Raw genomic sequence first — 112,750 nt, forward strand, 5'->3', positions numbered from 1 at the left:
TGCTCGCGCAGAGCGGGTGGAATGCCGGGCCCGTCGTCGGTCACGGTGACCACGACGGAGTCCTGGGCCGCTGTCAGGCCCGTGGTGACCTTGGTGCCCGGCGGTGTGTGCAGGCGGGCGTTGGCGAGGAGGTTGGCGAGGATCTGCTGGAGGCGGTGGGCGTCGCCGGTCACGGTGACGAGTTCCTCGGGCAGTTCCAGTGACCAGTGGTGTGCGGGCCCGGCGGCGCGGGCGTCGGTGACGGCGTCCAGGAGGAGCCGGGTCAGGTCGACCGGCTCGTGTGCCAGGGGGCGGCCCGCGTCGAGACGGGCGAGCAGCAGCAGGTCGTCGACCATGGCGCCCATCCGGCCCGACTCGGCGGCGATGCGTTCCAGGGCGCGGGTCACCTCGGGTGGCACCGGCCCTGGGTGGAGCAGGGCGAGTTCGGCGTGGCCACGCACCGAGGCGACGGGGGTGCGCAGTTCGTGGCTGGCGTCAGCGGAGAAGCTGCGCAGTCGTTCCTCGCTGCGCTGGCGCTGGGTGAGGGCGTTCTCGACGTGGCCGAGCATGCGGTTGAACGCCAGCGTGACCTGGTCGACCTCCGTGCTGCGCGGGCGGGTGTCGGGGGCGCGTGCGGGCAGGGCCACTTCGCCGCTGGCCAGCGGGAGTTCGCTGATGTGCGTGGCGGTGCCGGCGATGCGGCTGAGCGGGCGCAGCGACCAGCGCACCCAGAGGGCGCCCGCGATGCCCGCGCCGGCCAGTGCCAGGCCGAAGACGCTGCCGGCGACGAGTTCCAGACGGTGCACCGCGGCCTCGACCGGCTCCAGCGGCAGGCCGGTGATCAGGACGTCGCCGTCGCGCCCCGGCCAGGCCATCACCCGGTAGTCGCCGGGCATGGACAGCTCGACGCTGTGGCCGTGCCCGTCGGTGGGCACGGCCGCCAGTGCCTGGGTGTCACCGCCACTGAGGTCGACGGTGACCAGGTCGGTCGTGTCGCTGCCCGGGCGAACCACGGCGGCGTTGGTGACGTGTCCGTCGACGAGGCGCACTCCCAGGGTGCCGGTGGTCTGGCGGCGGGTGTCGCCGTGCTCGTCGCCGTCGTGGTCGTCGCGGCCCGTGCCCTGGTGTTCCAGGCTCGCCGCGAAGACGCTGCCGGTGTCGGAGAGCTGCTGGTCGAGACGGGCGGTGAGGAAGCCGTTCAGTTCCAGGACCGCGGCGATGCCGACGGCGGCGCAGCCGACGGCGAGCAGCACCAGGAGCCCCGCGGTGAACCGGGCCCGCAGCGTGTGCAGGCGGGGCCGCCTCACCGGCCGCCCGCCGGCTTGAGGACGTAGCCGGCGCCGCGCACCGTGTGGATCATGGGTTCGCGGCCCGCGTCGATCTTCTTGCGCAGATAGGAGATGTACAGCTCCACGACATGGGCCTGGCCGCCGAAGTCGTAGGACCAGACGAGGTCGAGCAGCTGCGTCTTGCTCAGGACGCGGCGCGGGTGGCGCATGAGGCAGCGCAGGAGCTGGAACTCGGTGGGCGACAGCTCGACGGGGTCGCCGCCGCGGGTCACCTCGTGTGCGTCCTCGTCCATCTCCAGGTCGCCGACGACGAGGAGGGACGCCGCGGCCCGTTCCCTGGTCATGCCGGCTCGGCGCAGCAGTCCGCGCAGCCGGGCCACCAGCTCCCCGAGGCTGAACGGCTTGGTGACGTAGTCGTCGCCGCCCGCCGTGATGCCGGCGATGCGGTCCTCGACGGTGTCGCGGGCGGTGAGGAAGAGCACGCACACATGGGGCTGCTCCGCGCGCAGCTCGCGCAGCACGGAGAGGCCGTCGCGGTCGGGCAGCATGATGTCGAGGACGACCGCGTCCGGCTGGAACTCGTGGGCCTCGCGCACGGCGGCCCGCGCGGTGGCGGCGGAGCGCACCTCCCAGCCCTCGTAGCGCAGCGCGCCGGTGACGACCTCGGCGAGGTCGGGTTCGTCATCGACGACGAGGACGCGTACGGGTGTGCCGTCGGGGCGGGTCAAGGCCGCTGGGCGTGGGTTCATGGCTCTTCCAGCATCTCTCGGTCCGCTCTGAGTTTCCTATGAGCGTGCCGATCACGGCCCCGGTTCAGAGCCCACTCAGAGATTGCCGCACCACAGTGGGCAGCCCGAACCCCCGTGAGGAGCCGCCGATGGCCGCCGCAACCCACAGCCCGCCGCCCGTGCGGCACCGCGCGCCGCAGCGGACCGGCCGTCGGTCGCCCGCCGTGCCGCTGCTGGCCGCGGCCTGGGCCGGCGGCATCGCCGTCCTCGCCCTGTGGTGGCGGGACACCGCCTCCGTGGTCGGCGCGGACGGCTGGCTGACCGGCGCGGGCCGGATCACCGGGCTGCTGTGCGGGTACATGTGCGCCCTTCTCGTCGCCCTGATGGCGCGGGTGCCGTGGCTGGAGAACGGAGTGGGCAGCGACCGCACCGCTCGCTGGCACGCATCGGCAGGACGCTGGACGGTCGGCCTGCTCATCGGCCACATCGTGCTGATCACCCTCGGCTACGCGGCGCAGGCGCACACCGACCCGGTCACCGAGTTCACCACGGTGGTGTTCGACCTGCCGGAGATGCTGAAAGGCACGGCGGGTGCCGCGGCCCTGCTCGCCGTCGGCTGGACCTCGATGCGTGCGGTACGTCGCCGGATGCGCTACGAGACCTGGTACTACCTTCACCTGGCGACCTACGGTGCCGTCTTCCTCGCCTTCTCCCACCAGCTCGCGCTCGGCGCCGACTTCGTGGGTAGCGCACCGGCCCGCACCGCGTGGTACGCGCTGTATGTGTCGGTCGCAAGCCTGGTCGTCTGGTTCCGGGTGCTGATGCCGGTGCGATTCAACGCACGTCACCGGCTGCGCGTGGAAGCCGTCGTACGAGAGGCACCCGACGTGTACTCGGTGTGGCTGCGCGGTCGCCGACTGGACAGGCTCGACGTCAAGCCGGGTCAGTTCCTGCGCTGGCGGTTCCTGTCGCCCGGCATGTGGCACGCCTCACACCCGTACTCGCTCTCCGCCCTTCCCCGTGACGGATGGCTGAGGATCACCGTCAAGGCGCTCGGAGATCACAGCGCGGCCGTCGCCACGCTGCGCCGCGGCACCCGAGTGTGGGCGGAAGGCCCGTACGGCGCGCTGACCGCCGAGCGCCGCAGGCAGGACAAGGTCCTGCTCATCGCCGGCGGCACCGGCATCACCCCGCTGCGTACGCTCTTCGAGACGCTGCCCGCGGCGCCCGGCGGCCTCACCCTGCTCTACCGGGGCCGGACGGCCGAGGAGCTGGCCCTGCGCCACGAGCTGGAGCAGATCGCCGCCGCACGCGGGGCCCGCCTGGTCTACGCCCTCAACGGCCCGGACGGGCGCCGCGTCCCGATCACCGCGGACCGGCTGCGGGCCCTGCTGCCCGACCTCGCCCGGCACGACGTGTATCTGTGCGGCCCGCACGGTCTGTCGCTCGCCGCGTACGACGCCCTGCGCGCGGCAGGCGTACCGGCCGCACGTATCCACTACGAGTCCTTCGAACTGTGAGCCCTGCCATGCGCGCCCACTCCGTCCGACGCACGGTTCTGACCTGCGTCGCCACCATCACCGTGACGGTTCTCGCTCTTTCTCTCAAGCCTCATCACGTGGATCATGTCGCCGCCCCGTCCGCCGTCACGCCCTCCACCGCGCCCTCGGCGGACGGCTCCGGATCCGGTTCGTCCTCCGGCAGGCGCACGGTCAGCGGTTCGACGGTCCAGACTCGCTACGGCCCCGTCCAGGTGCAACTCACGCTGGACGGCTCGAAGATCACCGCGGCACGAGCTCTTCAGGCACCCGACGGCGATCCGCGCAGTCAGCAGATCAACTCCACGGCGATACCCACCCTCGTGCAGGAAACCCTGGACGCGCAGAGCGTCCACATCGACACCGTGTCCGGGGCGTCCTACACCAGCGAGGGCTACATCTCCTCGCTGCAGAGCGCATTGGACCAGGCAGCACATGGCTGAAGACACGGGGGCGCCCCTGCACCGCGTCGTCCACACCATGGGCACCGTGTTCTCCTGCACCGTACGCGACACGCCGACTCCCTCTCTTCACAGAGCACTTGACGATGTCGAGGCGCTGCTGTGCCACATCGACGCGGTCTTCTCGCCGTTCCGTACCGACAGCGCCGTCAGCCGCGTCACGCGGGGCGAACCGGTGCCCGAGGAGTGGGAGCCGGAACTGCGCGAGGTCCTCGTCCTGTGCGCCGAGGCACACCGACGTACCGACGGCTGGTTCGCGGCCTGGCGCGACGGCGGCTTCGACCCGAGCGGCCTGGTCAAGGGCTGGGCGGTGGAACGGGCGGCGAAGCTGTTGTGTGACGCCGGGGCCGAACACCTCTGCCTCAACGGCGGTGGTGACATCCAACTGCACGGCGGTCCCTGGCGCGTGGGCATCAGCCACCCGCTCCAGCCGGGCAAGCTCGCCGCACTCGTCGAGCACAGCGCGGGCCCGCTCGCCGTCGCCACTTCGGGCCCCGCCGAACGCGGCTGTCACATCGTCGACCCGCACACCGGGGCTCCACCCCCTGGCGGTCTGGCCTCCCTGACCGTGACGGGCACGTCCCTCACGGAGGCCGACATGGTGGCGACCGCCGCGTATTCGATGGGCGTCCAGGCCAGGGCATGGCTGTCCGGACTGCACCATCTCTCCGCATTCGCGGTGGCATCGGACGCGGTGACCTGGTCGACGAATTGGGGAGCCGACTGCCCGCGGACATGACCGCCGCCGTCGCCGAGGGGCGGGTCACGCCGAGGTCCGGAGCCGGGCTACCCTCTGACGATGTCGAATCGGGCTCTGGCAGGTGGAGTAGGTCTCGCACGGGTGTTGGCGCACTGCGGGGGCAGCCCCGCGGCGGCCGTGCACTATGTGGCGGGTGCCATCGCCTCCGCGCCCGAGAACCCCGAGCCCTATGCGGTCCTCGCCGAGTTGTGGCGGGACAGGCCGTCGGAGGTGGCCGAGGTCGTTCGGGATGCCGACTCCTTGAGGACGGTACTGGCGCAGTCGTACATCAGCTACCTCCAGGGCGACATGGACACCGCGGCGCTGGCGATCGGATCGGTCACGGGTGCGCGACCCGACATCCCGTGGACCGCAGCCCCCTGGTTCGGCGATGGACGATTTCTCGATGGGGTGAGTGGTGACGCCGTGGCCGAGGCCGCGATGCGGACGATGGACTACGGCCACGATCTGGACACCGACAGCACGCGGCAACGGTTCCGGCCCTGGTTCGAAGCCATCGACATCGTCTCGGCCCGCCGGCCGTCGCCGGATGCGATGGCCAAAATGGCGATCCTGCTCCGGGCATGCGGTCTCACCGATGAGTCGCTCGCCCTCTGCGACCAGGCGGACTCCGTCGAGCGGGTCATGCTGACCGAAGTCGTGCGAGCGGGAACATGGCGCAAGTTGGGTGATCCTGAACAGACTGTGGCGGCGTTCGAGCGCGCTCTCGCCTTGGACCCGGCGAACTGGTCGCTCTGTCTCGACCTGGCCGACGTACATGCCGAACAGGGCGACTTCGCCTCCGCGGTCCGGCTGATCGATCAGGGGATGACGTACGAGCCTGGTGAGCTCTCGCTTCGCGCGGCCGGGGCCGCCTACCGCGCACGGCTCACCGGCTCGCCTGCCGACCTGGGCGAACTCATCGAGCTGACACCGAATCTGCCGAACGACTCGTACCGGAGCCTGCTGATCGATTTCGCTTGTGCCGGCCCGAATCTGCCTGCCGAGCTCATAGCCGAGGCCCGCCGCATCCAGGACAGTTGAGGCTCCGCACCTCGGCGAACCGCCACGAACACGATGGCCGCCGGGCCGGGAGCCCGCCCGGCCTCCCGTCCCATGCGCGACGAGAGATGTCCGAGGGAGACGGATCCCCGGATCCCCGGCTGGCAGAGCGCTCAGTCGATACAGAACTCGTTGCCCTCGATGTCCTGCATCGGGATGCACGAGTCGGTGCCGTCGTACAGCGTTTGCACGTGTACCGCGCCGAGCGGGACCAGTCGCGCGCATTCGGCCTCAAGTGCGGCGAGGCGCTCCTTGCCCACGAGACCGGTGCCGACCCGCACATCAAGATGCAGCCGGTTCTTGGCGGCCTTCCCTTCGGGGACGCGCTGGAAGTACAGTCGCGGACCCACTCCCGAGGGGTCTATGCAGGCGAACCATGAATCCCGCTGCTCAGGTGGCTGCGACTGCCGGTAATCATCCCAAGTGGCAAACCCCTCCGGCGGCGGCGGTACGACGTACCCGAGCACCTCGCACCAGAAGCGAGCGAGCCGCTCGGGTTCTGCGCAGTCGAAGGTGACCTGGAACTTCTTGATCGCTGACATCGGCGCACCATAGCAGGGGGACTCTGCCGCTCATGCCGAGTTCAGTTGTGGGGAGCAACTGCCAAGAGGTGTGGGAGGGCTGGCCAATTGTGTCCGTCGCGGGGGTGGATAGCCTGCATCCATGGTTGCGGGCGAGGGGGCCGAGCGCATCGGCTCCGATCTTGAGGACCACGGCTGGGGTGCGACGCGCGCCTGGGTGGAGAAGGCGCTGTCCGAGGCCGAACGCATCGAGGAAGTCGCGCGGTTGCGTGGCGGATGGACGTCGGAGATGCGCCGTCTGGACATCGGCGGGCCGGGCGGTCGACGCTCGCTGGTTCTGCGGTCGTTCGTCAAGCCCTTCTTCGTTCGGCACGCGGAGGGTCTGCTGACCCGCGAGGCAGCCGTTCTGCGCCTGCTCGAGGGCACGGATGTGCCCGCAGCCGGGCTGGTGGCGGTGGACGCACCGGCGCAGTACTGCGATCACCCTTCCTTGCTGATGTCCCTGCTGCCCGGGACCGTGCGGCTGGGCGATGAGGGGGCCGATCTGCGTGCCGAACTGCTGGCCCGCCAGTTGCTGCGCATCCACCGGCTGCCGGTGACTGCCGGGGCACGGCCTCGTACTTATCAGGCGTGGACCTCTCCCGAGCGGGTGAGCCCACCCAAAGACACCGATCGGCCTGAGCTGTGGGCACGGGCCGTGGAGGTGATCCGCGGCGAGCCCCCGGAGTACCGGGCATGCTTCCTGCACCGTGATTTCCATCCCGGCAATGTCCTCTTCACGGGCGACGGCGACGGTGTGCGGATCAGCGGCGTCGTCGACTGGGTGGAGACCTCCTGGGGGCCGGCCGACCTGGACGTGGCCCACTGCTCGACCGCGCTGGCCCTGCTGCACGGGGTTTCCGCGGGCATGCACTTCGCCGACCGCTACCTCGCGGCGGGAGGGACACTGACCGAAGACGGCGCCGCCCATCTCTACTGGCGGCTGTTGGACGCCTTGGCCTTCGCTCCCGACGCCGAGAAGGTCGCCGTCCCTTGGCGCGAGGTGGGCCGTGCCGATCTGGCGCCCGCCCTGCTGGCCCGACGTCTGGAGGGATACCTCCAGGCCCTATTCGACCGCTACGCCTGACGCCGGATCGGCGACCCGCGAGCGGGAGGCCCGGCCGGCGGGCCTGTCCTGCCGCGAGTTGTGGCCGACCGCGGTCACGCTCACCGGTGTGCCCTTTGGCACACTGTCCCCATTCATGATCAGGCATGGGGTGGGGGCATGGCAGTGAGGGACGGAAGACAGCGGGCGACGCGGTGGCGACGTCCCGCGGCGCTCGCTTCCTTGATCGCTGTGCTCATCGCCGGTGTTGCCTGGCGTCTCATCGACCGGTATGAGGCGCAGCCCCGGTTCGTCGTCCTCTCCTCCCGTTCCTCGCTCCTCGGGACCTGGGATGTGGAGGACGGCTTTACCGGGCACGTCGAGTTTGCCGCCGACGGACGTTTCTCCGCGGTGGGACTGCCGGTCGAGGGATCGCCGGACAAGGGGTTCAGCGGGGCTGGACGTTGGTCGCTCGATGACCGTGGCGGGTCGGTGAGTCTCACGCCGGAACGTCCCCCGTCGGGCATGAGCCCGGACGCGAGCTTGGCAGTCGTTCGCGCCGACGGCCGAGTGCGGCTGTGTGTCACCTCCGGTTCGCCGGGAGTCCTGTGCGACTTTCTGCTGCGGCACGCGGCAGCACCTCAGTGACGCGATCGCCTGTCTGCACGGCAACCCGCGAGGTCAGCAGGCGAGCAAAGTGTCGTGCCGGTCCAAGGTGCGCCGGCGGCACAGGGAAGTCGCACCCTCATGGCGGCCTTCGGCGTCAGATCGCTGCCCAGCCCCGGAGTTGACGGGCGATGCGAGCGACACCGAGTGCGCCCGAGGCCGCGTCCCGTACGAGTGCGACGGCCGCCTTGGGCGGATAGTCGAGGCGTTGTTCGTTGAGCAGGAGGTATGCCTCGGTGGCGTGCCAGGTGAAGGCCTCGTTGGAGTGCTCCAGGCAGGGCAGTTTCGCCAGGGTCTGCAGGAGGGCGGCCGCCTTGAGATGGAGGGAGCCGTAGATGTCGCGTTCCATCGCGCGGGCGTCGACGCGGGCGACAGCGGCATAGAGCGGCCCCAGGTCGTCGACCTGGGGGTCGCCTTCGAGCAACTCGGCGGCGTGGAGGAGGAAGGACACGTCGAGCGGGTGCGGTTCGGGCAAGGTCACGCGGCGTGCCCTCGCCCCGGCTCATGTCCTTCGAGTTCCTGCCGTGCCTCGCGTTCGGCGGCTCGCTGCTTCGGATCGGGGTCCAGGCCTCCGGGTTCCGCGGCGAATGCGGCGCCGCTGCGGGCCATCGACTCCCTGAATCCTTCCAGGAAGCGCTGCTCCACCGCGGTCGCCCGGGCGTAGGCGGCGGACAGGATGTACTCCTGCATGCTGACCCCCTCCTGCCGCGCGGCGGCCGCGATCGCGGCACGCTGCTCGGGGTCGGGGAAGCGCAGGTTCATCGCCTTCGGCTCACCGGACATGGCCCCCATGGTACCAGCGGTACCACTCCGCCTCCAGCGGTCGTCGGGGGGGCGCCGTACGGGCTCGGAATTCACCGTATCGACTGTGCGCGAGCCCTCTCCGAATACGACCCTCGAATTTCGTCCGGACTGCGACACGAGTCAAGACGAAAGAATCAGGCTTCACCGTTTTTTGGACAGCGACCGCAGCATTGAAGAAACCAGCGAGCAGCATACGGACCGGAGTAATTCTGCAGCCGTCCGGACGCCGCGACAATGGCGGGAGCACGTGACATTCGCGCGACTGCACAAGTGGGAAGACCGACCCCGAGACCATCTCCCCAGAGCTCCAGAGATCGGTCAAAGGCCACCAACTCTACGGAATCGCCCTGCCCTTAGGGTGATGAGTCGGGCCTGCACGCCAGGCGCGACCGCGCCTCGGCCTGCCCGCCCGTCGACCCGGAACGACAAAACTCCCGTCGTGCCCCCTTTTTCCGGCAAGGAAGTTCCAAGACCTGCGCCCGTACCAACGAATTCATTGACAGTCACCTGTCGGCGACAACTAATAGGGCGCTGCGCATCGATGTATGCGCACTCCCTGCCACCGGCCCTTTCTTCAAGGGCATGTCACGACGGGTGATACGTGAAAATATCCAAGAGCGTGAGAAGCGGGCCGCCCGCTTCTCACGTCCTGCGCCGCGCCACCGCGGCCCTGGGCGTCGCCGCTGTGGTCCTGCTCGGTGTCCAGCCCACCGCCCAGGCGGCAGGCGCGGACCCGAGCCCGGCCACAGCCCCGACGAGGCTGCGCACGACCGCCGATGCGCCCGACACCGACCTCGTACCGGTCTGCGGCACGCCGGCCAAGGGTCACGCGGCCTGCTACGCCATGCGGTCGACCGACCCGGCTCCGGCAGCACACCGGAGCGCGGCGGCGCCTCCCGCGGGGCTCGGACCGCAGGACATCCAGAGTGCCTACAACCTGCCCGCCGACGGTGGGGCCGGCCAGACGATCGCCATCGTCGACGCCTACGACAACCCGAACGCGGAGGCGGATCTCGCCGTCTACCGCGCCCAGTACGGGCTGCCGCCCTGCACCACCGCCAACGGCTGTTTCACCAAGGTCGACCAGCGCGGCGGCACCGACTACCCCAGGTCGAACGAGCTCTGGGCCGGTGAGATCGCCCTCGACCTCCAGATGGTGTCGGCAGCGGCGCCACAGGCGCACATCCTCCTCGTGGAGACCGACAACGACGGGCTCGACCGTCTCGCCGCCGGCGTCGACAGAGCCGTCGCCATGGGCGCCAAGTTCGTCTCCAACTCCTACGGCAGGCAGGGCGACCTCGACAGCGACCAGCCGACCTACGGCGCCTCGTACGACCACCCCGGTGTCGCGGTGGTCGCCGCGAGCGGCGACTACGGCTACGGGGTCTCCTTCCCCGCGAACCTGTCCACGGTGACCGCGGTCGGCGGCACGAACCTGGTCGCCGACCCCGCCAGCCCCCGTGGATGGTCCGAGACCGTCTGGAAGCGTGACGCCTACGGACCGGGCTCGGGATGTGCGACCCACCAGGCCAAGCCCGCTTTCCAGACGGACACCGGCTGCGCCGGACGCAGCGTCGCAGACGTCTCGGCCGTCGCTGACAACGTTGCCGTCTACTCCACCTTCGGCTCGACCGGAACGGGCTGGCAGCGCTACGGCGGCACGAGTGTCGCCACCCCCGTGATCGCGGCCGTCTACGCCCTGGCGGGCTCCCCGCGCCCCGGCACCTACCCCAACTCCTACCCCTACGCGGCCGGCGGCGCGGGTCTGAACGACATCACCAGCGGGTCGAACGGCTCCTGCGACACCGCGTACCTGTGCACGGCAGGTTCGGGATACGACGGTCCCACCGGCCTCGGCACGCCCGGCGGCCTGGCCGCGTTCCGCAGCGGCCCGAGCGGCACCCTCTCCGGCGTCGTGAAGGACGCGTCGACCGGCAAGCCGGTCGCCGGGGCCACCGTCGGGGCGGGTGCCGACGTCGCCACGACCCTTCAGGACGGCACCTACACCCTGAACCTGCCCGCCGGCCGGGTCGACGGCCTGACCGTGACGCGGTTCGGCTACAGGACCACAGCCCCGTTGAGCCTCGACATCGCCGACGGTCAGACCGTGACCCACGACTTCACGCTCCGGCCGACACCTCGCGTCCACGTCCGCGGGACGGTGAAGGACGGCTCCGGTCACGGCTGGCCGCTCTACGCCCGGCTCTCCGTCCAAGGCTCGCCCGAGGCCCCGGCCTGGACCGACCCGGTGACGGGTGAGTACGACATCGCACTGCCCAAGGGAGCCGACTACAAGCTGGACGTCACCGCCGCCCTGCCCGGCTACGAACCCCTCACCCGCTCGGTCACGGTCAAGAGCACAGCGGTGACCGCCCGCATGGCCCTGACCGCCGACCCGGACGCGGCCGACGCCGTCGGCTACACGCCACGCCGCACCGACCACGCCGAGGCGTTCGACTCCCCGGACCACGCACCTGCCGGATGGTCCGTGTCCAACGCCGACGGCACCAGCAACGGCTGGCAGTTCGACGATCCGATCCAGCGCGGGAACACCACCGGCGGCAGCGGTTCCTTCGCCGTGGTGGAGAGCGACCAGGGACCCTTCGGACCGCACCAGAACAGCGAACTGATCAGTCCCGCCTACGACCTGTCGGCCGCTCAGTCCGCGGAACTCAGCTTCAAGACCGCCTACACGGCCAACCTCACCCAGCAGCACATGACGGTGGACGCCAGCACGGACGGCGGTACCAGCTGGGAGAACGTGTGGGCCGGCCCGAAGGTGAGCGACACCGTCGGCCATCTGACGGTCCGTGTGCCGCTGCGCCAGTTCGCCGGAAAGTCGTCCGTACGGCTGCGCTTCCACTTCGTCGCGGACTGGGGGTACTACTGGGCGATCGACGACGTGACCGTCCAGGCCCGCTCCCTGCAAGCCGTTCCGGGCGGCCTGGCCGTTGGTACGGTCCGGACGGCGGGCACCGGATCCGGGCTGGTCGGCGCCACCGTCGTCGACACCTCCGCCCCGGACAGCCAAGCGGTCACCGCCGCCACACCGGAGGACCCGGCCATCGGTGACGGTCTCTACATCCTGTTCCAGGCTCACCCGGGTCGGCACACTCTGCGTGCCTCCGCGCCCGATCACGCGACGCTGACTCGCACGACGGTCGTCCGCGCCGACCAGGTCACCTGGAAGGACTTCAGACTGGTGCACCGCGGCTAGCAACGCACCGGAAGACGAGCGGTGCGGCACCCATCAGCGCCGCACCGCTCCGAACCTGGCGCGCGACGATCTACGATCGAGCCCGGTCGAGCAAGATCCGACTCGGGTGCGGCCCGAGTCCCGGCGCGCGGGAGTGTCACACCGGATGTACCTCACGTCGGACGGCGACTGGGCGGGAATCGGGCTGAGCAGTCTCGAAGGGCAGGTGTTGGAGCAGCTGGTGAGCCTGCCGCCGACCGACGCAACCGCGGTGGCCGAGGCCGCCGGTGTGTCCCCGCCCGAGGCCGAACAAGCGTTGCAGCGCCTGGAGAAGGCCTCGCTGGCGATACGCATCGGCGATCGGCCGACACGCTGGGCCGCGAGCCCGCCCCGTTCGTCGGTCGGAACGCTGCTCGCACGCCGACGGACCGAACTGGCCCAGGCCGAGGACTTGGCGGAACGCCTGTACGCGGCGTACGAAGCGGCCTCGGGTCCGCGGTCCGCGCATCTGGTGGAGGTGCTGGAGGACGGTCAGGAGGTGTCGGCTCGCTACGCCCGACTTGTGCGGGACAGCCGGGACGAGGTCCTGCACCTTGCGAAGCCGCCGTACGTCACGGCCCCCGAAGGGTCCGGGCAGGAGATCGCCGTGGGATCCGGAGTACGTCTTCGCTCGGTGTACGAGACGGACGGTTTCACCGATGCGCTGTCGCTGGAGACGGCGATCCGGGGCACGGCCGGGGGCGGGGAACTGCGGCTGGCGTCGCACCTGCCGACGAAACTGGTGGTCTTCGACCGGACCACGGCGCTGCTGCCGACGCGCTTCGACCGGCCGTCGGCGGGTTCGCTGGTGGTCCACTCGCCCGCCCTGGTGACGGCACTGGCCACGCTGTTCGAGATCGTGTGGGAACATGCGACGCCCGCTTCGCTCGACACCCGGATCGATCGGCCGGTACCGGACAGCCACTCTCCGGGAGCGCAGATCGACGAGCGAACCCATGAGATCCTCCAGCTGATGGCGACGGGCATGAAGGACCACTCCATCGCACGGGCTCTGGGGATAAGCCGCCGCACCGTGCAGAAACACGTCAGCGACGCGGGCAGTGCCCTCGGGGCGCAGACACGTTTCCAGATCGGACTGCTCGCGGCGGAGCGTGGATGGCTCGAACGGCGTTCGTGAGGTGCCGACGTCACCCGCTGGACACCGCCGCCCTCGGGTTCCGTCGGGCGGATTCGGTGGCCGCGACGCCCGACACATTCGCGGATTCAGGTCCTCCACGCTTCGGAGGAGATCTGGAGAGGTGTGCGAAACCGCCCCGTGGATCAGCGACAGGGTGCAAGCCCGACACCCGCCGGGCTTGGGGCTTCACTCACCTGGCCGCGCCTGCCTGGAGGCGGGCACCGGCCTGGGGCATGTTGGTCGGGTGGCGGTCCGGGCGCTTACCCGAGCACTGAGCCCCGGGCCGCCCGAACGCGCGCACCTCAACCGCCTTGAGCGAGCGGAAGGGGGCACGCTGGCGAATGTCCATCGACAGTCCTCCGCCTTCCTGGTTCGTCCTCGACGGACCGCGGTGCCGCCTTGGGCCGGCCACCCGGCCCGTGCCGCTTGGGGGCACGGAGCGCGAGGGGTGGCCCCCGCGCCTTCAGAGGCTGCGGGCGGTGATGTCTCCGCAGATGGTGGTCGCCTTGATGGTCAGGGCCGGGGTGCCGTCGTTCTTCAAGGTGGTGTCGACCCGGCCGTAACCGGTCCCGGTGTCCAGGGAGGCGGAGACACCGTGGGCGGCGGCGACGGTGACGTCGCCCATCTGCGTGGTCAGGGTGAGCGTGCCGCGCACGGCCTCGGTGACGGTCACGTCGCCCTTCTGGGTACTGATCTCACCGGAGCCGTTCAGGCGGCCGATTTTGATGTCGGCGTCCAGACCCGTGAGGCGAGCACTGTCGGCCTCGTCGATCTTCACCGTGCGGTGGCCGCCGTCGAAGACGACGTCACCCAGGCGTCCCACGCCGCGGAACTCGGCGCCGACCGCCTTCGCCTCCACGCGGGAGCCGGCGGGAAGCTGGACGGTCACCTCGACGGAGCCGGAGGGCCCGAGGATCCGGTTCTGTACTTCCGGGGCCTCGACGCGCAGGACACCGTCGTCGTAGGTGATCCGGACCTGTTCGGCGGCCTTCACGTCACGGCTCTTCGCGGCGTTCGCGGGCAGGACCTCCACCGTGGTGTCGGCCCGGTCGGCCGCGATCAGCTGGATGCGTCCGGCGGGGATGGTGACGACGGCCTGGACGGGGGCGGGAGAGGCGAACTTCTGCATGACGCAGCTCCTTTGTCTGCCGGCGCGGACCCCTACGGCCCGCTGTTTCCGACAACGGAAAAGCTACGTTGCATTCACCGATCCAACAACATGCTTGTTGCGCAACAGCATCATCTTCCCAGGTCGATCGAGAGGAATCGTTGCAACGGCCCTGAAGGGAATGCAACCCACCTGTCACGACTCGTTGCAATGAAATGAGGGTGAACGCTCCGCTGGATACGGCACGGCGCAGCGCGGGACCTCACCGTCGGAGGCCTGCCTCGCAGACATGCCTGAGGCGATCGGCCGAGGTACGGTCGTTGTACGGCGTAGGCGCGGACCTCACAGCCGACGACCAGGCCGGTACCGCGGACGCTCCCGGGAGTACCCATGGCTCAGCAAGCGAACATCACCGCACAGACCGCTTTCGCGGAAGCCGTCGTCACCGGCAACCTGGACACCCTCGACACGGTCGTCGCACCCGATTCGGTCGACCACGATCCCGCCCCGGGACAGGTTCAAGGACCCGACGGGTACAAAGCCATGTTCGGCGAACTGCGGACAGCCTTCCCCGACTTGCACGTCGAGGTCGAGCATCTGCTGGCCACCGACGACGAGTTGGCCTTCGCCTACACGATCACCGGGACGCACCTGGGACCGCTCAGGGGGCACCCGGCGACCGGCAAGAAGGTGAGTTACCGGGGCATGCAGATCAGCCGCTTCGACAGCGACGGCAAGCTCGTCGAGCGCTGGGGCAGCAGCGACGAACTCGGCATGCTGCGCCAACTCGGCCTGGCCGAGTTGTGACCTGCCCGCTGCTCCGCTCCCCTCTCTCGGCCGTCCATGAGGCCGGTCGCCGTCTACGCGACTGCTGATTCCGCGGCGGCGCGACCGGGCGTATCGAGGGAGCCACGGGGGTCGCCGAATCGCCGAGCCAGGACGCGCCCCGGCCATGACGCAGCGTCAAGACGGCTCAACTGCCGGATTTGTCGAGCAGGTTGTGGACATCTGCGGCGGCCTGCGCCGCCATGAACGGTCTCGGCCGAGAGCAGTGGGACGCTGGCCTCCGGCGAGAGGGCGTCGGCACTGCGCTGCGCACCGCGCGGCGGGTGGAGCGTGAGAGCGACGGAACCTCCCTTCGGTACGATCCGGACCACAGTGGAATCACGGGGGATGAACATGCGACGTGTGGTGATGACGGCCACGGTCCTGGCCTGCGTGCTCGGGCTCGCGGCCTGCGGCGACAGCGACGGCGACAAGGCATCCGGCGGACCGGGCGGCGGCGCCGGCGGGAGCTCGGCCGCGCAAGGCGGCGGTGCCGACAAGGGCAAGGCGGGGACACCGCTCGCCGGCGTCGATCCGTGCACCCTGCTGAAGCCCGCCGATGTACCGCAGCTCAGTCAGGACAACTACGCCCAGCCCACGATGCTGGCCGTCCCGGGCAAGCCGACGTGCAGTGGTTACGACTTCGCGGTCGAGATCAACGACGGCGGCGCGGATGTCCACGACATGGAGTTCCACAGTTCACAGGCCAAAGCTCTGCCCGACATCGCAGGGCACAAGGCGGTGATGACGGAGACCAAGACCGGCGCGGCGAGGGATTGCGCGGTGTCGCTCGACGTCACCACGGAGGAATACGTACGCGTCACCGTCACAGCAGGCGACAGCCCCGCTCAGACATGCGACATCGCCAAGAAGGCCGCGGAGGTCGTCGCGGGCAGGCTGTCCTCCTGACACGGCACGCGGCCGTCCCAGCTGTCGGCGCACGGTTGAGCGCCGCGCCCGCGGGCCGCGGGATGCCACCGATCACAGCGTTCAGCGGCACGCCAGGCCCGACCGGCGCGAGAGGTCGGGCGCGCTTGTCCGACCTCGGAGCACGCACCGGCGTTCCGGATCGGGCGCCGTCTGAACTGCCCCCCACCGCACGGCCCGCCACACCGTCCAGGTCGCGAAGCCTGGGGCGACCGATTCCGTGACCGAAGCGCTCCCGGTTGGCGGCCGGCCGGGTGATCGGGTATCTGTACCGGACGACGGAACGGACGATGGGGGGAGTTGACCGTGGTGGTGCGATGGTGGCGGCCTGCAGTGCCTCATCTGCCGGGGGCCTTTCATGCCTGACTCCCGGCGGTCCCAGCGTCGGCGCGTGGTGTCCGAGCTGCGGGCGCAGGGCCGGTACGGGCCCGAACTGCGCGACGTGCTGCCGGTGTTCGCGGGCCTCGGCCTGTCCGTACTCGCGGCCGTCATGGGATTCGTCTGGCTCTACCGCACGCAGGGCATCGACTGCCTCGCGCTCGCTCTGCTGCTGGCCGCGATCGGCGGGAGTGCAGGGTTGCGTCTGCGCCAGGGAGTCGTCCGCCGGCGAGGTGGCCGCTACACCGCGGCGGAGCTGGCCGACCTCGACGACCAGGGCCTGGTGGTGGCGGCTACACGCATGTTGCGGCGTGACGGCTATCAGGTGGTCGACCTGACCGCGCGGAAGGGGCGGCCTCGCCTGTACGCACACGATGAGCAGGGCCGCGAACTCGACGTCGTGTTCCGCCCCGTATCGACGCCGGTCGGGGACGAGACCATCAGCGGGCCCGCTCCGCTACGAGAGACGGGACGCCCCGGCACCGGCCACCCGACCAGCATCGTCGTCCACCGCGGCGACTTCAGCCGCGCGGACGTGCTCTGGGCGTCCCGTCAGGACGGCCTCCACCTCCTCGACGGCCACCAGCTCCAGCGCTGGGCCACCGGGCAGTCGCTGGACGAACTGGGGCTCCCACCGCAGGCGCGGTAGGGGCTGGGCCGTCAACGCGAGCCGACGGGTGACCGTCGTCGATAAGGGCCCGCCGGCCGCTCTCGCCGGTCCACTCGCGGCCCGGACGATGCGCGGGGCCTGATGCGATCGCCTACGCACCAGCCGGGTTGTGGTGATGGCCGCGGCCGGGTGTGGACGTATTCCCGTACCGGGCACGTGTGTGACCCGGCCGCGATGGCCGGGCCACACACGAAGACGCGGTCGTGAAGGGCGGTCGCCTACGCGGCGAAAGGCACTGCAGGGCTTCAGCCGAACGATCGTCCCTACAGGCAATAGGTGAGGCCCGGGGACACTGTCCCCTTCACGACCACACTCCCCACAACAGCACGGACCCGGTGGGCATTCCCGCCCCACGGCCGGATGTCCCCGAGGGACGGAATCGCAGCTGTGGGCCGCCCCGCCGAAACACCGCGCGGTTGTACGGACCCGGAGCCGCAGGTCCGCACAACAGCGCGGCCAAAGCATGTGCAGCGGCGAGGAGTTGCCGGCCGACTGCCGCGCCGCCCTGACGCGTCTCACCTGACCCGCGAGCGCAGTCCGTCGTCGGCCGGGCCGTTGTCTCCCATGGGTGGGGAGGCGGATGCCGCGTGCCGGTCCGCGTCACCGACGGCCGGTCGGCAGCCGGCACGGACAGCGTCGGAGGTTTCTCGACCTCAGAATCCACGCACCCGTTTAAGTTGCGCACAATCAAAATGCTCACTAGGTTTCTCCATGTCGCCCCGGGCACCAGCCCAGGGCGGCAGAACGGGGCGCTGCCGTCAACGCCCGCCGACCAGAAGGAGATCCGCCATGAACCTCAAGTCCCTGCTCCGGCCGATCCGCACCCAGGCCGCCCTGGCGGGCTCCCTCGCCGCCCTGGCCGCCCTGTCCCTGGCCGTCTCGACCTCGGCGAGCGCCGCCAGGACCGGGCACCACCCGACCGGCCCGAAGCCCACCGTCGTACTGGTCCACGGCGCGTTCGCGGACTCCTCCAGCTGGAACGGCGTCATCAAGCGCCTCAAGCAGGCCGGCTATCCGGTCATCGCCCCGGCCAACCCGCTGCGCACTCTGGCCGGTGACGCCGCCTACCTGCACAGCGTCCTCAAGAGCGTCGACGGCCCGATCGTGCTCGTGGGCCACTCCTACGGCGGCGCCGTCATCAGCGAGGCCGCCGCCGACACCCCCGAGGTCAAGGCGCTCGTCTACATCGCCGCCTTCGCCCCCGACAAGGGCGAGAGCGCGCTGGAGCTGTCCGGCAAGTACCCGGGCAGCACCCTGGGCGAGAACCTCGACCCGGTGCCCTTCCCCCTCGCCGACGGATCCACCGGCACCGACCTCTACATCAAGACCGAGAAGTTCCACGACCAGTTCGCCGCCGACGTACCCACCGCGCAGACCGACCTGATGGCCGCCACCCAGCGCCCTGTGGCCGCCTCGGCCCTTGAGGAGAAGGCGTCCGCGGCCACCTGGAAGACCATCCCCTCCTGGTACCTCGTCGCCACCCAGGACAAGAACATCCCGCCGGCCGCACAGCGCTTCATGGCCGGACGCGCGCACTCCCGAACCGTCGAGATCAACGCCTCCCACGCCGTCTCCGTCTCCCGCCCCGAAGCCGTCGCCGACCTGATCCGGCAGGCCGCCGCCGCGGCCCGCTGACGTCGGTCCCCGAACAATCCCCGCACCAGCGCTCGAAGTCGTCAACTCCCCCGCACCAGTGGGCTGGTACGACGGCCTCCCTGAACGCTCCGAAGCCCCGGACCGCATGACGTCCGGGGCTTCGCCCTGTGCAGGAGTGCCCGCCGTCGGAAGCCGGGCTGATGTCGGGGCCCGTCAGGTGGCGTGGTCGGCAAGCGTGTTGACGTCGATGACGGCGCGCTGAAGGTCGCCCTGCGGCCGGTGTCCCAGGTCGTCGATCGCCACGATGTTCATGTTGCGGGCCAGTTCGGGCGATCGCCACTGCGTCTGGAGCTTGGTGACCAGCTGGGCGTTGAGGCCGTCGGCCAGGTGCATGAGGTAGTTGTCCCGTACGGAGGCCGGGAAGAAGGGTGACAGCAGCCGGATCATGAACAGTTGGGGTATCTGCAGATCCGGCTGGACGATGCTCGACAGGACGAAGAGGCGCCCTTGGTCCACGCCGGGGTCGCGGGCGAGGGCCTTCTCGTTGAGTGTCAGTGTCTGATCGTAGATCTGCTGAGGCGGGCTTCCGCTGAAGAAGGACTTGAGGATCTCCCACCAGGACGGGTTTGCCGCCGGGTAGCTGCCGCGGTCGGAGATGCTGTCCGCGTGCCAGGCCCAGGGCTGGTCGACCGCCGCTGAGGAGTCGATGAGCACGACGTTCTTCCCGGCCTTCACGAAGTCACCGTAGGGGGAGGTCGCGGACAGTTCGGTCCTGGTCGCGACCCGGGAGGCGAACAGGTCGCGCAGCCTGGTGATCGGCTCGCCCGCGTCGGCCCCCGCAGGAACGGCGGCCGACACACTGATGACGACCACTTCCGAGGGATGCTCGTCGATCCAGCGCTTGACCGAGGCCGCCTCACCCGAGGGGCCGTCGAAGAACAGTCCTCCCATCGGTGCGCCGTGGAACGTCCTCCACTGCCCGCCCTCCCGGCACAGCCGCAGGTCGAGATAGCGGGCGCCCTCGTCGAGCTGGCCGGTGAGGCTGCTGCTCTGGGCTCGCGAGATGCTGGCCGCCAGCCGTGGGTCGAGCGAGGCGGCGTCGTATGACCAGCCGCTCGTGCACAGGCCCGGGTCGGCCGGGATGCTCCAACTGCCGGAGTCGTGACTGCCGGGCATCGCGATCCCGTTCAGCGGCTGGTCGTCGAGATAACTGTGCATCTCGCCCATCCACCGCGAAAGGTCCACGGTCGCCGCCGAGGCCCGGCCGGCCGGCGCGACCGGTGCGGCCTGCGCCGGTCCGCCACCGATCGCCAGTGCCGCGGCGACAAGGAGCAGAGCGACCAGAGCGGCCGTTGAACGCCGTAAGCCGGTGCCGTGCGTTGCGCATCTTGTCTTCATACGCCCTCCTTGGGGGAAGAGGCCGAGGTCGGGCACCGAGGGTAGAGGGCGATCCCCAACAGGCCCAGACAATCTCCGCGTCAATCAGGTGTGTGCCTGAACAGACTGCTGCCGATGGCCATATGGGCGGTCCGCCTCCGCTCGATCACCCTGCAGGCGCGCGAGGAACGGAGGACGGGGGAAGTCGGGCAGGGTCGAACGCCTGGTGGGTCGGGGGCTATGGCCGTGTCGTCCAGCGGGGTGCCGTCTCAGCCCAGGCGGTGTCCCAAGCGGCCAGGTTGCGGCGGTGGAGGATGCGGGTGGCGATGCCGTAGGCGGCGGCCGCGGTGGCGTGCACGCCAAGGGCGGCGACGATGCCGGAACTCATGGCGCGGCTGCGGATCTGACCGGCGCTCAGGGGCGGGTCGGTGACCTTTCCGTCGGTGCCGGCCCATACGCGGACGGTGCTGCCCTCGGACAGTGCCGGCTGGACGTCGGTCGTGGCGGTGCGGGTGTGTCCCTCGGGATCGGTGAAGCGGACCTTGGCCGGGTAGCGGGTCTCCTTGGCTTCGGCTGAGCCGGGCTCGGGGTGGCGGGGGACGTCTTCGAGAAGGACGGCGGTGGTCCGGTGGCGGGTCTCGGCCTGGTACTGGGCGGTGCGGGTGTAGTGGCGGTAGGCGGCGTCGCCGCCCAGGAACATGGCGGCCGGGGCGGCTGCCGACGCGGCCAGGAGAAGGCCGAGGCCGATCCGTGCCTGGACCAGATCGCTGCGGCGGCGCAGGGGGTTGCGCCGCCGGCGCCACAGCACGCCCCGCGGTAGCTCCTGCGGCGGGGGCGGTGAAGGAATGCGGCCGGGCATGTGTCCTCCTTCCGACGATGGACGCAGCGGATGCGGGGTGCCGAGGAAATCGGGGACAGGCCCTGGTCAGGGGCGGGCAGTCGGCGGGGAGGAGGGGGAGACGGACGGGTGGGTGCAAGCGGCTTGCAGAAGCCTGGCGGCGCCGCGGACGGCTGCGGTGTGCGGGGCCGGGACCACGCGCAACGGCACGTGCAGCCGCCCGGTGAGGTGATCGGTGATCTCGGGGCGCAGGGCGCCTCCGCCGGCCAGGAGGATGCCCCGGTGGAGTGCGTCGAAGGTGAGCGAGGTGCCGTCCTGGCGGAGCATCTCGGCGAGCATGGCGGCCACCGCCTCGGCGATCTGCTCGGGCGTGGTCGATGCGTCCAGGTCGCCGGTGCCCAGGGCGGTGCGGCGCGCGTCGGTGATGGCGCCGTCGTCCAGCAGTACCGCTTCGGTGAGGTGGGCGCCGATGTCCACCACCATGAGCGGACAGGACAGGTCCGCACCGGCCGCCACGGCGACGGCCCGGGCGCTGGGCACGGTCAGGACGCTGCGCGGCCGCAGCACGTCGACCGCGGTGCGGGCCCGGGTGCGGTAGGCGACGCCGTCCAGGACCGGGGTGGTGACGATCACCAGGGGGCGGGTGAAGCGGGGCAGGCGGTCGGCGAGCAGCCGCTGCAGCATTCGGGCGCACCCCGGGGTGTCGATGATGGTGCCGCGTTGAATGGGGTGCACCGCGCCGGTGCCGGGGAAGGTCACGGTGGGTACGTCGACGACGACGCCTCTGCCCGCGATCCAGGCCCTGGTGCGGGCGCTGCCCATGTCCAGGGCGACGCCGCAGCACCGCCGGGCGATCGGCCAGGGCCGGTCCGTGGCGGCGGCGTGCGGGTGGGACGTGCCGGTCATGGGATGGCCTCCTTGACCTGCTGGCAGCGGGCGCAGTAGCGGGCCTGCGGGACGATCGACAGCCGTTCCCGGTCGACGGGACGTCGGCACAGATGGCAGGTGCCGTACGTGCCGTCGTCCATCCGGGCAAGGGCTGCCTCGACGTCGGCGAGGACCATGTGGGCGGAGGCGGCGAGCTTGATGTGAACCTCGATCTGGGAGGCGGCCTGCTGCTGGAGCCGGTCCTCGGTGCGGGAGGTGACCGGTCCGGAGAGCTGCTGCACCTGCTCCTGGCGGAAGAGGCGCTGTTCGTGCAGGTTCTCGCGCAGGGCGGCAAGGTCGTCGGCCGACAGCTGTGCCGTGCTCTGGTTGATGGTCTGGTGGTTCACCACTTCACCCCTTTGAGGGCATGGTGCGGGAGATCGAAACGGACGGTGGTCAGGTGGTGCGGCGTTGGCAGGCGACGCAGAAGCGGGTGTACGGGAGGATCTCCAGCCGTTCCGCGGGGATGGGCTTGGCGCAGCCCAGGCAGGTTCCGTAGGTGCCGTTCGCGATGCGGGCGAAGGCTCCCTCGATCTCTTTCAGGGCCCGTTGCATCGCGGCCTTCTGCTCGGACAGCAGGTAGTCGTCCGAGGTCCGTCCGGTCCCGTCGAGGGCCTGCAACTGCGCCAGCCGGGAGTCGCGGGCGTGCTCCAGGCGCTGTCGTGCCTCGTGCAGGTGGGGTTCGGCGCGGGTGACATCGAGGGACATCGTCGATCCTGTTCTCGAGGACGTGCCACACGCGCGGTTCGGCGCGGGTGGGCGCCGGACGACGAGCTGCCCGGTGGCTGTGCCCGGGCCGCCCGCCGACTGGCTTCTGGTGGCTTCCACCCTGGCCGGGCGGACGGCGGATACCTATCGGGCGCGGACCCCATTTGCGCCGGCCCACGGGATGCATGCGGCACCGTCGTGGGTGGTGCGCGTCGAGGGAAATGGGCTCTGGGCCCCATCGACGGGGCGCTCGGGACGGGGCAGGCTGTCCTGAAGATCACTTCGGGCTCCCGACACCGTGAATGTGGCGGGCTGCATAGTGGAGGTGAAGCGAGAAGGGGAGGCGTAGGGCCGGTGTCGTTGTTCTGGCGGATGTTCGCACTCAACGCCGTGGTGCTGGGTACGGCCACGGCGCTGCTGCTGTGGGCTCCGGTGACGGTCTCCGTGCCGGTTCTGCTCACCGAGGCGGTCATCCTGGTCGGCGGTCTGGCCGTCATGCTGGTCGCCAACGCCGCGTTGCTGCGGCTCGGTCTGGCTCCGTTGGACCGGCTCACCCACCTGATGACCACCGTGGACCTGCTGCGTCCGGGTCAGCGCCTGCCCGCCTCCGGCGGCGGCGAGGTCGCGCAGGTGATCCGCGCGTTCAACGCGATGCTGGAGCGGCTGGAACACGAGAGGGCCACCAGCAGTGCCCGGGCGCTGCTGGCGCAGGAGGCCGAACGTCGTCGTATCGCCCAGGAACTGCACGACGAGGTCGGCCAGAGCATGACCGCGATTCTGCTGGGCCTCAAGCGCGCGGCGGACGACGCTCCCGCGCCGCTGCGCGAGGAGTTGCAGGAGATGCAGGAGATCACCCGGGAGAGCCTGGACGAGGTCCGTCGCCTGGTGCGCCGGCTGCGGCCCGGGGTGCTGGACGATCTGGGCCTGGTCAGCGCTCTGACCTCGCTCACCGAGGACTTCGCCACGCATACCGGGCTGCAGGTCACCCGCCGCTTCTCCACCGACATTCCGGCCCTCGCGCCGGAGACGGAGCTGGTCCTGTACCGCGTCGCCCAGGAGTCGTTGACCAACGTCGCCCGCCACGCCGACGCCCAGCGGGTCACCGTGTCCCTGTGTCACGCGGACGACAGTGTGGTGCTGACGGTCACCGACGACGGCTCCGGTGTCCAGGCCCCCCGTGAGGGCGCCGGCATCCGCGGCATGCGCGAGCGGACCCTGCTCATCGGGGGCAGCCTCGAGATCGCCCCGGCGTCCCGCACGACCACGGGCACGGGCGCGGGCACTTGGGTCCGGCTCACCGCGCCCGTACCCAGGAAGCAGCCCTGACGATGCCCGACACGACCATGACCCCCAGGACGGGAACGGGCACGATCCGCATCCTGCTCGCCGACGACCACGCCCTGGTCCGCCGCGGCGTGCGGCTCATCCTCGACCAGGAACCGGACCTCGAAGTGGTCGCCGAGGCCGGTGACGGCGCCGAGGCCGTCCGGCTGGCCCGCACCCACGACGTCGACCTGGCCGTGCTCGACATCGCCATGCCCCGCATGACCGGACTGCAGGCCGCTCGCGAACTGGCGGCCCTCAAGCCGGATCTGCGGATCCTGATGCTCACCATGCACGACAACGAGCAGTACTTCTTCCAGGCCCTGAAGGCCGGAGCCAGCGGGTATGTGCTGAAGTCCGTCGCCGACCGGGACCTGGTCGCCGCCTGCCGTGCCGCGATGCGGGACGAGCCCTTCCTGTATCCCGGCGCGGTCACCGCCCTGATCCGCAACTACCTCGACCGGGCCCGCCACGGCGAGGAGACCCCCGACCAGATCCTCACCCCCCGCGAGGAGGAGGTCCTCAAGCTGGTGGCCGAGGGACACTCCTCGAAGGAGATCGCCGAGCTGCTGTTCATCAGCGTCAAGACAGTCCAACGGCACCGCGCCAACCTGCTGCAGAAGCTCCGCCTGCGCGACCGTCTGGAACTCACCCGCTACGCCATCCGCGCCGGCCTGATCGAGCCTTGATCTCCCTTCCGGTCCGGGCCGATCGAGCCCCGGCCTCCCTTCCGGTCCGGGCCTGAGCGCGCTCTGGTCTCGTTGCCCATCCCGGCCCGCGGCCGCCTGCTCCCGAAGGGAACACCCGAGCCCGGCCGGCACCCGCACACCACGAGGAAAGGGGACGGGGCATGCACCACGCTGCGCGCGTCGCCCCCGGCACGAGGAGCGCCCGGCATCCCGCCGCCTCGGTACTGGCGACCGTCGTCCTGACGTTGCTCGTCGCGCTCGGCCTCGCCGGGCCCGGGACGACGGGCGGCCCGGCGGCCGACGTGGCGGCAACTGCGGGCCACCATCCGGACGCCGGGTCGCGCGTCGACGAAGGATGCGACACCCTCTGCGTCGTCCGTGCGGCAGCACGTCAGGAGCCGCACCGCGAGCACCCTGCTCCGCGCTGCCACCTCGCCGTCCGCCCCCAGGGCACGATCGTCGCCCCGCCCGGCTGCGCGCGATTCCCGACGCCGAGCCGGCGCATTCCCGCTTCCCAGCCCTACGCACACCATGACCGTGGGCGGGCACCCCCTGCGACCTCCGGCGCCTGACACCCCTTCTTCCTCACCTCGACAGCACCCGGCCGCGCCCGCGCGGCCCTGGTGCGCCTGCCGGAGGCCCCTCGTTGAACCGTTCCCTGCGCGTGCGGGCGCTGCTCGCCCTCGCCGTCATCGCCGTATCCCTGTACATCGCCGTCACCGTGCCGGTCCGCCTCGGACTGGACCTGCGCGGCGGCACACAGATCGTGCTGCAGACCCGCTCCTCCCCCACCACCGAAGCCGACCGCGCGGCCACCGACCGCACCCTGGAGGTGCTGCGCGGCCGCATCGACGCGCTCGGCGTCGCCGAACCCACCCTCGTCCGCTCCGGCGACAACCGGATCATTGCCGAACTGCCCGGTGTGCAGGACCCGAAGAAGGCCGCCGACGTCCTGGGCCGTACCGCGCAGCTCACCTTCCACCCGGTGCTCGGCACCGCCGACAGCGCGGACGACACCTCCCGGCGACTGCCGAAGCGGCCCCGGGAAAGCGTCCTGCCCGACGAGAGCGGCACCCCGCTGCGCCTCAGCGCCGCGACCCTGACGGGCGCGCACGTCAAGGAGGCCGCCGCCCGCTTCGACCAGCAGGGCGGTGCCGGATGGCACGTCACCGTCGGCTTCGAGGGCGCCGGCCGCGACGGCTGGGCCCGCCTGACCGGCGAGGCCGCCTGCCACCCTGCGGGCGACGCGGCGCGGCGGGTGGCCATCGTCCTCGACGGCAAGGTCATCTCCTCACCCCAGGTCGACCCGTCCGTCGCCTGCCGGACCGGTATCCGCGACGGCGCCACCCAGATCACGGGGTCCTTCAGCCCCGAGGAGGCCCGCGAGCTGTCCCTGCTCATCAACGGCGGGGCTCTGCCCGTGCCGGTCGAGACCGTCGAACAGCGCACCGTCGGCCCGACCCTGGGCGCGCAGGCCATCGCGGCCAGTGCCTGGGCGGCGGCCATCGGCACCCTGCTGACCGCGCTGTTCATGATCGTCGTCTACCGGCTGATGGGGGTGCTGGCCGCCGTCGCCCTGGCCTGCTACGGCCTCGTCTCCTACGCCGCCCTGGCCGCGCTCGGCGCCACGCTCACCCTGCCGGGCCTGGCAGGTTTCGTCCTGGCGATCGGCATGGCCGTGGACGCCAACGTGCTGGTGTTCGAACGGGCCCGCGAGGAGTACGCGGCCCGCCGCCGCCCCAGTACCCGCTCGGCGCTGGCGGCCGGATTCCGCAACGCCTTCAGCGCGATCGCCGACTCCAACATCACCACGCTGATCGCCGCCGCGCTGCTGTTCTTCCTCGCCTCCGGGCCCGTGCGGGGCTTCGGCGTCACCCTCGGCATCGGCGTGCTCGCCTCCATGTTCAGCGGCCTGGTGATCACCCGCGTGCTCGCCGAGTACGCCACCGGCCGCCCCGGGGTCCACCGACGCCCCCGCCTCACCGGCATCGCCACGACGGGCGTCGTCCGCGACCGCCTCACCCGTCGCGGCCCCCGCCTGATGCGTCACCCCCGCCGCTGGCTGGCCGCGTCCGCCGCCGTACTGGTACTGGCCGGCTCGGGGATCGCGGTGCGCGGCGTCGATCTCGGTGTGGAGTTCACCGGTGGCCGCCTCATCGCGTACGCCACCACCAGGCCCGTCGACCCGGACAGGGCCCGAACCGCGCTGGCGGAGGCCGGATTTCCCCACGCCGTCGTGCAGTCCTCCGGGGACACCGGCCTGAGCGTGCGCACCGATCCGCTGACCGACGCCGAGGAGGCCGAGGTCACGGGCACCGTGCGCGACCTCGCCGACGGTGCGGACAAGGTGCGTGACGAACTCATCGGGCCCAGCCTCGGCCAGGAGCTGCGGCGCGGCGCGCTGATCGCACTCGCTGTGGCCCTCGGAGCGCAGCTCGTCTATCTCGCGGCGCGTTTCCGCTGGTTGTTCGGCACCGCCGCGGTCGCAGCCCTCGCGCACGACGTGGTGATCCTCGTGGGCGTCTTCGCCTGGCTCGGCAAGCCCGTCGACGGCGTGTTCGTGGCCGCCCTGCTCACCGTCATCGGCTACTCGGTCAACGACTCCGTGGTCCTCTTCGACCGCGTCAGGGAACTGGTGCGCAGGTCCCCCGAGGCGCCGCTGCCCGGCATCGCCGACCAGGCGATCCTGCAGACCCTGCCCCGCACCGTGAACACCGGCATGGGCGCCGCCTTCATCCTCACCGCGCTGACCCTGCTCGGCGGGACCTCACTCACCGACTTCGCGCTGGCGCTCCTCATCGGCCTCGCGATCGGCACGTACTCGTCCGTCTTCACCGCCGCTCCCGTGGCCGTGGAACTCCACCGGCGCGGTGATCGGGGCCGCCCACCCCGCCGGCCCTGACGCGGCCGGCACATCCGCCCGTCGACTCGGCCCCGGCCCGGTGGCACGCACGAAAGCCATCGGGCCCTGGTGGTCACCACCGGGCTGGCGCGCTCCTTCGGAGAGCGGCTCACGGCGCTTCTCCGCAACTGCGGCCGGCAGAGTGAGGACCGCCGCCCGAAAGCCGGAGCGGCGTTCCCGTTGCCGGCGTATCGGCCAGTCCGACCAGGACGCCCATCCTGAGGACCATGGCGCTGACCCGGCAGCACGGTCCGGTCTTCGTCCAGCGGCTGCACGGCCGGGACACGCTCTTCGTCAGCAGTCCGGACCTGGTCACCGAGCTGTCCGACGAGCAGCGATTCCGCAAGGCCGTCGGGCCGGCCCTGGAGAACGTCCGCGAGTTCGCCCATGACGGCCTGTTCGCCGCCTACAACGACGAGCCCAACTGGGCCAAGGCGCACGACATCCTGATGCCCGCCTTCGCACTCGGCTCGATGCGGGCCTGCCACCCCGTGATGCTGCGCGTCGCCCGCCGGCTGATCGAACCCTGGGACGCGAGGTGTGCGGCCGGCACCGCCGTCGACGTACCGGGAGACATGACCCGGATGACGCTGGACACCATCGGACCGGCGGGATTCGGATGCGACTTCAACCAGGTCCGCCCCGCCCGGAGCGTGGGACTCTGGGGCGCGGGCGGCCTGGGGCCCACGGCATCCAGCTCGCCCGGCTGGCCGGTGCCGCACCGGTCATCGCCATCGACCCGCTGCCCAGCGCCAGAGAGCGCGCTCTCAACTTCGGCGCCGACCTCGCCCTGGATCCGGCCGACCCGGGCCTGGCCGAGGCAGTGCTCCGGGCCACGGGGGGCCGCGGCCTTCGACTTCGCCGGTGTACCGGCCGTGCGGGAGCAGGCCGTCAAGGTCCTCGGCCGAGGCGGAATCGTGGTCCTCGTGGGGCTCACCCCGCAACCGCTCACCATCGCCGACGGCACGCGCTTCAGCTGAAGCCGCAACCAGATCCGCGGCCATTACGGCTCTTCACCGGAGCACGTCGAGCAGTTGATCCGTCTGGCCTCCGTCGGCCGCCTCGACCTGTTCCCCTCCATCAGCGGGTACGTGCCGCTGGCTGACGCCTCGGAAGCGGTCCGGCAGCTGGAGAACAAGGTCGGGGACCCGATCCGCATCGTGCTCGTCCCCTGAGAGACGGGGCCCCCGCGCGCGAGCAACGGCGGCCCCGTGACCCGTGGGCCAGGCCGAGAGCGCCGACTCAGGTCCGCACTTGGGCCCCCACCATCGGCACGGCCTGCCGCTCGGGCCCGCCCGTCCCCCGTCCACCGAAATCCAGGCTCCCGCCTGCTGATTCGCCGCGGTCCACGACGGACCTCGCCACGGAAACCAGTGATCGAAATCGGGCTGAATTCGAGCGGCTGGATTGTTGCGCCGCGCCCCGGTGCCCCTATCGGAACGGCAGTCACTTGCCATGAACCCGCAGTTCAGGCCGCGTCGACAAAACGTCCGACCTGCTCGCCCCGTTGATCTTCAAGAAACAGATCGAACATGCCGGGGTGAACACAAAGAATCGAACCGGCTGTTCCGGTCCGTGACCCACCGAGGCCGGGACCGACATCACGCCATTCACCCGGTCCTTGAGGCGGTTTCGCTCGCCCCGGTCCTGCCGCCGAACACCGACGCGATCAAGACAGCAGCTCGTGGTCCGGGTCCACCGCCCCGACCGTATCGGGCACCCGCACCGGCACTCCGTAGCGCACGGACAGAGAGGGCTTGCTGCCGAACTTGGGGCCGCACAAGGCCCGTTGCACCTCGTGATCATCGACGTACGAGGGTCGCGCCGGGGCCGGTCGAGCCGCTGGAACGCGCCTGGCGCAAAGGCATCCGTGGGCCATCAGCGATCAGCGGACTCGGCTTCAAATCTTGAGCACAATTTCCACACATCCCTCTCTTCATACTGGTCCCGATGGTCTAGATTGACCGTGCTTCAGCAGTTCGGACACGAGGCGACCATTAATGATCTTTGGTACCGGCGCTACGGAAAGCCTGCAATCGCGGGACCGGCGCCAGCCGTGGGGGTGATCAATTCCGGGCCCGACAGGGGGCCTTGGGTGCGGGGCGCACCCGGGGTATCGACGGGCTCCGTCGCATCTCGAAAGTCCGACGGGACATGCGAATCTGCCGCCGCCGGTGTGGGTTGACCAAGTAGCTCTGAAACTGTCGGGACGTCATGCGCGGGGAGGCGAGGGGCCTCCCGATGGGAGGAACGACGCGGCGCGGGAGGCGGGGGCCTCCCGGGGGGAGAACGGCGCGGCGCGGGAGGCGGGGGCCTCCCGATGCGAGGAACAGGGTTGGGCGAACACGTCCAACCACTGGGGACCTTGGGGGGTTCTGTGCGGCAAGGGGGAGTAGTCAGCCCGTTTCCGTCAGCGCGCGAGCGGCTGGCGAACGGCGCGAGCAGACAGCCCGCGACCGAGTGGGAACAGCGGTACCGGCGTGCCGTGATGACCAGCGATACGGCTGCCACCGCCTTTGTGGTGGCTGCGATCGGCAAGTTCTTCGGGGCCCGGGACGCGGCCAACTGGCATGAGAAGTGGGGAATTCTCGCCTTCGGCACCGAGCTGCTGGTGCTGGGGGCGCTCGCGGTGAGCCGCTCGTGGGCTCCGGCCGTACTGGGCCAGGGCGCCGAGGAGTTCCGCCGGCTCGGACGCTCGATGTTCGCGGCGACCGTGGTACTGGCACTCGGCGGAATCGCTCTCACCTCCCGCAACATCAAGCTGTGGATCTTCGTCGCCATCCCCGCGATCGCGCTCGTCACCATGACGGCGCGGTATCTGCTGCGCCTGTGGCTGCACAAGCAGCGCAAGGAGGGTCGATGCCTGAGACCGGTCCTCGCTGCCGGAAGCCCGGCCACCGTGCACGACCTGATCACCCGGACCCGCAAGTTCCCGCACCTCGGTTGGCGGGTGGACGCGGTGTGCACGACGGACGGCCTCGGGCTCGACGGTGACCAGTTGGACGGAGTCCCGGTCGTCGGCCGACTGACGGACGTCGCGGGTCACGTCCACCGCGACGGCTACCGCGTCGTCGCGGTCACACCGGACCCGCACTGGTCACCGGACCGGCTGCAGCGGCTGGCCTGGAACCTCGAAGGCAGCGACGCCGAGATGGTCGTGGCCCCCGTGCTGATGGAGGTGGCCGGCCCGCGACTGCACGTCGACGCGGTGCTCGGAATCCCGCTGCTGCGGGTCAGCATGCCGACCTTCACCGGAGGCCGCCGCGCGGTCAAGGTGGTCGTCGACCGGATGGGCGCGGCGATCCTGCTGCTGCTGTTCGCGCCGCTGATGGTGCTGGTCGGGCTGCTCGTGGTGATGGACAGCCGCGGTGGGGTGTTCTACCGCCAGCGCAGGGTCGGCAAGAACGGCCGCGAGTTCACCATTCTCAAGTTCCGCACCATGGTCGCCGGGGCTCACGGGGCACGTGCGGAGCTGGCCGACCTCAACGAGGGCGCCGGCCTGCTGTTCAAGCTCCGCCGGGATCCGCGGGTGACCCGGGTGGGAGGAGTGCTGCGACGGTACTCGCTCGACGAGCTCCCGCAGCTTTTCAACGTGCTCACCGGATCGATGTCGCTCGTCGGTCCGCGGCCTCCGTTACCGGAGGAGTCCGCCGCGTACGGCCCGGACATCCGGCGTCGCCTGCTGGTCAAGCCCGGCCTCACCGGCCTGTGGCAGATCAGCGGACGCAGCGACCTGTCGTGGGAGGAGGCGGTCCGGCTGGACCTGCGGTACGTGGAGGACTGGTCGCTCGCCCTGGACACGGTGATCTTGTGGAAGACGCTGCGCGCGGTGCTCTACGGGCAGGGGGCGTACTGATGCGCGGGGGTCAGCAGGGGCTTCGTACTGCCGACGCACGGACCGCAGGCCGAGAGGGCCTGCTTGGGGGGAGGAACAGGTCGTGAGAGTCAGCGTTTTCGGGCTCGGTTACGTGGGCTGTGTGTCGGCCGCGTGCCTGGCCAGCATGGGCCACGAGGTCATCGGGGTGGACGTGAACCAGGTGAAGGTCGACCTGGTCAACGACGGCAAGGCCCCGGTGGTCGAGGAGCGCATCGGCGAGCTCATCGCCGACGTCGTACGGACCGGAGCGTTAAGTGCCACCGCCGACGTCCGCGAGGCCGTCATGAACAGCGAGGTGTCGCTGGTCTGCGTGGGCACGCCGTCGGAGGCCAACGGCAGCCTGTGCACCACGTACTTGGAGCGGGTCACCGAGCAGATCGGTGCCGCGCTGGCCGAGCGGGGTGGTCGGCACACCGTCGTGTTCCGCAGCACCATGCTGCCGGGCACCTGCCTGAACCTGCTGGTACCGATCCTGGAGAAGTACGTCGGCGGCACCGCCGGCGTGGACATCGGGGTCGCGGTCAACCCGGAGTTCCTGCGCGAGGGCACGAGCGTGCGGGACTTCTTCGACCCGCCCAAGACCGTCGTCGGCGAGCTCGACCCGGCGAGCGGCGACGCGGTGCTGGCGCTGTACGACGGCTTGCCCGGCGAGGTGTTCCGGGTGCCGATCCCGACGGCCGAGGCGATCAAGTACGCGGACAACGCGTTCCACGGCCTCAAGATCGGCTTCGCGAACGAGCTGGGCGCGGTGTGCCAGGCGCTCGGGGTGGACTCGCACCAGGTGATGGACGTGTTCCTGGCCGACCGCAAGCTGAACATCAGCCCCGCCTACCTGCGGCCCGGCTTCGCCTTCGGTGGCTCCTGCCTGCCCAAGGACCTGCGCAGCCTGGTGCATGCGGCACAGCGGGCCGACGTCTCGGTACCCATCCTCTCCCACGTGCTGCCCTCCAACTCCGACCATCTGCAACGCGCGGTGGAGATGGTCGAGCGCACCGGCAAGCGCCGGGTGGGCCTGTTCGGGCTGTCCTTCAAACCCGGCACCGACGACCTCCGCGAGAGCCCGCTCGTCGAACTGGCGGAGCGGCTCTTCGGCAAGGGGTACGACCTCAAGATCTACGACGCCAATGTGAGCCTCTCCCGGCTCCTCGGCGCGAACCGCGAGTACATCGAGAGCCGGCTGCCGCACCTCGCGCAGCTCCTCGCGGACTCCGTCGACGAGGTGCTCGAGCACGCCGAGGTGTGCCTGGTCGGGACCCGGGATCCGGCCGTGCTCTCGGCACTGCCCCATGGCGACAGCCCGGTGATCGTCGATCTCATCCACCTTCCCGACGCCGAGGCGCGCCGGGCCGAACCGGGGTACATGGGCCTTGCTTGGTAACACGACCAGTGGCGACCGGCGGGGCCGGCGCGCACTGATCCTGGTGGAGAACCTGTCGGTGCCGTTCGACCGGCGGGTGTGGCAGGAATGCACGACGCTGCGCGACGCAGGCTGGACAGTGCACGTCATCTGTCCTCAGGGAAGCAAGCGGGACACGGAGCCGGAGGTCGAGATCGACGGGGTGCGCATCCACCGCTACCCGTTGCGCGCGGCCACCGGAGGGCCGGCCGGCTATCTCCAGGAGTACGGCACGGCGTTGTGGCACACGCTCCGGCTGGCCCGCAAGGTCGGCCCGGTCGACGTGGTCCACGCCTGCAATCCGCCCGACCTGCTGTTCCTGCCGGCGCTGTGGCTGAAGCGGCGCGGCGCGCGGTTCGTCTTCGACCAGCACGACCTCGTACCCGAGTTGTACCTCTCCCGGTTCGACCGCGGTAAGGATCTGCTCTACCGCGCCGTGTGCGCACTGGAACGGCGGACCTACCGGGCCGCGGATGTCGTGCTCGCCACGAACGAGAGTTACCGGGACGTCGCGTTGCGCCGCGGCGGCAAGCGGCCGGCGGACGTCTTCGTGGTGCGCAGCGCGCCGGACATCGACCGGTTCCACCCGGTGCCGCCCGAGCCGGAGTTGAAGCGCGGCAAGCCCCATCTGCTGTGCTATCTGGGGGTCATGGGCCCTCAGGACGGCGTCGACTACGCCTTGCGAGCCCTGGCGAAGCTGCGTGACGACGTCGGGCGGACCGACTGGCACGCGGTGTTCGTCGGCGCCGGCGACGCCTTCGACGCGATGGTGGAGCTGTCCCACGAGCTGGGGCTCTCGAAGCAGGTGCAGTTCACCGGGCGCATCCCTGACGCCGACCTGGTGCGCTACCTGTCGACCGCGGACGTGTGCCTCTCCCCCGACCCGCACAATCCGCTCAACGACGTGTCGACCATGAACAAGGTCCTGGAATACATGGTGATGGGCCGGCCCATCGTCTCGTTCGACCTCCGGGAGGCTCGCGTCTCCGCCGGTGACGCCGCCGTCTACGCGCCCGCCAACGACGAGGCCGAGTTCGCCCGGCTCGTCGCGCTGCTGCTGGACGATCCGGAGAAGCGGGCCCTGATGGGCAAGATCGGCCAGGAGCGGATCGGCGGGCCGCTCTCCTGGCGCAACTCCCAGCGCTCGCTGCTCGCCGCCTACGCCGCCGCCTGCCGCGACGACGCTCCGGCGTCCGCGGACGACACGACTGCAAGGGGCGGAGGCCGCACCGTTGAACGATGACACGATACGCCTGGTCACCATCGGGCGGATCATCCGTCGGCGCTGGCGGCTCCTCACCATCCTCGCCGTGGTGGGTGCGCTCGTCGGATACGGCACCTCCTTGCTGTTTCCTCCGCGATACACGACGTCGGCATCGGTACTGCTGCCGGGGGCGTGGGAGGAGCGCGAGCTGCTGACGCAGACAGAGATCGCAACCAGTTCGGTGGTGCTCGACCACGCGGCTGCCACACTCCACTGGACCGGCGTCAGCGGCAGCGATCTGCGGGATCGGGTGAGCGCCAAGGCGGCCGACGGGAACATCATCAAGATCTCGGGCACGGCCGACACCCCGGAGCGCGCTCAGCAGCTCTCCGACCAGGTGGCCCAGCAGTTCGTCACATTCGCCGCGCGGCTCGTGGACGACAACACCGACCCCGAAGAGGCGGCGCAGCTCGAGGAACTCCAGCAGATGGTGGTGCAGACCAGCCGCCGCATCACCGATCTGGCCGATTCGGCCGATCCGGGACAGACGGTCGAGAGCGTGCAGACCCGCACGGAGCTCGAGAAGCTGCGCACCTCGCTGCAGGAGGCCATCACCAAGCTGGACCAGGCCGACCCGGCTTCCAACAAGGCCAACATGGTCGTCATGGGGACGGCTGCCCGGCCGGCCGGCGAGGCACCGCCGACGAGGATGCAGCTCGTCGTCGGCGGGGCGCTGCTGTTCTTCCTGCTCGCGGTCATCGGCCATCTCACCGCCGCACGGATGAGTCGCCGACTGCGCACCCAACCGGAGATCGCCGCTGCGCTGGGCTCGGCGCTGCTGGGTACCGTCGACGTACCCGGTGAACGGACCGCGCACCGGCCGGCGGACCGTGGCACGCGGGCCCGGATGCGGCGGCTGCTGGGCGTCGACGTCCGTTGGGACGTACCGGCCCCGCAGACGTCGGGCGACGAGGCCAGCAGGCAGATCCGCTACCGGCGGGTGTGCGCCCGCCTCCGGGACGAGCTGCCGGCCCCCCGGCGGTTGCTGGTGATCGTCCCCGACGGCGACGAGATCGCCCGCCGGGCCGCCGAGCAGCTCGTCGCCGTGGCCGAGAGCGATCCTTCCCCGAGCTCTTCGAGCGGGGGACACCCCATGCTGCGCGTGGTGGGGGTTTCGGTGTCCCAGCCGTTGGTGCCGGACCGCGGCGACGAGTCCGGAGCCCTGGTCGTGCTCAGCGCGGGCAGCTGGACCGCAGGGGAGCTCGCGGGCATCGCCGAGGCGTGCGCGGACGCCGAGCACGAGGTCGTCGGCATCGTCCTCGCCGGCCTGGTCCAGGCCCGTGCGACGCGGTCCGCCGGCCGTCCTCGGGATGCCGCCACGCCGGTGCTCGCGGTTGGGTACGACGCGAAGGGAAGTTCAGGGTGACGACGAGTACGACTTCGGAGTCGTCGGCCGCCGCTCCGCTGCTGGATCTGCAGGCGCTGGTGGTGTCGGTGCGCAGGCGCCGCCGCTTCTGGTGCTCCGTGGGGCTGCTGGGGCTGCTCGTGGGCGGGGCGTTGGCGGTCCTCATGCCGCCGTCGCCGACCGCGGTGACCAAGGTGCTGGTCGCGCATCAGGAGGACCAGCCGAACGACCCCGGAACGCTGATCCGCACCGACGTGGCGCTGCTGCAGACCACGCGGATCGCCGACAAGGCGCTGCGGTCCCTCGACTCCCGGGAGAAGCCCGAGGACTTCATGCGGGACTACGGGGCCGTCGGCTTGACCAACAACCTGATGCAGATCACTGTGACGGCCGACAGCGACGCGGAAGCGGTGGCACGCGCCAAGGCGCTGGCCGACGCGTTCGTCGCGGACCATGTGAAACGGATACAGGCAGCCGCGGACGCCGAGTCCAAGGCCCTGCTCGACCAGCGTGACCGGATGCGGAACGAACTCGCCAAGGTCAACAAGTCGATCGGAGACGCATCGCCGGACAGCGGGCCGAAGGCGTCGGCGAACCTGGAGTCGCTCTTCGCCCGCCGGGCCGAACTCACCTCGCGGATCACCGACTTCGGCCAGCGCGCCGAGGAGGCACGCATCGGCACGCCCCAACTCGTGGCGGGCACGCAGGTCGTGGACGCGCCGCGGGCGGTGCGGCACTCCCTGCCCAGGACCGCGGCCACGAACGCCGTGATCGGGCTCGTCCTCGGGCTCGTCCTCGGGCTCGCGGTGGCCGCGGTCGGCACGGTGGTGGCGGACCGCCCCGTGCTGCGCCGGGACATCGCGGCGAACCTCGGCGCCTCGGTCATCTCGGAACTGCCCCGCCGGTCGGGCAGGTTGTGGCGGCGCCGGCGGATCCGGGCGGCACGCGAACGGCTGACCACGTCCCTGGCCCGCACCGTCCGCGGCTCCGCGGATCCGGTCTCGCTGCTGGAACTGGGCTGTGCGCGCAGCACGAGCGTGATCGCCCTGGACCTCGCCAGGGCACTGGCGGCGGACGGGCCGGTGGTCGTCGTCGACGGTCTCCCCGGCCCGCAGCTCGCGCGGCGCCGACCGAGACCGGGAGACCCGACCGTGGTCGACGGCGAGCGAGCCGCGGCCCTGTCGCATCAGGAACTCCGGCTCGGCGTCGGCTCGGTGGCGCCCGGCACGGCGTGGACCGACCTCCAGTACCTCGGCACTCAGACCGTGCTCGTCGTGCGTGCCGGACACGGCAGCGCCGCATGGCTGCACACCGTGGCACGGCAGCTGGCGGACCAGTCCATTCCGGTGATCGGTGTGGTGCTGATCGACCCCGATCCGCGTGACCGGACCGACGGCACGCTGTGGGACGGGCTGCACACCGCGCTGCGCGGCCAGAACGAGCGGCTGGCCCGGCAGAACGGGACGGGCCGGCGGCGGGCCGAGCGGCTGCCGATGTGGGCGACACGGGGCCCGGACAGCGACCAGGAGGCGCGCTAGCACATGTGTGGCATCGCAGGCACATACCGATGGCCGGACGGGAAGGTCGTGGCCGACCGGCTCACCGACACCCTCGCCCACCGCGGTCCGGACGGAGCGGGCCGCTACAGCCATGCCGCCGGTGACGGCGAAGTGCACCTCGGGCACCGCCGGCTGGCCATCATCGACCTGTCCGAGACCGGCGCCCAGCCGATGGTCTCGGACGGCCTCGTCCTGACGTACAACGGCGAGCTGTACAACGCGCCGGAGCTGCGTGCCGAGTTGTCGGCCTCCGGGGTGCGCTTCCGCGGTACCTCCGACACCGAGGTGCTGCTCGAGGCCTGGCGGCGCTGGGGCACGGACTGCCTGCCCCGGCTGCGCGGCATGTTCGCGTTCGGGATCTTCGACGAGCGAACCGGTGAACTGGTGCTCGCCCGCGACCAGCTCGGCATCAAGCCGCTGTTCCTGCTCCGGCGTGGCGCGGGCCTGGTGTTCGCCTCCGAACTCAAGGCGCTCGCCGTGGCGACCGGCGGAGCGCTGGAGGTGGACCCCGCTGCGCTGGTCGCCTCGCTGCTCTACTACTGGGTGCCGGACTCCCGCTGCGCGTACCGCGAGGCGGAGAAGCTGCCGCCGGGAAGCTGGATCCGGTTCCGGCCCGACGGCCGGGTGGAGCGCGGCCGGTACTGGAACCTGAAGGACGTCGCCGCCGAGGGCCGGGACCGGGCTCGGGCCGGTGACGTGCCGGACCTGGCCGCGATCGTCGAGGAGTCGACCCGGCGACACCTGCTCTCCGACGTACCCGTGGCGACCTTCCTCTCCGGCGGCCTCGACTCCAGCTGGCTGACCGCCCTTGCGGCCCGCCACCGACCAGGGATCTCCGCCTACACGATCGGATTCCGCGCCGAGGACGCCAGGTTCGAGGCCATGCCGGACGACCTGCGCTATGCCCGGCAGGTGGCCGAGCGGTTCGGCGTCGACCTGCACGAGATCGAGATCGCTCCGAACGTGCTCGACCTGCTGCCGCAGATGACGTACCACCTGGACGAGCCGATCGGCGATCCCGCAGCGATCAACACGTTCCTGATCTGCTCGGCCGCCCGGGAGGCCGGGGTCAAGGTGATGCTCTCGGGGATGGGGGCCGACGAGCTGTTCGCGGGTTACCGCAAGCACCTGGCCAATCTGATCGCGCTGCGCTACCAGCGCATCCCGCGGCCCCTGCGGCGCGGCCTGTCCGCGACGGTGGACCGGTTGCCGGTGGCCTCGGCCCGCCGGGGATACCGGTCGGTGCGCTTCGCGAAGCGGTTCCTGTCCTTCGCCGATCTGCCGGAGGAGACCGCGTTTCGGCGCAGCTACACCATGTACGACCAGGACGAACTGCTCGCCCTCGTCGACCCGGACCTGGCCGGGACGGTGGACGACGTGCTCACCGAGCACGCGGACGTCTACCAGGACAACAACCTCGACGACTTCGTCAACCGCATGTGCCTGGGCGACGCCCGGATGTTCCTGCCGGGCCTCAACCTCACGTACACGGACCGCTCCAGCATGGCCGCGTCGACCGAGGTGCGGGTGCCGTACGTGGACGTCGAGGTGGTCAGGGCGGCGTTCGCCGTGCCCGGTGATCGCAAGATCGTCGGACGACAGGGCAAGGCCGTCCTGAAGAAGGCGGCCACCTCGATCCTGCCCCGGGAGATCGTGTACCGGCCCAAGGGTCTGTTCAGCGCCCCTCTGCGCGCCTGGATGAGCCGCGACCTGGCACCGCTGGTGCGCGAGGTGGTCAACGACGGTGTGCTCGTCAACTCCGGGCTCCTGCGCCGCGACGCGCTGGCCCGCATGGTGGCCGAGGACGCAGCCGGGCAGCGGGACTTCTCCAAGCATCTGTGGCATGTGCTGACGCTCGAGTACTGGTATCGCGACGCGACCTCTGGCTCCGGCCAGAGCCAAGCGGCTTGACAGCGTGGAAACAAGAGGAGCTCGGGTGAAACAGGTTGTTCAGAACTACAAGAGCGGCGAGCTGGCGGTGCTCGACGTACCGGTGCCGGGATGCAAGCCGGGCGGCGTGCTGGTCCGTACCGCCTTCTCGCTGATCTCCACCGGTACCGAGCTCATGAAGGTGTCCGAGGCCGGGATGTCGATGCTGGGCAAGGCCCGCTCCCGGCCGGACCAGGTGGCCAAGGTCATGCAGAGCGTGGCCACCAACGGGGTGCCCGCCACGTACCGCAAGGTGATGGGCAAGCTGGACTCGTACACACCGTTGGGCTATTCGCTGTGCGGGGTGGTCGAGCAGGTCGGCACCGGGATCGACGACGTGAAGGTCGGCGACCTCGTGGCCTGCGCCGGCAACGAGCACGCCTTGCACGCCGAGCTGAACTGGGTGCCGAAGAACCTCTACGCCCCCGTGCCGGACGGCCTCGCGCCGCGGCACGCCGCCTTCGGCACCGTCGGGTCGATCGCGTTGCAGGGCGTCCGTCAGGGCGAGTCACGGCTCGGCGAAGTGGCGCTGGTCATCGGCCTCGGGCTGATCGGGCAGCTCGTCGTGCAGCTCCTTGCCGCCTCGGGAGTCCGCGTCGTCGGGGTCGACCCCGACCCGGCGCGCTGCGAGCTCGCCGAAAGCCTCGGTGCGGCGGCCTGCGGCGATCCCGCGTCCGCGGCCGTCGAAGCCGCCGTCGCCGAACTCACCGACGGTCACGGCGTGGACCAGGTGTACCTGGCCGCCGGCGGCGGCAGCAACCAGCCCGTCGAGCTCGCCGCCCGGCTCTGCCGGGACCGCGGCCGGGTCGTCGACATCGGCAAGTGCCGCCTGGACCTGCCGTGGAACGCGTACTACGAGAAAGAGCTCGACGTCCGCTTCTCCCGCAGTTACGGCCCCGGGCGGTACGACCCGGAGTACGAGCTGGAGGGACGGGACTACCCGATCGGCTACGTGCGCTGGACCGAGCGCCGCAACCTGGCGTGCTTCCTCGACCTCGTCGCCCGCGGCCGCGTCGACGTGGATCCTCTGGTCTCCCACATCGCCGACTTCGACGACGCGGTCGAGACGTACCAGCGCCTGAAGGACGGCGACCTGAAGGCCGTGGCCGTGCTGTTCCGCTACCCGGAACAGGCTGCCGAGGCGGAGGCCCCGGCGGTGGCCGTGCCCGCTGTGAAGCGCGGCAGCACCGCAGTGTCCTCCGAGACACGGGCCGCCAGGACACCGGTGCGGCTCGCGTTCGTCGGCGCGGGCAACTACGCGACGTCGATGCTGCTGCCGCACCTGGCACAGCGCGACGGCGTCGAGCTGTCGACCGTCGTCACCACGACGGCGCTGTCCGCGGCCAACGCGCAGCGCAAGTTCGGCTTCACCGAGGCGACCACCGATCTCGACGCCGTGCTCGGCGACAAGTCCATCGACGCGGTGTTCGTGGTCACCCGCCACAGCTCGCACGCCGAACTGACCCGGAAGGCGCTGCTGGCCGGCAAGACGGTGTTCGTGGAGAAACCGTTGGCGCTCACCGAGGACGAACTGGCCGGCGTGCTCGCCGCGGTGGAGGAGTCCGGCAACGACCGGCTGCAGGTGGGCTTCAACCGCCGGTTCGCGCCGCTGCTTCAGGAGGCAAGGAACCGCTTCGGCGCCCGGACCGGTCCGGCGAGCCTGCGCTACCTCGTCAACGCGGGGCAGCTGACCCACGGCAGCTGGTACCTCCAACAGGGCACCGAGGGCTCGCGGTTCGCCGGCGAGGGCGGACACTTCATCGACACGGCGAGCTGGCTGCTCGACGCCGATCCGGTCTCGGTGTACGCGGTCGCCCCGTCCGGCAACGAGGACCTCCAGGTCGTCCTGCGCTACCCGGACGGGTCCACCGCCACCATCAGCTACGTCACCACGGGCGCGCCCGGCTTCCCCAAGGAGACGCTGGACCTGGTCGCGGACGGCAAGGTGCTGCGGCTCGACGACTTCGTCCGTGCCTCGGTGTACGCCCGTAAGCGGTGGGTCAGTTCGCGGCTGCCCAAGGCCCGGGACAAGGGCCAGTCCGCCGAACTGGCCGCCTTCGTCAAGGCCGTGCGGACCGGCGGTCCGATGCCGGTGCCGCTGGAGTCGCTGGTCGCCACCACGTCGGCCACCCTCGCCGTACAGGCCGGCCTGGCCGGCGGCGCGCCCGTGACGCTGGCGAGTGCCCGATGACCATGAGCGCGGGCTGGTACCTGCGGCGGCTCTCCCGGATGGGACCGCGGGAGGTCGGCGGCCGGGTGGGCGACGCGGTGCGCAGGCGCCGGTGGCGGTCGGCGCTGCCGGGCCGCCCGAGCGTGACCGGCGCCCGCTTCACCGCGGTCCTGCCCGCGGGGGCGGTCGCCGCGGTGCCGCCGGACGCCGCGAAACGCCTCGTCGCCGAAGCGGACCGGCTGATGGACGGGCACGGCGAGTTCTTCGGGGTGGACCGCGAGGACCTGGCCGACCCGGACTGGTCGTACGACCCGAAGACCGGGCGGCGGGCTCCGCAGGTCTACGCCTTCGACGTGCCGTACCGCGACGAGAACACGGTCGGCGACATCAAGCAGATCTGGGAGCCGTCCCGGCACCAGTACCTCACCGTGCTCGCCGCCGCCTACGCGGTCACCGGGGACGAGCGGTACGCCGAGCGGGTGGCCGAGCACCTGCGGTCGTGGTGGGCGGCCAACCCACCGCTGCGCGGCGTGCACTGGGTCAGCGGCATCGAGCTGGGCATCCGGCTGCTGTCCTGGGTGTGGATCCGCCGGCTGCTGGACGGCTGGCCGGGCGCGTCCGACCTGTTCGAGGACAACCCGGTGGCATTGGACCAGATCTGGCACCACCAGCGCTGGCTGGCCGGCTTCCCCAGCCGGGGGTCCTCGGCGAACAACCACGTCATCGCCGAAGCCGCCGGGCAGTTCGCCGCGGCCTGCGCGTTCGGATGGTTCCCCTCCTCGGCGCGCTGGCGGGCCGACGCGCTGCGGTCGCTGGACCGGCATCTGCGCGGCAACACCTTCGGTTCCGGCCTCAACCGTGAGCTGGCCACCGAGTACCACGGACTGGTGCTGGAGCTGGGCCTGGCCGCGCTGGCCGAGGCGGACGCCTCGAGTGTGCAGGTCCCCGCGACGGTCCGGCTGGTGCTGTTGCGGATGACGGACGCGCTCGCGGCCGTCGTGGACAACCGGCTGCGGCCGCCGCGTCAGGGCGACGCGGACGACGGGCACGGTCTGATCGTGGACGGCGCGGGCACCGATCGCTGGGCCTCACTGCTGGCCACGGGAGACGCCGTGTTCGGCCGGCTCGGCTGGTGGCCGACGGTGACCGGCACCGATGTGCGCACCCCGCTGCTGGCCGCGCTCGTCCGACCGTACCCGGGAAACGGAACCGCACGAGCCGTGTCGCGCCCGGAAAGCCGACCCGCTCGTTTCGCCGACGCCGGCATGACCGTCCTGCGTGGTCCGGAGGAGATCTGGGTCCGCTGCGACGGTGGACCGCACGGGTTCCTGTCCATCGCCGCGCACGCCCACGCGGACGCGCTGTCCGTGGAGGTGCGGCACGACGGGGTCGACGTGCTCGCCGACCCGGGGACGTTCTGCTACCACGGGCAGCCCGAGTGGCGGCAGTACTTCCGCTCCACGCTCGGCCACAACACCCTGGAGCTGGACGGCACCGACCAGTCCGTCTCCGGCGGCCCGTTCCTGTGGACCCGGCATGCCCGCAGTCGCGTTCTGGTCTCGGAGACGTCCGGCGAAGGCGTGGCCCGCTGGTGCGCCGAGCACGACGGCTACCAGCCTTCCGTGCACCGCCGCCGCGTGGAGCTGACGGCCGAGACCCGGGAACTGAGGGTGGTCGACGAGGTGCGCGGTCCGCGCCGGGCCGTGCGGCTGGCGTTCCACCTCGGCCCGGCGATCTCCGCGGAGCTGACGGGAAGCCGGGCGGTGCTCACCTGGAATCGGGACGGCGAGGACCGCTCCGCGGTGCTCGACCTGCCCGAGCGGTTGAGCTGGCGGGCGCACCACGGCGAGACCGACCCTCCGCTGGGCTGGTACTCCGCCGGTTTCGGGCGCAAGGAACCCACCACGACCCTGGTCGGCACCGGCTCCGCCGACGGCACGGAGGGCTTCACCACCGTGCTCGGGTTCCACGGCTAGGGGGGCGTGTGGGGATCAAGAGGCGGCACTGGGCGTTGGCGGCGGCACCGCTGGCGCTGGCCCTGCTGGCGGCGACCGGCTGTGAGAGCACCTCGAGCGCCCGCTCGAAGCCGGCCGCTGCGCCACCCACGTCCGTGGCCCGGGCGTGCGCCAAGCCCGCGGCCGGCCCGACGAAGGCACCGGCGGGCGCGGTGACCGTCGACCCCAAGGTGGTCGGTGACCTGGCGGCGAAGACCAAGAGCAATCCCCCGAACACCACGTTCTGGCTCCGCCCGGGCAAGCACAGGCTCGACCCGGACCGCTACGCCCAGGTCATCCCCAAAAAGGGGAACCGCTACCTCGGTGCGCCGGGCGCGGTGCTCGACGGCCGCAAGAAGAACCAGTACGCGTTCGGCGGTACCGCCCACGACGTCACCATCGGCTACCTGACCGTGCAGCGTTTCGTGGCACCGCCCGACGAGGGCGTGGTGAACCACGACTCGGCCGACGGGTGGGTGATCGAGCACGCGACGATCCAGCGCAACTCCGGCGCCGGGCTGATGGCCGGTGACCACCAGCAGGTCCGGGCCAGCTGCCTGCGCGACAACGGCCAGTACGGCATGAACGCGTACAAGGCCAACGGCCGTATCAGCGGCCTGGTGGTCGAGAACAACGAGATCGTGGGCAACAACGCCGACGACTGGGAGCGGCGGCGGAAGGGTTGCGGCTGCACCGGAGGCATCAAGTTCTGGGCCGTCAACGGCGCCGACGTACGCGGCAACTGGGTGCACGACAACCGCGGACCCGGGTTGTGGGCGGACACCAACAACAACGACTTCCGCATCGAGAAGAACGTGCTCGAAGCCAACGACGGTGCCGCGCTGATCTACGAGACCAGCTACAACGCGGTCATCCGGAACAACACGATCCGGCGGAACAACTGGGTCGAGGGCCGCAGGGAGGCCGACCGCGGCGACACCTTCCCGTACGCGACCGTCTACCTGTCCGAGTCAGGCGGCGAACCACGGGTCCGAGCCCGCACCGGCAAGATCGAGATCTACCGGAACATGCTGGAGAACAACTGGTCCGGGATCACCCTGTGGGAGAACGCCGACCGGTTCTGCAACAGCCCGGCCAACACCTCGTCCGGTGACTGCACCTTGCTGGTACGGGACACCGACCGCTGCGCGAAGCCGGCCATCGCCACCGCACCGCTCTACGCCGACTGCCGCTGGAAGACCCAGCGGGTGGACATCCACGACAACCGCTTCGTGCTGGACAAGTCCGTCCTGCAGTGCACGGTGAAATGCGACCGAATGGCGGTGCTGGCCAACTACGGCACCTATCCGGACTGGTCGCCGTACCAGGGCAAGCGGGTGGCCGACGCGATCACCACCCATCAGCACAACCGCTGGCACGACAACGTCTACGTCGGCCCCTGGAAATTCGTCGCCCACGACCCGAGCCGGGTGCTCGACTTCGGGCAGTGGCAAGGCACGCCCTACCGGCAGGATGCGGGCAGCACCCTCGACCCACAGGCCGGTGGTTGAGATGACCGGAAGTCTGCGGCGCGAGGCGCTGCCGGACGGAGCGGGCGCGGCGGGCACGCGCCCCGGCGCCGAACCGCGCCCTGCCGGCACGCCGAGGATCGTCGGAATCGTCTGGGGGCTGCTGATCCTCAACACGCTCGGCTCCGCCGGGGCGAAGACCATCGTCCCGCTCCCCCGCTCCCTCATCCAGATGGTCACCATGGGTGCGCTGGTCGCCGCGTTCGCGCTGGCGCTCGCAGTCAATCTGCGGCTGAGCATCCGGCCCAGCGCCTTCGTGTTCCTGCTCACCCTGCTCCTGGTACCGAGCGTGATCTCCAGCGCGAACCTGGAGTCCGGGTTCGGCGCGCTGTTCCGCTGCGCCCGGCTGGCTCTCTTCGTCGGCACGCTGTGGCTGCTCAGCCGCTGGTGGGACGGCGGCCTGACGTTGGTCCGGCACCACATCCGGATGTACTTGGCAGTCCTCGCGTCGGTTGCGGCCGGCCTGGTCGCCTCACCGGGCGCGGCCCTGCCCGACCTCTACGGCGGGCGGCTGGTCGGCGCGTTGTGGCCGCTCACCCCGCCGCAGATCGGACAGTACGCAGCGGTGATCACCGGGCTGACGGTGCTGCTCCTGCTGGGCCGCCGGACCGACAGGGCCAGCGCGGCGGTGGTCATCGTGCCGTCACTCGTCCTGCTCGCGCTGACCCATACCCGGACGGCCACGCTCGGCCTGCTCATAGGGCTGGCGTTGGCGATCGGCTCGCTCGTCCTGACCAGCGCCGCCGCACGCCGGTTCTTCGCCTGGGCGGTGGTGTGCGTCACGGTGGCCGCGGTGGGATTCGCCTCCGCGCTGCAGACGTGGTTCCTGCGCGGGCAGAGCCAGGAGAACTTCTCCAGCCTCACCGGCCGGGCCAAGGTCTGGCACGCCCTGCTGGCAGCACCCCGGACGACCACGGAGTACCTGTTCGGCGCCGGCCTGGGCGACAAGTCGTTCGGCGGGCTGCCGATCGACAACAGCTGGCTGGCCGTCTACAACGAGCAGGGAATGACCGGAGTCGCTCTGGTGGCGGCGATCGTCGTCGTGCTGGGCGGCGTCGCGTTGCTGCGGCCGCCGTCGCTGTCGAGGGCCTGCGCGATCTTCCTGATCAGCTACTGCGCGATCGCGTCGTACACCGAGGCCGGACTCGGCGACGCCTCTCCGTATCTGCTGCATCTGGCCGTTGCCGCCTCGCTGTTGGCGGCACCTGCCGCGGCCACTCCCCTGTCGCCGCCCGAAGCACCTCGCCGACGCAGCCCGCGACGGACCCGACGATCGGAGGTGACCTGAGCATGCACGTCCTCGTGGTGCACAACCGCTACGCCTCGGCGCAGCCGAGCGGGGAGAACAAGGTCGTCGACCAGGAAGTGGCGCTGCTGCGCGCGGCCGGCCACCGGGTCGACGTGTTCGAGCGGCGCAGTGACGACATCGCTGCCCGGTCCCTGCTGGGCAAAGCGGCGTTACCGCTGCTGGTGCCGTGGAACCCGGCGGTCCGCACGGAGCTCGCCGACCGGCTTCGCACCGAGCGGCCCGACGTGGTGCACATCCACAACGTCTTCCCGCTCCTGTCACCCGCGGTACTGGCCGCCTGCGCCGACGCCGACGTGCCCGCCGTCGCCACGCTGCACAACTACACGCAGATCTGCCCGCCCGGCACGCTGCAGCGGGACGGCCGGCCCTGCACCGAGTGCGTCGGGTCCACGCCGCTGCCCGCTGTCCGGCACGGCTGCTACCGGGGCTCCCGCCTCGCGACGGTGCCGCTCGCGGTCAGCATGTCGGTCAACCGGCGGCGCTGGTGGTCCGGCGTCGAACGGTTCTTGTGCATCTCCGCGGCGCAGCGCGACGTCCTGGTACGGGCCGGCATGCCGGCCGAACGGCTGGCGGTGAAGCACAACTTCGTGCCCGAACCGGGCGCCCTTCGAGAGGGCGATGGCGAGCATCTGCTCTATCTCGGTCGGCTCGCGGAGGCCAAGGGCGTGCGGCTGCTCATGGCCGCGTGGGACGAGATCGCCGCCGACGGCGGTGTGGGCGTGCCGCTCGTGATCGCCGGCACGGGGCCACTGGAGGGTGAGGTGGCCGGCTGGGCGGCGGATCGGGACGACGTGCGCTACGTCGGCCTGTACGACACGGCGGAGTGCCGGAAGGCCATCGCGCGGTCGGTCGCCGTGGTGGCTCCCTCGACGTGGCTGGAGGCGTTCGGTCTGGTGGTCGTGGAGGCGATGGCGGCGGGGGTGCCGGTCGTCGCCGCCGGTCACGGTGCCTTCGTCGAACTCGTCGAGGACGGGGTGACCGGGCTGCTGCACCGGCCGGGCGAGTCCGACGCGCTGGTGTCCTGCATACGCCGGATCGCGGGCGAGCCGGCCCGCAACCGGGAGATGGGCCAGGCGGCCCGGCGCCGTTACGAGCAGGGTTTCAGCCCGGCCGTCGGCCTCGATCGCCTGGTGGATGAGTACCGCACCGCGATCGCGGGGCGGTCAGCACTGGCTCGCGGCGGGGACACCCGCGCGAGCAGGGGGGATGGGGACAGTAGATGACACGATGCCGACTCTGCGGTTCGGAAGCGATGGCGAGCGTCGTCGACCTCGGGGCGACGCCGCCGTGTGAGAGCTTTCTCGCCGCGGACCAACTGGACAAGCCGGAACCGGCGTACCCGCTGCACCTGCGGGTCTGCACCGACTGCTGGCTGGCGCAGATCCCTCCGCTGATCACGCCGGAGGAGACCTTCAGCGAGTACGCGTACTTCTCCTCCTACTCGACCTCCTGGGTGGAGCACGCGCGCACGTTCGTCACGGACGCCGTACAGCGGTTGGGCCTCGGCACCGACGCCTTCGTGGTCGAGGTCGCGAGCAACGACGGGTACCTGCTGAAGCACGTGGTGGACCGCGGGATCCGCTGCCTGGGCATCGAGCCGTCGGTGAACGTCGGCGCCACGGCGCGGGAGGCCGGTGTGCCCACGCTCACGGAGTTCCTCTCCCCCGACACCGGTTCGGCCGTCCGCGCCGAACACGGCCCGGCGGACCTGGTCGTGGCCAACAACGTGTACGCGCACATCCCCGACGTGGTCGGGTTCACCCAGGGGCTGCGCGCCCTGGTCGCCGACGACGGCTGGGTCTCCATCGAGGTGCAGCACCTGCTGACCCTGATCGAGGAGAACCAGTACGACACGATCTACCACGAGCACTTCCAGTACTACACGGTTGCGTCCGCGATCCGGGCGCTGGCGAGCGGCGGACTCTCCCTCGTGGACGTCGAGTTGCTGCCCACACACGGCGGCTCCATCCGGCTGTGGGCCCGGCCGGCCGAGGTGGCCGGCGAGCCGAGCGGCCGGGTGGCCGAGGTGCTCGACCGGGAGAAGGCGGCCGGGCTGCAGGAGCTGTCCGGGTACACCGAGTTCTCCGCCCGCGTGGCGAAGGTGCGCCGGGACCTGCTGCGGTTCCTCATCGACGCGGCCGAGCGCGGCGAGACGGTCGTCGGCTACGGCGCCCCGGGCAAGGGGAACACCCTGCTCAACCACTGCGGCATCCGGCCCGACCTGCTCGCCTACACGGTCGACCGCAACCCCTACAAGCACGGCAGGTTCACCCCGGGCACCCGCATCCCGATCCTGTCGCCCGAGCGGATAGCCGCCGACAAGCCGGACTACGTCCTCGTCCTGCCCTGGAACCTGCGGGCCGAGCTGGTCGAGCAGCTGTCCTTCGTGCACGACTGGGGCGGCCGGCTCGTCTTCCCCGTTCCGGAACTGAGCATTGTCGAGGTCAAGGCATGAAGGTCGTACTGTTCTGCGGCGGCTACGGCATGCGCATGCGCAACGGAGCCTCCGACGACGTGCCCAAGCCGATGGCGATGGTCGGCCCGAGGCCGCTGATCTGGCACGTCATGCGCTACTACGCGCATTTCGGGCACACGGAGTTCATCCTGTGCCTCGGGTACGGGGCCCACCACATCAAGGACTTCTTCCTCAACTACGAGGAGACCACGTCCAACGACTTCGTGCTGCGCGGCGGGCGGACGGAGCTGCTGTCCACGGACATCGCCGACTGGACGATCACGTTCGCGCAGACCGGCATCGAGTCGCCGATCGGGGAGCGGCTGCGCCGGGTGCGGCACCACCTGGACGGCGACGAGATGTTCCTCGCCAACTACGCCGACGTGCTCACCGACGCCCCACTGCCGGAGATGATCGACAACTTCGCCCGGCGCGACGCCGGTGCGTCGATGATGGTGGTGCCGCCGCAATCCTCGTTCCACTGCGTGGACCTGGGTGAGGACGGCCTGGTGGGGGGCATCACCGCGGTGAGCGACATGCCGCTGTGGGAGAACGGCGGCTACTTCGTGCTCCGCCAGGAGGTCTTCGACCACATCCCGGAGGACGGGGACCTGGTCGCCGACGGCTGCGCCCAACTGGCCAAGCGCGGAAGGCTGGTGGCGCACCAGCACCGCGGCTTCTGGAAGCCGACCGACACCGTGAAGGAGCGGGCCGCGCTCGACGACGCCTACACCCGGGGCGAGCGCCCATGGGCCGTGTGGGAGCGGGACGGCGCCGCGGTGGGGACCGCGTGATCCGGCTCGGGGCCGAGCGCCTGGACCGGATCGTCGCGGTGGGCGCGCACTGCGACGACATCGCCATCGGCGCCGGCGGCACGCTCCTGACGCTGTGCCTCGCGCGGCCGGGCATCCGCGTCGACGTGCTGGTGCTCTCCGGCGGTGGCAGCGAGCGGGAGCAGGAGGAGCAGGCCGCGCTCGCCGCCTTCTGCCCCGGCGCCGACCTGCGGCTGACCGTGCACAAGCTTCCCGACGGTCGGCTGCCCGCCCACTGGGACGAGGCCAAGGCCGCGGTCGAGGAGCTGCGCGCGGGGACGGAACCGGATCTCGTGCTGGCTCCGCGCACCGACGACGCGCACCAGGACCACCGCGGCCTGGCGAAGCTCATGACCACCGCGTTCCGCGACCACCTGGTGCTCGGCTACGAGATCGTCAAGTGGGACGGCGATCTCGGCCGTCCGACGGTGTACCAGCAACTGTCGCCGGAGATCGCCGAACAGAAGGTGCGGCTGCTCCAGGAGCACTACCCCTCACAGCAACACCGGCCCTGGTACGACCGCGAGGCCTTCCTCGGGCTGGCCCGGATCCGCGGCATCGAAAGCAACGCGCGCTACGCCGAGGCGTTCGCCGTCACCAAACTCACTCTCAACCTGGGGGAATGAACCTTGCGCGTACTGCTCACCGGACACCAGGGCTACCTGGGCACCGTGATGGCCCCCGTCCTCGCGGCCGCCGGGCACGAGGTCGTCGGCCTGGACGCCGGACTGTTCGCCGACTGCGTGCTCGGCCCGACGCCCGCGGACCCGCCGGGGCACCGGGTGGACCTGCGCGACGTCACGGCCGAGCACGTGGCCGGGGTGGACGCCGTGATCCACCTGGCCGCGCTGTCCAACGACCCGCTCGGATCGCTGGCGCCCGAGCTCACCTACGACATCAACCACCACGCGTCCGTACGCCTTGCCCAACTGGCCCGTGACGCCGGAGTGCGGCGCTTCCTGTACGCGTCGACGTGCTCGGTCTACGGGGCCGCCGGCGACCCCGACTTGTCGAACTTGGTGGCCGAGGACGCGCCGCTGCGCCCGGTGACACCGTACGCGGAGTCCAAGGTGCGGGTGGAGGACGATCTGCACGCGCTGGCCGACGGCGACTTCAGCCCGGTGTACATGCGCAACGCCACCGCCTTCGGCTACTCGCCCCGGCTGCGCGCCGACATCGTGCTGAACAACCTGGTGGGCCACGCGCTCCTGTCCGGCGAGGTGTTGGTGCTCTCCGACGGCACCCCCTGGCGCCCGCTGGTGCACGCCGCCGACATCGCACGGGCCTTCGCGGCCGCGCTGACCGCGCCGCGGGAAGCGGTGCACGACCGGGCGTTCAACATCGGCAGCGAGATCAACAACGTCACGGTCGCCGAGATCGCCGAGCAGGTCGCCGAGGCGGTGTCCGGCGCGAAGGTGGTGATCACCGGGGAGAACGGCGCCGATCCGCGGTCGTACCGGGTGGACTTCTCCCGGTTCCGCACAGCCATTCCCGGCTTCGACTGCGAGTGGACGGTGAAGCAGGGCGCGCTCGAACTCGCCGACGCCTACCGGAATCACGGCCTGACCCGGGAGGACTTCGAGCGACGCTTCACCCGGCTGGCCGTGCTGCGCGCGGCGTCCGACGCCGGCACCGTCGACGACACCCTGCGGTGGCGCCCGTGACCACGCCCGGCGAGGAGATGTACGCCCTGGTGGAGCGGATGTACCCGCTGTGCCGGAGCATCACCGGCGACGGTGTGCGCGCCACCCTGGACATCGTCGGCGAGTACCTCCCGCTCACGGTGCACGAGGTGCCGACCGGGACCCAGGTGCTCGACTGGACGGTTCCGCAGGAGTGGAACATCCGGGACGCGTACATCGCCGACCCGTCCGGCCACCGGGTCGTCGACTTCGCCGCGTCCAGCCTGCACGTGCTCGGTTACAGCGTGCCCGTGTCGGCGACCATGCCGCTGGACGAGCTGCGCGGACACCTGTACACCCTGCCGGACCACCCGAGCTGGGTGCCGTACCGGACCAGCTACTACAAGCCGCAATGGGGGTTCTGCCTGGCCCAGGAGACCCTGGACGCGCTGCCGGACGGCGAGTACGAGGTGCGCATCGACTCCACACTCGCGGACGGCCATCTCACCTACGCCGAGCACGTGGTCCCCGGGCAGGTCGCCGACGAGGTGATCGTCTCCAGCCACGTCTGCCACCCTTCGCTGGCCAACGACAATCTGGCCGGCATCGCCGTGGCGACGTACCTGGCGCGCGCGCTGGCGGAGCACACCCCGTACTACACCTACCGGTTCGTCTTCGCGCCCGGCACCATCGGGGCGATCACCTGGCTGGCCCGCAACGCCGAGCGGATCGACCGGGTCAAGCACGGCCTCGTACTGGCCTGTGCCGGCGACCGGGGCCGGTTGACGTACAAGCGGAGCAGGCGTGGCGACGCGGAGATCGACCGGGTGATGCGGCACGTACTGACCGCCTCCGAACGCCCCCACGGGGTGAGGGAGTTCACTCCGTACGGCTACGACGAGCGGCAGTACTGCTCGCCCGGGTTCGATCTCGGCGTGGGCTCGCTCAGCCGGACGCCGTACGCCGGGTACCCCGAGTACCACACCTCGGCGGACAACCTGGACTTCGTCGCTCCGCAGGCGATGGCGGACACGCTCGCCGTCTGCCGCGAGGCGTTCGCCGTCCTGGACCGCAACCGGCAGTACGTCAACCTCAGCCCCTACGGCGAACCGCAGCTGGGCCGGCGCGGGTTGTACGACTCGCTCGGCGGCCGGAGCGACGCGAAGCAGACCGAGATGGCCATGCTCTGGGTGCTCAACCTCTCCGACGGTCGGCACAGTCTGCTGGATGTCGCCGAGCGGTCCGGGCTGCCGTTCGACACCGTCGCCGCCGCGGCCGGTGCTCTGCGCGACGCCGACCTGATCAAGGCGTGACGCCGATGACCACCGAGGGGGAGAATCCGCGGACGACGGCGCCACCGGCCGGGTCCGCCAAACGGGCCCTCGTCGGCCGGCTGTCCTGGGGGCTGGCCGACCAGGCGGCCTCCAGCGTGAGCAACTTCGCGGTGGGCATCTATGTGGCCCGCTCGCTGGGGGTGACCGCGTTCGGTGTGTTCAGCCTGGCGTGGGTGACGTACGGCGTGGTGCTCAACGTCTCCCGCGGGCTGGCCACCGATCCGCTCACGGTGCGCTTCAGCGGCCCGCCGGGCGCGGCCTGGCGCGGGGCGGTGGCCCGGTCGACGGGCACCGCGCTCGGCGTCGGCGCCGCCCTCGGCGCGGTGTCCCTGGCGGCCGGGCTCGGTCTCGGCGGCCGTGTGGGGCCCGCGTTCGCCGCCCTTGGTGTCATGTTGCCGGGGCTGCTGCTCCAGGACGCCTGGCGGTACTCGTTCTTCGCCGCGGGCTCCGGGCGGAAGGCGTTCTTCAACGATGTCGTGTGGGGTGTCGCGCTCGTCCCGGCCATGGTGGTGGCCGCCCGTGTGGGCAGCGTGGCCGCCTTCGTGCTCGCCTGGGGCGCGTCCGCGACGGTGGCCGCGGGGTACGGCTACGTCCAGTCCGGCATCCGGCCCCGGATGGCGGAGGCGCGCGGGTGGCTGCGCGAGCAGCGCGATCTCGGCTACCGGTATCTGGTCGAGAACGTCAGCCTCAGTGGCGCCAGCCAGTTGCGTGCGTACGGTCTCGGCGCGATCGTCGGGGTCGGCGCGGTGGGCGCGGTGCGGGGCGCCGAGCTGCTGCTCGGCCCGTTCCTGGCCGTGCTCATGGGGCTTTCGCTGGTCACCGTCCCGGAGGCGGCACGCGTACTGCGGCAGGCGCCGCATCAACTGGGCAGGTTCTGCCTGCTCCTCGGCGGAGGGCAGGCCGTCGGCGCGCTGCTCTGGGGCTCGGCTTTGCTGCTGATGCCCGGCCGGCTCGGCGAGATGGTGCTCGGCGACGTCTGGCACTCCGCCTCTCAGCTCATCGTGCCGATCAGCCTCGGCGTCGCCGGCGCGGGCCTCGGCACCGGCGCGGCGGCCGGGCTGCGCGCGCTCGGCGCGGCAAGGCGCAGCCTGCGCTGCCAGTTGTTCGCCTCCGCCGGTTACGTCGGCGGAGGGCTCGGCGGTGCGGCCGCCGCCGGAACGGTCGGCTCGGCCTGGGGCGTCGCCGCCGCAACCGTCACCGGCTCGGCCGTGTGGTGGCTGCAACTGCGGTCCGCCCTGCGCGAGCACGCTCAGGAACCGATCCCCGAAGTGAGGACGTCATGACCGCGCACCCCAGGCTGAGCATCGGCCTGCCCGTCTACAACGGCGAGGAGTACCTGGCCGAGTCGCTCGACGCCCTGCTCGGCCAGACCTACGAGGACTTCGAACTGGTCATCTCCGACAACGCCTCGGCCGACGGGACCGAGGACATCTGCCGGCGGTACGCCGCGAAGGACTCGCGCATCCGGTACATCCGGCTGCCCCGCAACATCGGCGCCACGCCGAACCACAACCACGTGCTCGCCGAGTCACGCGGCGAGCTGTTCAAGTGGGCCTCGCACGACGACCTGTACGGCCGGGATCTGCTGCGGCTGTGCGTGGAGGCACTGGACGAGCGCCCGGAGATGATCCTCGCGCACACCGGCCAGGCGGTCATCGACGGCGACGGCAAGGTGAAGGTGCCCTACGAGTACACACTCGCCACCGACTCGCCGAACGCGCCGGATCGCTTCCGCAGTCTGCTGTTCGAGCCCGGCGGCGACGACTTCTACGGGGTCATGCGGACCGACATGCTGCGCCGGGTCAAACCGATGGACAGCTACCACCACGCGGACCGCACGTACGTCGCCGAGATCACCCTGCACGGGCCCTTCCACCAGGTGCCCGAACTGCTGTACTTCCGCCGCGACCACCCCACCCGCGCCGAGCGGGCGAACCCGTCCAAGCGCTCCCGGTGCGTCAACCTGGACCCGCGCCGGGCCGGCCTGCTGCACCCGACGCCCAGACTGCTCGCCGAGTACGTGTGGGGCTTCGCCTCGGCGATCCGACGGGCGCCGCTGTCCCCTGCCGACCGGCGCGCCTGTCGCAAGCACCTGGCCGCGTGGATGACCAGCCGGGTCCGGCCGGGCGCCGGCGAGCGGGTCGAGGACCGCGCCCCGGTCGACCCGGGCCTGCTCACCGTCTCCGTCGACGACCTGGTCGCCGGCCGCGAGGGGAGGCAGGCATGACGTCCGCGGGCAAAGCCCCGGTGCGCGTCGGGGTGTTCGGCCTGCTCGGCTCCGGCAACCTCGGCAACGACGGGTCCCTCGAGGCCGTGCTCGGGTACCTCCGCGCCGCGCACCCGGGGGCGGTCGTGGACGCGCTGTGCGGCGGGCCCGACGTCGTCGCGGCCCGGTACGGGATCCCCGCGACACGGCTGCACTGGTACCGCGGGGAGTACCGGACCGCGTCGCGTGCGGGAGCGATCGCCGGGAAGGGTCTGGGCAAGCTCGTCGACGTCTTCCGCACCGCCGCCTGGGTGCGCAAGCACGACGTGGTGATCGTGCCCGGCATGGGCGTCCTGGAGGCCACTCTGCCGCTGCGGCCGTGGGGCTTCCCCTACGCGCTGTTCCTGCTCTGCGCGACCGGCCGGCTGTCCGGCACCCGGGTCGCGCTGGTCGGCGTCGGCGCCGCCCCGATCGGCAACCGGGCGACCCGGACCCTGGTGCGCTGGTCGGCACGGCTGGCCGCCTACCGGTCGTACCGGGACTCCCCCTCCCGCGACGCGATGCGGGCGATGGGCGTGGACACCACGCGCGACGAGGTCCACCCGGACCTCGCGTTCGCCCTGTCGACGCCGCCGTCCCCCGGGCTCTCGGCTTCTCCCCCGGCCTTCGGCGGGGAGGGGCCGCCGGAGCAGGGAGGTACCCCCGTCCCGCCCTCGGGCGCGCCGGGCCCGGTCTGCGTCGGTGTCATGGCCTTCCACGGCGGCGACGACGACCGCGCCCGGGCCGAGGAGATCCACCGGCGCTACCTGGACGGGACAACTCGTTTCGTCCGCACGCTGGTCGAGGACGGCAGGCCGGTCCGGCTGCTCACCGGCGACGAGTGCGACGCGCCCGTGGTCGCAGCGATCCTCGACGCGGTGGACTCGCCGCTGGTCACCGCGGCCGACGCGACCTCGCTGGCCGACCTGATGAAGGAGACGGCGGCTGCCGACAGCGTGGTGGCGACCCGGTACCACAACCTGATCTGCGCGCTGAAGGCCGGCACACCGACGCTCGCACTCAGCTATGCGGCGAAGAGCGACGCGCTCATGGCTCAGATGGGGCTGGCCGCATACTGCCACCCGGCTCGCGAGGTCGACGCCGATCGGCTGCTCGCACAGTTCCGGGCGCTGGAGCGGCGATCGGCGGAGCTGCGGCAGACCCTCGCCGAGAAGAACCTGACCGCCGCCCGGCAACTCGAGCGCCAGTTCACCGCCCTGAGCGCGGCGCTGTTCCCGGCGAACGACCACGCCCTGCAGGAGGCCCTGTGAAGGCGACCGAAGTCCCGGCGATCGCCGGCGCGTACTTGTTCGAGCCGACGCCGTACGCCGACGAACGCGGCTTCTTCTGCCGCACCTTCGACGCCGACGTGGTCCGCTCGGTGGGCCTCGACCCGGACGCCTTCGTCCAGGACAGCGTGTCCCGCTCGGTCCGGGGCGTGCTCCGCGGCCTGCACCTGCGCTCCGGTGCCGGCGAGGCCAAGCTGGTCCGGTGCTCGTACGGGAGGATCTTCGACGTCGTCGTCGACCTGCGGGCGGACTCGCCGACGTACCGCAACGTGGCCTCCTTCGAACTGTCCGGCGAGACCCAGGTGTCCCTGTACATCCCGGCGGGATGCGCGCACGGCTTCCAGGCGTTGACCGAAACCGCCGACACCTCGTACCGGATCGACCGCCCGCACGATCCGGCCGAGGACGTGACGATCGCGTTCGACGACCCGGAGCTCGCCATCGCCTGGCCGCTGCCGGCCACATCGATGTCCCCACGGGACCGGGGGGCACAAAGCCTCGCCGAGGTCCTGAAGCACAGAGAAAGTTGAGGTCCCCGTGGACACCGAAGAGCTTCACCTGCCCCTGTCGCGGACAGCCAACGAGCGGCTGCATGCCATGATCCCCGGGGGCGCGCACACCTACGCCAAGGGCGACGACCAGTATCCCGACAACCTGGCCCCGGTCATCAGCCACGGCAGCGGTGCCCACGTGTGGGACGTCGACGGCAACCGGTACATCGAGTACGGCTCCGGGCTGCGGTCCGTCAGCCTCGGCCACGCGCACCCTCGTGTGATCGAGGCGGTGCGGCGCGAACTCGACCGCGGCAGCAACTTCGTCCGGCCGTCCATCGTGGAGGTCGAAGCTGCGGAGCGCTTCCTGGCCACGGTGCCGACCGCCGAGATGGTGAAGTTCGCGAAGAACGGCTCCGACGCCACCACCGCCGCGGTGCGCCTGGCCCGCGCCGCCACCGGACGCCCGCGGGTGGCCCTCTGCGCCGACCATCCGTTCTTCTCCGTCGACGACTGGTTCATCGGCACGACGCCGATGTCCGCCGGCATTCCGGCGGAGACCAACGACCTCACCGTGACGTTCCCGTACGGGGACCTGGCCGCCACGGAGGAGCTGCTCACCCGGTACCAGGACGAGGTCGCCTGTCTGATCCTCGAACCCGCCACCCACACCGAGCCGCCGCCCGGGTACCTCGCCGGTCTGCGCGAACTGGCCGACCGGCACGGCTGCGTCCTGATCTTCGACGAGATGATCACTGGTTTCCGCTGGTCCGAGGCGGGAGCCCAGGGCCTGTACGGCGTGGTGCCCGACCTGTCCACGTTCGGCAAGGCACTGGGCAACGGTTTCGCCGTCTCCGCGCTGGCCGGGCGCCGTGAGCTGATGGAGCGGGGCGGGCTGCGTCACTCCGGCGACCGGGTCTTCCTGCTGTCCACCACGCACGGTGCGGAGACGCACTCCCTGGCGGCCGCGATGGCCGTGCTCACCACCTACGTCGAAGAGGGCGTCACCGCACGGCTGCACGCCCTCGGCGAGCGGCTCGCCGCCGGTGTCCGTGAAGCGGCGGCCACCATGGGTGTCGGCGAACACGTCGTCGTCCGGGGCCGGGCCAGCAACCTGGTCTTCGCCACTCTCGACGAGAACGGGCAGCCGTCGCAGGAGTACCGCACGCTGTTCCTTCGCCGCCTCCTCGCGGGCGGGGTGCTGGCCCCGTCGTTCGTGGTGAGCAGCGCGCTCGACGACGCCGACATCGACCACACCGTCGACGTGGTGGCCCAGGCGTGCGCGGTGTACCGGAAGGCACTGGACGCCGCCGACCCCACCCCCTGGCTGGCAGGACGACCGGTGAAACCCGTGTTCCGCCGCTCGGCGTGACCTGGCGTCAGCGACGCTCCCGCCGACCGGCGTCGGCCGTCCGATCGACCATCCGATCGGCCCGCCGGTCGGCCGTCCGGTCGACGAGCCAAGCGGTCGGCGGCATCACCGCCAGCGCGGTGCACCAGCCGCCGAGGACGTCGGTCGGGTAGTGCGCGCCCAACGCGACCTGCGCCCAGCCCATGGCGGCGCCGGCGACCAGCGCCGCGGCGAGCACGAGTGACGTGCCGGCCGTCCTGCCGAGGCCGAGCCGGTCGGTCGCGAGCAGCGCCACCACGAAGGCGAGCGCGGTGGCGAAGGCGGTGTGGCCGCTCGGGTAGGACAGGTTGCCGTCGCCGTGGATGGTGCGTCCCACCAGGGACTTGAGCAGCGTCGCCGTCCCCACGGTCAGGCCGGCTCCGGCGACGACGAGCACCGCCGCGCGCGGACGCCGAAGCAGCAGGCAGCCCGTCACGGCGGCCACGACCAGCATGACCGCGCCCACGGGCTCCCCCAAGAAGTCCAGGGCCAGTGCGACGTACCGCCACGGCGGCCGCACACTGTCCGCCGTCGGCCGGACGACCCACCTGTCCACCCTGCCGGGCCGGGTGTGCCCGGCATACAGAACCCCGATCACGACGACCACCAGCGCGGCGAGGACCGCCACGAGCCCGAGCCGTCCGCGCAGCGGTGGGGGCAGCACCGCGGGCGCCGGCCGGCCGGTCACACGCCCACCGTGCCCGGCCGGCCGGCGGTGCTCTGCCGTGATCGGCATGCCTTCTCCCGGATCCTGACTACTGGACGGAAGGTGAGGGTGTGACCCTTCGTCCGACCGGTGGGCAACCATGAATCAGCGGCCTCCTGTTTCCCCTGTTCCAGGCGGCGATCGAGCCGCGCATCCCGCTCATGACCGAGACGGGGAAGGGCCCGCACACCGTCGCGGGCCGTCCGCCGGCTGCGAGGCCCCTCCCCCGCCCGTCGGAGCCGACGCCGTGCCACCGGCCGCTGTCGCGATGCCGCGCCCCCGCGAACTGCCTGCTGCCGCCCGCCGGCATGGCCCGGATGGTCGGAAGTAGGGGCTGCACACGGCCGAGCCGTGCAAATGTGCCGACGCATCAGGCGTGAACCGAGACGGGCCGACTCCCAGGCCCGCTCCGGCCAGGTGATCCCACGCCTCCGACGCCGGTCGACGTCGCCTTCTGCCGGCGCCAACTCCCCACCAACGAGCCCCCCGTCGTATCCGACTCGGCCGACCCGGGAGTCACCAGCCTGTGCAGCCCCGAACCCGCCGTCCTGTCCGTCGCCCTGGTCATGGGCATCGGAATCAGTGTCCGCCTGCCACCCTAACCAACGATGCGGTCGCGGCAGGCCGCCCTCGGACAAGTGCGCGTGGGCCGTCCCGCGCCCGCACACCCGCCTCCCGGCACCTGACGACCGCTCAGTAGGAACGTTCTGCACGCCCTCTTGCTTGAAGTGTCATGCACCCGCCATCCTGTCTCCGGAGAATCTACTCGCATAGATTCCATGGCTCCCTCGCTCGTCTGACTCCGTCATCGTCAGCACCCGCTCCTTGGGAGGATCCTCAAGTGAGACCTCGTCAGCCGCGGCGCCACAGCGCCGCCGCCATCGTGGCGTCCCTGCTCGCCCTGTCCGCCGGCCAGACCGTCGGCGCGTCACCCGCAGCATCGGCCCCCTCCGCTCCGGCCTCCGCCACCACCGTGGCGACCGCCCAGGACCAGGCCGCTCGTTCCATAGCCCGCTCGCTCTCGGACAGTGCCTGGCGCACCCGCGTCCAGCACGCCGCCCTCGCCACCGACGAGGTGCCCATCACGGCACTGGCCGGCCGGAGCGACACCGACTTGCAGTCCGTGCTGGCCCGCACGGACCGCCGGATCGCCGCAGCCAAGGGCCTTGACGCCGGCATCGGTTCGCTGCTGCGGCTGCGCCTCGGGAACCACACCATGCGCAGCGCACTGTCAGCCGGCAAAGCGCCCTGGGTGGCCCCCGCCGCCAGCGATGACCACGCCACCACGGTCGTCGCCTACGACAGCCGGGGCCATGCGCACACACTCGATGCCCGTCACGCGCCCGACCGGCCGGTCTATGTCCTCGACATAGACAGCTCCAAGGCGCTGGCCGCCGGCCTCGGTGTGCTCAACCGGCAGCTCCACCACTACGGTCTGGCCTCCAGCGCACCGGCATCGGCACCCGAGTCGGACGCGGCCGAGAAGGCGCGGACCCAGGCTGCCGCCGGGGGCTTCTGGACCACTCGCATCACCGCGGTGGAACTCTCGGACGACGAGGAACCCTGGGTCAAGGGCGATGCCGAGATCTACACGCTGGTCACCGGCTTCGCGCAGGACGGCACCGTACGCGTCGACCCCGTGGACATGCCGTATCTCGACAACGACGGCACGGTCTACCGGCCCGGCCAGATTCTGGTCAACTGGTCGAACTACAAGTACAACCTGGCCGACGCCGTCATGATGGAGGAGGACGGCAGCACCAACTACCGCGACCTCGCCAAGGCCATCGCCACCGTGCTGCTCACCGTCACCGACCAGGGGACCTACATCCCCCTCGTGAACGCGGTCCTGGATGCCATCCCGAACGACTGGTGGACGGACGACCCCGACTACGTCGACTCCTGGTACACCCTCGCCCGCACCGACAACGGCACCCGCTACGGCGCCCGAGGCAACGGCTGGATGACCGTGGAACCGTACTTCGTCCAGGAGAACTGAGCAAAGCGCACACCGCCGGCAGCGCATCACCCTGACACGCGTGAGGACAGCCCTCTGATCCCCGATCAGGTGCGGTCACACGTCAGGGTGGTGCGCTGCGCGCACCGCCTCCCGGCGACACGTCATGAACCCCCTTCGGAACGGGGGAACGCGCAAGTGGGCGACGCCGAACGAACGGTGATCAGCTCGCCGAACTGCCGCGGGTCCAGTCCGCTGAACGGCCCACTGCACGCCGCGCATTCGCGGACTGCTCTCGGCGCAGATCGAGCAGCATCACGTCATGGAGGTCCGCGCCCTCGCCCCGTGGCCGCGCCTCACCGATCTTGCGATATCCCCACGCTCGGTAAGCGGCCGACGCCGCCCTGCTCGCCGGGTGGACGTTCAACAGCACCCGCTCGGCTTCGACGGCGTCGAGCAGCGTCTCGTGCAGACGGCGTGCAACACCCCGTCCGCGCCATGGTGCGCGCACGGCGAGTTCCAGCAGCCCGAAGGTGCGGTGCCCGTCCTCACGCCGCATGTCGTCGGGCACGGGCGCGGTCAGTTCGTCCCACCACACCGTGTCGGCACCGAGCCGATGACCGTACGCCATGCCGATCGGCTCGCCGTCCTCAGCACGGGCCAAGGCCGCGTGAAAGGTGCGGTCGCGAACCTGTACGGGGAAGCGGCGGAAGGCGGCGGCGACGTCGTCCTCGGTCTCGTTGTAAGGAGGTTCGGCGAACGCTTCGGCGTAGACCAGTTTGAACGCGTCCGCGGCCCGCACCGCGGCCGACCCGTCCATGCGCTCTGTCGCGATGATTCCCTGCTGCGCCATGTGGTCCCCCTCGAACGGTCACGCACATGCGCTCGCCGCGCACTTCACGGCCGATGACACTCCCGGATCCTACCCACCAGGTCCGTCTTCGGATCCGCTCCCGTCGGTCGCGGGGCAACGGTGCGGCCCCTTCACGTCGAGTCGTCGACGCCGCTCACAGCAGGGCCGATCGGTGCACCGGCGGGTCCGGACGGCCCCTGGTCGGATCATCCCGGCCGGCGACACGCTGGAGGGGACAGGCCCGCGTCCGCCGGGTCAGGCGGACGCAGCCGGAACGGGCAGGAAGGGTGAGGATCATGCTCACTACGCGCAGGCGGGCCGCTGCCGCACTGGCGGCCCTGGCGCTGACCGGCACACTGGCCGCCGGATCTGCGGCAGGCCAGAGCAACACCGACAGCACGCCCCAGAGCCCGGTCTCCGTCCAGCCCCGGCCCTCGGACAGCAATTGCCCGGGACCGGGCGCTTCGGACGACGACAGCGACACGTGGGGTCCGGGCATGATGGGCAGCGACTGCTGGTGGGGGCCCGGCATGATGGGCGGGCCGTACTGGGTCCGTGGTGACGGCACGCCGGTGAAGAGTCTGGACCAGGCTCGCCGTCACGCCGACGCCTTCGCGGACCGGCTCGGCCTGCGCGTCGGCGAGGTCATGCAGTTCTCGAGGAACTTCTACGCCGAACTGGAGACCCCGACCGGAAAGCACGCCACCGAGATCCTCGTCGATCCGGCCGACGGCGACACCGGGATCGAGTACGGGCCGGCGATGATGTGGAACACCGACTACGGCATGCACCCGCGCGGCCAGACACAGAACCGGATCTCTCCCGACCGGGCCCAGGACCTCGCACAGCGGTGGCTGCGGAACCAGGGCGGCCACCTGACCACCGGCGAACCGGAGGCATTCCCCGGCTACTACACCCTGCACACCCTGCGATCGGGGAAGATCGACGGCATGCTGTCGGTCAACGCCTCCACCGGCGCCGTGTGGGATCACACCTGGCACGGCACCTACATCGCCACCAGCGAGCACTGACAGGCGCAGGATCACCACAGCGTCCAGCCCAGGCCATGCGGAGGCACGCCGTGCGTGGCACGTTGGATACAGCACCGTTCTGAGGAAAGGACGGCGATCATGCGAGCTCACCTCGGCGATCAACTCGTGGTCGAAAGCCCGGGCACTGGCACGAACAGGCGCGACGGCGAGATCGTCGGACTCCACCACGAGGACGGAACCCCTCCCTACGACGTGCACTGGTCGGACACGGACGAGGTGACGCTCGTTTTCCCCGGGCCCGACGCGCACATTCGTCACCTCGACCACGGGTCGGAAGGAAGCGCGGACCGACCTTCCCCGTCGAGTACGGACGAGGCACGTCAGCAGGCGGGGAGCGCACCCGGCATGCCCGGGCCCGAAGCGGCATCCCACGCGGGTGACATCGGACGTCGCATCGCCGCCGAACGCCGCCGCCAGGGGCTGACCCAGACAGAGGCAGCCCGCCGGGCCAGCATGGCGCCGCAGTACCTGGCATACCTCGAAGAGCGATCGGCCGCCCCGAGCCTGGCGGCTCTCCTCCGCCTCGCCGCGGCGCTCGGTACGTCCGTCGACGCCCTGCGCGGCGGCGGTGTCGACCTGCCACCCGGCCGGGGTCAGGCGCTCCTCACCCCTCAGCTGCAGGACCTCAGCCCGGACGAGTGCCGCGCCCGGCTCTCCACGCACGGCCTGGGACGCGTCGCGGTGTCGACACCGGACGGGCCAGGGGTATTTCCGGTGAACTACGACGTGGTCGACGACACCATCGCCTTCCGGACCGCGCCCGACTCGGCACCCGCAGCGGCCGTGGGAACGGATGTCGCCTTCGAAGTCGATCATGTGGACGAGACGATGAGCGTGGGCTGGAGCGTGCTCGCCGTCGGACCCGCCCGGGTGGTCACCGAGCCCGACGAGATACGGCGGCTGGTCGACCACGCCCACAGCACTCCGTGGGCGGGAGGCGACCGCGACATGTGGGTGTCGATCAGGCCGACACGCCTCACGGGTCGCCGGATCAGCCCGTCCGCGCAGTGAAGAGAGCGGCACTGCCGCCCCTCACCGCCGGTCACCGCGGGCATTCCGCGGGCGGATCCTTGGCGGAGTCCGTCCAGGCTGGACCGCGGGTCCCGGCCGTCACCCGGCGCCGGGCGTCTCCTGGGAAGGTCAGCCATCCTCGCCGTGAGGCCCACGACACGGAACCATCGCAACCGGGCACTGAGCATGGTGCAGCACCGCATGGGCCACGTGTCCCAGTGGCGCACCGATCGCGTGAGCCGGCCGACGGGCACCGACCACGAGCAGATCCGCGCGTCCGGACGCGTCGACCAGCGCACCAGCCGTGGACGACGCTCGCACTGCGTCGACTGTCACCGTCAGGGCGGGGAATCCGTCCCGCAGGAACCCCAGAAGGCGGGAGGTGGCACTCACCTGTTCCTCGGGGACCTCCGTGCGGTCGTCGATCATCGGCACCATGCTCCCTGCGTACTGATAGAAGCGATAACAGCTCAACACACGGAGTGACGACTTGCGGCGGTCGGCGGTCTCCGCCGCGAAGCGCAGCGCGTCGAGGTCGCGCTCGTCCCGTGCGGCGGCCAGGACAACTCCTGTCCGGACAGGCTCGGGAGCGCCACGGACCACGATGAGCGGACCCGTCACGCGCGCCGCGAGCCGAAGTCCGACCGAGCCGAGCAAGAGTGCCGAGAACCCGCCGAGCCCGCGCGAACCCACGACGATGATCCCGCCGGCTCCTGCCGCGCCCAGCAAAGCCCGTACGGCGGAGTCCCGGCTGAGGGTGGAGGTGACACACAGCTGGGGCACCTGTGCGGCCACCTGCGCGACCGCTTCGTCCAGGACGTCCTGCCCCGCGTCGAGCAACAGCTGGTCCGCAGGGTCGGGCCGCTTCCCGCCGTCGAGGGCGGTCGCGTGCACGATGTGCAGGGACACGCTCCTGGCGGCGGCTTCGGCGGCGGCCAGCCGGACAGCTTCCACAGCCTTCTCGGATCCGTCCACACCCACGACAACCGTCTCGTGCACGTCAACCATGATCCCTCCTGGACACCAGCCACACCAGGCACATCCATCCTGGCAGCGCTGCGGGACGACGGGGAGATCCCGACCGGATCATGCTCATGGCCCGAAGGTCCTGAAGGAGCGAGCCAGGGTGCGACCTCGGGAAGCATGCGCTTCCTCGTACCCCGGGCCGCCCGCTCCCGCGCCGCTGGGGAGGACGGGACCAATGGCCCACCCCGTTGCTCCCCTCGACCCATGACGGAGGGGGACGGAGAGCCGATCGTGAAGGTGAGGCTCCGAACCGACGAGTTCGGGGACCGCGACCGGTGGCCGCGGGAAGTGGATGACGTCCTGTTCCGCACTTCGGTCGTCGACACCCCGCTCCACGCACTCGCCCCCGACCGCTTCGGCTGCCCGCGCCGGGACCCCGTGGAATAGTGGAAGAGACGCGAGTCGCCCTTCCACGAACGGCCTGTCGGCCCTAGAAGGGAGGAAGATCCGGTGTCAGTTCAAGCACTTGACCTGCAGACTGTCACGGCTCTGGTCGAGGACGCCACAGCCGCTCCTTCCATGCACAACGCGCAGCCGTGGAAATTCCGCTTCCACCGCGACGACCGCGCCTTCCAGGTGCGCTCCGATCTGGAGCGGGCCATGCCTCGGGCCGACCCGTCCCACCGCGCTCTCCACCTGGGCTGTGCGGCAGCCCTGTTCAACCTGCGCGTCGCCGCCGCCCACGCGGGATGGGGAGCGGCCACCGAATTGCTGCCCGACCCAGCCGACCCGCAACTGCTCGCGGTGATGCGGCTGACCGACCCCACGTCCCCCGGGCACGATGTGGAGAAGGACCTCGCCCTGCTCCATCCGGCGATCCATCGCCGCCACACCAGTCGTCACCCGTTCTCGGACGAGGAGATACCCCAGCCGATCAAGGACGCCTTGAGCGCCGCCGCCCTGCTGGAGGGAGCACGGCTGATGTTCCCCGAGGCATGGCATGTGCAGACGCTCCTGGATCTGGTCAACGATGCGGAAGGGCGCGATGCCGCGGACACCGCAGCCTCCGAGGAACGGAAACGCTGGGTCCGCGTCGGCGCCGAGTCAGCGGAAACCGCAGGTGACGGCGTACCGGACTACGCCTTTGGCCCTCGCAAACGGCGTGGCAAGGCGCCCGTACGGGACTTCGCCGCTGGATTGTCCGTTCCCGGCCGCGAGACCGCCACATTCGAGAACGCTCCCCAGGTAGCCGTGCTCGGCACCACCGACGACGGCCCCAGGGACTGGGTGGTGGCGGGCCAGGCCATGGAGCGCGTCCTGCTGCAGGCCACCCTCGACGGGCTGGCCACCTCGCTCACCTCCCAGGCCCTCGAGTGGCCCGAACTCCGCTGGACCGCACGCTCCCCGGAGTCGGCCATGGGCTTCGTACAGATCGTCTTCCGGCTCGGCTACGGCTCCTCGGGACCGAGGACGCCGCGGCGGCCGGTGAACGAGGTCCTCGAGATCCAGTGAGGCTCTTCATGCTCGGACCCTGCGCCTTCGGCCTCCCTCGTGGCCGGAGCCACCTGCCCGGGGCTCCTTGGGGTGAACGCCCCTTGTTCACCGAAGAGTTGGCTCCGTGCAGCCCAGCGGCGACAGCTGGTCGGCCCATGCAGCGACACCCGTCCACGCTGTCACCTTCGTAGGTGTCCCCGGAACGACAAGGAGGAGGTGCGGTCCGATGCCCCGTGGCAAGCAGGTGAGGAATCGGTTGTGGCGGTGGCGCAGCAACCCACTGCGCCGACGCGACGACATCGTCGAAGCCTGGATCGTGCTCGCCGTGTGGACGGTCTTCACCGTGGGAGGCGCCATCGCCGGACTGGTGACCGCTCATGCCGCCGATGAGGCGTTCGCGCGCCAGCGGGCCGAGCGGCATTCCGTCGAAGCCGTCGTTCTGCATGACGTCCCGCGCGCCGGCACCGCGGTCGGTGGGGCCACCGACCTCCGGACGGCGTCCGTGCGCTGGTCGGCGTCCGACGGCTCGTCCCGCACCGGGCGGACCCCCGTGCACGCCGGTCTGAAGGCCGGATCCCATGTCACGGTCTGGCAGAACGGCCAAGGGCGCCTCACCCCCGCACCGACGAGCTCCGCGGAAGCAGCCATCGAATCGGTCTTCCTGGGCACCGCGGCCGCGACCGCTCTCGCCGGGCTCGTGTTCGGTGCCGGAGCCGTCGCCCGGTGGCGGCTCGACCAGCGTCGCGTCGACGCCTGGGGCAGAGAATGGGACCTGGTCGGACCACGTTGGGGCCACAAGACCGGCTGAACGCCGGATGTCCTGAGCTCCGGGCCCGAGCGGCCTGGAGCTTTCCTGCTTGTCAATGCCCTTGCACCCGAGGGCCGTTCGGCGACCACGGAGCCCTGCGTCCCTGTGCAGGCAGCCACCACCTCACATCTGGGGCGATGCGAGTCCGGGGGAGTCCTCGCGCAGGGGCCACCGGGCCCGATGCGAGCCGGCCGGCCCCCGCACGCTGCGGCGCGTCGGACCGAGCGGTCGACTCACCGCCGTCCGGGCTCAGCGGAGCCAGGCGTGGTCGCGGACGAACGGCAGCTTGGCCCAGAACCTTCCCAGGCCCAGGGTGTCGCCCGAAGGCCTGCGCTCGCGGGACCGAACGGCCCTGCCCTGTGGGGTTCGTTGGGTGCCTGCGACCCTCGTTGCGCGTCGGGAGCGACACGTTGATGTCCAACGTCTTCATGTCGCCCTCACGATCGCGGGGCACCCGGTCCTGACCGACCGTCAGATATCGGGCGCCCTCACAAGCCGGCGAGAAGGCCGTCCAACGGGGCGGGCACCTGGTCGGGGGTGAGGGCTTGGACCAGGAGGCGGCCGTAACGAATCTTGCGCCCCTTCTTCGTACCCATGAAGCGCCGCAACTGCTGGTGCCGGGGTCGGCCGTGCTGGGCGGGCTGCTGGAGGAATGTCTGCCAGGCACGCAGCTCGTCCTCGGCCTGGATGATCTGCTCGATACGCGCCGAGCCCAACGCCCGGATGAGCTCGTCCTCCAGATCCGCCGTGCAGACGAAGACACCCGAGTGTGGCGCCGAGTTGAGGGCTCGGTCGAAGAAGGGCCTCTCCCGTTCGTCGCACAGACCTATCAGGCGCAGGCCCAGACCGGACGGCCCCAGGATCTGTGCGTAGCGGCCGACGCTCATCGCCCCACCCATCGCCACCACGCACACCCCCTCGGCCGCCAGGTCACGGCTCCGGCCCGCGGCCAGCGCTTCTACGGCCGCGAGGTCGCTCAGCCCCTCCAGCAACACCGCCGTATGCACCCCGACGAGCTCGGCCAGCTCTCTCGCCGGCTCACCGGAGCCACCGCCCGCCCAGCTTGCGACCTCGTACCGGAACATGCCCATGTCGACCATGCCCGGCAGTCTGCTCCGTCCACCGACCGCGGCGCACGCGAGATTCGCCCGAGCAGCCGCGCGGACTCGGGCACCGCAGGCGCTGAGCGGTCATCCGGAAAGCCCCGGCTCGTCGAGCTTGGTCAGCTGTGCCTTGATGATGGCATCCGGTACACGTGCCGGGTCCGGCTCCCGCGGCCCCCGGGGCCGGTTGAACGTGGAGAACATGGCGACCGTCGTGCCCTGCCGAACAGCCACCACCGCGAAGGGCACCCGGACGGGCTCCTCGTCCTCGCTGTCCGCGGCGAGCTGGGTGAGCCGCAGGGACACCGATTCATCGCCATAGCCGGCACCTGGCTCGACTTCCGTGTCGCTGTAGCGGAAGTCCACCTGGATGTCCTTGAAGGTCTTGCACCGCTCGGCGGCCGCTCGGAACGCGTCGATCACCCTGTCGGCATCCCTGGAGCTGTGTACGCAAACGGCGGCGTACTCCGGCGCGGTGCCGGTGTACGCCGCCGTCGGCGCGGGACGCCGGTTGGGATGGGACGGAGTGCGGGGGTCGCCCGCGTTGCCATGGCGGCTACTTCGGGTCGCGGTCGAACTGTGCCTTGGACCAGCGATACCCGAGGACGGTCAGGACGAGGCACCAGCCGACGGCGATCCATCCGTTGTTGCCGATCCCGGTACCGAGAAGGAGTCCGCGCAGGGTCTCGATGGCGGGGGTGAAGGGCTGGTACTCGGCGATCGGCTGGAACCAGCCCGGCATCGAGTCGAGCGGGACGAAGGCGCTGGAGATCAGCGGCAGCAGGATCAGCGGCATGGCGTTGTTGCTGGCCGCTTCGGCGTTGGGGCTGGACAGGCCCATGCCGACCGCGATCCAGGTGAACGCGAGGGCGACCAGGGCGAGCAGTCCGAACGCCGCCAGCCACTCCAGGACAGTGGCGTCGGTGGAGCGAAAGCCCATCGCGACACCGACGGCGCCGACCAGGACCACACTGATGATCGCTTGCAGCACGCTGCCGGCGACGTGGCCGAACAGCACGGAACTGCGGTGGATGGCCATGGTGCGGAAGCGGGCGATGATCCCCTCGTTCATGTCGGTCGAGACCGAGACGGCGGTGCCGATGGTGGTGGAGCCGATGGTCATCAACAGGATGCCGGGGACGAGGTAGGCGATGTAGGCGGTCCGGCCCTGCCCACCGCTCATGGTGTTGCCGAAGATGTAGACGAACAGCAGCAACAGCATGACCGGGGTGAGCAGCAGGTTCAAAGTGAGCGACGGGTAACGGCGGGCGTGCAGCAGGTTGCGGCGCAGCATCGTGGCCGAGTCACGCACGGCGAGGGACACAGAGCTCATCGGACAGCCTCCTTGGACTGGGCGGACTGGGCGGACTGGGCGGACTGGGCAGGGATGTTCGTGTCGCCGGTGAGGGCGAAGAACACGTCGTCGAGGTCGGGGGTGTGCACGGTCAGCTCGTCCGCCTCGATGCCGGCCGCGTCCAGGCGGTCGAGGAGGGAGCGCAGTGCCCGCTGGCTGCCGTCGCTGGGGATCTGCAGCGCAAGAGCGTCGTCGTCGCGGGCAGCGGCGTCACCCAGCGCGGTGGCGGCGTTCCGATAGGCGGCCGGGTCGGTGAAGCGGAGTTTCACGTGCCCGCCGGGCACGATCCGCTTCAGTTCCTCGGCACTGCCCTCGGCGGCGATCCTTCCGTTGCTCAACACCGCGATCCGGTCGGCGAGTTCGTCGGCCTCCTCCAGATACTGGGTGGTGAGGAAGACCGTCACGCCGCCGGTGACCAGTTCGCGGATGATCTGCCACATGTTGTGCCGGGAGCGCGGGTCCAGGCCGGTGGTCGGCTCGTCGAGGAAGATGATCCGCGGACTTCCCACGAGGGTCATGGCGATGTCCAGGCGCCGCTTCATCCCGCCGGAATAGGTCGAGGCGGGCTTCGTCGCGGCCTCCACCAGGTCGAAGCGCTCCAGCAGTTCGGCAGTGACCCGCCGTCCTTCCTCCTTGGACAGGTGGTGCAGATCCGCCATGAGGAGCATGTTCTCCTCCCCCGTGATCAGCCCGTCGACCGCGGAGAACTGCCCGGTGACACCGATCGCCGCGCGGACGGCCTGCGCCTCGGCGGCCAAGTCGTGCCCACCGACTCGCAGTTCGCCGGAGCCGGGGTCGGGGGTGATGAGAGTGGAGAGGATCTTGACGGCAGTGGTCTTGCCGGCGCCGTTCGGTCCGAGCAGAGCGAACACGGAACCGGCCGGGACGGCCAGGTCGATGCCGTCCAGAACGGTCCTGTCGCCATAGGACTTGCGCAGCCCGTTCGCCGCGATGGCCAAGCTGGTCATGAGCAGTGTTCCTTCGAAGAGGGGGATACGAGCGGCTGTAAGCCGCGGTCCGTGATGCCGTGGCAGGGCACGGACCGCGAGGGGCGGCCTCCCGCCCTTCAGAGACTGCGGGCGGTGATGTCGCCGTGGGTGGTGGTCGCCTTGATGGTCAGGGCCGGGGTGCCGTCGTTCTTCAGCGTGTTGTCGACCCTGCCGTAGCCGGTCCCGGCGTCGAGGGCGGCAAAGACACCGCGGACGGCGCCCACGGTGATGTCGCCCTTCTGCGTGCGAAGGGTGAGCGTGCCGCGCACGGCTTCGGTGACGGTCACGTCGCCCTTCTGGGTGCTGATCTCCGCGGAGCCGTTGAGGCGGCCGACCGTGATGTCGGCGTCCAGGCCGACCAGTTCGGCGCTGTCGGCCTCGTCCAGCTTGACCGTGCCGCTCGCACCGTCGAAGGACACGTGGCCGAGGTGCCCCACGCCCCGGAGTCCGGCGGCGGCCGTCTTGGCCTCCACGCGGGAACCGGTCGGCAGTTGGACGGTCACCTCGACGGAACCGGAGGTGCCGAGGATCCGGTTGTCGGCCTCCGGGGCCTCGATGCGCAGGACACCGTCGTCGTAGGTGATCCGGACCTGTTCGGCGGCCTTCACGTCACGGCTCTTTGCGGCGTTCGCGGGCAGGACCTCCACGGTGGTGTCGGCACGGTCGGCCGCGATCAGCTGGATGCGTCCGGCGGGGATGGTGACGACGGCCTGGACGGGGGCGGGAGAGGCGAACTTCTGCATGACGCAGCTCCTTTGTCTGCCGGCGCGGACCCTTGCGGCCCGCTGTTTCCGACAACGGAAAAGCTACGTTGCATTCACGACTCCGACAACCATGATGTTGCGTCAACTCCCCATAACAGCAGGTCGAAGCGTGAATTTCATTGCAATGGTCTCGGACCTAACGCAACACTTCGACAGTAGGTCCGTTGCAATGGATTGAGGGTGAACGCTATGGTGGGCGCAGACGCAGCGAATGAAGGAGAGTGCGCATGCCGGGAGGCAGACTCACCCAGCCCGAACGCCAGCAGATCGCGCTGGGGCTGGCCGACGGCCTCGCCTACGCCGAGATCGCCCGCCGCCTCGAGCGGCCGACCTCGACCATCACCCGGGAGGTCATGCGCAACGGCGGCCCCAACGCCTACCGCGCCGACATCGCCCACCGCGCCACCGAACACCGCGCCCACCGCCGCAAACAGGCCACCCCCCGCAGCCCGAAGACGCCTCAACAGCCCTACGGGCGCGACGCCGAGGCGGTACGCGAGTACCAGGAGGTGTTCACCACCGTCATAATGGCCTCCGGTGCTCCCACCATGATGGCCCGCGTGATGGCCTGCCTCACCCTCACCGACTCCGGCAGCCTCACCGCCGCCGAACTCGCCGGGCACCTCCAGGTGAGCCCCGCCTCCATCTCCAAAGCCATCACATTCCTCGAGAGCCAAGGCCTGGTACGCCGCGAGGCGGGCGAGGGGCGCCGCGAACGCTACGTCGTCGACGACGACGTCTGGTACCAGTCCATGATCGCCAGCGCCCACTCCACGGCCCGACTCGCGGAAACCTCACGCCAGGGTGTCCCCGTCCTCGGCACCGGCACCCCCGCCGCCACTCGCCTCGAGAACATCGCCCGCTTCCTCGACTTCGTTTCCGAAAGCATCACCCGGGCCGCCGAACAAGCCCGCGACATCCTCCATTCCAAACCCCCGACCACCAACCCCGACAGCACCACCTGAACGCAGGCGGGGTCCTGGGCAGCGACAAAGAGAGGCAGAGGCCCGGCAGTTCAGCGAACTCATCATCGGTTGCCCGAAGGCAGTGGCGGCGGATGCAATGTCCGGCGTGATCACCCAGGTGTGCCCGCGACGGCGAGACGAGCTGAACGCGTACAACCGGGCTCTGCCACCCTGTGCCCCGGGCACACCCCAACCGCATCGTCACACGGGAGACGCCCCGCATGAATACGCCGCCCTCGCCGCTCGGAGCAGAGCAGCCCGACGGATCATCCGTCCGGATCGGCGCTCTTGTCCCGCTGACCCGGCCCGGCTGGGTCGAAGCCGGCCGTCACCTGCTCGCCGGACTCGAACTGGCCGTCGGCGACGTCAATGACACCGGCGGGATCGCCGGGAGACCGCTCGAACTCGTGGTTCGAGACACCGCGGCCGATCCTCGGAAGGCCGCCGCGGCCGTCGACGAACTGGCCCGCCTGGGCGTGGCCGCAGTGGCGGGCGAGTACCACAGCGTCGTCGCCCGAGCCGCTGCCGCCGGAGCCGACGCCCTCGGCCTTCCGTTCCTGTGCTCGTCAGCCGTTCTCGACGCGCTCACCGATCAGCCCACGCCATGGGTCGCACGCCTCGCCCCGGCGCAGTCCCGCGGCTGGCAGGTCTACGGGGACTTCCTCCTCGGCGCGGGCCACGGCCACATCGCCGTAGCAGCCGATCCCAGCATCTACTGGGCATCCGGAGCCCGCATCCTGCGAGACCACCTCGCTCCGCACGGCGGCACCGTCACCGAGTGCGACATGCGCGTTCTCACCCCCACCGCCCTGTGCGAAGCGCTGGTCGACCATCGCGCGACAGCTCTCCTTCTCCTGGTCGGCCACCCGGAACCGGCCGTGCCGATCGTCGAGGCCGTCCGCCGCGACCAGCGCCTCACCGACATCATGATCGGTGCTCCCGCCGGGCAACCCGAGTTCGCCGAGTGGGCGACGCTGCTGGGCGATCACGGCACCGCTGTCCCGTTCCTGCGTTACCTGCCGGAGCGACTCAGCCCACTCGGCACACAAGTGGAGGCGGCCCTGCGCACGCGACTGGCAGGAGCACCCTCTTTCGTCGCCTTCGAGGGATACGACACCATCACCGTCCTCGCCGATGTCCTGCGCTCCCAGGGCACGGACCGGGCGCGCATTGCCGAATCCTGGCCGCACGTGAACGTCGAAGGAACCCGCGGGCAGATCCAGTTGACCCGCACGCCGGGCATCAGCGTCCGGCAATGGGCCCGGCCGCCCGTCCAGGTCGTCGACCGGGATCCGGCACGACCCGATCGCTTCCGGATCCTCCACAACGGCTGAGCGGCAGGACGGACCTCGCCACGACCGCCGACACCATCAGGGCCCTCCGGCCTCACCGACCGCCGGTGAGGCCGCGGCGGTACCGTCGCACCCGCCGCCTACCGCCCGCCGCCGAAGAAGCCGGACCTCAGGTCCGCGATGACGGCGTCCAATGGATGCCCACTGGCGATGAACGCCCCACTCCACGGCGCGCTGAGAGCGAAGAGCAACGCGAGGCTCAGCCCGACCACGCTCGCCACACCCACGATGAGCATCGACGTCCGCAGACTGCTGCGGAAAACCAGCGCGCCGGAGTTCACGATCAAGGCAAGTCCGCTGACCACCAGCGTGACCACGTAGAGTGCGGGAACGTCGCGCGAAGCAGCGGCGACGCGGGCACGTCGGCTGCTCGTGACGCCGTCCAGGGAAACCACCAGCTCCGTGCCTGCCGTGGTACCCACTTCGGGTCGCGCCGCCTCGGCGCGTACGGTCCGCTCCAGTTCTGCGATCGCGCGAGCGGTGGTCGCGTCGTCACCGGACGCCGCGGCCGCACCTTTCCACTCCCTGGCACGCGAGGTCTTCAGGTAGTCCGCCAGGGCCGCGTGGATCGGCTCCGACTGGACCCGCGGACTTGTCGCCGCCCAGGCCAGCCGGGAGGACGCGGCCGCCTCGTCGCTCACCAGCCCCTCTGCTGTACGCAAATAGGCGGCCTCGCTGGCCAGCGAGAGCGCCGCAAAGATCGCGAAGGCGGCACCGAGGGTCGGCATCAAAGGCATGACGATCGGCGGCACCCGATCCCGTTCCTCCACCGGTACCAGCGCCCGCACACCGATTCGCGCCCCGGCCGCGACCAGCAGGGCGAGGAAGAGCCCGCACACGACCAGCACCACCGCCGGCAGCGACGTCAACCAGTTCACCACATCACCCACAGCGCGCATTCCACGAGCAGCCCACGACAGCCGCGGCGACATGTCGGCCCCCGCGCCCCGGAGCACTCCGCCGGTCACTTCTGAACGAACGCTCCATGATCAGGCCGAACTCCTGCGGTGGTCGCGACGCCGGGCACGACATCCCGCCCCATTGACCGAACAGCCCAATTCCGCGCAGTGGACGGCGCCGCACCGTCGTCGACTCCCAGCTGCACACCAGGGCTCGGACACCACGAGAAAGGGGGGTGAAGGCCTTCAAAGGCCTTCACCCCCTCGCCGGGAGTCTTACGATCCGGTCGTCACCAATCTGTCCGGACAGTCAGCGGGAGTTGGGTCACTCGCCTCCACCGCCATCGCCGCCCGAGTCGCCGCCGGAGTCGCCGCCGCCGTCGTCGCTGCCACCCATGTCGCCGCCGCCGTCGTCACTGCCACCCATGTCGCCGCCGCCGTCATCACTGGAACCCGAGTCGGCAGTCTCGTCCGCACCTACGTCGGTGCCCGCATCGGTACCCGTGTCAGCACTCTCATCCGTGCCGGTGTCGGTCCCAGTGTCCGTGCCCGTGTCGGTCCCGGCGTCCGTGCCCGTGTCGGTCCCAGTGTCCGTGCCCGTGTCGGTCCCGGTGTCCGTGCCCGTGTCGGTCCCAGTGTCCGTGCCGTTCGGGTTGTCCTTGCCGTTCGGGTCAGTTTCCGTGCCGTTCGGGTTGTCCTTGCCGTTCGGATCCGTTTCCTTGTTCTCGTCCTTCCCTCGGGGGTCCTTGTTCTCGTCCTTCCCCTGGGAGTCCTTGTCCTTCCAGTGGTCCTTCCAGTGGTCCTTGTGGTGGCTCCCGTGGTGGTCCTTCCAGTGGTCCTTGTGGTGGCCCCCGTGGTGCTCCCAGTAGTCCTTGTGGTGGCCGCCCTTCCAGTGGCCCTTGCACTTGTAGTTCTTGTGGTGCTTGTAGCACTTGTGGTTCTTGTCCTTGTGCCCGCCGACGAGAGCCGCCACCGATGCCTCGGACGCCGGGGCCGCCATCGCGGACGTGGCCGGAAGAAGCACGCCTCCAGCGATCACTACGGACGACGCCACCACCGTGGCGAGGCTCAGCCGACGCTTGGGACGGATGTTGCCGTGCTTTCGGGTCATGCGATTCATGGCACTTTCCTTCTGATAATCGAAAGATGTATTTACCGACTTTGGTGCCTCGTTTTCTTTCCGGTGTTTCCGGTGAGGCCCGCACTTCCAGTAGGCGGGATTCGTCCGGCTGGGTCACGCTCCGGGAACTCGGGGCTTGACCCAGCCGAAAACAACACCTATAGGCAGCGGAGACGCCGCCTCCACGAGACCGGTCCGCCGTGCGGAAACGGCCTCTCGGGCACCGTCCGACCCCAGCGACGGCGCACGGTTCAACACCCTGTGCCGACCTGGTCACGCTGCGGATCCACGGGTCGGTCACCAGATGCAGCCGAGGATCCAAGGCCTCCGGGCGAGCACGGGGCGTTGCCGTAGGTGCATCTGCGCGGATACGTCCCTCTGTCCCCTCCTGACGCAAGGAACCCACGCAGGAGCATCACACAGGCTGCACACAGCCTTTCGAAAGCCCCGTTAGCGTGACTGGTCGCTCGATCCCCTGTGCACGTATGACCAGGCCGTGACCCACGCGGGCCGCCGGCGCAGTCGACCCAGGAAGACCGGAAAACCACATATGGATTACTGCTCCTCGTGCCGTCGGCACCTCAACGGTGCCCTGGTGTGTCCCGGGTGCGGCGCCTATGCCCCGGACATCGCCCCGCGCACCGCCGACGGCCGCATCCGACTGGCCCCGGCGAGGACGGGGGTCGGACCGGCTCCGACGGCCCACCGGGCCGACACGGGCACCGGCAGGGGCGTCGACACCTGGTACGACAGTCCCTCGGACGACGTGGTCCCGTACGCCCCGGCCGCCGAGACCGAGAGCATGCCGCCCCGGCAGCAGGGGCGGGCTGCACGCCGTCGACAGTTGGCTCGCTGGAAGAAGAACAAGCGCCGGGCGGCGGTCGCGAGCGCCGTCGCACTTTTCGGAGGCGGCCTGACTATCGCCGCGATGGACCGGCACTCCACCGACCGGACACAGGCGGCCACGGCGCCGGACGACCGGACCATGGGCACCGCGCACGAGCAGCCACCCGAGCAGGACCGTCCGGCATCCACACCGGCCCCCGCTCAGGACGCACGCCACTCGTCTCCCACCCATTCCCTGCCGCAGCGGGCGACGACCAACGCCCCACGGCAGCAGTCCCTGTCGGCCACGCCCCGAGCGACGCTGCCGATCGTCCGGTCGGACTCCACCGCGCCGTCCCGTCCGGCTGCGGCGTCGACACCGCAGCCGCAGAGCACCGCTCCGGTGGCCGACACCACCGCACCGAGCCAATCCGGCACGACGACGGATCAGTCGTCGCAGCCCACGACCGCCCACGGCACGGACTCGTCCGGCTCGCAGAGCAGCCCTGCCCTGATATCGACATCGCCGGACAAGATTTGCGTGCTCGTGGTGTGTCTCGGCTGATGCTTCCGAGCCGGACGGGTGTTGTGCGGGCGCGAAGAGGTGGCGTCACGGCGACCGCCGTCGGCGTGGCCGGAGTCCCCCCGTCGGCCGCCGCAGGGCCGAAGAACCGGCATGGTGTCTCCTCCCCCGGCGCACGGTCACGTTGCGGCGCTGATGGGGGCCCGTGCTAGTCGAGTGTCCGGTAGTGGTCGGCGAGCGCGTAGAACGCTTCCTTCGGTTCCCAGGGCATGTCGGGGTAGGCGCGCGTCTCCCGCGGGTAGTCGCTCTTCTCGTCGAGGATCTTGACGATGCCGTAGGAGGCGAGGTCGGGGTCCGGGCCGTTCACTCGGTGGGGCGTGCCGTAGCCGGCGAAGGTGAACCAGAAGACCGAGTCGACTCCCTCGTCCTCGAAGACGGGCATGAGGTCGTCGAGACAGCGGACCTGTTCGCCCTCGTCACGCAGGAATTCCGGCTTGGGGGTGACGCCGTCCGGCTGCATGGCCACGTACCAGCCCGCGCCGCCGTGATCGCCCGCTCCGCCGAAGGTGCAACAGCCGACTTCCGTGATGGCGACCGGCTTGCCATGGGTGAACCCCTTGCGCAGGTCTTCGCGGTAGGTGGCGCTGTTGCGCAGGCTTCGGAAGGCGTCCAGGCCGACGATGTCGAACGGGCCCCAGTCCACGCCGTCCAGGGGGCAGGAGGCGTAGCTGACGGGGCCGGCGAAGAGAGGACGGACGGTACGGACGACCTCGCCGAGGAAGGCGTTGACCTTGCCGGGAATGTGCTTCAGGGCAGCTTCGCGGTCAGGGCCGGCCAGGACCGGAATGCGGTCGTTGAAGGTGTCGCCGGGCAGGTATCCGCGGGCGAACAGGCTGAGTTCGCAGCCGGTGACGAGGACGACGCCGGCGCCTTCGCGGCGCAGGCGTTCGCCTCGTTCGGCGCAGTCGGCGAAGAAGGGCAGCATCTCCTCGTCGGTCATCTCGCAGGGAAAGGGTGAGAACCAGACCTCGAGCCCGGCGGCTGCCGCGTGGCGCGCGGCGGTTTCGATCCGGTCCGGGTCCCCACCGGTGATGCGGATCGTGGTGCAGTGCAGGTCCTCGGCGATGACCCGCATGTCACGCTCGACGATGTCGGCGTCGAAGACAGGTCGCGAAGTGTCGCCGTTGGGAAAGGTGCCGGTGTCGTAGTGGATTCCCTTGCCTCGCATGCGGTGTGCCTCCGGAGGGAAGACGGTCGGTCGCTCTGCAACGCGATCGTCAGGTCTCCAGCGACGTGAGAGTCAAGGCCGGTTGACGCTCGGGGGCGGGAAACCGCTCACCGGTCTCCGTGCCCCGGCTCCACCGTTCTTCGGGCTGCACCACCCGTCGCGCCTCAGGGTCCCTTCCGCACGGCACCCGCCAAAATCCAGCCTTCGACAGCTTCGTACTGTCGCCTTTGCTCTTCGGCCTCGCGCCGGCCGGAGACGACAGTCCCCAGCCATCCGTAGGCGAAGCCCAGCGGGATGGACGCGATCCCTGTCGTGGTGAAGGGGAACCAGTTGAAGTCGGCTTCGGGGAAGGAAGCGAAGGGGGAGCCGGAGACCAGATTGGTGCCGGCCATGAGGACGATGGTGGTGACCGTGCCTCCGATGAGGGTGGCCATGAGACCCAGGCGTGTGTATCGGCGCCAGAACAGGCTGTAGACCAGGGCCGGTGCCAGTGCGGACGCGCTGATGGAGGCGGCGAGCAGGGCCAGTGGCTGAAGGTTGTGGTGCTGGACGAGGGTGGCCAGCAGGATGGTGGGGATGCCCACGGCCACGGCGGACACCCGGGCGTACGTCATTTCCCGTTGCGGGGTCGTCGGCCTCCTCCGGCCCGCGAGTACGTCGTGTGCGAGGGAGTTGGCGCAGGCCAGGATCATCCCGGCGACCGAGGCGAGGAGGGTGAGGAAGAGCGCGGACGTGACCGTGGTGAAGAGGAAGGTCTCGACGTTCGACACGTCCGTCCCGAAGGCGGCCCGCGAGCCCAGGAGATACGCCGTCCTGCCCGTCGGGTCGGCGCCCGCGATCGCCGCACGGCCGACCAGCGCCGTCGCTCCGAAGCCGATGACCGTGATGATGAGCACGAAGACCGCCACGCAGGTCACCGCCCAGGACATCGACCTGCGCACCTGGTGAGCGCTGTTCGCGGTGTACATGCGCATGGTGACGTGCGGAAGGCAGGCTCCGCCGAGGACGACGGTGAGCTGCGAACTGATCATGTCGAGCCGAGGATATTTCCCGTCGGCGAACTCGAACCCCGAGTGCAGGAAGGCGTCTCCCACTCCGCTGCGCCGCGCCGCCACGGAGAACAGCGCGCCCAGGTCCCAGTCGAACCGTCGCAGCAACAGTAGGGCGACGACAGCGCCGGAGCCGAGCAGCATCACGATCTTCATGATCTGGATGAGAGCCGTGCCCTTCATGCCACCGATCGCCGCATAGCTGATCATCATCGCGCCGAGGCCGATGATGCAGCCCGTCTTCATCGAGTCGCCGGAGAACCCCAGAATGAACGCCAGCAGGTCGCCCGTGCCTGCGAGCTGGATCAGCATCATCGGCACCAGCGCCGTGATCGTCACCGCGCACGCGGCGATGCGCACCGCCCGTCCGGGCATCCGCCGCGCGAGCGCGTCGCCCATGGTGAACCGGCCCGCGTTGCGCAGCGGTTCGGCCAACAGGAACATCAACAACATCAGGGAGAGCGCGGTGCTCAACGCCAGCACGACACCGTCGTATCCGAACAGCGCGATGACACCGCCCGTGGACAGGACCGTCGCCGCGGAGATGTAGTCCCCGGCGATGGCGAGCCCGTTGCGCATCGGCGACAGCGACCCGTACCCCGTATAGAACTCGTCGAGATCGTCTCGGTCGGGTCCCGTCATCACACACAGCAACAGCGTGATCGTCGCGACGGTGGTGAACGCCACCAGCGACATGGCCTGCGCCGAACTGCTGAACCCGGTCATCGCACGGCCTCCCGTCCGGCTCCCGGTTCCGACTGATGGCGGATCCGGTCGGCGATCGGGTCGACACTCCGTCGCGCCGTGTACTCGTACAGGCCGATCGCCAGGCAGGTGACGGGTACTTGGATCAGCCCGAGCAGCAGCCCCGTGGTGAGTCCGCCCGAAACGGTGGCCGTCGTCAGCGACGGCGTGAACGCCGACAGGAACAGGAAGAGCGTGAAGTATCCGAGCGCCGTGAAGGTCGCCACGCGACGCTGCCAGCGGTACGCGCCCCGCAGGAGGCCGAGGTCGCTGTGCCGACCCCGTGCCTGGTCGCGCCGGACCTGGTGTCTCTCGAACTCCGGACGCGCTTGCGACTCGTGCCGGGGACAGGCGGCGTACGAGGGTGACGAAGCGAGTGACGGGTCGTACGGCGGCGGCCGATGACCTGGTTGGTACTCGGGGGACGAGAACGTCATCCCGTGCTCCTTGCGTGGCTCAGGGCCCGTGCGGACCGCAGGGAGTGGGGGGTGGCGACGTACGCTACTCATAGGTATGCGAAGCACGGAAGACTTTCGACAAACTGAATGGTCGGTATGCCATTCCGTGATGAAGAGGGATGGCGAGGGACCCTTCTCGCCCGCAAAGAGGCTGGTATGTCACCCGCACTCCCGGAACCGCCAGGCGACCGCCCGCCCGTTCACCATCGCAGCCGACGCCGACCGGCTGACACACGCCCGGCCGGCCTGCCCTTCAGAGTCATGAGATTCACGGCTATATTGAACGCGTTCAAATCTGATGACTCTGTGCGGGCAAGCGCCGCACATCGCAAGTAGGAGAAGCATGGGATGCCTGACGGCAGCGGTGCGCGCCCTGGGCATCGTGGTCCTGACGTGGTCGGTGCTCGTCGCCCTCGTGCTCCTGCCCGGGCTCCTGCCGGCCAGTTGGCAGTACTACATCTACTCGCCCGCGAGCGTCGGACTGTGGATGCTCTGCATGGTGGTGGCACCGTTCCTGGCCTGCTTTGCCCTGTGGGGTCGGATCCGCGACGGGCGGGCGAGCAGGCGGCGACGACGGCGCTGAACGCCGGTATCCCTCCGGCGCGGCGACAGGCACACTCGGCGGACGGGCAAGAGGCGCGTGATCCGCCCGCCCGACCCTTCCCTCGCGGCTGAAGGAAGGCGACAGCGGACCCTCGCGCGCCACCGGCCCGCGGCATGGGTTTTCATGGGATGAAGGCTCTCGACCACCGTCGCCGACCGATCCGGAGGGCTGTGTCATGGCCGGACAGATCATCTATCGCAGAGTGTACGAGTCGCCCACACCCAAGGACGGCAAACGTGTGCTCGTCGACCGTCTGTGGCCACGCGGCGTGAGCAAGTCGGCCGCTCACCTGGACGAGTGGCTCAAGGACGTCGCACCGTCCACCGACCTGCGTCACTGGTACCACCACGACCCCGAACGCTTCGCCGAGTTCCGCCGCCGCTACATCGCCGAACTCGGCGACCCCGAGCACGAGCAGGCCGTACAGGAACTCCGGGATCTGGCAGCCCACGACAGGGTCACGCTGCTGACCGCGACCAAGGACGCCGACCACAGCGAGGCCGCCGTCCTCGCCGAGTGGCTCAACGACGACGAGCAGCACTGAGCGAAGGTGCAGGCAGCACACCGCGGCCGCGCGGGAGACCGGTCGTGCTGCCGGTCCCCCGCGCGACCCTGCCTCCGGCTGCCCCCGCCTACGAACCTGCCTTGGGCAGCACGGGTTTGATGTCGAAGAGCTGGCCGCCGACCTGGCCGATGAGGCCGTGTGCGTGGACCATCAGCTCCGGAGCGATGCCCGCTGTCATCGGGCTCTTCGGCAGCTGCACCTGGCCGCGCCAGCGCACCGCTCCGCTGTCCAGGTCGAGGCCCACCAGATGCCCCGTCGGATCGAGGTAGTAGGCCACCCTGCTGCCGAGATCCACCGCGGCGGCGGAGGCCAGCTCCCGCATCGTGGGGTTGCCCGCGTCCTTGCGGAGTGTCAGTCCGAGGTCGCTTGACCACAGCCGCTTGCCGTTGTCGGCCGAGTACGCGACGGCGCTGTCGTGCCTGCCGGACGCCAGGATGATGCCGTCCGTGACCACGCCCATCGGCATGCCGTCGACCGAGTACTGCGACACCTTGCCCGAGCCGAGTTCGACGCGGATCAAAGTAGCGGGCCCGGAAACACTGAAGGACTGCTGCCCGCCGGCCCTGGCGCCCAGGAGCACGGCATCCTTGTCCGTGCCGATGAAAGCCGCCGGTCCCTCGACGGTCGCGACCGTCCGCGGCTTGCCGGTCGTCGGGTCCAACCGTACGACGGTGCTCTGTTGCGGAGCCTTCTCACTGTCCGGCGAGCACACCAGGTACGGGACGCCGCCGACCGCGGTCCGGTCGCAGTCCGCCTTCTTCCAGGAGTACGTCCACAGCGTCCGGCCCGTCCTGCCGTCCAAGGCTGCCACGCTCTTGAACGTCGGGGAGTTGGCGAGGACCTTGCCGTCGAACAGCACGGCATCGGACCGGTCACGGCTGTCGTCGGCCAACTCGTGCTTCCACAGGACCTGCCTGCTGCCGATGTCGAGGGCGACGAGGTCGGTCCCGGCTCTGGACGTGCCAGGGGCGTGATCGGCGTAGGTGTACAGGATGCCGTCACGGACGCCGGGCAGCGATCCGGCCGGTGCGCTGCCGCCGTTGACATCCTTGGCCTTCTGCTGCCACTCGACCTTTCCGGTACGGGCGTCGACGCCGATGCCGTCGTACGAGGTCCCGCGGCAGTAGACGGCACCAGGGCCGGTGGTGCAGGCGTCCCAGGACGCGGCGGGCAGGGTGGTCTGCCACAGCAGGGTGCTCTGCTTGCTCACCCGCGAAGCCGGCCGCTGAGCCCCGTCGTCGCCCGCACCGGTGGCGAAGGCCGCGCCGAAGGCGATGCCGGTGAGTGCGAGGGCCGCACCGGCGGTGCGCGCGATGATGCGCCGTCGGCGGCGACGCACAAGGCGGTCGGCGATACCCACGGGAGCGTGGGGGTTGTCGGGGGTCCAGCTGTGCAGGACGTCCCGGATCGCGTGGTCCAGCTGGTCGGCGTTCATGTGTGGGCTCCCTTCGGCAGGTTGGGGCTCGGTGCTGCGGCCGCGGTCTGAGCGGGTGCGGCCAACTCCGGTGCGAGAGCGCGCAGCCGGGCCAGCGACCGATGGGTGGTGCTGCGCACGGTGCCCACCGAGCAGCCGAGGACGCCTGCCACTTCCGTCTCGGACAGGTCCTCGAAATAGCGCAGCACCAGCATCGCGCGCTGCCGTGGGGTCAGCCGTGCGAGCGCCTGGCCCACGGTGATCCGCAGGTCGGCGGCGGCCGTGCCGTCGGCGACACCCTGGTCCTCGGGCAGCGCGGCGAACGTCGCCTCGCGGTGCGGGCGACGCAGCCGCCAGCGGCTGATCTGCTGCCGGTACATCACCTTGCGTACATAACCCTCCGGGTCGTCGATATGTCGCCATCGGCCCAGCGTCTTCATCAGCGCGATCTGCACCAGATCCTCGGCCTCGTGCCGGTCGCCGCCGGTCAGCAGATTCGCCAGCCGCAGCAGAGCACTCCACCGGGCATCGACGAAGTCCTCGAATCTCTCGTGGTCCTGCGGGTCCATCAGCCCTCCCGTTGTCCAACGCTCACAAGGACGCGCGGACCCCGGACGATCTATGCCTGGCGCTGCCCGCTTCTTCCGCGAGTTCGAGCTCGCTCGCCGGCCATCTTGTCGTGCGTCCCGGCGGGAGGCCGTACGACGGTGGGCAGGAAGAGCCGGTCGGGGAGCCCGACGGGGCCGGCCGGGGGCCGCGTTCGGACGTGTACACGCCGCCCGCTAGCATCCCTGGCCATGGCTAGACGGGGGTGGCGGCCGGGTGTCGCGGCGGGGGTGGCGGTGCTGGCGGCGATCTGTGCCTCCGGCCCGGAGCGCGCGGCACTCGTCCGCACGGCGTCGGACCTCGGTCCGCTGCCGGCCGACCGCTACGACTACACGCCGCAGGACTTCCAGCGGTTCCGGCAGGCCTCGGCACTGCTGGTCCGGCAGTGCATGGCACACCGCGGCCACCCCGGCTTCCCGCTCGACCCCCGTTACCCCGACGACCCCATCGTCGCCACCGCGGTCAGCACCGACTACGGGGTCCTCGATCCCGACATCGCTCGCCGCTGGGGTTACGGCTGGGACCCGGCCGCACACCCGGGTTCCCGGTCCGAGGGCCGCCGCATGACGGACGAGGAGTATGCGGACTGGCCCGCGTGCAACACCGAGGCGGACAAACGCCTGATGCGCGGCATCGACCTCAAGCAGGACTGGCTCTACGCCGGCAGACGCGCCATCGAGGTGGACAAGGCCGTGAAGCGCGATCCGCGCGTGCGCGAGGCCTGGGCCGTGTGGTCCCGCTGCATGGCGGACCAAGGGTTCGCCCACTACTCCGACCCCGCCGCCGCATACACGGACAGCGCCTGGCAGCGGGCGAGCGACGGCAACACCCGGCACACGCGGCGGGAGCGGGCCACCGCCGTCGCGGACGTCACCTGCAAGCGCCGCCACCACACCGCCGAGCTCTGGCACGCCGTACGCGCCCAGAAGCAAGCCGCGGACATCGCCCGCCACCACGACCGCTACACGGCCTCACTGCGGGCTCTGCGCACCTACCGGTCCAACATCAGTGCGGTACTGACCGGTTGAACCGGCAGCACGGGGCCGATCCTGCTGCTCCCTGCATACGCCGGCAGCCCTCTTCCGAGGTGACCAGCCAGATGCGCAACACCTACCGCCTCGTACGACGGCATGCCTCGGCTGCACCCTGTCCGCGACGGCCCACGCACAGAAGGCAATCCGGGTGCGCATGCCCGGTCCAGAACCGTGGGCGAGGCCACGGCACTCCCGAAGGCTCTGCTCCTACCCCGCCGGTAGCACCGCGGTCTGCAGTCTGGCCGCGTCCTGGCCCGGCGGCGCACCGAACATGCGCTTGTACTCGCGGCTGAACTGGGACGGACTGTCGTAGCCGACGGCGTGCCCGATCGCGGCGATGTCGTGAGGGTTGGCGATGAGCTGGATGCGGGCTTCCTGGAGGCGAAGCTGCTTCTGGTACTGCAGCGGACTCATGGCCGTGCAGGGGCGACCAGTCGAGCGTCACGGCCTGGAGGCGGCGATGGCCAGGTGTCTTCGTCCGTGCGCGGGGCGGCCGGGATCAGGGCTTCCAGGGGCCGATGCGGTCCAGGCGGCGCAGTTGCTGATGCGCGGTGGGCACGTCCAAGCCCTGGCTGCGTGCGGTGAGTCGGCCGGCGACGGCGGTTCGGTGTTCGACGGGCTTGTGGTCGTCGTACTTGAACTTGGCTCGCACGTCGGTGACTTCCAGCTTCAGGCCGCGGATCCCGGGGAGCATCCGTCCGTACGGTGGCTGGTCGGGGTCGATGGGGGCATGGTCGCCGTCGGGCTGGAAGTGCGCCATCTGGCGGCGCAGCAGCTCTGCCTTGGCCTCGGGGTCGTCGATGATGTGGGCCCGGCAGGTGAACTGGACGGCCGCGTAGTAGCTGGTGGGCACACCGTCGGTGGGCGGGATGTCGGGCTTGGCGCGCCAGGGGCCTGGGATGAAGGCGTAGTCGCCGATGACGGTGAAGGTGACGTTCGGGTCGCGCTCGATCGCCTCGAAGACCGGGTTGGGGCGGGCGAGGTGGATCAGCAGATGGCCGTCGCCGCTCGTGAAGTGGGTGGGGACGACGGCGGGTGCCTGGCCGGACAGGCCGTTCACGCTGAGCTGGCCGAAGTCGTGGCCGTCGGCGATCCAGGTCTGCCACTCTGCGTCGTCCAGAGCGGTGTCCCAGGGCTGGATGAACATGCGGATCTCCCTGCGGGGTCGGCTCGGCGGGTCAGGTGAGGGCGAGGAGGCTGACGGCGACGGCGGCCGTGCCCAGGCCGACGAGTTGGCTGCGGTGGATGCGCTCGGCGAGCACGCTGCGGGCGAGCAGGACCGTGCCGGCCGGGTAGAGGGCGGTGATCACGGCGACGACGGTGAGGTCGCCGCTGCGGGCGGCGAGCAGGAACAGCAGGTTCGCGACCGAGTCCAGCACGCCCGCGGTCGCCGAGATCGCGTACGCGGGCCTTTCCGCCCCCAGTCGGCGGTACATCACCGCGGCGGCGGCCAGGGTGACGGCCGTGGAGACCGCTCTGCCGATGATCAGCGGTGCCACGCCACTGTCGGAGGGGGTCTGGTGCAGGAAGACGAGCTGAAGGGCGATGGCGGCACCCGCGCCGAAGGCCAGCAGCATTGCGGTCCGCGACGGACGCGACGACCGCGCTCCGTGCCCGGCACTGACCAGGACCACCGCCGCCAGCGCCAGCGGGAGTCCCGCGAGACCGGCCGCGCCCAGGTGCTCCCCCTGGAGCAGGCCGACCGCGACCGGCAGAGCGGCGGACACCAACGCGGTGACGGGCGAGAGCACGTTCATCGGGCCGATCGCCAGGGTCTTGTACAGCAGGGCGAACGCCGCGGCGGACGCGACCCCTGAGGCCGCGCCCCATCCGACGCTCGCCCAGGTGAACGAGGCACCCAGCGCGGGCCACAGCAGCAGCTCCACCGCGAGACTCGCCGGAGCCGCAACCATCACCGTGCGCAGCACATGCGCCTTGCGGGCGCCGAGGCCGCCGAGGAAATCGGCACATCCGTAGGCGAGAGAGCTGCCCAGAGCCAGCAGCAGAGCAATCACGGTACTTCCCTACTTTCACAATGGAACGACTCGACCGTACAATGAAACGACCGCCTGTTGTCAACCAAATGACCGGGTGGACCATTTCAGTGCACCGCTCGTCAGGATGGTGATCAAGTGCCCGAGGCAGAGTCAGCCCTGCGCGCGCTCGCGCACAACGTCAGGGCCGCCCGCACACGCGCGGGCCTGTCCCTGGACGAGCTGGGCCGGCGCGCCAAGGTCAGCAAGGGCGCCCTGGTCGGGCTGGAGAAGGCTCAGGGCAACCCGAACTTCGCCACCCTCGTCCGCCTCGCCGACACCCTCGGCATCTCGGTGTCCGCCCTCATGGAAGGTCCGGCCGAGGACCGCGTCCGGGTGGTGTCCGTCGACGCCGTCATGCCTCTGTGGGCCGGGGAGAAGGGCAGCGAAGCCCGGCTCATGCTGACGACCTCGGGCCCCGCCCCGGTCGAGGTCTGGCGCTGGAAGCTGGAGCCGGGTGACGAGTACCCCAGCCACCCTCACCAGGCCGGCGTCGTGGAGACCGTCAGCGTCACCTCGGGCCGGATGACACTCGTCGTCGACGGCACCGAGCATCCCGTCGAAGCCGGGCAGACCGCCACCTTCGACGGGGACACCACGCACACCTACCGCGGCGCGGGCACCGAAACCTGCCGTCTGATCATGACGGTCCACCTCCCGCCCGGCCCCGGCCCTGGCCCCGACTCCACTGACTGACGTGGGCTGGTCACCACGGCTGGACATGCACGCGGGGTGCTTCGTCCCGCCCGGTCGCACACGCGTACAACTCCGCCCGGACCAGGGACACTTCCGCGAGCGCAGCCTGAAGTACGCCCTGACGCACCGAACTCACGAGCACGGCCTTCGCATCGCTCCCGTCCGTGACGGATCACCGGATCAGGAGAGAACCGCCTCCACGTCCCTGCAATGCACAGGCACCCACCACGTCCGCAACACCTTCGACGCCGGAACTCGACACAGGTCCGCCCGGAACTCCAACAGGCAGCGGGTCGGCCGGCGTTGCGCCGCATGACGGCCACGGAGATCGACATCACCGAGGACCTGATCCGGGATCTGCTGCGCGAGCAGCACCCCGACCTGGTGGAGCGACCGCTGAAGCTCGGAGCGCTCGGCTGGGACAATCAAGTGTGGCGGCTCGGTGACGACCTCGCCGTCCGACTGCCCTGGGCGGCGCAGTCCGCGGACGCGCTGCTGCGCAAGGAACATGCCTGGCTGCCCCTCCTCGCCCCGCACCTTCTCCTGCGGATCCCCGTCCCGCAACGCCTCGGTGAGCCATCCGAACGGTTCCCACGGCCGTGGCTCGTCACCACCTGGGTCCCGGGCGAGCCCGCCGACCGCGCCCCCGCCACGCGCGCCACGGAGGCAGCCGTCGGCCTGGCCGGCTTCCTGACCGCTCTTCACCGTCCCGCCCCCGCCGCGGCGCCGACAGGCCGAGACCGTGGTGGCCCACTGGCCGACACCGCCGAACACTTCGCCCGACGGCTCGCCTCGGCCACCGAGCTGGGGCTCATTCGCGACCCGGGCGCCGTCCGCGCGATCTGGGAGGACGCCGCCGCCGCACCCGAGTGGCCAGGCCCACGTCTCTGGCTCCACGGCGACCTGCATCCGGCCAACGTCCTGACGACGAACGGCACCTTCTCAGGTGTGATCGATTTCGGCGACCTCTTCGCCGGCGATCCGGCCTTCGACCTCGCCGCCGCCTGGATCCTGCTGCCGGACGGCGCCGCCGATCTCTTCCACCAGACCTACCGTCCGTGTCCGGACGCCGCCACCCTGCGGCGCGCCCGCGGCCATGCGGTGCTGCGCGCCCTGGCCCTCCTCCACATCGGGGACGCCGGCGTCCATGGACGCCCCGGAGGCAAGCCCACCTGGGGCCCACCCGCCCACGCCGCGCTGCAACGCCTCACCGCATCGGTCCACCGGTGATCAAGGCCTTCCGAAGGCGGTCGTCGGGCTGCCCAAGCGGTGCCGCTGCTCGGCAAGTTGTGGTGGCAGGACAGGAGCGCTGCTGTCAGGACACCGGGGATAGGGTGTGCCCGTGGAACGGATCTTGGTGGTCGGCGTCACCGGTGCGGGCAAATCCACGCTCGCACAAGCCTTGAGCGGGCAACTGGGCGTGCCCTTTCACGAGATGGACGCGCTGTACTTCAACGGCCCCCACTGGACCGTCAACGACAAACTGATCGAGGACGTTTCGAGGATCGCCGCCGAGCCCCGCTGGATCATCGACTCCCTCGGGTATCCGGAAGTTCGTGATCTGCTCTGGGGCAGGGCCGACACGGTGATCTGGCTGGACTACCCCAGACATGTCGTGATGCCTCGTGTCCTGCGCCGCTCCGTCCGGCGAACGGCCACACGAGAGGTTCTCTTCGGCGGCAACAGGGAAACCTGGACGGCCTGGCTGAGCCGGGAGCACCCCGTCCGGTGGGCATGGTCCCAACACAAGCCCCGGCACCGCGAGATCGAGCACCGTCTCCGCGACCCCCGCTTCGCCCCGCTCGACACGCTGCGCTTCAGCCATCCCCGCCACACCAGGGCCTGGCTGACGTCGTTCTGACCCGGTGGGCAGTACTTGCACGCGACCCCACCCCCACACGGGCGGGCCGGGCCTGCTCACCTGCACCGCGCGTCCTCGGGGAGGGCTCCGCTCACTCGCCCGGACCACGCATGTGACAGGCGCTACATTTCCAACTGTGTCGAACCAAGAAGCGGACGCTCCGGAGGCAGCCGGGGCCGGCGAGCGGCTCAGGCAGTGCGCCGCGGCCTGCGAGGACTACGCGGAACAGGTCTTCGCCGCGCGGCACCGGACCTCGCTGGAGTAGCGGTGAGCGCGCAGTCGGCCCCGGCACGGCAGATGTGGCCGCTGTACGCGGCCGGGTTCACCACCGCCTTCGGCGCGCACGGCATCGCCGCCAGCCTCGGCGGCGCCGATGACGCGGTCACCTCCCTGCTGGTCCTCGGCGGCCTGCTCGCCCTCTACGACGGCGCCGAGCTGCTCCTCAAGCCCGTCTTCGGCACCCTCGCCGACAGGATCGGGGCCCGCCCGGTCCTGCTCGGCGGGCTGGTCGCCTTCGCCGGCGCCTCCGCCCTGTACGTCGTCGCGGACAGCCCCGGCTGGCTGTGGGCCGGCCGTCTCGGGCAGGGCGCCGCGGCCTCCGCCTTCTCACCGTCCGCCTCCGCGCTCGTCGCCCGGCTCAACCCTGCCGCCGAACACGGCCGCGCCTTCGGCGGCTACGGCTTCTACAAGTCCATCGGCTACACCCTCGGCCCGCTGCTCGGCGGGGTCCTGGTGTGGGCCGGCGGGCTGCGCCTCCTGTTCGCCGTCCTCACCGTCCTCGGCGCGGCGGTCGCCGTCTGGGCAACGGTCGCCGTTCCTGTCGTCCCACCGCTGCCCAAGGCCCGGCAGACGGTGCTGGACCTGGCCCGGCGGCTGGCCGAGCCGACCTTCGTCGCCCCGACCGCCGCGCTCGCCGCGGCGACTGCGGCCCTGTCGGCCGGAGTGGGCTTCCTGCCGGTCTCCGGCCGCACCGCCGGCCTGGGCACGGTCGACACGGGTGCCGCGGTGTCACTGCTCGCCGCCTGCTCGGCCGTCGCCCAGCCACGTGTCGGGCGCGCCCTCGACGACGGGCGTCTCAGCACGCACAGCGGACTGACGGCGGGGCTGCTGGTCACCGCCGCGGGGCTGGCCTGTGCGATGCTGCCGGGCCCGACCGGCCTCCTCCTCGGCGCCGCCCTCATCGGTATCGGCACGGGGCTGATCACCCCGCTCGGATTCGCCGCCCTGGCCTCGTCCACCCCGCAGGAGCGTCTGGGCCAGACCATGGGCTCCGCCGAACTCGGCCGCGAACTCGGCGACGCGGGCGGGCCCCTGCTCGTCGCCGCCGTCGCCTCGCTCGCCACGCTCACGTACGGCTTCGGCGTACTGGCCGCTCTGACCGGGATGGGCGCGGTGCTCGCGTTCGCCCGCCGAGGCGCGGCCCCGGACGTACCCGAGCCCGAACCCGACAAGTAGGCGGGCATGGACGCCCATTCAGGTAGCGGCGATTGCCCTGTGCGGTGCGGCACCTGCCCCCGACCTCTCCGGCGAAGGCTTCTCGCCGAGGCGACGGGTCGGGACATGTCGGCGAGAACCGAGAGCACCAGGTCCGCGTGTAGATGATCAGCGGTACAGACCGGGCCGCGGTCCGAGATCGGAGTTGGCGCTGTGACGGAAGTAGCCAAGGAACTGCGGGATGCCGGGTCGGGGACCGGTGCTCCGAGCCTGTGGCGTCAGCGGGACTTCCTGCTGCTGTGGAGTGGTCAGACGGTCAGTGAGATGGGCTCGGCGGTCACCCAGGTCGCTCTGCCGCTGCTCGCCGTCGTCGTGCTCGAGGCGAGCACGTTCCAGGTCGGACTGCTGACCGCGGCCACCACGTTGGCGTTCGCGTTGATCGCGTTGCCTGCGGGTGCGCTGGTGGACGGCGCCGCCAAGCGTTCCGTCATGATCGCCTGCAACCTTCTGCGTCTGGTGCTCATCGGCTCGGTTCCGGCGGCGGCCGCGTTCGGCGTCCTGACGATGGCGCAGTTGTACGTGGTCGCTGTGGCGGCGGGTGTGTGCTCGGTGTTCTTCGACGTCTCGTACCAGAGTTATGTGCCGTCGCTGATACGCGCCGATCACCTGATGAGCGCCAACGGCAAGCTGGGGACCACCCAGGCCTTCGCGCAGCTCGGCGGACCAAGTCTGGGCGGCGGGCTGATCGGGTTGTTCGGCGCCGCCGGGGCGATGACGGCCGACGCGGTCTCCTACGCGGTGTCGGCCCTGTCCATCATCGGGATCAGAAGTCGGGAGGTGCCGCCGCCGGCGCGGTCGGCGGACGAGACGCTGCGGCGCCGGATCGCCCAGGGGCTCAGGTTCGTGTTCGGGCACGGCATTCTCCGCAGGGTCGTGGCGTGCACGGGCACCGCGAACCTGTTCAGCGGCATGAGTTCGGCGCTGGCGTTGGTCTTCCTCGTCCGGGTGCTGCACGTGCGTCCCGCGCTGACCGGGCTGGTCATGGCGGGCGCGGCCATCGGCGGGATCGCGGGAGGAGTGTTCGCCGGCCGGCTCGCCGAGAGGATCGGCTCGGCGCGCATCATCTGGGTGTCGATGCTGGTCTTCAGCGCGCCGCAGGTCATCGCCGCGGCGGCCTGGCAGGGCTGGGGAGTGCTGCTGTTCCCGCTGGGCTGGGGCATCGCGTACTTCGCCGGGATGGTCTACAACGTCGCCCAGCTCAGCTACCGGCAATCGGTGACACCGCCCGAGATGATGGGCCGGATGAACGCGGCGGTCCGCTGGGTCGTGTGGGGCACGCTGCCGGTCGGCGGCGTCCTGGGCGGCGCACTTGGCACGCTGATCGGGGTGAGGCCCGCACTCTGGCTGGCGTTCATCGGTTCCTGGGCGGCCGGCGGGTTCGTGTTCTGCTCTCCGCTGCGCCACATGCGCGATGTCCCCTCTCCCGCGCCCGAGGTGCCGTGACTGTGCGCCACGCCCTCACCAGGCGACAGGGGAAGCGCGACAACAGGTCGTTCTGCCACACGGAGCACGTCGCCGACGGCTGCCCCAGCGCGCGCACACCGCCGCATCCGGGGACGCCCGAGTGTGCGAGGGCGTGGCCGTCACGGTGTCTGCCGGCTGGAGTCGTGTTCCACGATCAGCCGGGCGCATTGGCGTGCTTGCCCGGCGATCTGCTCACTCATGGTGGACAGTTCGGCCAGGTAGTGGCCGAGGTCGGTGAGGGTGTCCTGGTCCGGTTCCCGGGTGAGGAAGGTGCGCGTCGCCTCCGGCACGTGGTCCTTCGGTTCCAGAAGGAGCGACTTGAACAGGGTGAAGAACCTGCTCGCGTCCGATGTTCGTGTCGCGACGGAGGAGTTGAGGGGCGCTTCCCACCGTTGTTCGCATGAGGTGAAGTCCGTGGTGAGTGTGTCCAGCATCAGCAGTTCGAAGGTCAGGCCAGGAGAGTCGGGAGTCGGCGAGCACGCCTGGGCGCGTTCGAGGTCTCCCCTGGCCTGCGCGAAGTTCTGCATCTCCCGGTGTGCGACACCCCGTTGGATGAGGCTCCAGGGGTTTTCGGGATCCAGTCGGATCGCCGCGGAGCAGTCCTCCATGGCCTGATCCATGCTGCCGACCTGACGGTGCGCCTGCCCGCGGCATTCGAAAGCCCGGGCGAGGGAAGGTTCACGGTCGATCGTCGCCGTGAGGTGATCGCTTGGTCGAAGTTCCCGACCTGCCGGTGCGTTTCGCCTCGTGAGCCCAGGGCCCACGCGTCATCGGGCTGGAGCGCGAGGGACTGGGTGAAGTCGGCGATCGCCTCGTGCAGCCACTCACCAAACTTTCCTCACCCGCCCGCCTTCGGTGCCGCCCGGGCGTGCTTGTGGAGCCGCGCGCAGAGGTCGAGGACACGCCCCTCACTGTGCTGGTCGGTGCTCTCGCGGGCAGGCGGCTTCGCGGCCGATCAGCGGCGCGTACTTCCGCGTCCTCCGAGGAAGCACTGACACTGTCCACCGTGAACATCGACTGGACCTTCATCGCCACGACGAGCAGTGCCGCGCTGACGACGTTGCTCGGCGTCGTCGCCGGTTCGTTCGTCAGTAACAGGACCCAGCGAGGGCAGCGTTCCTGGGAGCGTCAGACGGACGCGTGCGCTCAGGTGCTCCGTGAATCGGCGGCGATACTGGTCGCTCTGGCCCGACTTGCGAAGGAGACGAGGGCGCAGCCGGCGGGCACCACCGTGTCGGCCGTCGACTGGCGGCCCTGGAACGACGCGTTGGCCATGGTGAGCTTGGTGGCCGACCACGAGGTCGCCCATTCCGCTCATTCGATCGACGAGGAAATCTGGCGCACTCACATCGCTCTGACGCGCGAGGCGTCCACGCAGGATCAATGGTTCGCCCTACGTGATCGCATCGAGGAGCGACGCCGGTCGTTCACCGTGGTAGCTCGGCGTCGGCTCGCTGTTCCAGGGCCGATACCTCGACGTCTGCACGGCCGACCGGATCCTCGAGATCCGGTATGGGTGCAGCCGGAACCGCCCTCACCTGGGGGGTGACGACGGTTCAGCGGGTACGTCGCGAGGCGCGTGATGCCCCGCGCACGCCTCGGACCACGTCGCGGAAGCGCCCGGCGTGCCGCTGTGATCGCGTCCCATCGATACGGGTCGTGGGAGCCGGGCGGGCCCTCCGGACCCGCTCGCGAAGGCGGCCACTCGGGACCCCGTGGTCCCGAGTGGCCGCCGAACGCCGGACCGACCTCGTCAGGAGATGCGGATGCCCGACCAGTTCGTGGCCTTGCCGACCTGCGACCGGTTGCTGAAGCCACCCTGGCCGTTGCCCCGGTTCAGCCACGCGTGGCCGTCCTTGTCGAGCGAGATCAGGTCGGCCCGGCCGTCGCCGGACAGGTCGAGTCCGCCGATCACGTCCTTGTAGGACGTGCCCCAGTCCTTGAAGACCAGCGAACGAGGCTTGAAGGTGCCGGTGCCGGTTCCGTTGAACCGCCACAGTTCGTTCGACGCGTCGATGGCCAGCAGGTCGTTCTTGCCGTCGCCATTGAGGTCGCCGGCGGCGATCAGCCTCTTGTAGCCGCCGAAGCCGGACCCGGCGAGCGTGCGGGACTTGAAGCCGCCCGCGCCGTTGTTCGCGTACACGTACAGGTTGCCGGTGGAGGCGGACCGGGTCATCAGGTCGGCCCGCCCGTCGCCCGTCACGTCGCCGGGCGAGAGGACCGCGTCGTAGGCGCTCCAGTCGGAGGAGACCTTGACGTGGGACGACTGCTGGTCGGGCAGGCCGCCGCAGATCGTCGGGTAGACGCGGGCCTCGCCCTGCGGGTACCGGACGAACACGTCGTTGCAGCCGTCGCCGTCGAGGTCGCCGAACGGCAGCACCAGCGTGCCCGTCGGCCAGCTGCTCGCGCGCTGTCCCGCGGACAGCTTCGTCATGTCGCCGGCGTACACCTTCAGCCCGCTGCTGTCCCGGCCGAACAGGTCGGCCTTGCCGTCGTCCGTGTAGTCGCGCCACTTGGGCAGCGAGCGGCTGGTGGTGGTGGCCTGGTAGACGCCGCCCAGGGCGATGCCGTTCGTCTCGGTCAGCTTGTACTCGTCCCACAGCACGACCGGGCGGCCGAGCGCGTCGGCCGCCACCTGGGGCACGCCGGTGGACTGGGCGCTCGTCGCGCTCAGCCGACGCGCGGCGGACCAGGTGCCGCCCTTGAAGACGGCGGCCATCGCGTATTCCTGGCCCGAGTAGCCCTCCCGCCACGTCACCGTGACCGTGCCGCCCGAGGTGGCGACCGCGCCGATCGCACGCACCTTCTTGTGCGTGGAGAAGGTCTGCGTGTACGGCTGCCAGGCACCGGTGGCGGCCGAACGCACCGCGTACCAGGGGCCGGTCGAGTAGCCGGGCCCGCCGGCCACGAAGAGGTCGCCGTTGGGCAGGTAGACGGGCGCCGTCATCCCGTACGTGCTGCCGTAGTCGGCGGCGGACCGCGGGGTGCTCCACTGCGTGGCGCCCGCGGACCGGCGCGTGTGCATGAGGTGCGCGAGGTCGTCGTAGAACACGTCGAAGCCGCCCTGCGGAGCGGCGAACACCTTCGGGCGCGCCAGGTCCGCACCCGGGACCGGGAAGTTCTGGACCGCGGTCCAGGCGGTCGCGCCGGGGGCCTTCTCCAGGGCGACGACGGCCTTGCTCGACTGCCACTGCCACACCAGCAGGGCGGTGCCGTCCTTGGCGACGGCGAGGTCCATGTTGGAGATGTCCCGGCTGCCGGACGGCGGCTGCTCGTTGAGGTCGGCCGGAGCGGTCCACGCGGCTCGGGGGCCGGTCTTCTCGGCGGCCTTCACGACGCCGGAGACCGACCACACGGCGACCAGCCGGCCGTCGGGGGTCGCCGCGAGGTGGTGGTAGCCCTTCTCGGGGACCGCGGCGACATACTCGGGCTCGGAGAAGGCGGTCGCGCCTGGGGTGAGGGTGGCGACCTTCAGCCAGTAGTTGTTGTGGTCGTCGGCGCGCTTGGCCCGCCAGGCCAGGCGCACCGAGCCGTCGCCGAGCGAGACCAGTTCGGTGTTGTATCCGCCGGCGTCCGGCCAGGTCTGCGGGGCGAGCCAGCCGGTGCTGCCGGCGGGCCGGATCCTGGTGGAACGGGACAGCCCGTCGCCGGTGAGGGAGACGAGAGCGCCGTTGCCCGCCGAGACCAGGGCGTTCACCCCGCCCGAGGCGGAGACGGGGTCGGGGTTCGAGGTGTGCAGGGTGCGGGTGCCCCACGGGCCCGGTGCACGCGTGTCCACGGCGGACGCGGCCGTGCCGACGGCCTCGGCGCTGGTGCCGGTGGCCGCGGCCGCGGCGGTGGTGTGCGCGGCGGCCGGAACCGCGGCCCCCAGGGCGAGAACGGGAGTGAGCGCGATGCCGAGCACCGCGCGGGACTGCGAAGTCATAGGAATGCCCCCCCGGGCAGAACGTATCCGGTGACACGGAATCGCCGGACTGTTCGAACACGTCAGGCGAAGCGTATATCAGCCAAGATCGTCCCGCGTGGGAGGTTTCCCTGCCTCCTCGGAGGAGTTCGGCCGCCCAGTCGGCAGGGACCACGGCAAGGGCCTGGAATCGGGCTGGGCGAGGTCCGGTAGGGTCGCGCTCTTCGGGCTGCTCGGCTCCCGGAGTCCCAGAGGCGACTGCCGATGAATCTCCGTCCCAAGACTGCTGGTTCCGATGCCGCGATCCCGCCGGGTACTTCAGGAGTAGATCGCCTTGACCACCGCGTCACCGCCTGCGGCCGCCGCCGCATAGAAGTCGGACAAGGCGCCCAGTACGTGGACGAGATGGGCGGCGAACCGTTCCGAGATCTCTCCTCCGTGCACGTCGGCCAGTACGTCGAGGTGACGGCCGACCTGTTCCCGGCGATCGAGCGCCGCCGTGAAGTCGGCGGCCGCCCCGACTTGGTCGGGCGTCAGGCAAACCACGATCTCCGTCTCCGTACGACCGAGGAGAGCGCCTCCCATCACGGGCAGGTACGCGACGCTCCCGGCGTCACCGTCGCCCCCGGTCAGCGCGGCGTGAACCACGTCCCACTCCGACCCGAGGTCGAGGAGCTCGAGACTCTGCGACTCCCGCGCGAAGTCCTCTTCGGAGGACTTCAGTGGAATCAGGTCCAGCAAGTCTTCCACCGGGGTGCTCAATTCTTCCGATCGAAATCTCCGCAGCCTGAATGCCACACTCACGAATTTTCCTCCGAAGAGAAAGTCAAGAGGAAGGCGATACGGTGACGCCCGCGGATCCCTCCAGGGCAGCACCACCGGCCACCCACTTCAGACCCGTCGCCCACGCCTGGTCCTGACTGTCTCCTTGTTCGTTCCATGACCGAGGGGATTCGCCGACCGGCCCACGGGATCTGTTCCCGTGGGCCGGTTCCCTTGACGTCTCGGCGACTACGTCAGTCGGCTTCGATCACGGGCGTGGTACCCGGAAAGTCCGGCGGCAGGCCGTCCGGAGGGACTGCGCCAGTGACCAGACCGGCCAGGTATTCCGTCAAAGTCCCCTTGAATTCACACCAGTCGTCGTTGTGACCGCTGACGAGAATGGTCCAGGACTGCGGGTTCGTTTCGTTCGCACGCCAGAAAAAGACGTCACCGTCGCACGAGTCGCCCCAGGGGACGAGACCACCCGGTTCCGGGTAGGGCACGTAGCCGTGGGACATGTCGGAATCCCGAAGGCTGGACAGGTCGCCGAGGAACCCTCTCATTCCTGAGACGAATTGCGCTTCCTCGTCCGGGCTCGGGATGTGGAGACCGAGGAATTCGCCGACCGTGAAAGGCGGGTATGCCTCGACCAGCTCGACGAAGTCCGGAGGGAACACGATACCTGTCTCTTCCCTGAGGAAGTTCCAGTCGATTCCCCTGGGTTCGTCCGTCCGGATCTCGAGCAGCGCCGGCAGCGCTTCCTCTAGTTGTCGAAGGCTCAACCGGTCACCTGACTTCCGGGTCCGTTCTGAACTTGCACCGAGAAAAGTACCCCATTCGGTGTCGTCGCCGTCACGCTGATGCCGGTAGGGATGTTCTCTCGGCCGTCACCTTACTGCAACCGCCCCGAGTACAGGACGGGTTGTCCGGCTTCAAGGGCAGTGGCCATCCTGTTCTCGCACCGTCTCATTCCGGGGTCGTTCATCTCCCGGAAACCGGTGAAGATGTTCTCGCGCACCCATGCACCGTTGAAGCGGTCACCGATGATGTGGGATCGGATGAAGATCCAGGCGCGACCCCCGCCCCGCTTGCTGACGTAGCCGGGCGGGTTCCAGGTTCCCTGCCGATTTCCACGCGAGTTCGCGGGCTTCAGGTCCTGGGGACAGATCAGTGCCGTGGCGCCGGTCGGCGCGCCGTCCACGAGCGGATGATAGTCGTAGCGCTCGCTTCAGGTCGGGGCCATGCCAAAGGAGGCGACAATGTGGACACTGGGCCCGCCGAGACCCAAGGTCGGCGAACCGGGCGGCCGATTGGTCGGTTATTTCCCGTCGTTGGATCGGGCCGCGCTCCGTGCGGTATAACCCCGGTTCTCCAGTCGCCCGCATGCGTTCCCGGAATGCGTGCCGAACCGAAAACGGGAGCGCCATGCCATCGACGCGGAATCCGCACAACACTGACGTCCCGAAAGTCGCGGGTACGCCGGACATCACCGAAGAATCCTCGCCGGATGCAACCGCCGTAAGACCCTGGAGCGGCACGGACCTTCGCGGAATTGCCGTCGGTGGCCTGCTCATTGCCACCTGCGCCGGACTCGTCCTCTACGGCGTGCTCGACACCGCCGAGAAGCCGGCCCACTTCGGGAAGTTCGGCCGTGCCACCTGCCAGGGCGAACTGCCCCCACCGGAGCCGTCGAACGCCTCCGCGACCATTCAGGACGGCAGTTGACGAGATCCGCGGGGCCGGGTCGGACCCTGCCCGTATCGTGCCCGGAAACTCTGGACGCAGGATCGACGACGGGGAGTGGGATGGACGAGTGGGTCCCGGTCGACTTGATACATCTGTCCGACGGCCAGGGCGTCTCCCTCGTCGTGCGCATGGTCGAGCCCCATGAACCCCGAAGCGCACGGGTTCGAGCCGAGTGCCTGATCACCACCGATTTCATGAACGCCCGCCTGGAGACGAACATCTGGCTTGATCGCCTCGAAGAGTGGGAGGAAGGACTGAGACGGCTCAGTGCGGGCGAAGACGCCGGCTGGCCGCAAGGAAGCCGGGGTCTGGAGCTGTACTTTCACCCACACGAAAGCGGCTGGCTCTCCATCTCGGTCCATGATCCCGACAGGCTGACGGTGGGCCTGGGACTCGAGCCGGCACCAGACTGGATCGATGAGCACGAGGCACTTCTTCAGCGTCTACGTGACGCCTGCGGCGAGTCCTGAAGGCGAGCAGGACGTGGCCGGGTGCCCGTCGAGGCAGCGAGCAGCACAAGTACTCCGCCGCGTCCCAAGTACCGGGCAGGGCAACCAGCGAGGAGAAGACAAGGCTCGCAGGAAGGCGGCGCCACAAGTCCTGACGCAGGACCAACTGGAACGGGCCGTCGTGGACGAACGCGATCTCCGGCCCTGGCCCTGGCCCTGGCCCTGGCCCGCAATAATCCCATGCCGATCGGCAAACATCGGTGATAGACCTCCGACGTGGAAAAGCGTCTTGAACTCCCTGTTCTGCTGCGGCTGATCGACGAACGGTCGATCGCGTTCCGGGCCGCGGTCGCCACCGCGCCCAGCCTCGATGTGCAGGTGCCGACCTGCCCCGAGTGGTCGCTGCTGGATCTGGTGCGACATCTGGGTGGGGTGCAGCGCCGGTGGGCCACGATCGTCGACGCCGGTCCGGCTGCCGCTCCCCCGGCCGGGTCCGAGTCGGAGGTCGCCGCGGCTGCGCCGCCGGAACGCGAGGCTCTGCTGGCCTGGTCGGCCGCCTCGACGCGACAGTTGCTGGACGCGCTGCGCGAGGCCGGACCGGATCGTGATTGCTGGACGTGGTGGGGTCCGTCGGAGTCGCCGCAGACCTGCGGTGCCGTGGCCCGGCACCAGGTCCAGGAGGCCGCGGTTCACGCCTACGACGCCCAGATCACTCTGGGTGCCCCGCAGCCGCTGCCGGACGCGGTGGCGCTCGACGGTGTCCATGAGTTCCTGGCCACCTCCTGCGCATGGGCGGCCCCCTGGCCGCACAAGCCCGCTGCCATGGATTTCCACGCCACCGAGGGCCGCTCCTGGCGTCTCTCGCTCTCCGTCGACGGTGCACGGACCACCCCTCTGCCCACGCCCGACACCGCTGCCGACGAGGGGCCGGACGCGGCCGCCGTCGCCTCCGTGCGGGGCACGGCCGGCGAGCTCGTCCTCGTCCTGTACGACCGCATCCCGATCGACTCCCTGCAACTCCATGGCGACCGAGCCCAGTTCGACCTGCTCTACGCCTGGGATCCGGAAGGTTAGGCCGCTGCGACAAGCCACCGACCACGACGTCCGACTACGGGTGCCGGATGGTCCCGTCCTCCGAGATGTGGGCGGCGTTCGGGCCGAAGTCCTCCTCCGACACACTGGAGACGAGGTCGATGGCGTCGCCGCCCGGCTCCGGTGTGCCGGGCTCGACGAGCCGGGTCGGGCGCAGGCGCCCGGACACGTAGGTGCCGTCGGCGCGGAGGCCGACTTGCAGCACGCCGCTGGTGGAGAGGTTGCCGCCGAGGCCGAGCACCTTGTAGCCGGAGAAGTTGCCGAGGCTGTAGGCGATCAGCCGGTTCTTGTAGAACTCCATTCCCCGCATCACGTGCGGGCCGCTGCCCACGACGAGGTCTGCGCCGGCGTCGATCACCGCACGGCTGAAGCGATAGCTGTCACCGCGGTCCTCGCCGAGGAAGTACTCGGTGCCGGGCTCCACATGGGTGCGGTCCGAGCCCTCCGCGCCGGCGTGCATCACGACGACCACGATGTCCGCCATCGTCGCGGCCCGGGCCGTGAGCCGCTTTGCGGCGGGGAGGTCCGTGAGGTCGCTCGCCCCGCGGTCGGGAGCGAACCCGACCAGCGCGACCCGGATGCCGTGTACCCGCTGGATGGTGATCTGGCCCAGGCGGCCGGTGTACGGCAGGTTCACCGAGCGCAGGGCCGCGAACGTCTGACGCCGCCCCTCCGCCCCGAAGTCGTCGATGTGATTGTTCGCCGTGTTCATCACCGTGAACCCGGCCTTCTTGATCCAACGGGCGTAGGACGGCGGGGCGTGGAAGGCGAAGCAGTTCGAGCCGCCGATGTCGTCGCATTTGCTGGTGCCGCCCGTGGTGAGTGTGCTCTCCAGGTTTCCGAGCACGACATCGCCGGCGAGCAGGTCGTCGACGGAGTCGAAGAACGAGGCGCCGCCGTCCGGCGGCAGGTCGTCCGGCAGCGTGCCCATCACGATGTCCCCCACGGCGGTGATCCGCACGTTGCCTGTCGGGTGCGGTGCCGCCGGCGCACCGGACCGTGTGGTCCCGGTCGCCCGCAGCGGGGCCGGGACGGAGCCGACGGAGGCGGCGCCGTCGGACCCTACGGACGCGGTGCCCTCGGAACCGCCGCGGAACACGCAGGCCGCGACGACCGCAACACCGGTCCCGACCAGACCGAGGGCGAACAGGCGCCGGCGGCGCACCGCCTTCTCCCGCTCGCACCGCTGCTGAGACCCCTGACCGCCGGACATGATCACCGGCTCATGCTACGAAGCAGTCACCCGCTCTTCACGCAGGGTCACCCACCGGCGTGTTCCCGACGCCGCTCCCGTTCGCGCACGGCGCCGTCCGCACCGCCTCACGGAACCGGCAGTGCGAGAACGCCGCGGCCGTGCGGCGGGCGGAGCGAGAGCCGCCGATGACATGACCGGCGGCTCCCGTGGCGGGCGGCTCAGCGAACGCTGTCCGCCGGCCCGGCATACAGGTAGGTGTCCCGCTGCGCGACATGGCCCGCGTCGCCTTCCTCCACGTAGTTCAGCTCGAGGAGCTGCGCGTCGGACGGCCTCACGATCCAGTTCGGACTGTGGGGGCTGTGCGGAAAGTCCTCGGACCACTTCCAGGAGATCTGGGTGCCGGTCCGGCCGGCTCCGTCCTTCACGTGTTCGGTCACCACGGCGCCGGGGGTGCCCGCCAGTACGCGGAAGAGCGCGGCACGCAGTCGCGGTGAGGCGGGAGAGCCGGTCAGAAGTTCGCCCGACTGGCGCACGGTCTGCTCTGCGGCGGCCGGCCCCTCGGCGCCGGCGGACAGTACGCGGCGCAGTGCCTCCGGCCGGGTGGGAAGCTTGTCCAGGCTGTCCCAGCCGACCTGTCGGTTGCCGACACGCCAGCTGGTGCCCCCCGGAGGAGCCTTCTTGGTGACGGTCCGACCGTTCTGGGTCTTGATGACGAGTTCGGTCCGGCTCAGATAGGTGTCGTCGGTGTGGACCTTGTCGCCCTCGACAGCGCTCTTGATGGTGGTCTTCCAGTACGGCGCGTTGCTCGCGCTCCCCGAAGCGGCACGGTCGGCCAGGGTGTTGAACAGTTCGGCCGCCGAGGCACCGGCTGCCGGCGGCTCGCTGCCGATGCCGACGACCGGGAGGACGGCAGCGCCCACCGCGACCGCGGCAACCGCGGCGGCACCGGCGAGGAGCCGACGCCTGCCGAAGCGGTGCATCACCACGGTGGTGGACGTGGCGGTGCCGGACACGGCGGTCCCGGTCTCCTCCGCGATCGCGCTGCGGACGAGTGCGTGGGCCGTCGCCAGCACGGTGGGGTCCGGAGCGTCGACCCGGCCGGCGTCCTTCAGAGCCGTGGCGCCCGGGAAGTCGAGCATGTCGGTGTGCTGGTCCTTCTGCGTCATGCGAAGTCCCCCGTCAGGTTCGTGAGGGTGGTGTCGGAGAGTCCGTCACGCAGTCGGGCGCGGGCCCGGTGCAGACGGGAACGGGCGGTGCCCGCGGGTATGCCGATGACGGCGGCGGCCTCGGTCGGCGTCAGCTGTTCCCAAACCACGAGCAGGAGCAACTCGCGCTCCTGGTCGGGAAGTCCGGCGAGCGCGCTGCGCAGTTCCGTCCCCACCGCGGCGGCGTCCAGGCGCTGGTCGACCGCCTGCCACGGGTCCCCCACCGAGGTCTCGTACGGCGGCCGGGGGCCGCCTGCCGCCCGCGACACGGCCTGCCAGTGACGCGCCAGTACGTTCCTGGCGACGCCGAACAGCCAGCCTCTGGCGGGGCCGCGCGCGATGTCGTAGGTGTGGCGGGTGGCGTAGGCCTGGAGCCACACCTCGGAGAGCAGGTCGTCCGCAGCCGTCGGCGCGCGGCGCACGAGATAGCCGTGCAGGGCAGCGGAATGCCGATCGACCAGGGGCTCGAATGCTGCCGGCTCGCGGACGGCGCGAACCAGCAGATCCTCGTCCGGATCCATGGAATCTCCTGTCCGAGCCCGCCGGGTGGCGGTCTCATCCTGTACTTGCACAGGAGCGCCGCGAGCGTTCGCAACGGCCACACGACGGTACGTCCGGCCGCACCGGTAAGGCAGCGGCTCTGCGAGCACGGTCACGGCCGGGGGCGGGGCAGCGGCTCTGCGAGCAGGTTCGTGGCCGGGGCCAGGAGACGCGCTCACCGGAGCAAGGGAATGCCGCGCGCATCCACCGCCCCGCACAGGCTCAGCGTGGTCCCGCGCGTAGGCCGCCTGCTCTCAACGCAGGTGGTCACGCACGACATCGAGGAACTTCCGCCGACTCGGACCGATACATGCCCAGACCTTTTCGTCCTGCGGCTGCCCCGGATCATCGGGGCCCTCTCGGATCACGTTCTGAACGGCGAACGCGAGGTGACGTGCCGCTTCGTTGACCTCGGGCGCGCAGAGCATGTGGATCGTCTTCTGCGCCACCCACATCCGGTCCACCGTCTGCCGTGCCCGTGCCTGCCACTGCTCGTCGCCCAGGTGGTGCTGATAGTGGTCGACGGCGACCCGTTCTGCTTCCTGCACCGTCGACAGGAACTCGACGAGGTGGGTCAGGCGTTCGCTCCGGCGGGCCTCGTCGCACTCACGAATGCTCCGCCGTGCCTCGGCTCGCTCGGACGCCCGTCCCAACGAGTATTGAGCCAACCACGACACGAGGCCTCCGAGTACGACCCCGATGAGCGGAGCCAGCGTTGTCCCTGTCATTCCTGGACGATGTCATCGGGATTTCCGATGTCGTGGTTCCTGCACAGAATTCAGGACACCGCGCTTCTCACCGTGTAGGGGATTCGCTTGCCGTGCCGATGTCGAGCCTTCTGACGGCGAGTGGCGGCCCGGGGATCTGTCGTGCGCCGGGCCGGCCGCCTCACGGCATCTCACATCTTCCCGGCGACCACCCGGACGCGGTGGCCCAGCGCCTGGGCGAAGGCGGCTGTGAAGCGCGGGTGCAGCGGGGGCCAGTCGTCGAACTCGAAGCCCAGGTGGGCGAAGGCGAAGGAGTCGCCGGTCCACTCCCAGGCCGGAAGCGGCGTGCTCCGGGCGCAGGCCGGGCAGTCGAGGTCGGCGGCCCCCGTGGTGTACCAGGTGTCGATGGCCGCGCCGGGCCAGTCAGCGGTGACACTGCGGCAGTGCGGGCAGATCGCGGAGGAGGGATCCCCCTGGCCGGCGAAGAAGACCGTGCGCCCCGTGACGACCCGCACTTCGTCGCCGGGCTCCTCCTCCAACTCCTTGATCCTGGCTCGCCAGTCCCAGGAAACCAGGTCGACGGCCTCCCGCCAGCGCGGCCCGGCCAGATGCACCACGCCCTCCCGCCACGGCACCGGGCGGATGTAGCCCTCCGACTCCAACCAGTCCCCGCCTCGGCTGCCCCACACGACGGCTTGTCGCGCCGAGGCATCCAGGTCAACGACGGTCTGCCGATAGGTCCCCATGGCCGCTCCCCCTCTCGCGGTGCACTTGACCTCACGACCTCACGACCTCAGGCCTCAGGCCTCAGGCCTCAGGCCTCAGGTGACTCAATGATCACATCGATCCGCTGTTGCCGACGGGCCCGGGAACCGTCCGGGACCGTTCGGGCGCCGGGCCGGCCCCCACCCGCGTACTGGATCTTCAAAGCCAGAGCTCTTCCGCCACGCGTCGACCCCCTGACAGAATCGGCTGATGGCCGACCACACCTGGCCCGTTGAGCCCACCGCCGAGCAGATCCGCCGGTCGTGGTCGGCAACCGTGTCAGCACTGCCCGTAGGCACCCGCATCACCGGTCAGGTCGTCGCTCGCCGGCCCTTCGGAGTCTTCCTACGCATCGACGACGTGCCCAATGCGCTCGGACTGGCGGACATCGGTTCCATGCCGCCCGGTGCGAGCCTTCCAGCGCTGGGAGCCCAGGTCGGTGGTGAGGTCGTCTGGCACACCGATCACAACTGCCAGGTGAGGATCAGACTCAACGAATGGCTCGCTCACAACCGAGTCGGCCGTCTCTGAGGCCGGCCCCGGTCAGGGTGGTAGGCAGCGCTGTACCGCAATCCGAGACCCCGGTTCGCAGACGTCCGAAACACCTGAGAAGCAGTCGCGCGCGAGCTCGGCCCGCACCGGCCGACCGACCAGTGGCGGCCGAAGTGCAGGAGCTATTTGTGCGCGCGTCCGCCCGTGTCGTCGTTCGCGTTGCCGTTTCCGCTGTTCCTCCCGGCCCCGGCGGGGTCGTCGGCGGAGTTCCCGCTGTTGCCTGCGGTGCCCTTTCCCGAGCCTGTCGCGCCCTCGTCGGACTTGCCCGTGGTGCCCGGTGCCTTCGACGCCTCCGCACGGGCCAGTTGCTCCACACAGTATGCGGCCACCTTGTCAGCGCCGCCCGCGGCCGTGACGAGCCGCTGCCAGACCGTCGAGTTCATCGCATGACCACGGCCGACGACCTGCTGGTAGGCGCGACAGTGGGCCTCGGTGTCCTGCGCGGTGTCCGGCCTGTCCGCCTGTCCGGAGGTACCGGAGTTCTTCTTGTCCGGTACGGAGGACGCGCCGTTGGGGGGCCTGCCGGCCTGGTCGTCACCGGTCCCGTGCGACGGTGAGCCGACCGAGCCGACGGCCGCAACCGCGACGCCGCCCAGGCTGAGCCCGGCGAGCAGCACGGCGAGCGTCGTCCTGACGGGGCGTCCGGCACGCGGCTCCTCGCCGACGCTCCAGTCGTCCCGGCGCCGCGTACGCGCCGTGTGGGCGCCCGCGTCCCGGGCGGCTCGGAACGCGGTCACCGCCCGCTGCTCCGCCTCCTGGCCGACGGCGCCGCGCAAGGCCGTGGCCAGTGCCGTCTCCAGTCCGGGACCGACCCCTTCGCCCCCGGGTCCGGTCACGGAGCCGCCAGGGTGCACCCATCGACGGCCTTCGCCCGCCAGCCGTTCACCCATGTCCGCTTCCGTCCTGTCCGATCTGTTCTGCCCGGTCGGTCCGTCCGACTTTCCGAGCCCGTTCGACTGTCTGTACGACTGCCACAGCCGCATGCGTTCATTTCGACTCCCCCAGCGTCCGGGACGCCACATCCGTCACACCTTCATCTGCCACACCTTCGAGTCCGAGGCGTCGAGCGAGGCGTTTCAGACCCCGGTACGCGGCCGTGCGCACCGCGCCGAGCGGTGCCGCCTCCGGCACTGCGCAACGTGTGAGCTGGCTGGAACGACTGTTCCATGACGGCTGGGAGGCAGTCCTGCACCGCGTCGGCCGACGCCGTGAGGAGGTCCTGGACCAGCGCCACCTGGATCACGAGCTCCTCTACGCCGCTGCTCCCGCGCATCCCGCGAAGGACGGGCCCCGGTCCCAGGTGGTGCTCGGCGGCCGTCCGGTGTTCCACCCCGGCCGGAGCAAGCAGCCGTTCCTGGTACTGACGGCCGCCCAGGCGGACCGGGTGGCCAGATATCTGACGGTGTCCGACTTCGACACGCTGTGGGGCAGCGCCCGCGACGAACTGCTGCCGCGCTACGGCGGGGTGAGCGCCGAGCCCGAGACACGGAACGCTTTCGAGGTGGCCCACCAGGCGCTGACGGCGTTCTACGCACGGACCGCCGAGCACGGAGAAGCAGTGGTGAAGTGTCTGCCGGTCTGAAGCATGGGGATACGGCCTGAGCCAGGAAGCCGAGGCGTGTGGAGATCGAAGTGGCAGGGACGGCCCGACGGATCCGGGGGCAGGACCAAGTGAGTCGCAGCCGGGTCCTGTTGCGCACGCTTCCTGCCCGGTCTCCGGCGCCCCGGCCCGCTGGACGGGACCGGACCCGAGGGCCGTTCGCCACCTGCCCTCGGCATCTCGCTACCGGTGCTCAGGGTTCTCGAAGTCGCGTCGGCAGCCGGCGTCCCAGGCGGAGCGCTGGTTGCCGTAGGCGGGGATGCCTCCGAGGTCCTTCAGCGCCCGCGCCAGGTGGAGAAGATTCCAGGTCATGAAGCTGGTGTTGCGTTTGGTGAAGTCGTTCTCCGGTCCGCCCGAGCCGGGATCGAGGTACGAGGGGCCGGGGCCCGCCTCCCCGATCCAGCCGGCGTCCGCCTGGGGCGGGATCGTGTAGCCCAGGTGCTGCAGGCTGTAGAGGACGTTCATGGCGCAGTGCTTGGCGCCGTCTTCGTTGCCGGTGATCAGGCAGCCGCCGACGCGGCCGTAGTAGGCGTACTGGCCGGCTTCATTGAGCAGGCTGGAGCAGGCGTAGAGACGTTCGATCACGCGCTTCATCACGGAGCTGTTGTCGCCCAGCCAGATGGGACCGGCCAGCACGAGGATGTCGGCCGCCATGACCTGCTGGTACAAGCCGGGCCAGGCGTCCGTCTCCCAGCCGTGCTCCGTCATGTCGGGCCACACGCCTGTCGCAATGTCGTAGTCGACGGCCCGTTCGACTTCGACGTGCACGCCTTGGGCGTCCAGGATGGCGGTGCTGCGGTCGATCAGTCCTTGGGTGTTGCTCGTCTCGGGCGAGGGTTTGAGCGTGCAGTTGATCACCAGGGCCCGCAGATCGTCGTACCGCGCCGGCGGTGTGTCAGTGGTGGGCGACGAAGCGGTCACACGGTCCTCCCAGAGCCCTGCCGCCGGCCTGTGCGCGACGGCTCGTCCAATGCGCCCAGCGTGCGGGCCGACCGCGGCGGTCGCCACCACAACGCCTCCGAATGGCTCTCAGCTGTACGCGCCCCCGGTCGGGTGCCGACGAGTGGCCGGGTACGGAGGGCGTGCCTACGTTCATGTCATGGGTACCGAGAACGCGAGCGAGTCGCGAAACACGGCAACAGTGGAGGACGTCGCGCATCTGCTGGTGCGCTGCCTGCGGGCCGAGGGCGTGGAGTACGTCTTCGGGATCCCGGGTGAGGAGAACATCCGCTTCGTCGACGCGCTGAACGGCTCCGGGATCCGGTACGTCCTCGTGCGCCACGAGCAGGCCGCCTCGTTCATGGCGGAGATCTACGGGCGGCTGACCGGCCGCGCTGGGGTGTGCTCAGCCACCCTGGGGCCCGGAGCGATCAATCTGCTGCTCGGCACCGCGGACGCCATGACCAACAGCGTGCCGATGGTGGCCCTGGCCGCCCAGGGCTCCCTGCGACGCACCCACAAGGAGTCGCACCAAGTCATCGACCTGGTCTCGATGTTCGCTCCCGTCACCCAGTGGTCGGCCCGCATCGAATGTCCGGACGCCGTACCGGAGATGACACGCAAAGCCTTCAAGACCGCGCAGAGCGAGCGTCCCGGCGCCGTGTTCCTGGCGGTGCCCGAGGACATCGAGGCCGAGCGTCCCGCCGCGCCCCTGGCACCCCTGCCGGTCGACGCGGTGCGCGCCGAAGCACCGTCACCCTCCCAGATCGCACGAGCCGCCGAGGTGCTCGCGGCCGCACGGCACCCGGTGGTGCTGGCAGGCCACGGCGCCGCCAGAGCCGGGGCCTCGGCCGCCCTGGTGCGGTTCGCCGATCGGCTGAACCTCCCGGTCGCGACCACCTTCCACGGCAAGGGTGTCTTCCCCGACGACCACCCTGGCGCCCTCGGAGCGGTCGGGTTCATGCGCCACGACTACAGCAACTTCGGCTTCGACGAAGCCGACGTGCTGCTCTGCGTGGGCTACGAGATCCAGGAGTTCGACCCGGTCAAGATCAACCCGAACGGCGACAAGCAAATCGTGCACGTCCACCGCTTCCCCGCCGAGGTCGACACCCATTATCCGGTAACCGTGGGCGTCGAAGGCGACCCCTCGCTGGCACTGGACGCGCTCGCGGAAGCACTGCCCGACGGCCTCACCTACGACTCGGGGAGCAGCCAAAAGATCCGAACCCTGCTCGATGAAGAACTTCAGTACGGACGTGACAACGACACGTTCCCCCTCGTACCGCAACGCGTGGTCTCCGACGTACGTACGGCGCTGGACCGCCACGACATCGTGCTCGCCGACACCGGCGCCGGGAAAATGTGGATGTCCCGTCTCTACCCGACCTACGAACCGGACACCTGCCTGGTCTCCAACGGCCTGTCCACCATGGGGTTCGCGCTCCCGGGCGCCATCGCCGCCAAACTGGCCCGCCCGGACCGACGCGTCCTGGCAATGATGGGAGACGGCTCGTTCCTGATGAACTCCCAGGAGTTGGAGACCGCCGTCCGCGAACGCATCCCCCTGGTCGTCCTCGTTCTGGTGGACCAGGAGTACGGCCTGATCACCTGGAAGATGGAACTCGAACTCGGCCGTCACAGCCACACCCGATTCACCAATCCGGATCTGGTGGCCTACGCGGAGAGCTTCGGCGCCCGCGGGAACAGGATCGAGGCCGCCGACCAGCTCCTGCCCGCGCTGCGCCATGCCCTCGACCAGGACGCGGTCTCCGTGATCGCCTGCCCCGTCGACTACTCCGAGAATCTGCGTCTTACCGACAGGCTGGGCAGTCTGCACGGCCCGTTCTGACGCAGCGGTTGAGGACCCGGCCTTTGCGGCACTCGTTTCTTCGGTGATCGTTTTCTGTTGCCCGCTCGCGAGAGGTCTTCGGCCACCTGGGCGGATGGTGCCAGATCGCCCGCGAGCCCGTGGAGCGCGACGTCGTGATCTCCAGCGGCCTCGCCGCGGGACTTGGGGCAGCCACCCGGCCGCGATCTCGCGAACTCGCCGCATCAGTGCTGCGGGTACCGCGTTCGACGTTCCGGCATCGGCTGACCCTGACAGCCCGATCACATAATAGGAGCACTTGCTCGTAACGTGTCACAATTCCATGGCCCACATCACCCGCGACGGAACGCGAGGAGCCTTGCCCTCGCCCAATTAGGAGCATATGCTCGTATCTACGAGGGTTCGCGGATCGACTTCAGCCCGTGCCGCGACACCCCCGGGTACATCCGGCGACACCCCCTGCAGTCTCACCCTCCGTGATTCGATGCGCACGGACCGTCGGTTCGTATCCGCAGACTTCTCCCCCCACAGGTCCCGCACCACGCACGGGACCCGAACAATGAAGGCAATCAACGAAATGACCATGAAACTCGAGCTCTTCGTCCTGCCCGTCTCGGACGTCGACCGCGCCAAGTCCTTCTACGAGAAGGCGGGTTTCAGGCTCGACCTGGACAAGGACGTCACCGGCGACTTCCGGGCCGTACACCTGACACCGCCCGGCTCCGAGGCCTCGATCATCTTCGGCAGGGGCCTCACCACCGCCGCGCCCGGTTCGGCCCAGGGCCTCTACCTCATCGTCACGGACGTCGAAGAGGCCCGCGCCGAGCTCGCCGGCCGGGGCATAGCGGTGAGCGAGGTGTTCCACGACGACAAGGGCATCTTCTTCCACGGACACGACGGCGGAGAAGTCGTCCACGACAGCCCGGGCCAGGAACGGCTCGCAGGCCCGCACCCCGAGCGTGCCTCCTACGGCTCCTACGCCACCTTCAGCGACCCCGACGGCAACGGCTGGGTCCTCCAGGAGATCACCCAGCGGTTCCCCGGCCGCTGACGACGTCCGCGCCAAGGGGCCCGCGGCTCACCCGCGGGCCCCGCGCGGTCCCGACCCTTTCATCGGCACAGCCCATGGATCCGGCGACCGGCGCGCTCCGACTGCGACTTCGCGCAGCGGAGGCCTCGCCCGTACTCCCCGGCCGCCCCACGCCTCGTACCGCATCGCCGCTCCCCTCCTACGTGCATCCGCCTCCAGAAGCCGACAAAGGCGCCATCACGCGTCTACGCACCGCACCCCGTCCGGAAGGAATCCACTCATGACCGTCGTTCGAGCCGCCGCCGTACAGATCAGCCCCGTGCTCTACAGCCGCGCCGGCACCATCGAGAAGGTCGTGCAGAAGATCCGCGATCTGGGCGAGCAGGGTGTCCAGTTCGCCGTCTTCCCCGAGACCGTCGTCCCCTACTACCCCTACTTCTCCTTCGTGCAGCCGCCCTACATGGCGGCCACAGAGCACCTGCGTCTGATGCAGGAGGCGGTGACCGTACCGTCCGCCGACACCGATGCGATCGCCGAGGCCGCCCGGGCAGCGGGGATGGTCGTCTCGATCGGTGTCAACGAGCGCGATGGCGGCACCCTTTACAACACTCAGCTGTTGTTCGACGCGGACGGCACGCTGATCCAGCGTCGCCGCAAGATCACGCCGACCTATCACGAGCAGATGGTCTGGGGCCGGGGCGACGGATCTGGCCTGCATGCGGTGGACAGCACCGTCGGCCGTATCGGGCAGCTCGCGTGCTGGGAGCACTACCTGCCGCTGGCGCGTTACGCCCTGATCGCCGACGGCGAGCAGATCCACGCCGCGATGTATCCCGGCGCCTTCGGCGGCCAACTGTTCGCCGAGCAGATCGAGGTCAACATCCGCCAGCACGCACTGGAGTCGGCGTGCTTCGTGGTCAACGCCACCGCCTGGCTCGACGCCGACCAGCAGGAGCAGATCGCCGCGGACACCGGTGGGCCCGTCGCCGCGATCTCCGGTGGCTTCTTCACCGCCATCGTCGACCCCCAGGGCCGCATCGTCGGCGAGCCGCTCACGTCCGGCGAGGGCGAGGTCGTCGCCGACCTGGACCTCGCACAGATCGACCTGCGCAAGCGCCTGATGGACTCGCGCGGCCACTACAGCCGTCCGGAACTGCTCAGCCTCCACATCGACCGCACGCCGGCGCCTCACGTCCATGAGCGTGGCACCCAGGTTCCTGGACGCGTCGCAGGTGCGGGCACAGACTCCGGCGAAGCCGAGGCCCAGTAGCGCGGTCCCACCGGCACGCTCGGCCGGATCGACCCCAACCGGCCGAAGATCAAGGAGAGTCATGCCATGGATGATCTGCTCACGACGGTCATCGAGGCGCACGGCGGTCTGGACCGCTACAACCGGTTCAGCTCGGCCACGGTGCACTTCCGCCTCGGCGGTTCTCTGTGGCGGTTGAAGGGGCAGGAGGGGACCTTGAGTCAGGGGACCGTTCGGCTCAGCCTGCACCGGCAGTACGCCAGCCACCACCCCTTCACCGCAGCCGGCCTGTGGACTTCTGTCACCGCCCGGCGAGTGGCCGTGGAAACCGTCGGATGTGAGGTGAAGGCCGAGCGCTTCGACCCACGCGCCTCGTTCCCCAGCGACGCACAGGCCCCCTGGGACGATCTGCAGGTCGCCTACTTCGCCGGGTATGCCATGTGGACGTATCTCACGTCCCCGTTCACCTTCGCCTCCCCCGGGTTCAGGAGCGTGGAACTGCCTCCGATCGTCGAGGAAGGAGAGATCTGGAGGCGCCTGGAGGTCACGTTCCCGGATCACATCGCGACACATTGCCGCCGGCAGGTGTTCTTCTTCGACTCGGACGGCCTGCTGCGCCGACACGACTACACACCCGAAGTCGTCAACGCGGGTCCCGCCGCGCACTATCCCTCCGCGTACCAGGAGTTCGACGGGATCATGGTCCCTACCCGGCGCCGTGTCCACCGGCTCCGCGCGGACGGAACGGTGTCCCGGGATCAGGAACTCGTCACCATCGACATCGACAACGTCCTGTTCACCTGAGCCGGCGAGGGCAGCGGCAGCACTCGGGCCCGCCACTTCGTCGAGGTGCAGGGGCTGCGCGTGCCGGGGCCGGACATTCGGGATCCACGCCGGCCGCTCACCGGCACCTGGTGGCGCGGCGAGGACTCGCTCATCGTCCTCTACCGCGGCGAGGCCGTCTGCCTCGACGCACCTCAGTGCCAAGAGGCCCACATCTACGGTGGACTCGACGACCGGGGGCTTCGTGGCGGCTGACCTGTCCCGGTGGGAGTCCGTGCCTCTCAGGTGCGAGAAAGCCGGTCCCGGCTCAGCCCCTTCCGCCCTTTGACCCTTGCTGCCCCGTCCGCCTACGTTCTTGGTAGTCGACCGGTCGGTTGAATCACGGTGCCGGTCGCTGTCCCCTCTGATCCCGTACGAAGGCAGATCACAGCATGCGCAAGACCAACCTGGGCACGCACGGACCTGAGGTCGGCGTCATCGGCCTGGGCGCCATGGGGATGAGCTTCGCCTACGACATGGCCGCCCCACGCGACGAAGCCACCTCCGTCTCCGTCATCCACCAGGCCCTCGACCTGGGCATGACCCTGATCGACACCGCGGACGTCTACGGCCCGTACACCAACGAGGAACTCCTCGGCCGGGCTCTGGCCGACCGCCGCGACCGTGCGGTGATCGCCACCAAGGTCGGCATGGAATGCATCGACCCGACCGGCGGCCCCGGCGGTGCCCCGCTGGTCAAGCCCAACGGACGACCCGAACACGTACGCGCGGCGATCGACGCCAGCCTGCGCCGCCTGAAGACCGACCACGTCGAGCTCTACCAGCTGCATCGCGTCGACCCCGAGGTCCCCGTCGAGGAGACCTGGGGCGCCCTGGCCGAAGCCGTCA

The 112,750-nt window shown here is 70.4% G+C and carries 108 protein-coding genes and 3 pseudogenes (2 of these 111 only partly in view); 68 read left to right on the forward strand and 43 right to left on the reverse strand.

What is annotated here, in order from left to right; translation table 11 throughout:
* Together ACZ4IF_RS14785 and ACZ4IF_RS14790 are read right to left on the reverse strand one after the other, a co-directional pair.
* Positions 1 to 1,286 carry the 5' portion of a sensor histidine kinase gene (locus tag ACZ4IF_RS14785; protein ID WP_467562811.1) on the reverse strand. Its footprint begins 184 nt before the window's first position, so the window shows 1,286 of its 1,470 coding nt (coding positions 1-1,286); its start codon is at positions 1,284 to 1,286; its stop codon lies off the left edge, out of view.
* Complete coding sequence (locus ACZ4IF_RS14790) at positions 1,283 to 2,017, reverse strand: response regulator transcription factor (RefSeq protein WP_359497535.1); 735 nt, start codon at positions 2,015 to 2,017, stop codon at positions 1,283 to 1,285. The genes ACZ4IF_RS14785 and ACZ4IF_RS14790 overlap by 4 nt, the downstream gene beginning before the upstream one ends.
* A gap of 128 nt (positions 2,018 to 2,145) precedes the next feature.
* Here ACZ4IF_RS14790 and ACZ4IF_RS14795 point away from each other — a divergent pair, with 128 nt between their 5' ends.
* From ACZ4IF_RS14795 to ACZ4IF_RS14810, 4 genes are all read left to right on the forward strand, one after another.
* Positions 2,146 to 3,516, forward strand: coding sequence for a ferredoxin reductase family protein (locus ACZ4IF_RS14795; RefSeq protein ID WP_467562813.1), 1,371 nt, complete (start codon positions 2,146 to 2,148; stop codon positions 3,514 to 3,516).
* Between the two features lie 98 nt (positions 3,517 to 3,614).
* Complete coding sequence (locus ACZ4IF_RS14800) at positions 3,615 to 3,977, forward strand: FMN-binding protein (protein ID WP_467562815.1); 363 nt, start codon at positions 3,615 to 3,617, stop codon at positions 3,975 to 3,977.
* Positions 3,970 to 4,734 carry an FAD:protein FMN transferase gene (locus ACZ4IF_RS14805; RefSeq protein WP_467562817.1) on the forward strand — a complete coding sequence of 255 codons (765 nt, stop codon included), beginning with the start codon at positions 3,970 to 3,972 and terminating at the stop codon, positions 4,732 to 4,734. Before ACZ4IF_RS14800 ends, ACZ4IF_RS14805 begins: the two co-directional genes overlap by 8 nt.
* A 138-nt stretch (positions 4,735 to 4,872) precedes the next feature.
* On the forward strand, positions 4,873 to 5,778 hold the full coding sequence (locus ACZ4IF_RS14810) for a tetratricopeptide repeat protein (RefSeq protein WP_467562819.1): 906 nt from the start codon (positions 4,873 to 4,875) through the stop codon (positions 5,776 to 5,778).
* 131 nt (positions 5,779 to 5,909) lie between these two features.
* On the opposite strand, the gene ACZ4IF_RS14815 is transcribed toward ACZ4IF_RS14810, so the two are convergent.
* A complete protein-coding gene (locus ACZ4IF_RS14815) occupies positions 5,910 to 6,338 on the reverse strand; it encodes a VOC family protein (protein WP_467562821.1) in 429 nt (142 codons plus the stop codon).
* Positions 6,339 to 6,459: 121 nt separating this feature from the next.
* On the opposite strand from ACZ4IF_RS14815, the gene ACZ4IF_RS14820 reads away from it, so the two are divergent.
* Both ACZ4IF_RS14820 and ACZ4IF_RS14825 read left to right on the forward strand, forming a co-directional pair.
* Positions 6,460 to 7,443 (forward strand): phosphotransferase family protein, encoded by a 984-nt coding sequence (locus ACZ4IF_RS14820; protein WP_467562823.1) that lies wholly within the window; start codon positions 6,460 to 6,462, stop codon positions 7,441 to 7,443.
* 201 nt (positions 7,444 to 7,644) lie between these two features.
* Positions 7,645 to 8,049 (forward strand): hypothetical protein, encoded by a 405-nt coding sequence (locus tag ACZ4IF_RS14825; RefSeq protein WP_467562825.1) that lies wholly within the window; start codon positions 7,645 to 7,647, stop codon positions 8,047 to 8,049.
* A gap of 115 nt (positions 8,050 to 8,164) precedes the next feature.
* On the opposite strand, the gene ACZ4IF_RS14830 is transcribed toward ACZ4IF_RS14825, so the two are convergent.
* Entirely contained in the window at positions 8,165 to 8,548 is a 384-nt protein-coding gene (locus ACZ4IF_RS14830; protein WP_467562827.1) for a fic family toxin-antitoxin system, toxin component, read from the reverse strand.
* A complete protein-coding gene (locus tag ACZ4IF_RS14835; protein ID WP_345654785.1) occupies positions 8,545 to 8,829 on the reverse strand; it encodes a type II toxin -antitoxin system TacA 1-like antitoxin in 285 nt (94 codons plus the stop codon). The genes ACZ4IF_RS14830 and ACZ4IF_RS14835 overlap by 4 nt, the downstream gene beginning before the upstream one ends.
* Positions 8,830 to 9,490: 661 nt before the next feature.
* Here ACZ4IF_RS14835 and ACZ4IF_RS14840 point away from each other — a divergent pair.
* Complete coding sequence (locus tag ACZ4IF_RS14840) at positions 9,491 to 12,088, forward strand: carboxypeptidase regulatory-like domain-containing protein (protein WP_467562829.1); 2,598 nt, start codon at positions 9,491 to 9,493, stop codon at positions 12,086 to 12,088.
* Positions 12,089 to 12,233: 145 nt separating this feature from the next.
* The gene (locus ACZ4IF_RS14845) at positions 12,234 to 13,244 is read left to right on the forward strand and encodes a helix-turn-helix transcriptional regulator (RefSeq protein WP_467562831.1); all 1,011 of its coding nucleotides are present in this window, start codon (positions 12,234 to 12,236) and stop codon (positions 13,242 to 13,244) included.
* A 463-nt stretch (positions 13,245 to 13,707) separates the two neighbouring features.
* Here ACZ4IF_RS14845 and ACZ4IF_RS14850 read toward each other — a convergent pair whose 3' ends face one another.
* Positions 13,708 to 14,373, reverse strand: coding sequence for a DUF4097 family beta strand repeat-containing protein (locus ACZ4IF_RS14850; RefSeq protein ID WP_467562833.1), 666 nt, complete (start codon positions 14,371 to 14,373; stop codon positions 13,708 to 13,710).
* A 369-nt stretch (positions 14,374 to 14,742) separates the two neighbouring features.
* Here ACZ4IF_RS14850 and ACZ4IF_RS14855 point away from each other — a divergent pair, with 369 nt between their 5' ends.
* The 4 genes from ACZ4IF_RS14855 to ACZ4IF_RS14870 all read left to right on the forward strand — a co-directional run bounded on the left by ACZ4IF_RS14855 (position 14,743) and on the right by ACZ4IF_RS14870 (position 18,787).
* On the forward strand, positions 14,743 to 15,159 hold the full coding sequence (locus ACZ4IF_RS14855; RefSeq protein WP_467562835.1) for an ester cyclase: 417 nt from the start codon (positions 14,743 to 14,745) through the stop codon (positions 15,157 to 15,159).
* Between the two features lie 366 nt (positions 15,160 to 15,525).
* Entirely contained in the window at positions 15,526 to 16,086 is a 561-nt protein-coding gene (locus tag ACZ4IF_RS14860) for a DUF3558 family protein (protein ID WP_467562837.1), read from the forward strand.
* Between the two features lie 409 nt (positions 16,087 to 16,495).
* Positions 16,496 to 17,131, forward strand: a complete 636-nt coding sequence (locus tag ACZ4IF_RS14865; protein WP_467562839.1) for a hypothetical protein — start codon at positions 16,496 to 16,498, stop codon at positions 17,129 to 17,131.
* A gap of 810 nt (positions 17,132 to 17,941) precedes the next feature.
* Entirely contained in the window at positions 17,942 to 18,787 is an 846-nt protein-coding gene (locus ACZ4IF_RS14870) for an alpha/beta fold hydrolase (protein WP_467562841.1), read from the forward strand.
* Between the two features lie 174 nt (positions 18,788 to 18,961).
* Here ACZ4IF_RS14870 and ACZ4IF_RS14875 read toward each other — a convergent pair whose 3' ends face one another.
* The 5 genes from ACZ4IF_RS14875 to ACZ4IF_RS14895 all read right to left on the reverse strand — a co-directional run bounded on the left by ACZ4IF_RS14875 (position 18,962) and on the right by ACZ4IF_RS14895 (position 22,598).
* Positions 18,962 to 20,146, reverse strand: coding sequence for a PI-PLC domain-containing protein (locus ACZ4IF_RS14875; protein ID WP_467562843.1), 1,185 nt, complete (start codon positions 20,144 to 20,146; stop codon positions 18,962 to 18,964).
* Positions 20,147 to 20,363: 217 nt separating this feature from the next.
* Complete coding sequence (locus ACZ4IF_RS14880) at positions 20,364 to 20,984, reverse strand: Rv1733c family protein (RefSeq protein ID WP_467562845.1); 621 nt, start codon at positions 20,982 to 20,984, stop codon at positions 20,364 to 20,366.
* A 66-nt stretch (positions 20,985 to 21,050) separates the two neighbouring features.
* Positions 21,051 to 21,869 (reverse strand): rod shape-determining protein, encoded by an 819-nt coding sequence (locus tag ACZ4IF_RS14885; protein ID WP_467562847.1) that lies wholly within the window; start codon positions 21,867 to 21,869, stop codon positions 21,051 to 21,053.
* Complete coding sequence (locus ACZ4IF_RS14890; RefSeq protein ID WP_467562849.1) at positions 21,866 to 22,240, reverse strand: TraR/DksA family transcriptional regulator; 375 nt, start codon at positions 22,238 to 22,240, stop codon at positions 21,866 to 21,868. The genes ACZ4IF_RS14885 and ACZ4IF_RS14890 overlap by 4 nt, the downstream gene beginning before the upstream one ends.
* A 46-nt stretch (positions 22,241 to 22,286) precedes the next feature.
* Positions 22,287 to 22,598 (reverse strand): TraR/DksA family transcriptional regulator, encoded by a 312-nt coding sequence (locus ACZ4IF_RS14895; protein ID WP_467562851.1) that lies wholly within the window; start codon positions 22,596 to 22,598, stop codon positions 22,287 to 22,289.
* 354 nt (positions 22,599 to 22,952) lie between these two features.
* On the opposite strand from ACZ4IF_RS14895, the gene ACZ4IF_RS14900 reads away from it, so the two are divergent.
* The 5 genes and pseudogenes from ACZ4IF_RS14900 to ACZ4IF_RS14920 all read left to right on the forward strand — a co-directional run bounded on the left by ACZ4IF_RS14900 (position 22,953) and on the right by ACZ4IF_RS14920 (position 28,687).
* Positions 22,953 to 23,924, forward strand: coding sequence for a HAMP domain-containing sensor histidine kinase (locus ACZ4IF_RS14900; RefSeq protein WP_467562853.1), 972 nt, complete (start codon positions 22,953 to 22,955; stop codon positions 23,922 to 23,924).
* A 2-nt stretch (positions 23,925 to 23,926) separates the two neighbouring features.
* Positions 23,927 to 24,610 (forward strand): response regulator, encoded by a 684-nt coding sequence (locus ACZ4IF_RS14905; protein ID WP_467562855.1) that lies wholly within the window; start codon positions 23,927 to 23,929, stop codon positions 24,608 to 24,610.
* Between the two features lie 161 nt (positions 24,611 to 24,771).
* Positions 24,772 to 25,182, forward strand: a complete 411-nt coding sequence (locus ACZ4IF_RS14910) for a hypothetical protein (RefSeq protein WP_467562857.1) — start codon at positions 24,772 to 24,774, stop codon at positions 25,180 to 25,182.
* Positions 25,183 to 25,256: 74 nt separating this feature from the next.
* Complete coding sequence (secD, locus tag ACZ4IF_RS14915; protein ID WP_467562859.1) at positions 25,257 to 27,512, forward strand: protein translocase subunit SecD; 2,256 nt, start codon at positions 25,257 to 25,259, stop codon at positions 27,510 to 27,512.
* Between the two features lie 227 nt (positions 27,513 to 27,739).
* A pseudogene (locus ACZ4IF_RS14920) lies at positions 27,740 to 28,687 on the forward strand (cytochrome P450).
* 494 nt (positions 28,688 to 29,181) lie between these two features.
* On the opposite strand, the gene ACZ4IF_RS14925 reads toward ACZ4IF_RS14920, so the two are convergent.
* On the reverse strand, positions 29,182 to 29,307 hold the full coding sequence (locus tag ACZ4IF_RS14925) for a hypothetical protein (protein ID WP_467562861.1): 126 nt from the start codon (positions 29,305 to 29,307) through the stop codon (positions 29,182 to 29,184).
* A gap of 582 nt (positions 29,308 to 29,889) precedes the next feature.
* Between ACZ4IF_RS14925 and ACZ4IF_RS14930 the strand changes: the two genes are divergently transcribed.
* The 21 genes from ACZ4IF_RS14930 (at position 29,890) to ACZ4IF_RS15030 (ending at position 57,504) form a co-directional block, all read left to right on the forward strand.
* Positions 29,890 to 31,368, forward strand: coding sequence for a sugar transferase (locus tag ACZ4IF_RS14930; RefSeq protein WP_467562863.1), 1,479 nt, complete (start codon positions 29,890 to 29,892; stop codon positions 31,366 to 31,368).
* An 82-nt stretch (positions 31,369 to 31,450) separates the two neighbouring features.
* Positions 31,451 to 32,767 (forward strand): nucleotide sugar dehydrogenase, encoded by a 1,317-nt coding sequence (locus ACZ4IF_RS14935; protein ID WP_467562865.1) that lies wholly within the window; start codon positions 31,451 to 31,453, stop codon positions 32,765 to 32,767.
* Positions 32,757 to 34,028 carry a glycosyltransferase family 4 protein gene (locus tag ACZ4IF_RS14940; protein ID WP_467562867.1) on the forward strand — a complete coding sequence of 424 codons (1,272 nt, stop codon included), beginning with the start codon at positions 32,757 to 32,759 and terminating at the stop codon, positions 34,026 to 34,028. The genes ACZ4IF_RS14935 and ACZ4IF_RS14940 overlap by 11 nt, the downstream gene beginning before the upstream one ends.
* Entirely contained in the window at positions 34,018 to 35,415 is a 1,398-nt protein-coding gene (locus ACZ4IF_RS14945) for a Wzz/FepE/Etk N-terminal domain-containing protein (RefSeq protein ID WP_467562869.1), read from the forward strand. The genes ACZ4IF_RS14940 and ACZ4IF_RS14945 overlap by 11 nt, the downstream gene beginning before the upstream one ends.
* Positions 35,412 to 36,932, forward strand: a complete 1,521-nt coding sequence (locus ACZ4IF_RS14950; protein ID WP_467562871.1) for a Wzz/FepE/Etk N-terminal domain-containing protein — start codon at positions 35,412 to 35,414, stop codon at positions 36,930 to 36,932. The genes ACZ4IF_RS14945 and ACZ4IF_RS14950 overlap by 4 nt, the downstream gene beginning before the upstream one ends.
* A gap of 3 nt (positions 36,933 to 36,935) precedes the next feature.
* Positions 36,936 to 38,864, forward strand: a complete 1,929-nt coding sequence (gene asnB / locus ACZ4IF_RS14955) for an asparagine synthase (glutamine-hydrolyzing) (RefSeq protein ID WP_467562873.1) — start codon at positions 36,936 to 36,938, stop codon at positions 38,862 to 38,864.
* 25 nt (positions 38,865 to 38,889) lie between these two features.
* Positions 38,890 to 41,073: a bi-domain-containing oxidoreductase gene (locus ACZ4IF_RS14960; protein ID WP_467562875.1), complete on the forward strand. Its 2,184-nt coding sequence runs from the start codon at positions 38,890 to 38,892 to the stop codon at positions 41,071 to 41,073.
* Positions 41,070 to 43,028, forward strand: coding sequence for a heparinase II/III family protein (locus ACZ4IF_RS14965; RefSeq protein ID WP_467562877.1), 1,959 nt, complete (start codon positions 41,070 to 41,072; stop codon positions 43,026 to 43,028). Before ACZ4IF_RS14960 ends, ACZ4IF_RS14965 begins: the two co-directional genes overlap by 4 nt.
* 8 nt (positions 43,029 to 43,036) lie before the next feature.
* Positions 43,037 to 44,557 (forward strand): right-handed parallel beta-helix repeat-containing protein, encoded by a 1,521-nt coding sequence (locus ACZ4IF_RS14970; protein WP_467562879.1) that lies wholly within the window; start codon positions 43,037 to 43,039, stop codon positions 44,555 to 44,557.
* Position 44,558: 1 nt separating this feature from the next.
* Positions 44,559 to 45,863, forward strand: coding sequence for an O-antigen ligase domain-containing protein (locus tag ACZ4IF_RS14975; protein WP_467562881.1), 1,305 nt, complete (start codon positions 44,559 to 44,561; stop codon positions 45,861 to 45,863).
* A gap of 2 nt (positions 45,864 to 45,865) precedes the next feature.
* A complete protein-coding gene (locus ACZ4IF_RS14980; protein WP_467562883.1) occupies positions 45,866 to 47,107 on the forward strand; it encodes a glycosyltransferase in 1,242 nt (413 codons plus the stop codon).
* On the forward strand, positions 47,104 to 48,339 hold the full coding sequence (locus ACZ4IF_RS14985; protein WP_467562885.1) for a class I SAM-dependent methyltransferase: 1,236 nt from the start codon (positions 47,104 to 47,106) through the stop codon (positions 48,337 to 48,339). Before ACZ4IF_RS14980 ends, ACZ4IF_RS14985 begins: the two co-directional genes overlap by 4 nt.
* A complete protein-coding gene (locus tag ACZ4IF_RS14990; protein WP_467562887.1) occupies positions 48,336 to 49,133 on the forward strand; it encodes a glycosyltransferase family protein in 798 nt (265 codons plus the stop codon). The genes ACZ4IF_RS14985 and ACZ4IF_RS14990 overlap by 4 nt, the downstream gene beginning before the upstream one ends.
* Positions 49,130 to 49,777, forward strand: a complete 648-nt coding sequence (locus ACZ4IF_RS14995; protein ID WP_359497449.1) for a PIG-L deacetylase family protein — start codon at positions 49,130 to 49,132, stop codon at positions 49,775 to 49,777. The genes ACZ4IF_RS14990 and ACZ4IF_RS14995 overlap by 4 nt, the downstream gene beginning before the upstream one ends.
* Before the next feature lie 3 nt (positions 49,778 to 49,780).
* Positions 49,781 to 50,815, forward strand: a complete 1,035-nt coding sequence (locus tag ACZ4IF_RS15000) for an NAD-dependent epimerase/dehydratase family protein (protein WP_467562890.1) — start codon at positions 49,781 to 49,783, stop codon at positions 50,813 to 50,815.
* A complete protein-coding gene (locus ACZ4IF_RS15005; protein ID WP_467562892.1) occupies positions 50,803 to 52,086 on the forward strand; it encodes a DUF4910 domain-containing protein in 1,284 nt (427 codons plus the stop codon). Before ACZ4IF_RS15000 ends, ACZ4IF_RS15005 begins: the two co-directional genes overlap by 13 nt.
* 5 nt (positions 52,087 to 52,091) lie before the next feature.
* Positions 52,092 to 53,390, forward strand: a complete 1,299-nt coding sequence (locus tag ACZ4IF_RS15010; protein WP_467562894.1) for a hypothetical protein — start codon at positions 52,092 to 52,094, stop codon at positions 53,388 to 53,390.
* Positions 53,387 to 54,334: a glycosyltransferase family 2 protein gene (locus tag ACZ4IF_RS15015; protein ID WP_467562896.1), complete on the forward strand. Its 948-nt coding sequence runs from the start codon at positions 53,387 to 53,389 to the stop codon at positions 54,332 to 54,334. Before ACZ4IF_RS15010 ends, ACZ4IF_RS15015 begins: the two co-directional genes overlap by 4 nt.
* A complete protein-coding gene (locus tag ACZ4IF_RS15020; RefSeq protein WP_467562898.1) occupies positions 54,331 to 55,623 on the forward strand; it encodes a polysaccharide pyruvyl transferase family protein in 1,293 nt (430 codons plus the stop codon). The genes ACZ4IF_RS15015 and ACZ4IF_RS15020 overlap by 4 nt, the downstream gene beginning before the upstream one ends.
* Positions 55,620 to 56,171, forward strand: a complete 552-nt coding sequence (gene rfbC / locus ACZ4IF_RS15025) for a dTDP-4-dehydrorhamnose 3,5-epimerase (RefSeq protein ID WP_467562900.1) — start codon at positions 55,620 to 55,622, stop codon at positions 56,169 to 56,171. Before ACZ4IF_RS15020 ends, rfbC begins: the two co-directional genes overlap by 4 nt.
* Positions 56,172 to 56,178: 7 nt before the next feature.
* The gene (locus ACZ4IF_RS15030; protein WP_467562902.1) at positions 56,179 to 57,504 is read left to right on the forward strand and encodes a glutamate-1-semialdehyde 2,1-aminomutase; all 1,326 of its coding nucleotides are present in this window, start codon (positions 56,179 to 56,181) and stop codon (positions 57,502 to 57,504) included.
* A gap of 7 nt (positions 57,505 to 57,511) precedes the next feature.
* Here ACZ4IF_RS15030 and ACZ4IF_RS15035 read toward each other — a convergent pair whose 3' ends face one another.
* Positions 57,512 to 58,210 carry a phosphatase PAP2 family protein gene (locus ACZ4IF_RS15035; protein ID WP_467562904.1) on the reverse strand — a complete coding sequence of 233 codons (699 nt, stop codon included), beginning with the start codon at positions 58,208 to 58,210 and terminating at the stop codon, positions 57,512 to 57,514.
* 859 nt (positions 58,211 to 59,069) lie between these two features.
* Here ACZ4IF_RS15035 and ACZ4IF_RS15040 point away from each other — a divergent pair.
* Positions 59,070 to 60,227 carry a DUF3103 family protein gene (locus tag ACZ4IF_RS15040; RefSeq protein WP_467562906.1) on the forward strand — a complete coding sequence of 386 codons (1,158 nt, stop codon included), beginning with the start codon at positions 59,070 to 59,072 and terminating at the stop codon, positions 60,225 to 60,227.
* 181 nt (positions 60,228 to 60,408) lie between these two features.
* Here ACZ4IF_RS15040 and ACZ4IF_RS15045 read toward each other — a convergent pair whose 3' ends face one another.
* A complete protein-coding gene (locus ACZ4IF_RS15045) occupies positions 60,409 to 61,038 on the reverse strand; it encodes a GNAT family N-acetyltransferase (protein ID WP_467562908.1) in 630 nt (209 codons plus the stop codon).
* 296 nt (positions 61,039 to 61,334) lie between these two features.
* Between ACZ4IF_RS15045 and ACZ4IF_RS15050 the strand changes: the two genes are divergently transcribed.
* Both ACZ4IF_RS15050 and ACZ4IF_RS15055 read left to right on the forward strand, forming a co-directional pair.
* Positions 61,335 to 62,069, forward strand: coding sequence for a hypothetical protein (locus ACZ4IF_RS15050; protein ID WP_467562910.1), 735 nt, complete (start codon positions 61,335 to 61,337; stop codon positions 62,067 to 62,069).
* Positions 62,070 to 62,168: 99 nt separating this feature from the next.
* Positions 62,169 to 63,101: a pyridoxamine 5'-phosphate oxidase family protein gene (locus ACZ4IF_RS15055; RefSeq protein WP_467562912.1), complete on the forward strand. Its 933-nt coding sequence runs from the start codon at positions 62,169 to 62,171 to the stop codon at positions 63,099 to 63,101.
* 129 nt (positions 63,102 to 63,230) lie between these two features.
* Here ACZ4IF_RS15055 and ACZ4IF_RS15060 read toward each other — a convergent pair whose 3' ends face one another.
* Entirely contained in the window at positions 63,231 to 64,109 is an 879-nt protein-coding gene (locus tag ACZ4IF_RS15060) for a universal stress protein (protein ID WP_467562914.1), read from the reverse strand.
* A gap of 222 nt (positions 64,110 to 64,331) precedes the next feature.
* Here ACZ4IF_RS15060 and ACZ4IF_RS15065 point away from each other — a divergent pair, with 222 nt between their 5' ends.
* From ACZ4IF_RS15065 to ACZ4IF_RS15075, 3 genes are all read left to right on the forward strand, one after another.
* Positions 64,332 to 64,514, forward strand: a complete 183-nt coding sequence (locus ACZ4IF_RS15065) for a hypothetical protein (RefSeq protein WP_467562916.1) — start codon at positions 64,332 to 64,334, stop codon at positions 64,512 to 64,514.
* A 63-nt stretch (positions 64,515 to 64,577) separates the two neighbouring features.
* Positions 64,578 to 65,579 carry an Acg family FMN-binding oxidoreductase gene (locus ACZ4IF_RS15070; RefSeq protein WP_467562918.1) on the forward strand — a complete coding sequence of 334 codons (1,002 nt, stop codon included), beginning with the start codon at positions 64,578 to 64,580 and terminating at the stop codon, positions 65,577 to 65,579.
* Positions 65,580 to 65,787: 208 nt separating this feature from the next.
* Positions 65,788 to 66,369 (forward strand): Rv1733c family protein, encoded by a 582-nt coding sequence (locus ACZ4IF_RS15075; protein WP_467562920.1) that lies wholly within the window; start codon positions 65,788 to 65,790, stop codon positions 66,367 to 66,369.
* Positions 66,370 to 66,857: 488 nt separating this feature from the next.
* Here the strand turns inward: ACZ4IF_RS15075 and ACZ4IF_RS15080 are convergent, their stop codons facing one another.
* From ACZ4IF_RS15080 to ACZ4IF_RS15100, 5 genes are all read right to left on the reverse strand, one after another.
* A complete protein-coding gene (locus ACZ4IF_RS15080) occupies positions 66,858 to 67,469 on the reverse strand; it encodes a TOPRIM nucleotidyl transferase/hydrolase domain-containing protein (RefSeq protein ID WP_467562922.1) in 612 nt (203 codons plus the stop codon).
* A gap of 90 nt (positions 67,470 to 67,559) precedes the next feature.
* Complete coding sequence (locus tag ACZ4IF_RS15085; protein WP_467562924.1) at positions 67,560 to 67,895, reverse strand: hypothetical protein; 336 nt, start codon at positions 67,893 to 67,895, stop codon at positions 67,560 to 67,562.
* A 133-nt stretch (positions 67,896 to 68,028) separates the two neighbouring features.
* The gene (locus ACZ4IF_RS15090) at positions 68,029 to 68,805 is read right to left on the reverse strand and encodes an ABC transporter permease (RefSeq protein ID WP_467562925.1); all 777 of its coding nucleotides are present in this window, start codon (positions 68,803 to 68,805) and stop codon (positions 68,029 to 68,031) included.
* Complete coding sequence (locus tag ACZ4IF_RS15095) at positions 68,802 to 69,794, reverse strand: ATP-binding cassette domain-containing protein (RefSeq protein WP_467562927.1); 993 nt, start codon at positions 69,792 to 69,794, stop codon at positions 68,802 to 68,804. Before ACZ4IF_RS15095 ends, ACZ4IF_RS15090 begins: the two co-directional genes overlap by 4 nt.
* A gap of 98 nt (positions 69,795 to 69,892) precedes the next feature.
* Positions 69,893 to 70,558 (reverse strand): DUF4097 family beta strand repeat-containing protein, encoded by a 666-nt coding sequence (locus ACZ4IF_RS15100; RefSeq protein WP_467562929.1) that lies wholly within the window; start codon positions 70,556 to 70,558, stop codon positions 69,893 to 69,895.
* Between the two features lie 248 nt (positions 70,559 to 70,806).
* On the opposite strand from ACZ4IF_RS15100, the gene ACZ4IF_RS15105 reads away from it, so the two are divergent.
* Both ACZ4IF_RS15105 and ACZ4IF_RS15110 read left to right on the forward strand, forming a co-directional pair.
* On the forward strand, positions 70,807 to 71,544 hold the full coding sequence (locus ACZ4IF_RS15105) for a GbsR/MarR family transcriptional regulator (RefSeq protein ID WP_467562931.1): 738 nt from the start codon (positions 70,807 to 70,809) through the stop codon (positions 71,542 to 71,544).
* A gap of 221 nt (positions 71,545 to 71,765) precedes the next feature.
* Positions 71,766 to 72,878 carry an ABC transporter substrate-binding protein gene (locus ACZ4IF_RS15110; protein WP_467562933.1) on the forward strand — a complete coding sequence of 371 codons (1,113 nt, stop codon included), beginning with the start codon at positions 71,766 to 71,768 and terminating at the stop codon, positions 72,876 to 72,878.
* 98 nt (positions 72,879 to 72,976) lie between these two features.
* Here the strand turns inward: ACZ4IF_RS15110 and ACZ4IF_RS15115 are convergent, their stop codons facing one another.
* Both ACZ4IF_RS15115 and ACZ4IF_RS15120 read right to left on the reverse strand, forming a co-directional pair.
* Positions 72,977 to 73,786 carry a bestrophin-like domain gene (locus ACZ4IF_RS15115; RefSeq protein WP_467562935.1) on the reverse strand — a complete coding sequence of 270 codons (810 nt, stop codon included), beginning with the start codon at positions 73,784 to 73,786 and terminating at the stop codon, positions 72,977 to 72,979.
* Between the two features lie 334 nt (positions 73,787 to 74,120).
* Complete coding sequence (locus ACZ4IF_RS15120; RefSeq protein ID WP_467562937.1) at positions 74,121 to 74,906, reverse strand: hypothetical protein; 786 nt, start codon at positions 74,904 to 74,906, stop codon at positions 74,121 to 74,123.
* 559 nt (positions 74,907 to 75,465) lie between these two features.
* Here ACZ4IF_RS15120 and ACZ4IF_RS15125 point away from each other — a divergent pair.
* Positions 75,466 to 76,305 (forward strand): SCO2400 family protein, encoded by an 840-nt coding sequence (locus tag ACZ4IF_RS15125; protein ID WP_467562939.1) that lies wholly within the window; start codon positions 75,466 to 75,468, stop codon positions 76,303 to 76,305.
* 166 nt (positions 76,306 to 76,471) lie between these two features.
* Here ACZ4IF_RS15125 and ACZ4IF_RS15130 read toward each other — a convergent pair whose 3' ends face one another.
* The 3 genes from ACZ4IF_RS15130 to ACZ4IF_RS15140 form a co-directional block, all read right to left on the reverse strand.
* Entirely contained in the window at positions 76,472 to 77,491 is a 1,020-nt protein-coding gene (locus ACZ4IF_RS15130; protein WP_467562941.1) for a hypothetical protein, read from the reverse strand.
* Between the two features lie 164 nt (positions 77,492 to 77,655).
* Positions 77,656 to 79,266 carry a sodium/solute symporter gene (locus tag ACZ4IF_RS15135; RefSeq protein WP_467562943.1) on the reverse strand — a complete coding sequence of 537 codons (1,611 nt, stop codon included), beginning with the start codon at positions 79,264 to 79,266 and terminating at the stop codon, positions 77,656 to 77,658.
* A complete protein-coding gene (locus tag ACZ4IF_RS15140) occupies positions 79,263 to 79,721 on the reverse strand; it encodes a DUF485 domain-containing protein (RefSeq protein ID WP_467562945.1) in 459 nt (152 codons plus the stop codon). Before ACZ4IF_RS15140 ends, ACZ4IF_RS15135 begins: the two co-directional genes overlap by 4 nt.
* A 364-nt stretch (positions 79,722 to 80,085) precedes the next feature.
* On the opposite strand from ACZ4IF_RS15140, the gene ACZ4IF_RS15145 reads away from it, so the two are divergent.
* Both ACZ4IF_RS15145 and ACZ4IF_RS15150 read left to right on the forward strand, forming a co-directional pair.
* Complete coding sequence (locus ACZ4IF_RS15145; protein WP_467562947.1) at positions 80,086 to 80,325, forward strand: hypothetical protein; 240 nt, start codon at positions 80,086 to 80,088, stop codon at positions 80,323 to 80,325.
* Between the two features lie 196 nt (positions 80,326 to 80,521).
* Entirely contained in the window at positions 80,522 to 80,890 is a 369-nt protein-coding gene (locus ACZ4IF_RS15150) for a DUF488 domain-containing protein (RefSeq protein WP_467562949.1), read from the forward strand.
* Positions 80,891 to 80,978: 88 nt separating this feature from the next.
* Here ACZ4IF_RS15150 and ACZ4IF_RS15155 read toward each other — a convergent pair whose 3' ends face one another.
* Both ACZ4IF_RS15155 and ACZ4IF_RS15160 read right to left on the reverse strand, forming a co-directional pair.
* Positions 80,979 to 82,346, reverse strand: coding sequence for an outer membrane protein assembly factor BamB family protein (locus ACZ4IF_RS15155; protein ID WP_467562951.1), 1,368 nt, complete (start codon positions 82,344 to 82,346; stop codon positions 80,979 to 80,981).
* On the reverse strand, positions 82,343 to 82,894 hold the full coding sequence (locus tag ACZ4IF_RS15160; RefSeq protein ID WP_467562953.1) for a SigE family RNA polymerase sigma factor: 552 nt from the start codon (positions 82,892 to 82,894) through the stop codon (positions 82,343 to 82,345). Before ACZ4IF_RS15160 ends, ACZ4IF_RS15155 begins: the two co-directional genes overlap by 4 nt.
* Positions 82,895 to 83,122: 228 nt before the next feature.
* On the opposite strand from ACZ4IF_RS15160, the gene ACZ4IF_RS15165 reads away from it, so the two are divergent.
* A complete protein-coding gene (locus ACZ4IF_RS15165; RefSeq protein ID WP_467562955.1) occupies positions 83,123 to 83,959 on the forward strand; it encodes a hypothetical protein in 837 nt (278 codons plus the stop codon).
* Between the two features lie 213 nt (positions 83,960 to 84,172).
* Here ACZ4IF_RS15165 and ACZ4IF_RS15170 read toward each other — a convergent pair.
* The 3 genes and pseudogenes from ACZ4IF_RS15170 to ACZ4IF_RS15180 form a co-directional block, all read right to left on the reverse strand.
* Positions 84,173 to 84,385 (reverse strand): annotated as a pseudogene (locus ACZ4IF_RS15170) (helix-turn-helix transcriptional regulator); the annotation flags it as partial.
* Positions 84,386 to 84,464: 79 nt separating this feature from the next.
* The gene (locus ACZ4IF_RS15175) at positions 84,465 to 85,112 is read right to left on the reverse strand and encodes an FMN-binding negative transcriptional regulator (RefSeq protein ID WP_467562957.1); all 648 of its coding nucleotides are present in this window, start codon (positions 85,110 to 85,112) and stop codon (positions 84,465 to 84,467) included.
* A gap of 31 nt (positions 85,113 to 85,143) precedes the next feature.
* A complete protein-coding gene (locus tag ACZ4IF_RS15180) occupies positions 85,144 to 85,980 on the reverse strand; it encodes an EamA family transporter (protein ID WP_467562959.1) in 837 nt (278 codons plus the stop codon).
* Between the two features lie 117 nt (positions 85,981 to 86,097).
* On the opposite strand from ACZ4IF_RS15180, the gene ACZ4IF_RS15185 reads away from it, so the two are divergent.
* The 6 genes from ACZ4IF_RS15185 to ACZ4IF_RS15210 all read left to right on the forward strand — a co-directional run bounded on the left by ACZ4IF_RS15185 (position 86,098) and on the right by ACZ4IF_RS15210 (position 91,492).
* The gene (locus ACZ4IF_RS15185; protein ID WP_467562961.1) at positions 86,098 to 86,694 is read left to right on the forward strand and encodes a helix-turn-helix domain-containing protein; all 597 of its coding nucleotides are present in this window, start codon (positions 86,098 to 86,100) and stop codon (positions 86,692 to 86,694) included.
* A gap of 312 nt (positions 86,695 to 87,006) precedes the next feature.
* Positions 87,007 to 87,924, forward strand: a complete 918-nt coding sequence (locus ACZ4IF_RS15190; RefSeq protein WP_467562963.1) for an aminoglycoside phosphotransferase family protein — start codon at positions 87,007 to 87,009, stop codon at positions 87,922 to 87,924.
* A gap of 112 nt (positions 87,925 to 88,036) precedes the next feature.
* On the forward strand, positions 88,037 to 88,555 hold the full coding sequence (locus ACZ4IF_RS15195) for an AAA family ATPase (RefSeq protein WP_467562965.1): 519 nt from the start codon (positions 88,037 to 88,039) through the stop codon (positions 88,553 to 88,555).
* Positions 88,556 to 88,691: 136 nt separating this feature from the next.
* Positions 88,692 to 88,820 carry a Chromate resistance protein ChrB gene (locus ACZ4IF_RS15200; protein WP_467562967.1) on the forward strand — a complete coding sequence of 43 codons (129 nt, stop codon included), beginning with the start codon at positions 88,692 to 88,694 and terminating at the stop codon, positions 88,818 to 88,820.
* Positions 88,821 to 88,852: 32 nt separating this feature from the next.
* Positions 88,853 to 90,010: an MFS transporter gene (locus ACZ4IF_RS15205; protein WP_467563042.1), complete on the forward strand. Its 1,158-nt coding sequence runs from the start codon at positions 88,853 to 88,855 to the stop codon at positions 90,008 to 90,010.
* A gap of 192 nt (positions 90,011 to 90,202) precedes the next feature.
* Positions 90,203 to 91,492, forward strand: coding sequence for an MFS transporter (locus tag ACZ4IF_RS15210; RefSeq protein ID WP_467562969.1), 1,290 nt, complete (start codon positions 90,203 to 90,205; stop codon positions 91,490 to 91,492).
* 140 nt (positions 91,493 to 91,632) lie between these two features.
* Here ACZ4IF_RS15210 and ACZ4IF_RS15215 read toward each other — a convergent pair whose 3' ends face one another.
* Positions 91,633 to 92,133: a hypothetical protein gene (locus tag ACZ4IF_RS15215; RefSeq protein WP_467562971.1), complete on the reverse strand. Its 501-nt coding sequence runs from the start codon at positions 92,131 to 92,133 to the stop codon at positions 91,633 to 91,635.
* 386 nt (positions 92,134 to 92,519) lie between these two features.
* Between ACZ4IF_RS15215 and ACZ4IF_RS15220 the strand changes: the two genes are divergently transcribed.
* Positions 92,520 to 93,062, forward strand: coding sequence for a hypothetical protein (locus tag ACZ4IF_RS15220; protein WP_467562973.1), 543 nt, complete (start codon positions 92,520 to 92,522; stop codon positions 93,060 to 93,062).
* Positions 93,063 to 93,266: 204 nt separating this feature from the next.
* On the opposite strand, the gene ACZ4IF_RS15225 is transcribed toward ACZ4IF_RS15220, so the two are convergent.
* From ACZ4IF_RS15225 to ACZ4IF_RS15240, 4 genes are all read right to left on the reverse strand, one after another.
* Positions 93,267 to 95,438 carry an FG-GAP repeat domain-containing protein gene (locus ACZ4IF_RS15225; RefSeq protein ID WP_467562975.1) on the reverse strand — a complete coding sequence of 724 codons (2,172 nt, stop codon included), beginning with the start codon at positions 95,436 to 95,438 and terminating at the stop codon, positions 93,267 to 93,269.
* A 297-nt stretch (positions 95,439 to 95,735) separates the two neighbouring features.
* Entirely contained in the window at positions 95,736 to 96,167 is a 432-nt protein-coding gene (locus ACZ4IF_RS15230) for a DUF1877 family protein (RefSeq protein ID WP_467562977.1), read from the reverse strand.
* Positions 96,168 to 96,433: 266 nt separating this feature from the next.
* Positions 96,434 to 96,961, reverse strand: a complete 528-nt coding sequence (locus ACZ4IF_RS15235; protein WP_467562979.1) for a hypothetical protein — start codon at positions 96,959 to 96,961, stop codon at positions 96,434 to 96,436.
* A 110-nt stretch (positions 96,962 to 97,071) separates the two neighbouring features.
* Positions 97,072 to 97,380, reverse strand: coding sequence for a DNA/RNA non-specific endonuclease (locus tag ACZ4IF_RS15240; RefSeq protein ID WP_467562981.1), 309 nt, complete (start codon positions 97,378 to 97,380; stop codon positions 97,072 to 97,074).
* A gap of 224 nt (positions 97,381 to 97,604) precedes the next feature.
* On the opposite strand from ACZ4IF_RS15240, the gene ACZ4IF_RS15245 reads away from it, so the two are divergent.
* The 3 genes from ACZ4IF_RS15245 (at position 97,605) to ACZ4IF_RS15255 (ending at position 99,448) form a co-directional block, all read left to right on the forward strand.
* Complete coding sequence (locus ACZ4IF_RS15245) at positions 97,605 to 97,904, forward strand: hypothetical protein (protein ID WP_467562983.1); 300 nt, start codon at positions 97,605 to 97,607, stop codon at positions 97,902 to 97,904.
* 80 nt (positions 97,905 to 97,984) lie between these two features.
* Complete coding sequence (locus tag ACZ4IF_RS15250) at positions 97,985 to 98,395, forward strand: DUF5959 family protein (RefSeq protein ID WP_467562985.1); 411 nt, start codon at positions 97,985 to 97,987, stop codon at positions 98,393 to 98,395.
* Between the two features lie 255 nt (positions 98,396 to 98,650).
* Positions 98,651 to 99,448, forward strand: a complete 798-nt coding sequence (locus tag ACZ4IF_RS15255; RefSeq protein WP_467562987.1) for a maleylpyruvate isomerase family mycothiol-dependent enzyme — start codon at positions 98,651 to 98,653, stop codon at positions 99,446 to 99,448.
* Positions 99,449 to 99,482: 34 nt separating this feature from the next.
* Here the strand turns inward: ACZ4IF_RS15255 and ACZ4IF_RS15260 are convergent, their stop codons facing one another.
* From ACZ4IF_RS15260 to ACZ4IF_RS15280, 5 genes are all read right to left on the reverse strand, one after another.
* Complete coding sequence (locus ACZ4IF_RS15260; RefSeq protein ID WP_467563044.1) at positions 99,483 to 100,679, reverse strand: CapA family protein; 1,197 nt, start codon at positions 100,677 to 100,679, stop codon at positions 99,483 to 99,485.
* Positions 100,680 to 100,879: 200 nt separating this feature from the next.
* Entirely contained in the window at positions 100,880 to 101,827 is a 948-nt protein-coding gene (locus ACZ4IF_RS15265) for a CU044_5270 family protein (RefSeq protein ID WP_467562989.1), read from the reverse strand.
* A complete protein-coding gene (locus tag ACZ4IF_RS15270; RefSeq protein ID WP_467562991.1) occupies positions 101,824 to 102,387 on the reverse strand; it encodes an RNA polymerase sigma factor in 564 nt (187 codons plus the stop codon). Before ACZ4IF_RS15270 ends, ACZ4IF_RS15265 begins: the two co-directional genes overlap by 4 nt.
* A gap of 273 nt (positions 102,388 to 102,660) precedes the next feature.
* Complete coding sequence (locus ACZ4IF_RS15275) at positions 102,661 to 103,134, reverse strand: hypothetical protein (RefSeq protein WP_467562993.1); 474 nt, start codon at positions 103,132 to 103,134, stop codon at positions 102,661 to 102,663.
* Between the two features lie 170 nt (positions 103,135 to 103,304).
* Entirely contained in the window at positions 103,305 to 103,859 is a 555-nt protein-coding gene (locus tag ACZ4IF_RS15280; RefSeq protein ID WP_467562995.1) for a hypothetical protein, read from the reverse strand.
* Between the two features lie 229 nt (positions 103,860 to 104,088).
* On the opposite strand from ACZ4IF_RS15280, the gene ACZ4IF_RS15285 reads away from it, so the two are divergent.
* Positions 104,089 to 104,409 carry a hypothetical protein gene (locus ACZ4IF_RS15285; protein ID WP_467562997.1) on the forward strand — a complete coding sequence of 107 codons (321 nt, stop codon included), beginning with the start codon at positions 104,089 to 104,091 and terminating at the stop codon, positions 104,407 to 104,409.
* 143 nt (positions 104,410 to 104,552) lie between these two features.
* Here ACZ4IF_RS15285 and ACZ4IF_RS15290 read toward each other — a convergent pair whose 3' ends face one another.
* Both ACZ4IF_RS15290 and ACZ4IF_RS15295 read right to left on the reverse strand, forming a co-directional pair.
* Positions 104,553 to 105,266, reverse strand: coding sequence for a hypothetical protein (locus tag ACZ4IF_RS15290; RefSeq protein WP_467562999.1), 714 nt, complete (start codon positions 105,264 to 105,266; stop codon positions 104,553 to 104,555).
* A gap of 151 nt (positions 105,267 to 105,417) precedes the next feature.
* Positions 105,418 to 105,540, reverse strand: a pseudogene (locus tag ACZ4IF_RS15295) (RNA polymerase sigma factor); the annotation flags it as partial.
* Positions 105,541 to 105,571: 31 nt separating this feature from the next.
* On the opposite strand from ACZ4IF_RS15295, the gene ACZ4IF_RS15300 reads away from it, so the two are divergent.
* Positions 105,572 to 106,012, forward strand: a complete 441-nt coding sequence (locus ACZ4IF_RS15300; RefSeq protein WP_467563001.1) for a DUF1877 family protein — start codon at positions 105,572 to 105,574, stop codon at positions 106,010 to 106,012.
* A gap of 201 nt (positions 106,013 to 106,213) precedes the next feature.
* Here the strand turns inward: ACZ4IF_RS15300 and ACZ4IF_RS15305 are convergent, their stop codons facing one another.
* Positions 106,214 to 106,951 (reverse strand): flavodoxin family protein, encoded by a 738-nt coding sequence (locus ACZ4IF_RS15305; protein ID WP_467563003.1) that lies wholly within the window; start codon positions 106,949 to 106,951, stop codon positions 106,214 to 106,216.
* Positions 106,952 to 107,129: 178 nt separating this feature from the next.
* Here ACZ4IF_RS15305 and ACZ4IF_RS15310 point away from each other — a divergent pair, with 178 nt between their 5' ends.
* The 6 genes from ACZ4IF_RS15310 to ACZ4IF_RS15335 form a co-directional block, all read left to right on the forward strand.
* Positions 107,130 to 108,821 carry an acetolactate synthase large subunit gene (locus tag ACZ4IF_RS15310; RefSeq protein WP_467563005.1) on the forward strand — a complete coding sequence of 564 codons (1,692 nt, stop codon included), beginning with the start codon at positions 107,130 to 107,132 and terminating at the stop codon, positions 108,819 to 108,821.
* Positions 108,822 to 109,377: 556 nt separating this feature from the next.
* A complete protein-coding gene (locus tag ACZ4IF_RS15315; RefSeq protein WP_359502310.1) occupies positions 109,378 to 109,851 on the forward strand; it encodes a VOC family protein in 474 nt (157 codons plus the stop codon).
* 259 nt (positions 109,852 to 110,110) lie between these two features.
* Positions 110,111 to 111,100 (forward strand): nitrilase-related carbon-nitrogen hydrolase, encoded by a 990-nt coding sequence (locus ACZ4IF_RS15320; protein WP_467563007.1) that lies wholly within the window; start codon positions 110,111 to 110,113, stop codon positions 111,098 to 111,100.
* Between the two features lie 66 nt (positions 111,101 to 111,166).
* Complete coding sequence (locus ACZ4IF_RS15325; RefSeq protein WP_467563009.1) at positions 111,167 to 111,883, forward strand: hypothetical protein; 717 nt, start codon at positions 111,167 to 111,169, stop codon at positions 111,881 to 111,883.
* 60 nt (positions 111,884 to 111,943) lie between these two features.
* Entirely contained in the window at positions 111,944 to 112,117 is a 174-nt protein-coding gene (locus ACZ4IF_RS15330) for a hypothetical protein (RefSeq protein WP_467563051.1), read from the forward strand.
* Between the two features lie 176 nt (positions 112,118 to 112,293).
* Positions 112,294 to 112,750 carry the start of an aldo/keto reductase gene (locus ACZ4IF_RS15335; protein WP_467563011.1) on the forward strand. Its footprint extends 518 nt past the window's final position, so the window shows 457 of its 975 coding nt (coding positions 1-457); its start codon is at positions 112,294 to 112,296; the stop codon falls past the right edge of the window.

The organism is Streptomyces sp. NPDC025784 (assembly GCF_055558435.1).

Excerpts from the sequence above, each read along its gene's own strand:
- ACZ4IF_RS14790 (WP_359497535.1), bottom strand. The coding sequence starts at position 2,017 with ATGAACCCACGCCCAGCGGCCTTGACCCGCCCCGACGGCACACCCGTA.
- ACZ4IF_RS14795 (WP_467562813.1), top strand. The coding sequence starts at position 2,146 with ATGGCCGCCGCAACCCACAGCCCGCCGCCCGTGCGGCACCGCGCGCCG.
- ACZ4IF_RS14805 (WP_467562817.1), top strand. The coding sequence starts at position 3,970 with ATGGCTGAAGACACGGGGGCGCCCCTGCACCGCGTCGTCCACACCATG.
- ACZ4IF_RS14815 (WP_467562821.1), bottom strand. The coding sequence starts at position 6,338 with ATGTCAGCGATCAAGAAGTTCCAGGTCACCTTCGACTGCGCAGAACCC.
- ACZ4IF_RS14820 (WP_467562823.1), top strand. The coding sequence starts at position 6,460 with ATGGTTGCGGGCGAGGGGGCCGAGCGCATCGGCTCCGATCTTGAGGAC.
- ACZ4IF_RS14835 (WP_345654785.1), bottom strand. The coding sequence starts at position 8,829 with ATGAACCTGCGCTTCCCCGACCCCGAGCAGCGTGCCGCGATCGCGGCC.
- ACZ4IF_RS14845 (WP_467562831.1), top strand. The coding sequence starts at position 12,234 with ATGTACCTCACGTCGGACGGCGACTGGGCGGGAATCGGGCTGAGCAGT.
- ACZ4IF_RS14850 (WP_467562833.1), bottom strand. The coding sequence starts at position 14,373 with ATGCAGAAGTTCGCCTCTCCCGCCCCCGTCCAGGCCGTCGTCACCATC.
- ACZ4IF_RS14855 (WP_467562835.1), top strand. The coding sequence starts at position 14,743 with ATGGCTCAGCAAGCGAACATCACCGCACAGACCGCTTTCGCGGAAGCC.
- ACZ4IF_RS14860 (WP_467562837.1), top strand. The coding sequence starts at position 15,526 with ATGAACATGCGACGTGTGGTGATGACGGCCACGGTCCTGGCCTGCGTG.
- ACZ4IF_RS14870 (WP_467562841.1), top strand. The coding sequence starts at position 17,942 with ATGAACCTCAAGTCCCTGCTCCGGCCGATCCGCACCCAGGCCGCCCTG.
- ACZ4IF_RS14875 (WP_467562843.1), bottom strand. The coding sequence starts at position 20,146 with ATGAAGACAAGATGCGCAACGCACGGCACCGGCTTACGGCGTTCAACG.
- ACZ4IF_RS14880 (WP_467562845.1), bottom strand. The coding sequence starts at position 20,984 with ATGCCCGGCCGCATTCCTTCACCGCCCCCGCCGCAGGAGCTACCGCGG.
- ACZ4IF_RS14885 (WP_467562847.1), bottom strand. The coding sequence starts at position 21,869 with ATGACCGGCACGTCCCACCCGCACGCCGCCGCCACGGACCGGCCCTGG.
- ACZ4IF_RS14895 (WP_467562851.1), bottom strand. The coding sequence starts at position 22,598 with ATGTCCCTCGATGTCACCCGCGCCGAACCCCACCTGCACGAGGCACGA.
- ACZ4IF_RS14905 (WP_467562855.1), top strand. The coding sequence starts at position 23,927 with ATGCCCGACACGACCATGACCCCCAGGACGGGAACGGGCACGATCCGC.
- ACZ4IF_RS14910 (WP_467562857.1), top strand. The coding sequence starts at position 24,772 with ATGCACCACGCTGCGCGCGTCGCCCCCGGCACGAGGAGCGCCCGGCAT.
- asnB (WP_467562873.1), top strand. The coding sequence starts at position 36,936 with ATGTGTGGCATCGCAGGCACATACCGATGGCCGGACGGGAAGGTCGTG.
- ACZ4IF_RS14965 (WP_467562877.1), top strand. The coding sequence starts at position 41,070 with ATGACCATGAGCGCGGGCTGGTACCTGCGGCGGCTCTCCCGGATGGGA.
- ACZ4IF_RS14975 (WP_467562881.1), top strand. The coding sequence starts at position 44,559 with ATGACCGGAAGTCTGCGGCGCGAGGCGCTGCCGGACGGAGCGGGCGCG.
- ACZ4IF_RS14980 (WP_467562883.1), top strand. The coding sequence starts at position 45,866 with ATGCACGTCCTCGTGGTGCACAACCGCTACGCCTCGGCGCAGCCGAGC.
- ACZ4IF_RS14985 (WP_467562885.1), top strand. The coding sequence starts at position 47,104 with ATGACACGATGCCGACTCTGCGGTTCGGAAGCGATGGCGAGCGTCGTC.
- ACZ4IF_RS14990 (WP_467562887.1), top strand. The coding sequence starts at position 48,336 with ATGAAGGTCGTACTGTTCTGCGGCGGCTACGGCATGCGCATGCGCAAC.
- ACZ4IF_RS15010 (WP_467562894.1), top strand. The coding sequence starts at position 52,092 with ATGACCACCGAGGGGGAGAATCCGCGGACGACGGCGCCACCGGCCGGG.
- ACZ4IF_RS15015 (WP_467562896.1), top strand. The coding sequence starts at position 53,387 with ATGACCGCGCACCCCAGGCTGAGCATCGGCCTGCCCGTCTACAACGGC.
- ACZ4IF_RS15020 (WP_467562898.1), top strand. The coding sequence starts at position 54,331 with ATGACGTCCGCGGGCAAAGCCCCGGTGCGCGTCGGGGTGTTCGGCCTG.
- ACZ4IF_RS15045 (WP_467562908.1), bottom strand. The coding sequence starts at position 61,038 with ATGGCGCAGCAGGGAATCATCGCGACAGAGCGCATGGACGGGTCGGCC.
- ACZ4IF_RS15050 (WP_467562910.1), top strand. The coding sequence starts at position 61,335 with ATGCTCACTACGCGCAGGCGGGCCGCTGCCGCACTGGCGGCCCTGGCG.
- ACZ4IF_RS15055 (WP_467562912.1), top strand. The coding sequence starts at position 62,169 with ATGCGAGCTCACCTCGGCGATCAACTCGTGGTCGAAAGCCCGGGCACT.
- ACZ4IF_RS15060 (WP_467562914.1), bottom strand. The coding sequence starts at position 64,109 with ATGGTTGACGTGCACGAGACGGTTGTCGTGGGTGTGGACGGATCCGAG.
- ACZ4IF_RS15065 (WP_467562916.1), top strand. The coding sequence starts at position 64,332 with ATGACGGAGGGGGACGGAGAGCCGATCGTGAAGGTGAGGCTCCGAACC.
- ACZ4IF_RS15075 (WP_467562920.1), top strand. The coding sequence starts at position 65,788 with ATGCCCCGTGGCAAGCAGGTGAGGAATCGGTTGTGGCGGTGGCGCAGC.
- ACZ4IF_RS15080 (WP_467562922.1), bottom strand. The coding sequence starts at position 67,469 with ATGGTCGACATGGGCATGTTCCGGTACGAGGTCGCAAGCTGGGCGGGC.
- ACZ4IF_RS15090 (WP_467562925.1), bottom strand. The coding sequence starts at position 68,805 with ATGAGCTCTGTGTCCCTCGCCGTGCGTGACTCGGCCACGATGCTGCGC.
- ACZ4IF_RS15095 (WP_467562927.1), bottom strand. The coding sequence starts at position 69,794 with ATGACCAGCTTGGCCATCGCGGCGAACGGGCTGCGCAAGTCCTATGGC.
- ACZ4IF_RS15100 (WP_467562929.1), bottom strand. The coding sequence starts at position 70,558 with ATGCAGAAGTTCGCCTCTCCCGCCCCCGTCCAGGCCGTCGTCACCATC.
- ACZ4IF_RS15105 (WP_467562931.1), top strand. The coding sequence starts at position 70,807 with ATGCCGGGAGGCAGACTCACCCAGCCCGAACGCCAGCAGATCGCGCTG.
- ACZ4IF_RS15110 (WP_467562933.1), top strand. The coding sequence starts at position 71,766 with ATGAATACGCCGCCCTCGCCGCTCGGAGCAGAGCAGCCCGACGGATCA.
- ACZ4IF_RS15120 (WP_467562937.1), bottom strand. The coding sequence starts at position 74,906 with ATGACCCGAAAGCACGGCAACATCCGTCCCAAGCGTCGGCTGAGCCTC.
- ACZ4IF_RS15125 (WP_467562939.1), top strand. The coding sequence starts at position 75,466 with ATGGATTACTGCTCCTCGTGCCGTCGGCACCTCAACGGTGCCCTGGTG.
- ACZ4IF_RS15130 (WP_467562941.1), bottom strand. The coding sequence starts at position 77,491 with ATGCGAGGCAAGGGAATCCACTACGACACCGGCACCTTTCCCAACGGC.
- ACZ4IF_RS15135 (WP_467562943.1), bottom strand. The coding sequence starts at position 79,266 with ATGACCGGGTTCAGCAGTTCGGCGCAGGCCATGTCGCTGGTGGCGTTC.
- ACZ4IF_RS15140 (WP_467562945.1), bottom strand. The coding sequence starts at position 79,721 with ATGACGTTCTCGTCCCCCGAGTACCAACCAGGTCATCGGCCGCCGCCG.
- ACZ4IF_RS15145 (WP_467562947.1), top strand. The coding sequence starts at position 80,086 with ATGGGATGCCTGACGGCAGCGGTGCGCGCCCTGGGCATCGTGGTCCTG.
- ACZ4IF_RS15150 (WP_467562949.1), top strand. The coding sequence starts at position 80,522 with ATGGCCGGACAGATCATCTATCGCAGAGTGTACGAGTCGCCCACACCC.
- ACZ4IF_RS15155 (WP_467562951.1), bottom strand. The coding sequence starts at position 82,346 with ATGAACGCCGACCAGCTGGACCACGCGATCCGGGACGTCCTGCACAGC.
- ACZ4IF_RS15160 (WP_467562953.1), bottom strand. The coding sequence starts at position 82,894 with ATGGACCCGCAGGACCACGAGAGATTCGAGGACTTCGTCGATGCCCGG.
- ACZ4IF_RS15165 (WP_467562955.1), top strand. The coding sequence starts at position 83,123 with ATGGCTAGACGGGGGTGGCGGCCGGGTGTCGCGGCGGGGGTGGCGGTG.
- ACZ4IF_RS15175 (WP_467562957.1), bottom strand. The coding sequence starts at position 85,112 with ATGTTCATCCAGCCCTGGGACACCGCTCTGGACGACGCAGAGTGGCAG.
- ACZ4IF_RS15190 (WP_467562963.1), top strand. The coding sequence starts at position 87,007 with ATGACGGCCACGGAGATCGACATCACCGAGGACCTGATCCGGGATCTG.
- ACZ4IF_RS15205 (WP_467563042.1), top strand. The coding sequence starts at position 88,853 with ATGTGGCCGCTGTACGCGGCCGGGTTCACCACCGCCTTCGGCGCGCAC.
- ACZ4IF_RS15215 (WP_467562971.1), bottom strand. The coding sequence starts at position 92,133 with ATGGATCAGGCCATGGAGGACTGCTCCGCGGCGATCCGACTGGATCCC.
- ACZ4IF_RS15225 (WP_467562975.1), bottom strand. The coding sequence starts at position 95,438 with ATGACTTCGCAGTCCCGCGCGGTGCTCGGCATCGCGCTCACTCCCGTT.
- ACZ4IF_RS15245 (WP_467562983.1), top strand. The coding sequence starts at position 97,605 with ATGCCATCGACGCGGAATCCGCACAACACTGACGTCCCGAAAGTCGCG.
- ACZ4IF_RS15250 (WP_467562985.1), top strand. The coding sequence starts at position 97,985 with ATGGACGAGTGGGTCCCGGTCGACTTGATACATCTGTCCGACGGCCAG.
- ACZ4IF_RS15260 (WP_467563044.1), bottom strand. The coding sequence starts at position 100,679 with ATGTCCGGCGGTCAGGGGTCTCAGCAGCGGTGCGAGCGGGAGAAGGCG.
- ACZ4IF_RS15265 (WP_467562989.1), bottom strand. The coding sequence starts at position 101,827 with ATGACGCAGAAGGACCAGCACACCGACATGCTCGACTTCCCGGGCGCC.
- ACZ4IF_RS15270 (WP_467562991.1), bottom strand. The coding sequence starts at position 102,387 with ATGGATCCGGACGAGGATCTGCTGGTTCGCGCCGTCCGCGAGCCGGCA.
- ACZ4IF_RS15275 (WP_467562993.1), bottom strand. The coding sequence starts at position 103,134 with ATGACAGGGACAACGCTGGCTCCGCTCATCGGGGTCGTACTCGGAGGC.
- ACZ4IF_RS15280 (WP_467562995.1), bottom strand. The coding sequence starts at position 103,859 with ATGGGGACCTATCGGCAGACCGTCGTTGACCTGGATGCCTCGGCGCGA.
- ACZ4IF_RS15285 (WP_467562997.1), top strand. The coding sequence starts at position 104,089 with ATGGCCGACCACACCTGGCCCGTTGAGCCCACCGCCGAGCAGATCCGC.
- ACZ4IF_RS15310 (WP_467563005.1), top strand. The coding sequence starts at position 107,130 with ATGGGTACCGAGAACGCGAGCGAGTCGCGAAACACGGCAACAGTGGAG.
- ACZ4IF_RS15315 (WP_359502310.1), top strand. The coding sequence starts at position 109,378 with ATGACCATGAAACTCGAGCTCTTCGTCCTGCCCGTCTCGGACGTCGAC.
- ACZ4IF_RS15320 (WP_467563007.1), top strand. The coding sequence starts at position 110,111 with ATGACCGTCGTTCGAGCCGCCGCCGTACAGATCAGCCCCGTGCTCTAC.
- ACZ4IF_RS15325 (WP_467563009.1), top strand. The coding sequence starts at position 111,167 with ATGGATGATCTGCTCACGACGGTCATCGAGGCGCACGGCGGTCTGGAC.